The 115,343-nt window shown below is 32.8% G+C and carries 88 protein-coding genes, 1 tRNA gene and 1 pseudogene (1 of these 90 running past the window's edge); 45 read left to right on the top strand and 45 right to left on the bottom strand.

The window, feature by feature from the left end; genetic code table 11:
* From A5893_RS10695 to uxaC, 3 genes are all read left to right on the top strand, one after another.
* On the top strand, positions 1-1,074 hold a 1,074-nt coding region (locus tag A5893_RS10695; RefSeq protein WP_068820563.1), incomplete at its 5' end, for a tagaturonate reductase.
* A gap of 6 nt (positions 1,075-1,080) precedes the next feature.
* Positions 1,081-2,730, top strand: coding sequence for a UxaA family hydrolase (locus tag A5893_RS10700; RefSeq protein WP_068822571.1), 1,650 nt, complete (start codon positions 1,081-1,083; stop codon positions 2,728-2,730).
* Between the two features lie 186 nt (positions 2,731-2,916).
* On the top strand, positions 2,917-4,326 hold the full coding sequence (uxaC, locus tag A5893_RS10705; RefSeq protein WP_068822572.1) for a glucuronate isomerase: 1,410 nt from the start codon (positions 2,917-2,919) through the stop codon (positions 4,324-4,326).
* Between the two features lie 112 nt (positions 4,327-4,438).
* Here uxaC and A5893_RS10710 read toward each other — a convergent pair whose 3' ends face one another.
* The 3 genes from A5893_RS10710 to A5893_RS10720 all read right to left on the bottom strand — a co-directional run bounded on the left by A5893_RS10710 (position 4,439) and on the right by A5893_RS10720 (position 11,235).
* A complete protein-coding gene (locus A5893_RS10710; RefSeq protein WP_068822573.1) occupies positions 4,439-6,610 on the bottom strand; it encodes an ATP-binding protein in 2,172 nt (723 codons plus the stop codon).
* A gap of 263 nt (positions 6,611-6,873) precedes the next feature.
* Entirely contained in the window at positions 6,874-8,178 is a 1,305-nt protein-coding gene (locus tag A5893_RS10715) for an amidohydrolase family protein (protein WP_068822574.1), read from the bottom strand.
* Positions 8,179-8,199: 21 nt separating this feature from the next.
* The gene (locus A5893_RS10720; RefSeq protein ID WP_068822575.1) at positions 8,200-11,235 is read right to left on the bottom strand and encodes an amidohydrolase family protein; all 3,036 of its coding nucleotides are present in this window, start codon (positions 11,233-11,235) and stop codon (positions 8,200-8,202) included.
* Positions 11,236-11,492: 257 nt separating this feature from the next.
* Here A5893_RS10720 and A5893_RS10725 point away from each other — a divergent pair, with 257 nt between their 5' ends.
* From A5893_RS10725 to trpC, 5 genes are all read left to right on the top strand, one after another.
* Positions 11,493-12,587, top strand: a complete 1,095-nt coding sequence (locus tag A5893_RS10725) for a serine hydrolase domain-containing protein (RefSeq protein ID WP_068822576.1) — start codon at positions 11,493-11,495, stop codon at positions 12,585-12,587.
* A 49-nt stretch (positions 12,588-12,636) separates the two neighbouring features.
* The gene (locus tag A5893_RS10730) at positions 12,637-13,065 is read left to right on the top strand and encodes a cytochrome B (RefSeq protein WP_068822577.1); all 429 of its coding nucleotides are present in this window, start codon (positions 12,637-12,639) and stop codon (positions 13,063-13,065) included.
* 231 nt (positions 13,066-13,296) lie between these two features.
* The gene (locus tag A5893_RS10735) at positions 13,297-14,709 is read left to right on the top strand and encodes an anthranilate synthase component I family protein (protein ID WP_068822578.1); all 1,413 of its coding nucleotides are present in this window, start codon (positions 13,297-13,299) and stop codon (positions 14,707-14,709) included.
* 87 nt (positions 14,710-14,796) lie between these two features.
* The gene (locus A5893_RS10740; RefSeq protein ID WP_068822579.1) at positions 14,797-15,363 is read left to right on the top strand and encodes an anthranilate synthase component II; all 567 of its coding nucleotides are present in this window, start codon (positions 14,797-14,799) and stop codon (positions 15,361-15,363) included.
* A gap of 117 nt (positions 15,364-15,480) precedes the next feature.
* The gene (gene trpC, locus A5893_RS10745) at positions 15,481-16,263 is read left to right on the top strand and encodes an indole-3-glycerol phosphate synthase TrpC (RefSeq protein WP_068822580.1); all 783 of its coding nucleotides are present in this window, start codon (positions 15,481-15,483) and stop codon (positions 16,261-16,263) included.
* On the opposite strand, the gene A5893_RS10750 is transcribed toward trpC, so the two are convergent.
* The 4 genes from A5893_RS10750 to A5893_RS10765 form a co-directional block, all read right to left on the bottom strand.
* A complete protein-coding gene (locus A5893_RS10750) occupies positions 16,260-16,562 on the bottom strand; it encodes a type II toxin-antitoxin system RelE/ParE family toxin (RefSeq protein WP_068822581.1) in 303 nt (100 codons plus the stop codon). The genes trpC and A5893_RS10750 overlap by 4 nt on opposite strands.
* A complete protein-coding gene (locus A5893_RS10755; RefSeq protein WP_068822582.1) occupies positions 16,547-16,783 on the bottom strand; it encodes a hypothetical protein in 237 nt (78 codons plus the stop codon). The genes A5893_RS10750 and A5893_RS10755 overlap by 16 nt, the downstream gene beginning before the upstream one ends.
* A 54-nt stretch (positions 16,784-16,837) precedes the next feature.
* Entirely contained in the window at positions 16,838-17,770 is a 933-nt protein-coding gene (locus A5893_RS10760; protein ID WP_232456843.1) for a DUF3078 domain-containing protein, read from the bottom strand.
* A gap of 178 nt (positions 17,771-17,948) precedes the next feature.
* A complete protein-coding gene (locus A5893_RS10765) occupies positions 17,949-18,590 on the bottom strand; it encodes a porin family protein (RefSeq protein ID WP_068822584.1) in 642 nt (213 codons plus the stop codon).
* Between the two features lie 220 nt (positions 18,591-18,810).
* Between A5893_RS10765 and hisS the strand changes: the two genes are divergently transcribed.
* A complete protein-coding gene (gene hisS, locus A5893_RS10770) occupies positions 18,811-20,175 on the top strand; it encodes a histidine--tRNA ligase (RefSeq protein WP_068822585.1) in 1,365 nt (454 codons plus the stop codon).
* Positions 20,176-20,239: 64 nt separating this feature from the next.
* On the opposite strand, the gene A5893_RS10775 is transcribed toward hisS, so the two are convergent.
* The 9 genes and pseudogenes from A5893_RS10775 to A5893_RS10815 form a co-directional block, all read right to left on the bottom strand.
* Positions 20,240-21,511, bottom strand: coding sequence for a glucose-1-phosphate adenylyltransferase (locus A5893_RS10775; protein ID WP_198342319.1), 1,272 nt, complete (start codon positions 21,509-21,511; stop codon positions 20,240-20,242).
* Positions 21,511-22,932: a glycogen synthase gene (locus A5893_RS10780; protein WP_068822587.1), complete on the bottom strand. Its 1,422-nt coding sequence runs from the start codon at positions 22,930-22,932 to the stop codon at positions 21,511-21,513. The genes A5893_RS10775 and A5893_RS10780 overlap by 1 nt, the downstream gene beginning before the upstream one ends.
* A 152-nt stretch (positions 22,933-23,084) precedes the next feature.
* A complete protein-coding gene (locus A5893_RS10785; protein WP_068822588.1) occupies positions 23,085-24,194 on the bottom strand; it encodes a toxin-antitoxin system YwqK family antitoxin in 1,110 nt (369 codons plus the stop codon).
* Between the two features lies 1 nt (position 24,195).
* Positions 24,196-27,009 (bottom strand): DNA polymerase I, encoded by a 2,814-nt coding sequence (gene polA / locus A5893_RS10790; RefSeq protein ID WP_068822589.1) that lies wholly within the window; start codon positions 27,007-27,009, stop codon positions 24,196-24,198.
* A gap of 306 nt (positions 27,010-27,315) precedes the next feature.
* The gene (locus tag A5893_RS10795; protein ID WP_068822590.1) at positions 27,316-28,011 is read right to left on the bottom strand and encodes a CPBP family glutamic-type intramembrane protease; all 696 of its coding nucleotides are present in this window, start codon (positions 28,009-28,011) and stop codon (positions 27,316-27,318) included.
* A 6-nt stretch (positions 28,012-28,017) separates the two neighbouring features.
* Positions 28,018-28,722, bottom strand: coding sequence for a CPBP family glutamic-type intramembrane protease (locus A5893_RS10800; RefSeq protein WP_068822591.1), 705 nt, complete (start codon positions 28,720-28,722; stop codon positions 28,018-28,020).
* Between the two features lie 48 nt (positions 28,723-28,770).
* Positions 28,771-30,890 (bottom strand): annotated as a pseudogene (locus A5893_RS10805) (M3 family metallopeptidase).
* A 76-nt stretch (positions 30,891-30,966) separates the two neighbouring features.
* Complete coding sequence (locus A5893_RS10810; protein WP_068822592.1) at positions 30,967-31,326, bottom strand: bleomycin resistance protein; 360 nt, start codon at positions 31,324-31,326, stop codon at positions 30,967-30,969.
* Between the two features lie 10 nt (positions 31,327-31,336).
* Positions 31,337-32,524 (bottom strand): anhydro-N-acetylmuramic acid kinase, encoded by a 1,188-nt coding sequence (locus tag A5893_RS10815; RefSeq protein WP_068822593.1) that lies wholly within the window; start codon positions 32,522-32,524, stop codon positions 31,337-31,339.
* 83 nt (positions 32,525-32,607) lie between these two features.
* On the opposite strand from A5893_RS10815, the gene A5893_RS10820 reads away from it, so the two are divergent.
* Complete coding sequence (locus A5893_RS10820) at positions 32,608-33,756, top strand: acyltransferase family protein (RefSeq protein ID WP_082911415.1); 1,149 nt, start codon at positions 32,608-32,610, stop codon at positions 33,754-33,756.
* A 26-nt stretch (positions 33,757-33,782) separates the two neighbouring features.
* Here A5893_RS10820 and A5893_RS10825 read toward each other — a convergent pair whose 3' ends face one another.
* From A5893_RS10825 to A5893_RS10835, 3 genes are all read right to left on the bottom strand, one after another.
* Complete coding sequence (locus A5893_RS10825; protein ID WP_068822594.1) at positions 33,783-36,215, bottom strand: outer membrane beta-barrel family protein; 2,433 nt, start codon at positions 36,213-36,215, stop codon at positions 33,783-33,785.
* 113 nt (positions 36,216-36,328) lie between these two features.
* On the bottom strand, positions 36,329-37,975 hold the full coding sequence (locus A5893_RS10830) for a PspC domain-containing protein (RefSeq protein WP_068822595.1): 1,647 nt from the start codon (positions 37,973-37,975) through the stop codon (positions 36,329-36,331).
* An 11-nt stretch (positions 37,976-37,986) separates the two neighbouring features.
* Complete coding sequence (locus A5893_RS10835) at positions 37,987-38,334, bottom strand: PadR family transcriptional regulator (protein ID WP_068822596.1); 348 nt, start codon at positions 38,332-38,334, stop codon at positions 37,987-37,989.
* A gap of 360 nt (positions 38,335-38,694) precedes the next feature.
* Between A5893_RS10835 and A5893_RS10840 the strand changes: the two genes are divergently transcribed.
* The 10 genes from A5893_RS10840 (at position 38,695) to A5893_RS10870 (ending at position 51,053) form a co-directional block, all read left to right on the top strand.
* Positions 38,695-41,211 carry a SusC/RagA family TonB-linked outer membrane protein gene (locus A5893_RS10840; protein ID WP_198342308.1) on the top strand — a complete coding sequence of 839 codons (2,517 nt, stop codon included), beginning with the start codon at positions 38,695-38,697 and terminating at the stop codon, positions 41,209-41,211.
* An 83-nt stretch (positions 41,212-41,294) separates the two neighbouring features.
* Positions 41,295-41,810 carry a hypothetical protein gene (locus tag A5893_RS17865; protein WP_198342309.1) on the top strand — a complete coding sequence of 172 codons (516 nt, stop codon included), beginning with the start codon at positions 41,295-41,297 and terminating at the stop codon, positions 41,808-41,810.
* Positions 41,811-41,820: 10 nt separating this feature from the next.
* Positions 41,821-43,431 carry a SusD/RagB family nutrient-binding outer membrane lipoprotein gene (locus A5893_RS10845; RefSeq protein ID WP_068822597.1) on the top strand — a complete coding sequence of 537 codons (1,611 nt, stop codon included), beginning with the start codon at positions 41,821-41,823 and terminating at the stop codon, positions 43,429-43,431.
* A gap of 9 nt (positions 43,432-43,440) precedes the next feature.
* Positions 43,441-44,403: a DUF1735 domain-containing protein gene (locus A5893_RS10850; protein WP_157687543.1), complete on the top strand. Its 963-nt coding sequence runs from the start codon at positions 43,441-43,443 to the stop codon at positions 44,401-44,403.
* 74 nt (positions 44,404-44,477) lie between these two features.
* Positions 44,478-45,152: a hypothetical protein gene (locus tag A5893_RS10855; protein WP_068822599.1), complete on the top strand. Its 675-nt coding sequence runs from the start codon at positions 44,478-44,480 to the stop codon at positions 45,150-45,152.
* Positions 45,118-45,627 carry a RagB/SusD family nutrient uptake outer membrane protein gene (locus tag A5893_RS10860; protein WP_068822600.1) on the top strand — a complete coding sequence of 170 codons (510 nt, stop codon included), beginning with the start codon at positions 45,118-45,120 and terminating at the stop codon, positions 45,625-45,627. The genes A5893_RS10855 and A5893_RS10860 overlap by 35 nt, the downstream gene beginning before the upstream one ends.
* Positions 45,628-46,256: 629 nt before the next feature.
* Positions 46,257-46,640, top strand: coding sequence for a carboxypeptidase-like regulatory domain-containing protein (locus A5893_RS17870; protein WP_198342310.1), 384 nt, complete (start codon positions 46,257-46,259; stop codon positions 46,638-46,640).
* A complete protein-coding gene (locus A5893_RS17875; protein ID WP_198342311.1) occupies positions 46,603-47,586 on the top strand; it encodes a TonB-dependent receptor plug domain-containing protein in 984 nt (327 codons plus the stop codon). The genes A5893_RS17870 and A5893_RS17875 overlap by 38 nt, the downstream gene beginning before the upstream one ends.
* A 341-nt stretch (positions 47,587-47,927) precedes the next feature.
* A complete protein-coding gene (locus tag A5893_RS17880; protein ID WP_232456857.1) occupies positions 47,928-49,391 on the top strand; it encodes a TonB-dependent receptor domain-containing protein in 1,464 nt (487 codons plus the stop codon).
* 12 nt (positions 49,392-49,403) lie between these two features.
* On the top strand, positions 49,404-51,053 hold the full coding sequence (locus tag A5893_RS10870; RefSeq protein WP_068822601.1) for a RagB/SusD family nutrient uptake outer membrane protein: 1,650 nt from the start codon (positions 49,404-49,406) through the stop codon (positions 51,051-51,053).
* Positions 51,054-51,119: 66 nt separating this feature from the next.
* Here the strand turns inward: A5893_RS10870 and bshA are convergent, their stop codons facing one another.
* The 8 genes from bshA to A5893_RS10910 form a co-directional block, all read right to left on the bottom strand.
* Positions 51,120-52,256 carry an N-acetyl-alpha-D-glucosaminyl L-malate synthase BshA gene (bshA, locus tag A5893_RS10875; protein WP_068822602.1) on the bottom strand — a complete coding sequence of 379 codons (1,137 nt, stop codon included), beginning with the start codon at positions 52,254-52,256 and terminating at the stop codon, positions 51,120-51,122.
* A gap of 95 nt (positions 52,257-52,351) precedes the next feature.
* Positions 52,352-52,840, bottom strand: coding sequence for a hypothetical protein (locus A5893_RS10880; protein ID WP_068822853.1), 489 nt, complete (start codon positions 52,838-52,840; stop codon positions 52,352-52,354).
* Between the two features lie 32 nt (positions 52,841-52,872).
* A complete protein-coding gene (locus A5893_RS10885) occupies positions 52,873-54,669 on the bottom strand; it encodes a serine hydrolase domain-containing protein (protein WP_068822603.1) in 1,797 nt (598 codons plus the stop codon).
* A 224-nt stretch (positions 54,670-54,893) separates the two neighbouring features.
* On the bottom strand, positions 54,894-57,008 hold the full coding sequence (feoB, locus tag A5893_RS10890) for a ferrous iron transport protein B (RefSeq protein ID WP_068822604.1): 2,115 nt from the start codon (positions 57,006-57,008) through the stop codon (positions 54,894-54,896).
* A gap of 10 nt (positions 57,009-57,018) precedes the next feature.
* Positions 57,019-57,234, bottom strand: coding sequence for a FeoA family protein (locus tag A5893_RS10895; RefSeq protein WP_068822605.1), 216 nt, complete (start codon positions 57,232-57,234; stop codon positions 57,019-57,021).
* Positions 57,235-57,455: 221 nt separating this feature from the next.
* Positions 57,456-57,860 carry a VanZ family protein gene (locus tag A5893_RS10900; protein WP_068822606.1) on the bottom strand — a complete coding sequence of 135 codons (405 nt, stop codon included), beginning with the start codon at positions 57,858-57,860 and terminating at the stop codon, positions 57,456-57,458.
* 6 nt (positions 57,861-57,866) lie between these two features.
* Positions 57,867-58,241, bottom strand: a complete 375-nt coding sequence (gene gcvH / locus A5893_RS10905) for a glycine cleavage system protein GcvH (RefSeq protein ID WP_068822607.1) — start codon at positions 58,239-58,241, stop codon at positions 57,867-57,869.
* Positions 58,242-58,326: 85 nt separating this feature from the next.
* Complete coding sequence (locus A5893_RS10910) at positions 58,327-58,887, bottom strand: DNA-3-methyladenine glycosylase I (RefSeq protein WP_068822608.1); 561 nt, start codon at positions 58,885-58,887, stop codon at positions 58,327-58,329.
* 55 nt (positions 58,888-58,942) lie between these two features.
* On the opposite strand from A5893_RS10910, the gene A5893_RS10915 reads away from it, so the two are divergent.
* Positions 58,943-60,304 (top strand): acyl-CoA dehydrogenase family protein, encoded by a 1,362-nt coding sequence (locus A5893_RS10915; RefSeq protein WP_068822609.1) that lies wholly within the window; start codon positions 58,943-58,945, stop codon positions 60,302-60,304.
* A gap of 178 nt (positions 60,305-60,482) precedes the next feature.
* Here the strand turns inward: A5893_RS10915 and A5893_RS10920 are convergent, their stop codons facing one another.
* Positions 60,483-62,945: a glycosyltransferase family protein gene (locus tag A5893_RS10920; RefSeq protein WP_068822610.1), complete on the bottom strand. Its 2,463-nt coding sequence runs from the start codon at positions 62,943-62,945 to the stop codon at positions 60,483-60,485.
* A 374-nt stretch (positions 62,946-63,319) separates the two neighbouring features.
* Here A5893_RS10920 and A5893_RS10925 point away from each other — a divergent pair, with 374 nt between their 5' ends.
* The 6 genes from A5893_RS10925 (at position 63,320) to A5893_RS10950 (ending at position 69,542) form a co-directional block, all read left to right on the top strand.
* Positions 63,320-66,214 carry a DEAD/DEAH box helicase gene (locus A5893_RS10925; RefSeq protein ID WP_068822611.1) on the top strand — a complete coding sequence of 965 codons (2,895 nt, stop codon included), beginning with the start codon at positions 63,320-63,322 and terminating at the stop codon, positions 66,212-66,214.
* 188 nt (positions 66,215-66,402) lie between these two features.
* Entirely contained in the window at positions 66,403-66,906 is a 504-nt protein-coding gene (locus tag A5893_RS10930) for a hypothetical protein (RefSeq protein ID WP_068822612.1), read from the top strand.
* 100 nt (positions 66,907-67,006) lie between these two features.
* A tRNA-Val gene (locus A5893_RS10935) sits at positions 67,007-67,081 on the top strand.
* 112 nt (positions 67,082-67,193) lie between these two features.
* Positions 67,194-68,396 (top strand): GTPase HflX, encoded by a 1,203-nt coding sequence (gene hflX / locus A5893_RS10940; RefSeq protein WP_068822613.1) that lies wholly within the window; start codon positions 67,194-67,196, stop codon positions 68,394-68,396.
* Positions 68,397-68,469: 73 nt separating this feature from the next.
* Positions 68,470-68,835, top strand: a complete 366-nt coding sequence (locus A5893_RS10945) for a ribosome-binding factor A (RefSeq protein ID WP_068822614.1) — start codon at positions 68,470-68,472, stop codon at positions 68,833-68,835.
* Between the two features lie 11 nt (positions 68,836-68,846).
* A complete protein-coding gene (locus A5893_RS10950) occupies positions 68,847-69,542 on the top strand; it encodes a peptidoglycan DD-metalloendopeptidase family protein (protein ID WP_068822615.1) in 696 nt (231 codons plus the stop codon).
* Positions 69,543-69,629: 87 nt separating this feature from the next.
* On the opposite strand, the gene A5893_RS10955 is transcribed toward A5893_RS10950, so the two are convergent.
* On the bottom strand, positions 69,630-70,586 hold the full coding sequence (locus A5893_RS10955; protein WP_068822616.1) for an acetyl-CoA carboxylase carboxyltransferase subunit alpha: 957 nt from the start codon (positions 70,584-70,586) through the stop codon (positions 69,630-69,632).
* 209 nt (positions 70,587-70,795) lie between these two features.
* Here A5893_RS10955 and A5893_RS10960 point away from each other — a divergent pair, with 209 nt between their 5' ends.
* The gene (locus A5893_RS10960) at positions 70,796-71,206 is read left to right on the top strand and encodes a response regulator (protein WP_068822617.1); all 411 of its coding nucleotides are present in this window, start codon (positions 70,796-70,798) and stop codon (positions 71,204-71,206) included.
* Here A5893_RS10960 and A5893_RS10965 read toward each other — a convergent pair.
* A complete protein-coding gene (locus A5893_RS10965; RefSeq protein ID WP_082911429.1) occupies positions 71,196-71,969 on the bottom strand; it encodes an MBL fold metallo-hydrolase in 774 nt (257 codons plus the stop codon). The two genes, A5893_RS10960 and A5893_RS10965, sit on opposite strands and share 11 nt — an antisense overlap.
* 103 nt (positions 71,970-72,072) lie before the next feature.
* Between A5893_RS10965 and recJ the strand changes: the two genes are divergently transcribed.
* The 4 genes from recJ (at position 72,073) to A5893_RS10985 (ending at position 77,146) form a co-directional block, all read left to right on the top strand.
* Positions 72,073-73,773: a single-stranded-DNA-specific exonuclease RecJ gene (gene recJ, locus A5893_RS10970; protein ID WP_068822618.1), complete on the top strand. Its 1,701-nt coding sequence runs from the start codon at positions 72,073-72,075 to the stop codon at positions 73,771-73,773.
* 3 nt (positions 73,774-73,776) lie between these two features.
* Positions 73,777-74,511 (top strand): LPS export ABC transporter ATP-binding protein, encoded by a 735-nt coding sequence (gene lptB / locus A5893_RS10975; RefSeq protein WP_068822619.1) that lies wholly within the window; start codon positions 73,777-73,779, stop codon positions 74,509-74,511.
* Between the two features lie 189 nt (positions 74,512-74,700).
* Positions 74,701-76,212, top strand: coding sequence for a GH3 auxin-responsive promoter family protein (locus tag A5893_RS10980; RefSeq protein ID WP_068822620.1), 1,512 nt, complete (start codon positions 74,701-74,703; stop codon positions 76,210-76,212).
* Between the two features lie 49 nt (positions 76,213-76,261).
* Complete coding sequence (locus A5893_RS10985) at positions 76,262-77,146, top strand: hypothetical protein (protein WP_157687544.1); 885 nt, start codon at positions 76,262-76,264, stop codon at positions 77,144-77,146.
* Between the two features lies 1 nt (position 77,147).
* On the opposite strand, the gene A5893_RS10990 is transcribed toward A5893_RS10985, so the two are convergent.
* The 11 genes from A5893_RS10990 to A5893_RS11040 all read right to left on the bottom strand — a co-directional run bounded on the left by A5893_RS10990 (position 77,148) and on the right by A5893_RS11040 (position 94,808).
* A complete protein-coding gene (locus A5893_RS10990) occupies positions 77,148-77,435 on the bottom strand; it encodes a YtxH domain-containing protein (protein WP_157687545.1) in 288 nt (95 codons plus the stop codon).
* A gap of 199 nt (positions 77,436-77,634) precedes the next feature.
* Positions 77,635-78,414 (bottom strand): carboxylesterase family protein, encoded by a 780-nt coding sequence (locus A5893_RS10995; protein WP_068822623.1) that lies wholly within the window; start codon positions 78,412-78,414, stop codon positions 77,635-77,637.
* Complete coding sequence (gene bglX / locus A5893_RS11000) at positions 78,411-80,723, bottom strand: beta-glucosidase BglX (protein ID WP_082911417.1); 2,313 nt, start codon at positions 80,721-80,723, stop codon at positions 78,411-78,413. The genes A5893_RS10995 and bglX overlap by 4 nt, the downstream gene beginning before the upstream one ends.
* 4 nt (positions 80,724-80,727) lie before the next feature.
* A complete protein-coding gene (locus tag A5893_RS11005) occupies positions 80,728-81,387 on the bottom strand; it encodes a GDSL-type esterase/lipase family protein (protein ID WP_068822624.1) in 660 nt (219 codons plus the stop codon).
* A gap of 1 nt (position 81,388) precedes the next feature.
* On the bottom strand, positions 81,389-83,101 hold the full coding sequence (locus tag A5893_RS11010; RefSeq protein ID WP_068822625.1) for a family 43 glycosylhydrolase: 1,713 nt from the start codon (positions 83,099-83,101) through the stop codon (positions 81,389-81,391).
* Positions 83,102-83,247: 146 nt separating this feature from the next.
* A complete protein-coding gene (locus A5893_RS11015) occupies positions 83,248-84,588 on the bottom strand; it encodes a glucoamylase family protein (RefSeq protein WP_068822626.1) in 1,341 nt (446 codons plus the stop codon).
* Between the two features lie 52 nt (positions 84,589-84,640).
* A complete protein-coding gene (locus A5893_RS11020) occupies positions 84,641-86,149 on the bottom strand; it encodes a DUF4886 domain-containing protein (RefSeq protein ID WP_082911418.1) in 1,509 nt (502 codons plus the stop codon).
* Between the two features lie 20 nt (positions 86,150-86,169).
* Positions 86,170-87,696, bottom strand: coding sequence for a RagB/SusD family nutrient uptake outer membrane protein (locus A5893_RS11025; RefSeq protein WP_068822627.1), 1,527 nt, complete (start codon positions 87,694-87,696; stop codon positions 86,170-86,172).
* Between the two features lie 28 nt (positions 87,697-87,724).
* On the bottom strand, positions 87,725-90,739 hold the full coding sequence (locus tag A5893_RS11030) for a SusC/RagA family TonB-linked outer membrane protein (RefSeq protein ID WP_082911419.1): 3,015 nt from the start codon (positions 90,737-90,739) through the stop codon (positions 87,725-87,727).
* 251 nt (positions 90,740-90,990) lie between these two features.
* Positions 90,991-93,963 carry a ligand-binding sensor domain-containing protein gene (locus A5893_RS11035; RefSeq protein WP_232456845.1) on the bottom strand — a complete coding sequence of 991 codons (2,973 nt, stop codon included), beginning with the start codon at positions 93,961-93,963 and terminating at the stop codon, positions 90,991-90,993.
* Between the two features lie 23 nt (positions 93,964-93,986).
* Positions 93,987-94,808: a maleylpyruvate isomerase N-terminal domain-containing protein gene (locus A5893_RS11040; protein ID WP_068822629.1), complete on the bottom strand. Its 822-nt coding sequence runs from the start codon at positions 94,806-94,808 to the stop codon at positions 93,987-93,989.
* 192 nt (positions 94,809-95,000) lie between these two features.
* Here A5893_RS11040 and A5893_RS11045 point away from each other — a divergent pair, with 192 nt between their 5' ends.
* From A5893_RS11045 to xylA, 6 genes are all read left to right on the top strand, one after another.
* Positions 95,001-96,272, top strand: a complete 1,272-nt coding sequence (locus A5893_RS11045; RefSeq protein WP_068822630.1) for an FAD-dependent oxidoreductase — start codon at positions 95,001-95,003, stop codon at positions 96,270-96,272.
* Positions 96,273-96,450: 178 nt separating this feature from the next.
* Positions 96,451-97,191: an MlaE family ABC transporter permease gene (locus tag A5893_RS11050; protein ID WP_068822631.1), complete on the top strand. Its 741-nt coding sequence runs from the start codon at positions 96,451-96,453 to the stop codon at positions 97,189-97,191.
* On the top strand, positions 97,191-97,961 hold the full coding sequence (locus A5893_RS11055) for an ABC transporter ATP-binding protein (protein WP_068822632.1): 771 nt from the start codon (positions 97,191-97,193) through the stop codon (positions 97,959-97,961). Before A5893_RS11050 ends, A5893_RS11055 begins: the two co-directional genes overlap by 1 nt.
* Positions 97,962-97,967: 6 nt before the next feature.
* On the top strand, positions 97,968-98,951 hold the full coding sequence (locus A5893_RS11060; protein WP_068822633.1) for an MlaD family protein: 984 nt from the start codon (positions 97,968-97,970) through the stop codon (positions 98,949-98,951).
* A 119-nt stretch (positions 98,952-99,070) separates the two neighbouring features.
* Entirely contained in the window at positions 99,071-100,552 is a 1,482-nt protein-coding gene (locus A5893_RS11065) for a xylulokinase (protein ID WP_068822634.1), read from the top strand.
* Between the two features lie 12 nt (positions 100,553-100,564).
* A complete protein-coding gene (xylA, locus tag A5893_RS11070; RefSeq protein WP_068822635.1) occupies positions 100,565-101,872 on the top strand; it encodes a xylose isomerase in 1,308 nt (435 codons plus the stop codon).
* 396 nt (positions 101,873-102,268) lie between these two features.
* Here the strand turns inward: xylA and A5893_RS11075 are convergent, their stop codons facing one another.
* The 4 genes from A5893_RS11075 to A5893_RS11090 form a co-directional block, all read right to left on the bottom strand.
* A complete protein-coding gene (locus tag A5893_RS11075) occupies positions 102,269-105,112 on the bottom strand; it encodes a M16 family metallopeptidase (RefSeq protein WP_068822636.1) in 2,844 nt (947 codons plus the stop codon).
* Positions 105,113-105,394: 282 nt separating this feature from the next.
* Positions 105,395-105,931, bottom strand: coding sequence for an AAA family ATPase (locus A5893_RS11080; protein ID WP_068822637.1), 537 nt, complete (start codon positions 105,929-105,931; stop codon positions 105,395-105,397).
* A gap of 33 nt (positions 105,932-105,964) precedes the next feature.
* Complete coding sequence (pnuC, locus tag A5893_RS11085) at positions 105,965-106,603, bottom strand: nicotinamide riboside transporter PnuC (protein WP_068822638.1); 639 nt, start codon at positions 106,601-106,603, stop codon at positions 105,965-105,967.
* Positions 106,604-106,664: 61 nt separating this feature from the next.
* Complete coding sequence (locus A5893_RS11090) at positions 106,665-107,189, bottom strand: hypothetical protein (RefSeq protein ID WP_068822639.1); 525 nt, start codon at positions 107,187-107,189, stop codon at positions 106,665-106,667.
* A gap of 74 nt (positions 107,190-107,263) precedes the next feature.
* Between A5893_RS11090 and A5893_RS11095 the strand changes: the two genes are divergently transcribed.
* The 7 genes from A5893_RS11095 to A5893_RS11125 all read left to right on the top strand — a co-directional run.
* Positions 107,264-108,202 (top strand): hypothetical protein, encoded by a 939-nt coding sequence (locus A5893_RS11095; RefSeq protein ID WP_068822640.1) that lies wholly within the window; start codon positions 107,264-107,266, stop codon positions 108,200-108,202.
* A 231-nt stretch (positions 108,203-108,433) separates the two neighbouring features.
* Positions 108,434-109,456, top strand: a complete 1,023-nt coding sequence (locus tag A5893_RS11100; protein WP_068822641.1) for an energy transducer TonB — start codon at positions 108,434-108,436, stop codon at positions 109,454-109,456.
* A 114-nt stretch (positions 109,457-109,570) separates the two neighbouring features.
* Positions 109,571-112,408 (top strand): carbamoyl-phosphate synthase large subunit, encoded by a 2,838-nt coding sequence (gene carB, locus A5893_RS11105; protein ID WP_068822642.1) that lies wholly within the window; start codon positions 109,571-109,573, stop codon positions 112,406-112,408.
* A 191-nt stretch (positions 112,409-112,599) separates the two neighbouring features.
* The gene (locus A5893_RS11110) at positions 112,600-113,157 is read left to right on the top strand and encodes a hypothetical protein (protein ID WP_068822643.1); all 558 of its coding nucleotides are present in this window, start codon (positions 112,600-112,602) and stop codon (positions 113,155-113,157) included.
* A 315-nt stretch (positions 113,158-113,472) separates the two neighbouring features.
* Complete coding sequence (locus A5893_RS11115) at positions 113,473-114,210, top strand: DUF3667 domain-containing protein (protein WP_068822644.1); 738 nt, start codon at positions 113,473-113,475, stop codon at positions 114,208-114,210.
* Between the two features lie 51 nt (positions 114,211-114,261).
* Positions 114,262-115,011, top strand: coding sequence for a DUF3667 domain-containing protein (locus A5893_RS11120; RefSeq protein WP_068822645.1), 750 nt, complete (start codon positions 114,262-114,264; stop codon positions 115,009-115,011).
* A 137-nt stretch (positions 115,012-115,148) separates the two neighbouring features.
* Positions 115,149-115,343 carry the beginning of a DUF5694 domain-containing protein gene (locus A5893_RS11125; RefSeq protein ID WP_068822646.1) on the top strand. It continues 675 nt past the right edge of the window, so 195 of the gene's 870 nt are visible here — the first part of the coding sequence; it begins with the start codon at positions 115,149-115,151; the stop codon falls past the right edge of the window.

Below are 115,343 nucleotides of genomic sequence, written 5' to 3' on the forward strand. Positions count from 1 at the left end.
AAATCCCAACCACCAATTTCTTTTCCGGGTAAATTACTGGCGTTGTTACACCACAGGTTTATTACTTTTAATGGTGCAAAAGATAAAGGTTTGGTAATCGTCCCTACAGAATTGATCGTGGATAATGCCACCCAATTAAAGGACATTTTACTAACCCTCTGTAAAACAAATCATCTTCCTCAAGATTTTATCACTTGGTTACATGAGAGCAATCATTTCTGCAATTCTTTGGTAGATTGTATCGTACCGGGCAAACCTGATAAAAATCAGTTAAATGAAATAAAAACCGAACTTGGTTATGATGATGAACTATTAATCATGTCGGAAGTATATCGACTTTGGGCAATTGAGGGAAATGAAATAGTTAAAGAAAAACTTTCTTTCGCACAAGTGGATAGCGGTGTAATTATTACGCCAGATATTAACCTTCACCGAGAACTAAAATTAAGATTGTTAAACGGAACACATACCTTAAGCTGCGGATTAGCCTTTTTGTCAGGATTTGATACTGTTAAATCTGCTATGGATAATGAAGACATGGAAAGTTATATCCGTGATTTGATGATCAATGAAATTGCACCCGCAATACCTTATGAGATATCAAAAGAACAAAAGGACACTTTTGCTACAAACGTATTGGATAGATTTAGAAATCCACACATCAACCACCAATGGTTAAGCATAAGCGCTAATTATACATCAAAACTAGAGATGCGGGTTGTGCCTATTTTACAGAATTACTTTAAGCTATACCACAACGTTCCAGATTTTATTGCCTTAGGTTTTGCTGCTTACATCAGGTTTATGAAACCTTTCAATACAAAAAATAATAAATATTTCGGTAAAATTAATAATCAGGAATATTTGATAAACGACAGCAAAGCAGCTTGTTTAAGTAAGCTTTGGAGTAATAAACCTAAAGAAATTGTAAATGCTATACTTAGCGATGACACACTTTGGGGAGCAGATTTGACAACTTTGCCTAGTTTTGAAGAAGCTGTAAATAATTACCTAAAACTGATGGAAAATCAGGTATCCATAAAACAACTCATGATCAAAGAAAGCGTTAATTAACAGAAGATGGATAGAGTTTTAAAGGTACATCCAAAGGATAACTTGTTGGTTGCGTTGACCGATCTTTTTAAAGGAGAGATCATTATCTATGAAAATGAAAAGATAACATTGTTGGATGATGTAAAGGCCAAACATAAATTTTTAACAACCGATTTAAACATTGGCGAAGAATTATTGATGTACGGGGTTTTGGTTGGGAAGGCGCAAATTGATCTAAAAGCGGGCAACATTATCAATACCAATAATGTTAGGCATGCGGCAAACCCATTTGAGGTTGGTGAGAGAAAATTAGCATGGGACAGACCGGATGTGAGCAAATGGAAAAACACAACATTTAATGGTTTTCACCGAGCGGATGGCAGCGTAGGAACTGCAAACTATTGGCTAGTAATCCCGATGGTGTTTTGTGAGAACAGAAATTTGGAGGTTTTACAGGAAGCATTGGTTACCCCATTAGGATATGGTAGAAAGAAAGCTTATCAAAACCAAGCTTTAAAGTTGATTGATCTTTATAAATCTGGAGCAGATAAAAACTCCATTTTAAATGCAGATATCTTTATAGAGGAACAACCTGAAAAAAGCAAAAGACTTTTTCCTAATGTAGATGGGATTAAGTTTTTAAATCATGATGGTGGTTGCGGTGGAACTAGGGACGACGCACAAGCTTTGTGTGCTTTATTAGCAGGATATATCACTAATCCTAATTGTGCCGGAGCAACGGTATTGAGTTTGGGCTGCCAAAACGCTCAAGTTCCTATTTTGGAAGAAGAGATTAAAAAGAGGGATGCAAATTTTAGTAAGCCACTTTATATTTTAGATCAGCAAAAAGTAGGTACCGAAGCAGATTTATTGGCCTTGGCCATTAAACAGACCTTTGCAGGATTGATGGAAGCCAATCAACAAGAAAGAAAACCCGCACCATTAAGTAATATTACCATTGGCTTAGAGTGCGGCGGATCGGATGGTTTTTCTGGTATTTCTGCTAACCCAGCAATTGGTTATACATCTGATTTGTTAGTTGCCTTGGGTGGTAAAGTGATTTTGGCAGAATTTCCAGAGCTTTGTGGAGTTGAGCAAAATATCAGCGATAGATGTGTTACCATAGAGGAAGCCAATCGTTTTTCATCTCTAATGAAAACTTATGCTGCAAAAGCGGTTGCGGCCGGTTCTGGTTTCGATATGAATCCTTCTCCTGGTAATATTAAAGATGGTTTAATTACAGATGCCATTAAATCTGCGGGAGCAGCAAAAAAAGGAGGTACTTCTCCGGTTGTTGCAATTTTAGATTACCCAGAAATGGTGACAAAACCAGGACTGAATCTTTTATGTACACCGGGAAATGATGTAGAATCTACCACAGCAGAAGTTGGTTCAGGAGCGAACGTTGTTTTATTTACAACCGGGCTTGGTACCCCAACAGGAAATCCGATTACGCCGGTTATAAAAATTGCGAGTAACACTACGCTTTTTAATAAAATGAGTGATATTATGGATGTAAACACAGGAACTATCATTGATGACGGAGAAACCATTTATGAGGCAGGTGAGCGTATTTTAGACTATGTGATTAAAGTAGCAAGCGGAGAAATAGAAGTAAGCGCAGTAAGACATGGTCAAGATGATTTTATCCCTTGGAAAAGAGGAGTTTCATTATAAAATTTAATTATTTGAATTAAAATTAATTGATTTTATAGGTGCGTTAACGATTGGAGCGGCATCCTTTTTGGCTTTTTCTGCCAAAAAGATATAGCGAAAAGCGTGTTAAAACGCCCAAATTATATTTCATGTTTTACTTCTAAATGCTATCATAATTAAAGAAATTACAACGAACAAAAAATAAATATGAAAAACGGAGCAGTTATTCCAGAAGATTTTCTTTTATATAGTAATAAGGCAAAAGTACTTTACCATGATTATGCTAAAGATATGCCCATTATCGATTACCATAATCACTTGCCTCCACAAGAAATAGCAGAAGCAAAAAAGTTTAACAATTTAACAGAAATTTGGTTAAAGGGTGATCATTACAAATGGAGAGCCATGCGTACTTTGGGTGTAAATGAACATTTTATTACTGGAGATGCATCCGACGAGGAAAAATTTATGGCTTGGGCAAAAGTTGTTCCGGCAACAGTGAGAAATCCACTTTTTCATTGGAGTCACATGGAACTTAAAAATCCATTTGGGATTAATGAGTATCTAAATGAAGATTCTGCAAAAGAAATTTATCAGCATTGTAATCAATTATTAGCTCAAGATGATTTTTCTACACAAGGCTTATTAAAAAAGTTTAATGTGAAAATGGTGGGAACAACTGATGATCCTTCTGATAGTTTAGAACATCACAATACATTGATGAATAGCGATTTTGAGGTAAAAGTTAAACCTTCTTTTCGTCCGGATAAATCATTAATGATAACAGATGATATAAATTCTTATAGAGAATATATCAAAAAATTAGGTGCTGCTGCAAATATCGAAATTACTGATGTAACAAGTTTAATTTCGGCTTTAAAAAACAGAATTGAATATTTTGCAGCACATGGAGCGTCAATCTCTGACCACGGATTAAATACAATTCCTAACAAGCTGACTTTAACTGAAGCTCAAAAATCAGAATACGTCAAACTTTTAAAAGGGGAGATAGATTCGTTTTCTGATACCGATGCTTTTGCGGGTTATGTTTTAACAGAAGTTTGCAAAATTTACCATGAGAAAGGTTGGGTCCAACAATTCCATTTAGGTGCAATTAGAAATAATAACCATGGGATGATGCGCAAATTAGGTCCAGATACCGGTTATGATTCTATTGGCGATTATGCTCAAGCAAAAAGTTTATCCAATTTTTTAGGAAACTTAAGTTTGGATGATCAATTGGCAAAAACAATTATTTATAACCTTAACGGTGCTGATAACGATGCTTTTGCGGCTATGACCAGTAATTTTGCAGATGGTAAAACGATAGGTAAAGTACAATTTGGATCTGGTTGGTGGTTTAACGATCAAAAAAATGGAATGGAAAGTCAGCTGAATTCGCTTTCTAATATGGGTGTTTTAAGCACTTTTGTTGGGATGTTAACAGACTCTAGAAGTTTCCTTTCTTTCCCTCGTCATGAGTATTTTAGAAGAATACTTTGTAACTTATTGGGTAGTGAAATGGAAAACGGACAAATACCAGATGATGAAAAATGGATTGGTAAAATTGTTCAGGATATTTGTTATAATAACGCTAAAGCCTATTTTGGGTTGTAAATCAATTTAAATTTCACAAAAAAGCCAGCAAATTTTTGCTGGCTTTTTTTATGAGATTCTAGCAGACTTCTTTTGCAGATACTCTGCGTTATTATTAAGCATAATTAATAAATTATAATGCAGGTTGTTGTATATTAATGTTTAACAAAGTTTGATAAAGTGTATGTTCTTGAAAAGGTTTAAGGATATGACCATTCATACCCACGGCTATATAACCAGCTAATTCCTCCGAGATTGCATTGGCAGTGACAGCATAAATAGGAATGTTTGCTTTATCAGAATTTCTGTTATTTCTAATTTTTTTAGTCAACTCCACACCATTCATTACCGGCATTTGAATATCAGTTAATATAGCATCGTAATCATTATCCTCAAAAAGCTGATAGGCAATTTCTCCGTTTGCGGCATCGTCACAAGTAATGCTCCATTTCTTTAATACAAGCGTCAATAGCTTAATATTTAATAAATTATCATCAACTATTAACAACTTTTTAACACCTAATTCTATTGAATTTTTATTTTTAAAAGCGGAGATCTTTTTATCATCAAAATTATCTGCATTATAAATCACGGGATTATCTGCAGCAGCAAAAGGAATATTTACAATAAATTTTGATCCTTTACCAAACTCACTCTCTACTTTTATGGTTCCGTTTTGGGCTTCGATTATTTTCTTAGTGATACTTAGTCCTAAGCCACTTCCATCTTTTCTGTTTTCTGGATTATCATCTAACACTTGTGTAAATTCATCAAATAAAACAACAATATTCTGTTTCGAAATCCCAACTCCAGAATCTATAATTTCTAAACAAATATTTGTAGTGTCAACTAATTTACAGTTTACAGTTATTGAGCCAGTACTGGTAAATTTAATAGCATTGTTTAAAAGGTTTACAAGTATTTGTTTAAAACGGTATTCGTCACCTTTTATAACGATATCATCTTCATGAAAGAAATTAGCTGTCAAATCAAGCTTTTTACTTTCTGCTAAAACTTTTAAGGCTTTAACTACATCTTCGATAGCTTTTTTAGGATAAAAATTAGTGCAATTAAGATTTAATTTTCCGGATTCTAATTTTGTTAAATCTAAAACATCGTTAACCAAAGAAAGTAACATTTGAGAAGATTCTGTTATGGCGCCTATATAAGAATTTTGTTCTTCTTTATTAGGATTGTTTGCCAATTGCGAAGAAAAGCCAATAATAGAATTAAGAGGCGTTCTTATTTCATGGCTAAGATGTGCCAAATAATCTCTTTTTAAGTGAGTTTGCTTAACTGCTTCATTTTTTGCTTTAATAAGATCATGCTCATAAGTATATAAACGCCAAATATTAAATAATATAATTATCGCCAAACCTAAAGCTAAAAGTAAAACTATCCGTGTATCACTATTTAATGATTTTAGGCTGATTGTTGCATTTGTTCTTGATTTGCCCGCATTAGCAATACTTATATTATATTCCTGTGTTTTTAAATCTTTAAGGATGGTTAAAAGCTCGGCCAACAAACTCATATTTGAGGCAATAATCATGTTTTCTCGGGTTTTAACCAAGTTTTGAATAGCAATGAGTTTCTTAATGCTTTGCTTAAAAAGGTTGTTCATCTTAAGAAGCGATAAACTATCTTGCATAATTTTAGTGTTCTGTACCAAGTTGTTATTCTTTGTAATAATGGTATCAGAAGTGGATGTGCTTTTATTTGCTAATGCGGCACCAATACGTTTAAAAAGGCCCTTTTTAGGCGTATTATTTAATTGTACTGCAGTATCTGCATTTTGCGATAAGATTGATTGTATATCGGTTATTTTAAATGGTTTAAAATATATAGTCTGATTTTGGTCTATTTCGCTTAATTTATCGGTGGCTAATAGTAAAGAGTCATTAATGGCTTTAAGCCTGATGTATATATCGGTATTTCTTTTTTTAACCTCCAGTATAGATTTAAGGTTTTTTGAGTCACTTAATTTTTGTTGATGAAATTTCTGAAGGCTATCGAGTTTGTTTCCTAATAATAAAAGTTGCGATTTATATTCTTGAAAATAAAAAGGATTTCGTGTGTTTACATACAACCGAAACGTATTTTCTATATTAAATAAATGCTCAACACTTGTGTTTATATCATTAATTGCTAAACTGTTATCGCTTAATTGATTAATAGATTGGTTAAGGTTATTTAAAACCTCTTTTCTATGCATAGCCAAATAAACTAATTGCACCAAAACAAAAGTAAATACTGCAATTAATATGTATCGATAGTTAATCGTCTTATTTCCTTTGTTAGCCATTTATTTTAATTAAGCAATTCAAAGATATTAATTTTACTTTAAGCTTAATTACTTAATTAAATTGTAAGTTTTATTGAGGATTTGTGTTCTAAAAGAACAAAATTTCTTTTTAAAGAGTTTGGTTAGGATTCTACTAAAATTAGTCATAACAAATATCAAAAAAAACTCCCTGAAAACTTAATTTCAGAGAGATGCTTTTCCTAGTGGAAAAGATTTACGAAGTTTTTAAAACTTCGTAAATCTATCTGTTAAATAGTAAATTACTAATCCGCCTTAATCCCATATTTATCAGCGTATTTTTTATACAATTGTTTTTGAACGTTGTTTAAATCAATCATTCTGCCTTGTATAAAAGCACCTTCAATATTATTGGTTCTCATATCCAAGGCATCACCTGTAGAGATGATGATGTTGGCATCTTTCCCAACTTCTAATGTTCCAGTTCTATCATCAATCCCCAAGATTTTAGCGGTATTAGAAGTGATGGTTGCCAAAGCTTCTTCTTTCGTAAGACCATAAGCCGCGGTTGTACCTGCCATAAATGGAAGGTTGCGTTGTTGCCAATAACCATCAATACTCATGGCAATAAGCAAACCTGCGTCATGTAAAATCTTGGCGTTTTTATACGGAAGATAAACATCATCATCTGTATTATCTGGTAACGATTGACTTTTGTACATGATAATTGGCACATTGTGCTCTTTCAAAAATGTGGTGATATCCACCGCTTCTTCTGCTCCCACCAAAACTGGAGTAATTCCAAAATCTTCGAAAAATTTAACCGCAACAATGATGTCTTTTTGCTTGCTTACGTTTACAAAAGCCTTTTTTGTGCCGTTAAACAAACCTTTCATCGCTTCAAAACGCTCGTTGATAATTGTTGGGTTTTGTTCTGAATAAGCTTTTGCCTGAGCAAAATAAGTTTTGATTTCGGCAATTTGGTTTTGATAACGCTCTTTTTGTTGTTCTTCTGATAAAGTTGGACCACCAAATCGTCTACCTCCTCCACCAGCTCTTGATGTTGGCCAATTAAAATGAATACCCATATCTGCTTTGTAAGCAGCATCTTCCCAGTTCCAGGCATCTAATTGTACAATTGATGAAGTGCCAGAAACTAAACCTCCCTGCGGTGTTGGTTGTGAAAGCAGCGTTCCGTTAGACCTCACTGTTGGAATGATACGAGAATCTGTATTATAAGCAACTAAAGAACGTACATGAGGATTGATACTTCCTGTTTCGGCATCATCTCTTGTAGCTCTTACAGATTCTACTTCTACCAAACCCATGTCATTTACTGGAGCTATAAAACCCGGATAAATTTGTTTTCCCTGGGCTTGTACTACCATAATACCTTGAGGTTGAGAATTTCCTTCTTTTACTTCGGTAATTTTTCCGTTAGAAAAAATGATGGTACCGTTTTCTATCACCTTACCGTTTCCGATATGAATGGTGCCACCAACAATAGCAATAGTTTGGTTTTGAGGCTTTGCCGGAGATATAGTTGCTTGGGCAAAAACTGTTGTGGTTGCAATGCTCAAGAAAATAAATTGATAAATAAATTTTTTCATAATCTTTATTCTAAATGACGATTAATTACTTGAGTTAGCTTTTGTCTGATAATCTTCTTCAATGGTATCGCAAGTATCTAAACTTGGTCTTGTAAATGTTGGACGTTGTGTTCTACTACCTCCGTTTTTAGAATCTATCATTTTCTGAATTAATCTGCCTTCTTCCTTTTTTAAGTCGCTTTGTTTTTGGGCGTCTTTATCTAAATCCCAATAATTTACACCGTCTACAAATGTTTTTTCGGCTTTAGCATAAACCGATAATGGATTATCAGACCAAAGTACCACATCGGCATCTTTTCCAGCTTTTAAACTTCCTACTTTATTATCTATATGAAGCATTTTTGCAGGATTAAGGGTAACAAATTTGAAAGCTTCTTCTTCGCTCACTTTACCATATTTTACTGCTTTGCCAGCTTCTTGATTTAATCTTCTAGCCATTTCAGCATCATCAGAATTAAAGGCCACTAAAACACCAGCATCATGCATTAACTTTCCGTTATAAGGAATGGCATCCCAAACTTCCATTTTATAAGCCCACCAATCAGAAAATGTAGAACCCGCAATTCCTCTTGCCGCCATTTTATCAGCAACTTTATAACCCTCTAATATATGTGTGAAAGTATTGATTTTGAAACCCATGGTATCAGCAACATGCATCAACATATTGATTTCTGATTGTACGTAAGAGTGACAAGTAATATGGCGAGTATCGTTTAAAATTTCTACCAAGGCGTCTAGTTCTAAATCTTTTCTTGGTGCCGTTAAACCTGATTTATTTTTTGCTGAATTATAACTAGCCCATGCTGCTTTATATTCTTTTGCTCTGGTAAATGCATCAACATAAACTTGTTCAACACCCATACGGGTTTGTGGAAAGCGAATGCTATTAAAATCTCCAGCGTTACTTTGTTTTACGTTTTCTCCTAATGCAAACTTGATAAAACCTTCCCATCCAGCAAACTTCATTTCTTCTGGTGTTTGTCCCCATCTTAGTTTAATGAGTTGGGTTTGGCCACCAATTGGATTTGCAGAACCATGTAAAATATGAGAAGTTGTTACACCACCCGCCAATTGGCGATAAATGTCTATATCCTCTGCATCAATTACATCCCCAATTCTTACTTCAGAAGTTACAGCTTGTGTACCTTCATTAATTCCTCTACTTGCCGCGATGTGAGAATGCTCATCAATAATCCCAGGAGTAAGGTGTTTTCCGGTTGCATCAATCACTTTCGCATTGCCGGCAGATAGATTTTTCCCTATGCTCTTTATCTTTCCGTTTTCTATCAAAACATCGGTATTTGTTAAAATACCTTCTTTCTCATTTGTCCAAACGGTAGCATTTTTAAACAAAACAGTTTCTTGTTTTGGTACTTCTTTATTTCCAAAAGCAACAAAAGGATAAACAACAGTCCCTAATTTTGGTGTAGTTTTAGCATCGTCCTTCTTTTCTTTATCCTTAAACGGTGTGGTTAAAGTAGCAGTCCATTTTCCACTAACACCATCAGCGGTTATTGCGTCTCCTTTAAATGTAATAGGATTGGTTTTATCCAAGTAGCCTGATAAACGAATATCCCCGGTTGGGTTTTTCTTAAGGTTGAAAAATGCATTGATCAAATCACCATTTCTACCCAAAGTTCCTTTCACTTTCACGCTATCTGTTCCGGTACGTTCAATGTTTAAATCATAAGCACCAACTGTTCCTCCAACTTTCATGGTCATGGCGCCAATGCCGGCTATAACTAAATTATAATCCCCCCGAAGATCTTTTACATCCATTTGGGCCACAATATTTCTTTGTCCTTGTACCCAATTTTCAAAAATGATATTTCCTTTTTTGAATAAAGAATCGGAAGTGATTAAAAAATTAGCTTCTTTTCCTTTAGATAAAGTACCAACCATACCATCAATTCCTAGCATTTTAGCTGGCGCCTCAGTTAAAGATTTTAATGCTTGTTTAACGCTTAAACCGTTATCAATTGCAATTCTTATATTGGTCCAAAAATCTTTTGCGCTTTCTAAATCTGCAGCGGTAATAGCGAAATCAACACCTGCTTTTTCCATTACAGCAGGATTGGTTGGTGCCAATTCCCAGTTTTTCATTTGGGCATAAGTAACACTTTTTGCATCTGCAGGATCTTCTACATCAAAAGCTTTAGGAAAATTTAATGGGATTATATATTTAGCCCCGGTTGCTTTGATATCCGCAATTCTTTGATATTCATCGCCGCCAGATTTAAAGATGTATTTTTTATCAAATTCATTGGCAATTTTATTTGCCCTTAAAATATCTTCCCAGTTACCAACTTCAAATATTTGGGGTAAACTTTGTTGTTGATTAAACTCATCTAAAGAGATATTATATTCTTTGTTTTGGCTTTTATACCATTGTGCATCTAAATAAGTTTGTCTAATTAAGGCAATGGCGCCCATTAATGAAGCTGGATAATTTGTTTTTGCATTTCCCTTATTAAACGAATAATTTGCAGCAGTTTGTCCTTTTAAAATCACCAAGTTTGGGCTTTCAGTTGCTAAAGTAACGGCTACAGAAGTTCCACGAGCAATACCATCTTTAATTATTGTATTTACAGTTCCAAATCCGCTTTTCTTTAAGTCTTCTGCTTTTTTTGCATCGATATTAAAAATGGTATTTGCATGCATTTCTGGTCTTATAGCTTCATTCCAGTTATAAGCGCCTTCTTTTGTAGAAGTGAAAACAGGTGCGCTTCTAAAGCTAAAACTTTGACGCGGAGCTTCTGGCAAACCATAGCTAGAAAAAGCATCTATTAAAGATGGATAAATAAATTTTCCTTTTAAATCTACCACTACATAACCTTTAGGTATGGCTAAGCCTGATCCAACATTTTCTATTTTATTGTTTTTTATCAATAAAACACCATTTAAAATGGTTTGATCTGCATTAACAACAATGGTTGCATTGATAAAGGCAAACTGTCCGGTTCTAAAATCTGCCGAACCGTTTACGGGATAAGTTTCCTGAGCTTTTAGAAAGGAAGCAAATCCTAAAAGAAAGAATAAGAGTAATAATTTTTTCATACAAAGGGGTTTAATCTTTAAATCTAAAGAGTTTTTGATAAAAAACTTAATTAAGAGTGTAATTTTTTTGTGTGTTAAAAAATCTAAAGTAAAATCAATTCCGTTATTTTGGTGAGTGTCAATTGAAATGTAATAAAAGTTTTTTGAGTGAGGTTTGAGTGGAAGCAGCTTGTAAAATTACAAGCTGCTTTTTTTATAAAAAACTATTGTAGTTTTAAACTATATGCTTAATAAGAAGTCATATACAAAAAATTTATATGAGAAAAATATTACTTCTTAGCATTTCAGCTTTTGTCTTATGTGCTTTAAGTGCTTGTAAAAAGAACAAAACAGAGGTTACCACATCAGCTTCCACAGAAATTTATTTTCCATCCTCTAATAATAAAGATTGGCAAACCATTTCTCCAAACTCATTAGGATGGGATAATTCGCAGTTAGAACAACTATACCCTTATCTAACATCTAAAAACACAAAAGCATTTATCATTTTAAAAGATGGAAAAATTGTAGTTGAAAAATACTTTGGAACCTTTACTGCTGATAGTAGCTGGTATTGGGCTTCGGCCGGAAAAACATTGACGGCTTTTATGGTGGGCATTGCACAAAAAGAAGGGATTTTAAACATCAATAATAAAACTTCAGACTATTTAGGAAATGGCTGGACAAATGCACCTTTAGCCAAAGAAAATCTAATCACAGTTCGTAATCAACTTACCATGACTACAGGTTTAGATGAAAGCCAACCTATTAAAGATTGCACTTTACCTTATTGTTTAAATTATAAAGTGGATGCTGGTACAAGATGGTATTATTTTAATTCGGGTTATACCCTTTTAGATGCTGTAATAGAAAAAGCAAGTGGTACTGATTACAATACATTTTGTAAAACCAGATTAAAAGATAAAATAGGAATGACTGGTTTATGGATAAAAAAACAGGATTCTAATAATGTTTTTTACAGCAATGCAAAAAGCATGGCTAGGTTTGGGCTGCTTTTATTAAATAAAGGTGTTTGGGATGATACGCCAATATTAAATGATCAAGATTTTTATAAAAGTCAAATTAATAGCTCCCAAAATCTAAATCCAGCATATGGTTTTTTAACTTGGTTAAACGGAAAATCTAAATATATTTTACCAGGAACTCCAATTAGCTATGATGGTGTACTTATTCCTAATGCTCCTTTAGATATGTTCTCTGCTTTAGGAAAAGATGATCAAAAAATTTATGTTGTTCCTTCTCAAAATTTGGTGATAATAAGAATGGGAGAAAGTGCTGGAGATCCTTATGATACGGTTTCTAGATTTGATAATGAACTATGGGCTCAAATAAAAAAGGTTATCAAGTTTTAAAAACCAATCATGATACAAAATATTTATATTTGCTAAAAATTAAATAAATATGTACACCGGTTTACTTCATTTACATTCATTTTTAAGATATATTGTCTTAATATTAGTTCTTTTATCTATTTTCCAAGCCGTTACAGCAGGTAATAAACCTTACACAGCCACAAATAAAAAAATAAACCTATTTGCCTTAATTTCTGCTCATACTCAATTACTGATTGGTTTAGTGTTATACTTTATTAGCCCAATGGTAGATTTCTCTCAAATGAAAAATCCTATTTACAGGTATTGGAATGTAGAACATATTACCATGATGATTTTGGCAATTGTGTTGATTACGATTGGTTATTCTAAATCTAAAAAGGCAATTGAGGCCAAAGCAAAACATAGGGCAATTTATATTTATTACACCATTGCAATTGTTTTAGTATTAGTAGCAATCCTTTCCATGCCGGCAGGTCGTCCAAAATGGAATATGTAAAAGTTTAATAAATTATTTTCTCTAAAAAATTTCAAAAGTCATTTTTCTTTATATTTTTGCCTCGCAATGAATAAAACAACAAATACAAATAAATGGTGGTGGCACAATAAAAATGTAGCTTCGGTAGCCTTATTTGTGTTTTAAAAAAGAATTTAATCCAAACCTAAACAAATACGACCCGACGCTTAACCCGTCGGGTTTTTTTATGATTTAGATTTGAAATTTATAGATATGAAAAATTTTAATTTAGATGTTTCTTTTAAAAAATTATTGGCAGATACAACTACGCCGGTAAGTATCTATTTGCGTTTACGCGATGTTTTCCCAAATAGTTTATTATTAGAAAGCTCTGATTATCACAGTCGTGAAAACAGCATGAGCTATGTTTGTTGCGAGCCAATTGCAGGTATTATCCTTGAAAACAAAAAGTTGAAAAAATCTTTCCCTGATGGTTCTAAAGAAATTATTGCAGAAGGAGACTTTATATTGAGTGATGAGGTTTATAACTTCAGAAAAAATTTTAGTACAAATGCAGATACTTCTCTAAAATTTATTGCAGATGGCCTTTTTGGCTATTTTACACATGAAGCAGTAGAATATTTTGAAGACATCAAGCTTAAAGGTGATGATGAAAACGAAAGGGAAATCCCTACTTTTCAATACCATATTTATAAATACATCATTGCGATAGACCATTTTAAAAACGAGCTTTATATTGTAAAAAATACCAGCGAGTTTGATGAAGAAGGAGATAATCTTGAAAAAATCGAATATTTAATTCAGAATAAAAACTTTCCCGAATATCATTTTAAACTTAAAGGCGAAGAAACATCAAACCTTAGTGATGGCGAATTTATGGGTTTGGTAGAGAAAATGAAGAAGCATATTTTTAGAGGAGACGTTTTTCAAATTGTTCCTTCACGGGCTTTTCAAACCTCATTTTTAGGAGATGAATTTAATGTTTACAGGGCCTTACGTTCCATTAATCCTTCTCCATATTTATTTTATTTTGATTATGGCAGCTTTAAAATTTTTGGGTCTTCGCCCGAAGCACAATTAACTATAAAAGACAGGATTGCTTCCATTTTCCCAATAGCCGGCACTTTTAAAAGATCTGGTAATGATATACAAGATAAAATTATCGCTGAAAAGCTAGAAAACGACCCAAAAGAATCTGCAGAACATGTAATGCTGGTAGATTTGGCAAGGAATGATTTAAGCCGACATTGTACAAACGTTGAAGTAAAGGCATATAAAGAAGTACAGTTTTATTCGCATTTAATTCATTTAGTTTCTAAAGTAAGTGGCGAATTAAAAGAAGGTGTAAATCCTTTTAAAATTGTTGCAGATACTTTCCCTGCAGGTACTTTAAGTGGTGCGCCAAAATATAGAGCAATGGAATTGATTGATGAATATGAGAATATAAAACGTAGTTTTTATAGCGGAGCAATTGGTTTTATGGGCTTTAATGGAGATTTTAATCACGCCATTATGATACGTTCATTTTTAAGTAAAAACAATAAATTACATTATCAGGCTGGTGCCGGAATTGTTGCAGATTCTAATCCAGAATCCGAACTAAATGAGGTAAACCATAAGATTGCAGCATTAAGAAACGCATTAAAACAAGCGGAAGAGATTTAGCTTTAAGCCGAAGGCGGAAATCTAAAAGCTACTTGTAAGTTTTGCTTGCTTTCAGCCTTAAGCATTTAGCATATAGCATACAAAAACATGAAAATACTAGTTATAGATAATTACGATTCTTTTACATACAATTTGGTGCATCTGCTAAATGAATTAGGAGAAGATGCCACCGTTTGGAGGAATGATAAATTTGAGTTAAAGGATATAGCACAATTTGATAAAATCCTGCTTTCTCCAGGGCCAGGAATTCCTTCAGAAGCGGGGTTGCTTTTAGCTGTTATTAAGGAATATGCTACAACAAAAAGTATTTTAGGGGTTTGTTTGGGTCAGCAGGCTATTGCCGAAGTTTTTGGCGGAGAACTTTATAATTTAGAACGACCTGTACACGGCACCGCTACTAAATTGGTAATCACAGATGAAAATGAATTGTTATTTAAAGGATTAAAAAGTGGGTTTGATGTTGGAAGGTATCATTCTTGGGCGGTAAAATCTGATAATTTACCCTCTGAATTATTAATTACAGCTACTGATGAAAAAGAAGTAATGATGGCTTTACGACATAAAACTTTAGATGTTAGAGGAGTGCAATTTCATCCAGAATCTATATTGACAGAATTTGGGAAAGAAATGATTGGAAATTGGCTTTTCTCTTAGCTTAAGGCAGAAGGCTTAAAGCAAAAAGCTTGTAAAATTTCAAATTCCATTTTAAAAAAACACTCCTAAAGACTTACGAAGTTTTTAAAACTTCGTAAGTCTGTAAAAAAAAATAAAATGAACATCTTAGATAAAATAGTTGCCCGTAAAAAAGAAGAGGTTGCATCGGCAAAAGCAATTAAGACAATTAAAGATTTAGAGAGAAGCCTAGGTTTTAATCGCAGAACGTATGCTTTAAAAGATTTTTTAACCGACCCTTCAAAATCCGGAATTATTGCAGAATTTAAAAGAAAATCACCTTCTAAGGGAATTATAAACGATAAACTTTCTGTTGAAGAAGTTACAAAAGGCTACTCAGCTGCAGGCGCTTCAGCTTTATCTGTATTAACAGATCATGATTTTTTTATGGGTAAGGATGATGATTTAATTGCCGCAAGAGCAGTAAATAGTATTCCTATCTTAAGAAAAGATTTCATGGTGGATGAATATCAGATTATTGAAGCCAAAGCTTTAGGTGCTGATATTATTCTGTTAATTGCCGCTTGCTTAACTCCTGAAGAAATATTAAGTTTTGCAAAATTGGCAAAGTCTTTAGGTTTAAGTACTTTATTAGAAGTTCACAACCGCGAAGAATTAGATAGAAGTTTAAATCCTTATTTAGACGTAATTGGTGTAAATAATAGAAATCTAAAAGATTTTACTGTGGATATTGAAACTTCATTATCTCTTGCTGAAATAATCCCATCAGAATTTCTAAAAATATCAGAAAGTGCCATTAGCAATCCTGAGACCATTAAAATGCTTAAAAAAGTTGGCTATAATGGATTTTTAATTGGTGAAAATTTTATGAAAACCTCAAACCCTGGTAAAGCTATGGCGGATTTTGTGAAAGAAATCTAACTGATTAATTCCTTGAGTTGTATTGGATCTTGACGACTATCCCAAAGAGAAATAATTATCAATTCCTTTTCATTAAACTTATAAATCAAAAAGTAATCTCTAACGATTTTTATTTTTATCTCTTCAATATTTGTAGACTTACCTATATAAGGATGTGTTTGAAGCAATTTAATAGAGTAATTAAATTGTTGATTTAAAATTTTACTGTAAGCTTTTGATCTAGTTTTTATAAACCAAAATTTTAAAATTTCTTTTCTATCTTGTTGAGCTTGATTAGACCAAATTATTTTTCTAGCCATTCATCAATTTCTTTATTTGCTTCAATTTCAGTCAAAAAATCTCCTTTTTTTATTTGTGTTAATGATTCATTTATCCTTTCTTTCTGATAATTATAAAATTCAAAAATAACATTGTTATTAATTTCAACCCCCAAAAGTCTATTAGCTTCTTCTAGTAATTCCAGATTTTCAGTTTTGTTAATTTTATCTATCAATTGCTTCCTTAGCTCAACGTATGTCATAATTATTAGAATTTTAAACAAGATAAGAATTTCTATAAGTAAAACCGATTGTACTTACCTCATTTTAAAAACAATTCCTAAAGCTAAATTCTGGCTATACTGAATTTGGTTACTAAAATCATCATCATAAAGACCTGTTGCACCAACGGTAACATTTATTAATCTATTTACTTTTGCAGTTAAGGTTAAATCTAATCTTTGGTCAATTCCAGTTAGTTTTTCATAAGCGGCAAATAATAAATACCTGGATTTTAAATTTAGATTTGGCATTATATCTTTATCAAAATTCGCTACAACCTGGAAAGCCAGCTCATTTCTAAACGTTTTTCCAATTGGCACACCAAAGTTTTTAGGATTATTTAGATAAAGCGTAGTATCTAATAAAAAAGTTTGTCGGGCGGTTCCGGTTCCTAAACGCAAACTAAAGTATTTTACTGGTTTATATTCAAAACCTACAGATTCTGTTAAATATCCTGGAGCCATAAATTTTGAAATCAAGCTTCTCACTTCATTTCCCTGAGCATCTTTAGAATAAGTATATCCCGCATCAAACTGAGATTCAAAACTTACTGAACCAAAAAAACTCCAATTTTTAGAAAGTTTTACAGCAGCTTTGTTATCAAAAAACATTCTGTCGTTTGTTTTTCTTTCTAACTGACCTTCATTTTTGAGCTTTCCATACTGTAAAAGCACTTCAGATGTATAGTTGATATCATTTTTATTATACTCTGCTTTGTAATTTAAAACAGTTCCCAAAGCAACTGAGTTTACACCTCCCGAACTCCAGTTATCACTAAATGCAGCTTGATTAAGATTAATACCAAAACTTAAGTTAGTTTTCCAATAATTAACTTTAGAGTTAAGATTACTAATAGGTAGATTTCTAGTGTAAATAAAAAATATAGTTGGGCGTGTTGGAAATGGATTTTTTTTTGGTTGAATGGTCTTTGCTTCAATACTATCCACCCTATAAGTCTGTGCCTTCAATGATGAGCAATAAAAAAGAACCATAGTTATGAAAAGAAATCTACTACGTATTATTTTCTTCATAGCGCAAAGAAAACCATTTCATTAAGATTTTAAAAATCTAATCGCTTTTAAAACGATTAATTATAAAAAAAAGGCTACCAGTTATGATAGCCTTTTTAAATATTTACTGAGTATACTAGAATTTATATCCAATTGTTAAAGAGAATCCACTATTCTTAATATCTTCAAAAGCAGGATCATCATTAGAACTAGATTTCTGAAAATCACTCATATATCTTCCAGAAATATTAACATTTGGAGTTATATCATACCCTAAACCTATTAAACCACCAGCTATGGTTTTTTCAATATCTTTAGAATCTGTACTTTCATCAATATTTTGTCCGTTAACAAAAGTTTTGGTTTTCTGATTTAGAAAAAAAGATACTTGAGGTCCAGCAAATAAGTTAATACCCGGTGCAAATTTGTAATTAAATGCTACTGGCACATCTAAATAATTTATTCTTTGTTCTAATTTACCAGTAGTACCTGCAATTGTACCTTCTACATCGGCACCCTTTTGAGAATAATTTACTTCTGGGACAAAGGAAAAGTTTCCTCCCAATGGGATTTGAGCAAATAAACCTGCGGTTAAACCAAATTTATGGTTATAATCAAATTCTTGATTCCCTGATTTTAAAACCCCTAATGTGGTTAAATTACCTCCTGCTTTAATCCCAAACCTAACATTTTCAGTTGTTGATGCTGCACTTTGAGCTTTTAAGATTCCCGATAATCCTAGACTAATCGCAAAAATCATTATAAATTTTTTTTTCATCTTTTTAATATTAAGGTTTCATTTTAAGTTTAAACTTCTCTTCATGTTAAAAAATCATGCCATTAATAGGTGTTTAAACGCTTAAAACCTAATTAATAATATATTTTTAGCTCCATATTGACCTTAGCTCTTTCTAAAAATGAAATGAGAATAGCGTATCAATCACTTTTTAAAAAGATAAAATTTTGTCCATATAATTTTCTATTACGTAATTTGCGCAATGGCAAATGTGAAGGCAGCTATTCCTAAAGGCACAAGAGATTTTGGACCAGTGGTGATGATTAGGCGCAACTATATTTTTGATACGATTAAAAAAGTATTTAAAAAGTATGGCTATCAAGAAATACAAACTCCAACAATGGAGAATTTAGATACGCTAACTGGAAAATATGGCGATGAAGGCGATCAACTTATTTTCAAAATAATCAATAGTGGCGATTATTTTTCAAAGGCAGAAGGAAAAGAAAACATCACTTCTAAAAGTCTGCTTCCGCTGATATCTGAAAAAGCTTTGCGTTATGATTTAACCGTTCCGTTTGCCCGTTATGTTGTCATGCACCAAAACGAGATTACTTCCCCTTTTAAACGTTTTCAAATTCAGCCTGTTTGGCGAGCCGATAGACCACAAAAAGGTAGATACCGAGAATTTTATCAATGTGATGCTGATGTTGTAGGTTCTGATTCTTTATTAAATGAAGCTGAATTTATTTGTATTTATGATGAAGCTTTATCTGCATTAGGACTGCAAGATTTTACTATAAAAATCAATAATAGGAAAATACTATCAGGAATAGCAGAATTAATAGGCAAACCTGATATGATTGTTGACATGACTGTAGCCATTGATAAATTAGATAAGATTGGCTTAGACGGAGTAGTAAAAGAATTGTTAGATAAAGGTTTTGAGGAGAAAGATATATCGATTTTAAAACCTGTAATTTTATTATCCGGAAATAATCAAGAAAAATTAAATTCTTTAAAAACAGTTTTAAAAAATTCTGAAATTGGTTTAAATGGCGTTGCAGAAATAGAAAAAATATTCTCTTATCTTTCTAATTTTAGTTTACAAAAAGCCAAAGTTGAACTTGATTTAACTTTAGCCCGTGGCTTAAATTATTATACAGGTTGTATTTTTGAAGTTAAAACCAACGAAGCTGCTATGGGTTCTATTGGCGGTGGTGGCAGGTATGATGATTTAACCGGAATGTTCGGTAAAGATGGTTTAACGGGTGTAGGCATATCTTTTGGTGCTGATAGAATTTATGATGTTTTAGAAGAATTAAACCTCTTTCCATCTACCCAAACTGAAAGTACAAAGGTTTTAATCTGTGTTTTTGGAGAAGCTGAAGAAGCTTTTGCTATTCCGATATTGAATCAATTACGCTTAGCAGATATTAATGCAGAACTTTTTCCGTTTGGAGCCAAGATGAAAAAACAAATGCAATATGCAAATGACAAAGCGATTCCTTATGTTGTAATTATTGGTGGCGATGAAATGCAAAGCGGTTTGTTAAGCTTAAAAAATATGGAAAGTGGAGAGCAAGTTAAAGTCAGTGTAGATGATCTGATCAATAGATTAACTTAATTCTCATAAACAAAAAAAGCATCCGTCAGCTGACGGATGCTTTTCTATAACCACAAAATTTCTATTAGCCAATTACAGTTCCATCTTCAATAACTGCATTTTTCTTTATTACGATGATACCTTCTTTAATGGTGTATTTATCGGTATCGGTAGCTTCTAAATGTTGCCCTCCATTAATCGTTACATTATTTCCGATAAAGCAGTTTTTATCCAAAATAGCATTATTAATTACGCAATCTTCGCCAATTCCAGTTAGTGGTTTGTGAGATTTGTTAAGATCCTCCATTTCCTCTAATGTTTGGTAATAATCACTTCCCATTACATAGCAATTAGAAATTTTAGTTCCTTTGCCAATTCGAGTTCTAATTCCTATAACAGACCTGCTTATTTCATCAGCACCAATAATACAACCATCGGCAATAATCACTTTATCTAATCTGGTTCCTGTAATTTTGCTTGGTGGTAGCATTCTAGCCCTAGAGTAAATAGGGTTTTTATTAAAAAGATCAAATTGTGGGATATCATCAGTTAAACCTAAGTTGGCTTCAAAGAAAGAATCTATATTACCTATATCTGTCCAATAACCTTCATATTGATAACTAATAACTTTTTTGTTCCCTCCAATGGCATCGGGAATAATTTGCTTACCAAAATCATGACGCTCATTACCCTCTAACATTTCTATTAATACGCTTTTGTTAAAAAGATAAATACCCATAGAAGCCAAATATAAACGTCCTTGAGCCTCCATTTCTGGACCTACTTCAGATTCCCAACCTATAATTTTTTCTGAGTTTGGTTTTTCTGTAAAAGTGGTGATCTCATTCTCCTCATTTGCTTTTAAGATTCCGAAACTGGTTCCGTCTTTTGCATTAACAGGAATTGTTGCTAATGTAATATCTGCTTTTTTAGCGATATGATTTTCTATCATTTCACAGAAATCCATCTGATATAATTGGTCACCAGATAATATCAATACATATTCAAAATCATGTTGCATTAGGTGGTGCATACTTTGGCGTACTGCATCTGCAGTTCCTTGATACCATCCTTCATTTCCAGGAGTTTGCTCTGCAGCTAAAATATCTACAAAAGCGTTACTAAAAAAACTAAAACTATAAGTGTTTTTGATATGCTTATTTAAAGATGCAGAGTTAAATTGAGTCAACACGAACATTCTTCTCAACCTGGAATTGATACAATTAGAAATTGGAATATCTACTAACCTATATTTACCCGCAATTGGAACTGCAGGTTTTGATCTTGTTGCGGTTAAAGGAGAAAGACGTGAACCTTGACCTCCTCCAAGAATAATGGAGATAACTTTTTCTTCTATCATGTTGATTTTGTTAAGCGTTTATACAATTGGTTATATGAATGTGCAGACTTTTTCCAAGAAAAATCTAATCCCATCATTAGTTTTCTTAATTGATCCAGTCTTTTTTGGTCTTGATATAATGAAATGGCCCTTCGTATTGCAATTACCATTTCCATCAATTCTAAGTTATCAAATCTAATACCATAACCGCCTTCGTTATCAAAATCGATGATAGAATCTTTTAATCCACCTGTTGATCTTACAATAGGAATTGTACCATATCTTAAAGCATACAGTTGGTTTAAGCCACAAGGCTCTACTCTAGATGGCATTAATATAAAATCAGCGGAAGCATAAATTTTATGAGATAAATCTTCATCATAACCAATATAACAGTTGTAATTTTTCAAATAGGTTTGAAGTTCTTTTAAATCGTTTTCTATTTCCTTTTCGCCTGAGCCTAAAATTAGAAAGCAAAACTCGTCTTGGTTTCTTAAACTGATTTCCCTAATTAATTCTACTAAGGTATCAGCTCCTTTTTCGGCAACTAATCTTCCTATAAAAGTGATTAAAGGTTTATCCGGGTTTAACCCAAATTTTTCGCAAAGCTCTTGTTTGTTTTTTTGTTTATTGGCCTTTACTGTGGTTTTAGAATAGTTAAATGATAACATTGGGTCTGTAGCTGGGTTCCAAACATCAACATCTATCCCATTTAAAATTCCGACACCTTTTTGAGGTTCTAGTTCAAACAAAAATTCTAATCGGTTAGAGTTATGTTTTAATTCTTCTAAATAACTAGGTGAAACTGTGGTATAGGCCCAGCAGCATTTTATGGCAGACGCCAATGGGTTTATACAATCTCCCCACTCTAACATCCCTCCTTTTGTGCCGTCAATATCCGGCAGATAGTATAATTTTTCCCAACCTAACCAACCTTGATATTGTGCATTATGTATCGTAAATACGCTAACCTTATTTGCTAATGAATTAAACTTGTAAGAATATTTTAATAAAAAAGGCACTAGTCCTGTATGGTGATCATGGCAATGAAAAACATCTACTGGTTTATTGGTTGATAAAACCCATTCTAAAACTGCTAATTGAAAAGCTATAAATTGCTCACTTTCATCGGGATAGGAATAGATATCTGGCCTATCTAATAAATCCGGTATTTTTACCAGATATAATTCAAAGCCTAAAACGTTGTTTGCTTCTTTTAAAATATCAAAATCAAAAGTGCGGTAACCTAGTTTTGAGTTGCCTTTATAAACAGATTCAAATGTGTTTTCTAAAACAAATTTTTTATCATAAAAAGGCATGGCAACCATGGCGTTAACACCCAGTTCTTTCAGGTATTTTGGTAATGCGCCAACCACATCACCTAAGCCGCCGGCTTTAGCAACTGGATAACACTCTGCACTTAAATTTAAAACGTTCATTCTTTAATTTATGAGCTTAAATTATAAAAATCTTTTACAGATTTCAAGTATTATAATTAAGAAAATCAGGATTTTACAAAATTTAAAAATTTCCTAATATATCCTGATTATAGGTATGATTTATCAATTATAATGATAAAAATTATACGAATTTATTTGCCGTTTGCTCTTTTAATATCGGGATAACCAAAGTAGAATTTACTTTCATCCTCTTGAAAAATAGATAATTTAATAATTAATGTATCTGAAATTGTTTTTCCGTAAAGGTATGATGGTATAAAATAAGGAACCGTTAATAAAACCTGTTTTAGAACATTTGTTAATTCTGTATCTAAACCATCTGGAATAATTACGCTTTTAACTTTTCCTTTATCATTAATATCCAATTTAACCTCAAATGGTTCTTGAGGCAAAACATCATCCTTTTCAAAAATAATAGTGTTATTTAAATAGGTTTGAAGATAAAAATTATAGCCTTGATTATCATCAATTGAACAATTTTTAAAAGTTAAGGCTTCAGCATTAACGGCTGTTAAAACAGGATGAAACTTTACCAAACTGTTTTTTATTGAGAAGTTTTGCGGATAAGTGTAATTAGAAATTTCAAACTGTCCGTTTTCAAATTTTTCTGCACCAATATATTCTGGAGCATTTTTAGAGTAAACTAAATAGCTCGACCAAATTCCATCAGGTTTTCCTTCCTTAATCCTTCCTTCAAAAGAAATACCTGTAAAACCAAATTCATTAAAATCGTAAACTGGCTCGGTCAATTTTAATTTGCCTTTCCCAGCCTTAATCTGCTGCCGCCCCTTTTCATCAAAATAGTTTTTAATAAAAATTTGACCGTTTTTATAGGTTAAGTCTATCCAAATATTTCCACTGGGATAAAAGTATTTCCACTCCCCAACAGGCAAATTGTCTTTAAAGTTGATAGTAAATTTCGGAATCCCGTTCTCATAAAAGCCCTTGAATTCCCCTTGTTTTTTCCCTTCGATGTATTTTCCAGATATCGCTATTTGATTGTTGTTATAATAATCAGTAAAAAAACTATTGAAACCCCCGTTGTTTTTATCATATTTAATAACACGGGTAAATGATTTATAAACACAATTTTGATCGACTAAATAATATTGCTGATCGAAATATAAATGGATATAACCATCAATACTTTCCTCCATATACTTTGCGCTAGGCTGTTGTGCATAAGATTTTTGAAAAATTATGAAGCCTAAGAAAAATAGATATATTATTTTTTTAATCATATTAATGTGCTGCTAACCAATTTTCTCCTTCGCCAACTTCTACAACTAAAGGAATACTCATTTTTATTGCCGATTGCATCCTATCTAAAATAATCCTTTTCATTTGTTCTTTCTCTGATTTTAAAACATCAAAAACCAATTCATCATGCACTTGCATGGTCATTTTAGATTGCAATTTTTGGTCTTTAATATCTTTATGGATATTGATCATTGCAATCTTTATCAAATCTGCTGCCGAACCTTGAATAGGTGCATTAATCGCATTTCGCTCGGCATAACCACGTACAGTTTGATTTGCAGAATTGATGTCTCTTAAATAACGCCTTCTGCCCATAATGGTTTCTACATAACCATTTTCTCTGGCAAAATTCATGGTATCTGCCATGTATTGTTTTACGCCTGAGTATTGCTCAAAATAATTTTGGATTATTTCTGCTGCTTCTTTTCTTGGGATGCCTAAGGTTTGTGATAAACCAAAAGCCGATTGTCCGTAAATAATCCCAAAATTAACCGCTTTTGCATTTCTTCTTTGGTCTGATGTTACCTCATTTAACTCAATTCCATAAACTTTTGCAGCGGTTGCCGTGTGAATATCCAAACCTTTAGTAAAAGCTTCCATCATGTTTACATCCTTACTAATTTCTGCAATGATGCGCAATTCTATTTGTGAATAATCTGCCGAAAGCAAAATATGGTTCTCGTCTCTTGGGATAAAAGCTCTACGCACTTCACGCCCTCTAGCTGTTCTTATTGGGATATTTTGCAGATTAGGATTGTTAGAACTTAAACGCCCTGTTGCCGCAACCGCCTGATTATAAGAAGTGTGAACTCTGCCCGTTCTTGGGTTTACTAAAAGTGGTAAAGCATCAACATAAGTAGATTTCAATTTGCAAAGCTGCCTAAAATCTAAAATTTCTTGTACAATGTCTGATTTTGGAGCCAAAGCTAAAAGCACATCTTCGCCGGTTTGGTACTGACCTGTTTTGGTTTTTTTTGCTTTATCATCAAGCTTTAACTTATCAAATAAAACTTCTCCTAATTGCTTTGGCGATGCTAAATTGAATTTTACACCAGCCTTTTCGTATACCAGTTTCTCTAAACGATTTATTTCAATCTCCAGTTCTTTAGAATAGGTTTGCAGCTGTTCCATATCTATTTTCACACCTTCAATCTCTACATCGGCCAAAACATAAACCAAAGGATTTTCAATTTCTTGCGATAACCTAACTGCTTTTACTTCAGTAAGCATGGGCTCAAAAATTTCTTGAAGCTGTAAGGTGATATCGGCATCTTCGCCAGCATATTCTTTCACAATTTCCACATCAACATCTCGCATGGTACCTTGCCCTTTTCCTTTTTTACCGATTAATTCGGTAATAGAAACTGGCGTATAACCCAAATAATTTTCTGAGAGGATATCCATTCCATGACGAGTGTCGGGATCTAAAATATAATGCGCTAACATGGTATCAAATAATTCGCCGGCAACATTAATTCCGTACCACTTCAATATCAGGATATCATATTTAATGTTTTGCCCAATCTTTCTAATTTCTGGATTCTCTAAAACTGCTTTAAACTCGTGGGCTATGGCTTTCGCCGATTCAAAATCTTCAGGAACAGGAATGTAATAAGCTTCTCCTTTCTTAAAGCTGAAAGATAAACCGACTAAATCAGCATTATTGGCGTCAATTCCGGTAGTTTCTGTATCAAAACTAATTGCTTTTTGATTTTCTAGAACTGCTATTAAGGATTTACGCTTTTCTTCATCATCAATTAAATGATATTGATGTTCAACGTTTTCAATGTTTTTTCCACCTTCTACAGCAGTTAAGGCTTGGGCAGGAGAAATGGTAATATTTTTAATTTCTGATGGTGCATTTCCACTACCAAATAAATCCATTTGACCGGAACTGTTTACTTTGGTTTCTGAAATAGAAAAATCCTCACCAAAAACCCTTCTGCCTAAAGTTCTAAATTCTAACTCGGCGAAAAGCGGTTCTAATTTTTCTTTATTTACAGGGCCACATCTAAAACTTTCTTCATGAAACTGAACTGGAGCGTTTAAAATAATAGTTGCCAATTTTTTGGAAAGTAATCCTTGTGCTGCAAAATTCTCTATGTTTTCTCTTTGTTTTCCTTTTAACTCATGACTATGGGCAATGATATTTTCCATAGAACCATAAGTTTTTATTAAAGATTTTGCTGTTTTTTCTCCAATTCCTGGGATACCGGGTATGTTATCCACAGCATCGCCCCAAAGGCCTAAAATATCAATAACTTGATGCACATGCTCAATTTCCCATTTTGCTAAAACTTCCTTTACACCTAAAATCTCCATATCGTTGCCCATTCTTGCGGGCTTGTACATGTAAATATTTTCTGAAACCAATTGCGCAAAATCTTTATCTGGTGTCATGCAGTAAACTGTAAAACCTTCCTTTTCTGCTTGTTTTGATAACGTCCCAATCACATCATCAGCTTCAAAACCATCAGAAGTAATTACAGGAATGTTAAAACCCTCAATTAGTTTTACCACAAAAGGTAAAGCAGCAGAAAGATCCTCAGGCATTGCTTGTCGGTGACCTTTATAAGCTTCATAATCAGTATGGCGCTCTGTTGGTGCATCAGTATCAAAAACCACAGCAATATGGCTAGGTTTCTCTTTTTTCAAAACTTCTAATAAAGTATTGGTAAAGCCCATCACCGCAGAGGTGTTGATGCCATTAGAAGTGAATCGTGGGTTTTTGCTTAACGCAAAATGTGCTCTGTAAATAAGCGCCATCCCATCTAAAAGAAAAAGTTTTTTTGACATGTGTTTTAATTGATGCCAGCTTTATAGCTGTAATTCCAAATTTAATATTCTTGGCGGAAAGTAAGGAAAGTTAATAGCGGATTTGTATTATTAAAGGATTAATCTGATTTTGAGTAGTGAATTAAACAAAGAGGGCAAAAAGTTCGCAAAGCAGGGCGTCAATTTTTTAGCCACTAATTCACGAATGAAAACTAATTTGACTGGATAAAATTTAACGCTAACAAATTTTTAAAGTTCAGAAATCTTAATGCAATTTCAATTATAAAATTAATCTCTGTGACAATTCCTGAATTTAGCTTGAGAAATTTAATATCCAGCTAATAAAGCCAAAGCGGGTATAAAATTATATGCTGAATGCATTATCATAGAATTTAAAAGCCCAAAACGCATTCTCACATATCCCAAAATAAAACCAAGAAAAATTTGTGGTAATACTAGTAATATAATAGGAAAACCATACTCAAAGGGATTGCTATAATTATAAACGTGACTAATCCCAAAACAAATTGCCGTTAAATAAAAATGTGAATGAAATAGCTTAGAAATTAGTTGGTGTTTCTTGAAATGATTATTGCCAAATGTAATTATCACCATAAAGCCGATGATTACAACTAAACCGATACTTATAAAAAGCGTTAAGCCTGTAAATATTTTATAAAGTAGACCGATAGCTAGTAATGCATAACAAACAATTGACATGTAATAGTTTTTTAGTTGATAACGAAAAATAAGTTCCTCTAAAATTGGAGCGAAAACAGTTACCATTAAAAACAACCATATTTTCTTTTCTTTTAAATCAAATAGTTTAAAGTCTGGTAATTCGTTTATCAAATGAAGATTTTCTAACAGGCTTACAAAAATCACAGATACAAAAGAAAAACAAAGTGAAATGATTACTAAGGGGAAAAGTTGGTTATAAAATATTTTCCTTTTATCTTCTTTTATAAAAGGGTCAGGTTTTTTGATATAGGTTAAAAATTCTTGAAAAGCTTGCTGAACCATTGATAATTAAATTTTAGACGTGATAAGCAAACTAAGTCCAATACCTATTAAATTATAAACCGCGTGTAAAAGAATTCCGGAATAAAAACCATAACGCATTCTTGTAAAGCCTAAAATTAAACCTCCAAATAATTGAGGCAAAACCCATAAAAAGATTAATGGACCGTAATCTTTATAATCTAAAAAGTTAGTGATATGTACTAAACCAAAAACTATTGCTATTAAGTAAAAGGAAAAAGGGAAAGCAAATTTTATAATTTGATATTTAATTTTGGTGTGGTTATTTAAATATCTAATTATAAATATGATACAAATTAAAGTGGTAAGTCCAAATAAAGCTATAATAAGGTTATTGTAAGAATTTGCAATAAAACTAAAAGCAATTATTCCAATAAAAGCACATAAGAAATTAATACTTCTTAACTGATATCTAAAGATTAACTCTTCTAGCGGTGGAGCAACTAAAATTCCTACTAAGGCTATTTCCCAATTAGAATACTTTTCAGAATCAAAAACAGATTTAGGCTCTGGAGGGATGATTTTAAAATTTGCTAATAAATAAACCAAACTCTCTAAAATTTGACTTGCAACAAGTGAAAGCACTACTAACAAAAACAAATCTTTATAAGGAATAAACTTAAATCTCTGTTTTATAAAAGGGTCAGGTTTTTTAAGATAACCTATAAAATCATTTAAAACTTCTTGGATCATGAGGTATAAAAAAGTCCTGCGATTTTAAAGAGCAGGACTTTATGTTTTCTATTTTATTAGGCCTCGGTTTTTTAGCATTGGGGTAATATCAGGTGCATGACATCTAAAATCAGCAAACATTTTGTTATAATCTTCAGTGTTTCCACGAGATAAGATCATATCTCTAAAACGTTGTCCGTTTGCTCTGGTCATTCCGCCGTTTTCTTCAAACCAAGTATATGCGTCGTCATCTAACATTTCTGTCCATAAATAAGCATAATAGCTACTCGCATAACCATTGTCCCAAATGTGTAAGAAATAACTTGATCTATATCTTGGTGGCACTTCGTTTAAATTTAAATGCGTTTTGATTAAGGCATTAGTCTCAAACTTATCTACATCAGTAATTTTATCAGTAGCAGAAATGGTATGCCATTGTTGATCTAAATCGGCGGCAGCCAAAAGTTCTGTTAAAGCATAACCTTGGTTAAAAGTTGCCGCTTTTTTAATTTTATCAACTAAAGCTTGAGGCATTACTTCGCCCGTTTTGTAGTGAACTGCGTAGTTCTTGAAAACAGTTGGTTCCATTGCCCAATGTTCGTTAAACTGAGACGGAAATTCTACAAAATCCCTAGCTACGCTGGTACCTGAAATACTTGGGTATTTTTGACTGGCAAAAATCCGTGTAAAGCATGACCAAATTCATGGAACATGGTGGTAACATCATCATAACTTATTAAAGCTGGCTCACCTGCGGCGGGTTTTGTGAAATTACACACATTATAAATTACCGGATTTGTACCTAATAGCGTAGATTGATTAACAATGTTAGACATCCAAGCGCCTCCAGATTTATTATCTCGCTTAAAATAATCGCAATAAAACAAACCAAAACTCTTTTTATCCTGATCAAAAAGCTCAAATACTTTTACATCCTCTTGGTAAACCGGTAAATCCTTTCGCTCTTTAAATGTGATTCCATATAACTGAGTTGCTGAATAGAAAACTCCGTTTTGCAAAACTTTATTCAATTCGAAATAAGGTTTTACTTCATTATCATCTAAATCATATTTTGCTTTTCTAACTTGTTCTGCATATAAATTCCAATCGTAAGCTTCTAATTTAAAACCACCTTTTTGTTTATCAATTACTGATTGTATTTCAGCCGCCTCAGATTTAGCTTTTGCAGTTGCAGCAGGAATTAAACCATCTAAGAATTTTTGAACTGCTGCTGGCGTTTTTGCCATTTGATCTTGTAAATTCCAAGCTGCATAATTATCGAAACCTAAAATTTTTGCTCTAACCGCTCTTAATCTTGCTATTTCTAAAATCGTTTTCCTGGTGTCGTTGGCGTCGCCTTTTTCTGCTCTATTGTAAGAGTTTTCAAATAGTTTTTTGCGAGTATCCCTATTTGTCAAAGATTTTAATGGCGGTTGTTGTGTTGTGTTTTGTAACGATAAAACAAACTTTCCTTTATAGTCTGGATTATTTCCTGCCGCTTTAATTGCTTCATCAGATAAGCCCGCTAATGCTTCTTTATTATCAACTATCAATGCTCCATCTTTTGAAGCAGCTAAAAGCTGATTTGTAAATTGCGCACTTAAAGTGGCTAGCTGTCCATTAATTTTCTTTAAAGAATCTTGTTGAGCATCAGAAAGTTTAGACCCTGCCATCACAAATTTTTGATAGTAATATTCAACCAGTTTTTTTGATTCAGGATCTAATTTAGAACTTGACAAACCGTCATTTATCGAATTTACTTTTACAAAAAGCTTTTTATTTAAGAAGATAGCGTCATTTAAAGCTGCTAGTTTTGGAGCCATTTCTTCTTGTACTCCTTGTAAAGTTGGGTTGGTGTTTGCGCCCGTTAATAAATCGAAAACATTGCTAACGCGATGTAATAATTCGCCCGATTTTTCTAACGGAACCAAAGTATTTTCAAATGTTGGCGCAGCTGCATCATTGGCAATGCTATCAATTTCCTTCATTTGCTCATCAATGCCTTTTTCCATGGCAGGCTTAAAATCTGCATCCTTAATTTTTGTGAAATCAGGAGCTTGATAAGTTAAAGTGCTTTTTTGAAAGAAAGGGTTTGAAGTAGAATCGCTAGAATCTGCTGTCGCGTTTTTATTGTTATTGCATGAGGTGACAACTACAGCCGCCACAATTAATCCGTAAACTATTTTCATGTTCGTTATTTTCTAATCAAGGTAACGTAAAAATTTCTTTTTTGTTAAAGGCTAATTAAAAATTTAATGGTATTGATTAATGGAAGCTCTGCCCGAAGGTCAATAAATTAAGATCTATATCTAAAATGGAGAATTCTTGCTGACCCCAAGGTTGCGTTTTTAGTTTTCCATTGGGATGAATTTTAACGCCTTCATTTATAAAAGACTGGTATAATTCATTAATGTGATCTGTACGAATGTAAACCTGACCGTAATTTTCTTTTGGGTCTAAATCCGCAAATTCAAAAAAATGAATTTCGATGCTGTCTTTTTTAAGGATTAAATATTGAGGATAATCATGACTTCCAATATCTTTAAACCCGAGTTTATTTAAATAGAAATCCTTTGTGATGGGTTTATTTCTCATAGGTAGTTTTGGATTGATGGCTGTTAACATATTTTAATGATTAAAATGGTAAACTAATTTTCCCCATTGATAATGTTTCATTATTAAGGTCTTTATAATCTCCGGCAACTGTTTCATTAGCTAAAATGGCGAACAATAGCGCTTCTTTAGCATCAGGATTTATACCTAAATCTGATAAATTTTTAAAGGAACAATCATGTAATAAATTTTTAAGATTCGAGGTTAATAAAAAATTATGATTTCCTCCTCCACTAATATAAATAACAGTGTCTTTTAAATTTGCAGTTGTTTTTCTAATTGCAATTTCAATAGATTTTGCTGTAAAAAGATTAAGAGTTGCCAATATATCTTGATTTGAAATTGGATCCGATTTGCATTTAGAAATTGCAGAGTATAAATAATCCAAATTAAACAATTCTGGACCAGTTGATTTTGGGAAACTCAACTCAAAAAAAGAATGATTCAAAAGCGCTGCTAAAAACTCTTCATTTGTTTTTCCGAGAGCAGCCATTTCTCCATTTTTATCATAGAATAATTGAGGGTCAATTTTATTAATAAATTGATCCATTATTTTATTTCCCGGGCCAACATCTGTACTTAAAATTGTATTAAACTTTCCGCCAGCGGGTAAATAAGTAAAGTTTGAAATTCCCCCAATATTTAATAAAATTCTATTTTCTGTAGGATGATTAAACAATAAATAATCTCCGTAAATTGCTAATGGCGCACCTTCTAAACCTTGGGCGATATTTTTTTGGCGGAAATCACTAACGGTAACGATATTGGTTTTCACAGAAATTTGATCTGCATCTCCAATCTGTAATGTGGAATTACCAAACCCATCACTTTCTCTAGAATTTGCTGGGGAATGATAAATAGTTTGTCCATGACTGGCAATTAAATCTATATTTTCTGGATTTATATTTCTGCTTTTTAAAAAAGAATTAACCATTTCGCCATGCATTTCTCCAATTTTTTTATTAAGCGAGCAAAGCAACTCTAAATCAACAATTTTTAGAAAGGCAATTTTTTTGATTTGATTTTTAAACTCATCAGAATAAGAAATGGTTTCAAAAGCTAAAACCTGGGCTTTCGTGTTTAAACCGGAACCTGAAATTTTGCAAAGTGCAATGTCTAATCCATCTAAAGAAGTTCCGGACATTAAACCAATAATTAATCGCCTTTCTTTTTCTGCAATCTCACTCAGCTTTGCTATCCAATTATTCATGATTTAAAATTTAGAACAATATACAAAAGCAATTAATTTTTTGGGCGAAACATTATAGTAATGATTAGATTGCTTTATATTTAATGGAATCAAAACCTATTATGCAAGCAATTCAATCAGAAAAAAAGCGACTTTTATCTTTAGATGTTTTTAGAGGAATTACCGTTGCAGCGATGATTTTAGTAAACAATCCTGGAGATTGGAGCCATATTTATGCGCCGTTAGAACACTCGGATTGGAATGGTTGCACACCAACTGATTTAATTTTTCCTTTCTTTTTATTTATTGTTGGTGTTTCTATTGTTTACGCTTTAGACAATAAATTATCCGATTTAAAAAATCATAATACGTTTATCTTATCAATATCAAAACGAGCAGCAATATTATTTGGTTTAGGATTATTAATGTTTTTACAGCCCTATTTTGATTTTGCTCATTTTCGCATTCCTGGAGTTTTACAACGAATTGCGATAGTTTATTTTGTTTGTGCTTTGCTGTTTTTAAAAGTAAAACAGGAGAAGCTTTTTACAATTTTCATTATCATACTAATTGCTTATTGGCTGATGATGATTTTAATCCCTGTCCCTGATTTTGGGGAGGCCAACCTTGGTAAAGAAACTAATTTGGGCGCTTGGCTAGACCGTTTTTTATTAACTGAAAATCATTTATGGATTAATAGTAAAACTTGGGATCCAGAAGGGATTTTAGGCACTTTACCATCCATTGCTTCTGGACTATTTGGTATATTAATGGGCAAAATTTTTAAATCTAAACAAAAAACCGAGGAAAATAAAGTGGTTTGGTTATTTGTTTATGGATTTATCGCTTTCCTATTTGGATTAGCTTGGGACTTATTTTTTCCTATAAATAAATCTTTATGGACAAGTTCTTATGTATTATATGCCGGTGGTTTGGCAAGTATAAGCTTGGCTTTATTATATTGGATAATTGATGTAAAAGGCTTTTCAAGATTTACCAAGCCATTTGTAATATATGGGGTAAATGCAATTACGGTTTACTTTGTTTCTGGAGTTGTAGCAAGATCAATGAATATTTTAAAAGTCAATTTAGACGGACAGGTAGTAAGTTGGAAAGATTATTTATATCTACAATTTTATGCTCCAAATTTTTCTCCTGAAAATGCATCTGTAGCTTGGGCTATATCTTTTGTGTTGATTTGGTTTTTAATACTTTGGGTAATGTATAAGAAAGGAATTGTTATTAAAGTTTAGCTGCTTTTTATAAATTTTAATCCAACTTATTGCCCAACCCTAATCTTTTCATCTTCCACAATAGACTTTCTTTTTTGATAGGCTTTTACTGTTTGCTTACCTATTTTATAACTAAAGTTTAATCTAACACTTTGGGTTTCGGTTTTATCTTTAGCTATTAGATTTATCCCAGCTAAATTTGTAGAATACCTATTGCTGTTTGTATTAAAAATATCGGTTGCAGTTAATCTTATGCTACCTTTCTTATCAAAAACAGTTTTACTAAAGCCAATATTCATAAAATATAATGGTTTAAAAGAGTAAACTGCGTAAGCTGTAGGTGTTTCATAAAGCATATTAATAGTTGCTTTAATAGCTTTTGGTAATTGAAAATTATGGTTTAACATCAATGAAGCATTTAAACTACTATTAAAAATGGATATGTTTGATGCATCTAAATACTTAAAATATTCTTTGTTTCCTTCTGCATATAAACCTAATTCATACCACTTGGCAACGGTAATCGGAACTGACAAAGAAATACCTATACTTTGCCTGTAATCAAAGTTTTGCATACTTGCAATTGCAACATTATTTCTAAAATCTTGCTTGTAAACTGTATAAATAAAATTATTAGTATAATTATAATGCGCATCAAAAACATATTTAGCATCAAGTTCCCACTCTAGTTTTGTGCTGTTTATTGTTGATGGTCTTAACTGAGCATTTCCCTGATTATATGTAAACTGATCTAAAAAATAAGAGAAAGGATTGATTTGATCATATCTAGGCCTTGTAATTCCCTTATTATAATTCAAAGCCAACTTGTTTTTTTTATTTAATTGTTTAGTGAGGCTTAAATTTGGAAACAAGCTGAAATAATTTCTATCAATTAAACTGCTATTTACGCTTGTATCGCCACTGGCAAAAGTTTGCTCTAATCTTAAACCTGCCGAAATGCTGTACTTATCATTTTTATAAGCATAATTGGAATATCCGGCAATAATGTTTTCCTGATAATTAAAGTTAATATTTGGATTTTGGATATAGGTTTTGCCAGATTGTATATTTATCATTCTGCTATTAGAAATCCTGACCGTATTTGCTTTAAATCCAAATTCTAAAAGAGCCTTTTTTGTTGGTATAGCATAATCAATATTTCCACTAATGATGTTTATTTTAGAAGGCGTTTGGTTATTAAATAGTAATGGGGCTTTATATTCTGCATTGTTATGGTTCAAATAAACGCTATTCAAATCTTCCTCAGAATTTCTGTTAAAGGTTAAAAAATCCATCGCACTAGTAAAGGTTTTGCCTTTTTTATCTAAATCTTTTTTATACCTAATATTCCCTGAAAGATTTGTAAGTAAGCGATTTTCTAACGATGTAGAGTTTATTGTAGAATCTAACTCATCATGGCTAATTAAACTTTGGTTCAGCTCATCAGAAAACATCCTATTACTAAAAGCATTCATTAATAATGATAAAGATTGTTTATCATCAATCTGATAATCGTAACCTAAAATTGCAGAATGGTTGTTTCTGGTTTTTATGTCGTTATTTGATACATCAATAATCGTTTTTGAAAATGCGCTTCGGCCAAGGGGATTGCTATTAATGGTTCTATTTAAAAAAGTTTGGTCTAATGCCTTAATCTTTGCAAAATCATAATTTAGGTATAAATTACTTTTAGCAGTTCTTTTATTTATGTTGATGCTGGTATTATATCTGTAGTTTAATCCAAGTCCACCACCAGTAGAAATTGTTGAGTTTGTACCAATATTTTTCCCTTTTTTAAATTTGATGTTGATGATACCTCCATTGTAAGCTGCATCATATTTGGCAGAATTGCCATCAATAATTTCAATTTTTTCGATGTTATTGGTTGGTAGGTTTTTTAAATATTCAATCAGGTTTTCTCCAGTTAAGTTACTTGGTTTATCATCTATAAAAACCGCAATATTACTTTTACCATTTAAACTAAGCTCGGTACTCTTAATGTTAATTCCTGGCAAAGTTTCAAAAACTTCAAATCCTGTACTTCCTAAACCAAAAACATTGCTCTCTAAATTTAAAACTGTTTTACCTAATTTTCTTTCAATGTAAGGTTTGCTGGTACTAACAATAACTTCATTAAGATTTTTATCTGGTTTTTTTAGGGTTAAATCCGGTAAAGAAACCAGTTTTGTATCTCTATCGATAGTGATAATTTCGCTATATTTATTTTGATAACCCGTGTTGATCAAAGCGATTAGATATTTACCTTCTTTTAGATTATCGAAATTAAAATATCCTTTATTGTTGGTAGTGGTAGATTTTACAATAGCTGAATCCCGATAATTAATCAAAAAAACATAAAAACCAATTGCAGGATTTTCATGATTTAAAACTTTGCCGTTAATAACTGCTGTTTTGTTTTGCGAAAAACCCCAAGTAAAACAAAAAATAAGAAGCAAAAATAAAACGACAAGCTTAATCATTAAAGAGGCAATGTTAAACAATTAAATAACCGCTGAAATTAAATAATTATAATTACTAAACAAAAAAGCCACCCTTTTGAGGATGGCTTTATAAATTTAATATGAAATGGAGTCTAATTAAAAATCACCTCGTTTCTAATACTGTCTTTAGAACCGCTCTCTTCTCTATCTCTCTTTTCTTGATCGATTGCTTCTGATGTTTTTTGACAGACAAAACCATTTTTTGTTGCTTTTACAATAATATATTTCGATTCATCTTCATCATTAATACAATCATCCATTTGATTTCTAAAAAAACGTTTCGCCAATTCTGTATCTATATATAAAGTGCTGTTAACTGGGATATTTAACTTAATATTTACTTGTTGGTCTCTCCACAAACTGTTTTGTTTTAATCCAGACTGATAATCAAAACTGAGTAAAGAATCTTTCTGAAATTGATAATATTCAATATTATGAGCATTTTTTATGGCGGCATCAAAATTTATACCTCTGGCAGAATAAGTTTTTATAATAGATGGGAATTGATTCTCTGCTAATTGTAAATCAATATTCACATGGTTTGGCGTGTCAAAATCTTTATCATTCGTTGTAATAGTCACAATTCTATTAGACCCATTTACATTAGAGATATCCTCCTGTAAAGTCCTTTGTTCGCCACCTACTAAATAATAAACATTTTCAGGATTGCTTTTCAAATTGCTTAATTCACTAAAGCTAGCTTGTTCTTTAAAATCTGTTGCGTTTTTAGCGATATAAAATATCCCTGTTCCCAAAGCCAAAATCCAAATCATTAATAAGCTAAAGCCAATCGACTTGGAAATGGTTCTATTATTAAAAAATACCCTTAGAGTAAAGAATATTATTCCTAATAGAGGCACAAATAGCACAAAGAATGCTGAAACAAATATGATAGGTCTTAAAGACTCTCTTAAAGCATTAAGAGGAAAAATGCCATTGATATCCGCACTGCCCGCATAACCTAAAAATATTAAAAGAACAACAAATGCCGAGATGAGTCCAATACTCATTATGGTGATGATAAAAAAACCTAATATTTTAATCAAGAATTTCCCGGTTGTACCAACAAAATCTGCTAAGGCCGTAATTATATTTCTTATAAAAGACCCTAACCTACTTAAACCTGGTCCGGCATGGCTTGTGGCGTTTATAAAGTTAGCTTTTACTGCATTTAATTCTTGTTCTACATTTTTTTGAAAAGATTGAAGGTTTATTTTTTCCCCTTTCATTTCCATTTTTTCAGTTCGGCTATTTGCCTTTGGGATTACTAACCATAGTAAGATGTAAGGAATTAATCCAAAACCATAAAAAATAAAAAGAATAAAGAAGGCAATTCTAATCCATCTAGCCTCAATATTAAAATAATGTCCAATACCAGCACAAACCCCTCCAATTACCCGATCTTCCATATCCCTAAAAAACTTTCTCTCAGCAGTTTTTTCTGTTTCAGGTTCGCTTTGCTCGTTTTCATCCTCTGCTTCAAAATCAGAAGGATTTCCCATCCTGGTAATTATTTCCTTAACATCAGTTAAAACAATAACTTGTTTAAGTTCCTTAATTAATAAACCGCTAAACATTTCAGCAATCCTATTTTCTATATCTGTTATAATTTCGAAATTGTCCCTGTAAGAAGCAAAATGATTTTTTACTTCGTTCATGTATTTCTTAAGTAACTCATGAGCATCCTCTTCTATATGAAAAATCACGCCGCTTATATTAATGATGATTGTTTTGTTCATGATGCTAAATTTTAAGCTTGATTATTTAGGTTTCTTCTTTTGATGCTATTATTAACAGCATAAGATAAATCAGACCAGGTTTGGTCTAACTGAATTAGGATTTGCGCCCCAGTTTCAGAAAGTTGATAATACTTACGTGGAGGGCCAGAAGTAGATTCTTGCCAGTTATAAGTAAGTAATCCATTATTTTTTAATCGTGTTAATAAAGGATACAGCGTTCCTTCTACTACTAAAAGCTTAGCCGCCTTTAACTCCTCTATTATGTCCGATGCATAAATCTCTCCTCTGGAGATAATAGAAAGTATGCAATACTCAAGTATGCCCTTTCTCATTTGTGTTTGTGTATTATCAGAAATCATAATACAAAGATATATGTATTATTTGGTATTATGTAATACAAAGTACTATAAATATTTTATTTTTGCGTTATTTGTTAAGAGAAAGTTAATTATTTAATATTTTAGCTAATAATATTTTTAATGAATGTAAAATCATCAAATAATTAAGCTGTTACTATTGAAATGCTAATTACAAAGCATGCTATTTTTTAATTCTCACAATATTTAAAGTAATATTTTGAATTAATTTTAAAAAGCTGTATATCAAGGTTTTATATTTTTTAGTTAAATAATGTTAATTTTTTATTTGCAATTATCGAAGAAGTTCTTTTATATTACGTTTTAATTCACACTATAAATTAACTAAATCTTTAAAATTGCATGAAAAAACTTGTACAAAGTTTGTTCTTAATGCTACTAGTCGCTTCGAGCGTACTAGCACAGGACAAAAAAATAACAGGAAAGGTAACGGCTCAAGAAGATGGCTTACCATTACCTGGAGTTTCGGTTAAAGTAACTGGTACTACAATAGGTATTCAAACGGATGTAAATGGAAATTATTCAATTAATTTCCCATCTACTGCTAAATCCCTTGAATTTACATTTATTGGTTTTGTAGGTAAAACTGTAAATGTAGGAAGCACAAATATTGTAAATGTTACATTAGCAACAGACGCTCAAACATTAAGTGAAGTTGTTGTAACGGCGGGTGGTATTGAAGTTAATAGAAAACAACTTGGAAATGCCAACACTACTGTAACTGGCGAAGTTTTAACACAAGCTAAGGCATTTAACGTTGCCTCCAGTTTATCTGGTAAGGTTGCAGGATTACAAATAAATGCAGTAAGTAGTGGCGTCAATCCTCAAGTTCGTATTGTATTAAGAGGAAACAGATCATTATTAGGTAATAACCAAGCATTAGTAGTTGTAGATAATGTGATTGTTCCAAATACTATCTTAGGAAATTTGAATCCAGAAGATATTGAAGATATCCAAGTTTTAAATGGTGCTGGCGCAGCTGCTTTATACGGTTCAGATGCATCAAATGGTGCACTTATTGTGACTACAAAAAAAGGTAAAAATGGAGTTTCAACAGTAACCTTTTCACAAAACACCACATTGGAAACTGTAAGCTTTTTACCAAAATTGCAAAAAGAATTTGGATCTGGAACAACACCAAATGATATTCCTACTTACACTCCGTATGAAAATCAACAATATGGTCCAAGATTTGACGGTTCATTAAGACCAATTGGAAAGCCTTTACAAGATGGTTCTATTCAAACGGTTCCTTACGAATATACTGATGAAAAAAATAATTTTTGGGAAACAGGATTAACTAGTCAGTCAGATTTAGCTATCTCATCTGGAGACGATAAGGGAACTTATTATATTGCAGGTCAATATTTAGATCAGTTATCTACAGTTCCTTATGACAGATATAATAGGTTTTCTTTACGGGTAAATGGTACTCGTGTTGTAAGTCCTAAAGTAAATATAAACTTTAGTGCTAATTATGTTCAAAACAGATTTGACGTTAGTTCCAATACTGGGGAGGCTTTTGGTAATGTTTTGCAGTCGCCATCTCAAATTCCATTAACAAGTTACAAAAACTGGAGAACAGACCCTTTTGCAAATCCTAACGGATATTATAATGATTTTTTTGATAATCCCTACAAAACATTAGAAGCAAATAGAAATGCTAATAGAAATGATTATTTAACTGGAAATACAGAAATTAAATATAATCCTATTAAAGCATTAACATTAACTTTCAGAATAGGTATTTCTACCAGAAATCAGTCCTCAAAAGATTATTCAGAAATTTTTAAATACACTGAATATACAAAATCCATCTCTGGATCAAGTAAAATTGATGATAATGGATTTGTAAATGACAATAGCTCATATCAAACACAATTAAACTCAGACTTTTTAACTCAATATAAAAAATCTTTAGGTAAAGATTTTACGCTTAATCTTATTGGTGGTGCGAGTATTAGAGATAATAACAACAACTCTTTAAACGTAAATGCAAACGGACTTGTTATTACTGACTTGTATAATGTTGGTAACAGAAGTCAACCTCAGCCAAATGGATCACAATCTAATTCAAGAACAAGACAGTTTGGTTTATATGGTGATGCAAGATTCGGTTTTAGAGATTATTTATTTTTACATGTTACTGGAAGAAATGATTGGGTTTCTGTTCTAGCTCCAAACAATAGATCATTCTTCTATCCTTCTGCTGACATATCATTTGTAGCTTCAGATGCTATCCCTTTATTAAAAGAGTCTAAAGTTATAGATAATCTAAAAATTAGAGGGGGTGTGAATAAAGTAGGATTAGTAAATATTGGCGCCTATAGACTACTGCCAACCTTTGGAGCAGGTGCTGGCTTTCCATTTGCCAATGGGCCTGGTTTTGGTTTAAGTGCTCAAATTGTTGCTCCATCATTAACTCCTGAAATTACAGTAGGGTTCGAAGGTGGTTTTGATTTAGCATTATTTAAAAATAGAGTGGTAACAAATTTTACTTATTACAGAACAAATACTACAGATCAAACCTTGCCAGTTCAAGTTTCTAGTGCAACGGGTTTTACCTCTTTCCTAACAAATACTGGTGAAGTTAAAAATCAGGGTATAGAAGCTGTTTTAAGAGTTACCCCAATACAAAAGAAAGATTTTGAAGTAAGTGTTGGAGCCAATTATACTAGAAATGTAAACGAAGTACTTTCATTAAGTGATGGTTTGGATATTCTGAATCTTGGTACGTTTGGCGCCTCTAGTGTAGTGGCAAAACCAGGTTTTCCTTTTCCGTATTTAAGAGGAACTCAATATAATAGAGATAATGAAGGAAGAATTATTGTAGATGCATATCAGGTTATCCTTCAGTAACTGCTGGTCAAAATGATTTAGGTCAAACAGAGCCAACAGATAGATTGGGTCTAGATGCGATTGTTAACTACAAAAGATTTAGTTTGACTACCTTATTTGAATATAGAACAGGAAATGTTATCTATAATGGCTTATCAACAGCTTTAGATTTTTCTGGTGCAGGTATAAGAACGGCAGCTTTTAACAGAGAACGTTTTGTTGTACCAAATTCTTCTTATGCCGATCCTGCAAATCCAGGCTCATTCCTGCCTAATAATAGCATTACTACAAGAAATGGTGGCGCAGATTTCTTTACTGACGGTCCAAGATATACTGGTGTAATAGAAAATTACGTAAATTCAGCAGCTTTCTGGAAATTAAGAGAATTAGCATTGTCTTATAATATTCCATTATCTAAAATAGGGGTTAATAAATATATCAAAAATGCTAAAATAACTTTGTTAGGGAGAAATCTATTATTATTTACTCCTAAGTCTAACGTGTTTACAGATCCAGAATATAGCGCATTTGATGCAACTAGTAATGCTATAGGGTTTACATCAATAAGTCAAACTCCTCCATCAAGATTTTTTGGGGCTAATATTTCTCTAACATTTTAATTGAGTAATTATGAAAAAAATATTTAATATAATGCTGGCAGCAAGTAGCTTATTCCTATTCTCTGCATGCGATAACTATTTGGATATTAATGATAATCCAAATCAAGCGACATCGGCAACACCAGATTTGGTTTTACCAGCAGCTATAAATGCAACTGCAAGTGGATCGGTTGGTTTTAATGCTTATGGTAACGATCTTGTGGGTTATACAGTAAATGCAGGTGGCTTTGGTGGTTTTGGTTCTGTATGGACTTATAATTACGTAAATACAGAATTTCAAGGGTTATTTACTGGTTCTTATGCTAATCTGCGTGATTATCAATATGTTTTCGACCAAACTAATGGGAATAAAAATTTAATTTATTCAAATGCTGTTTCTAGAATTATGAAATCTTTCGTCTTCGAAAGATTAGTTAATACTTACAATGACGTTCCATATTTTGATGCTTTAAAATCTAGTACAAACTTAACTCCAAAGTATGACGCTGCTCCTTTAATCTATCAAGATTTAGTTGCTCAATTAGATACTGCTATAACAGCTATTACTCTTGCACAATCTGTTTCTAGCACTTCTCTTGATGCACCAGTTGCAATATCATCAGCATCCGACCCTTTATTTAAAGGAGATATGAATGGATGGAAACGTTTTGCAAATACATTAAAATTGAGGTTACTAATAAAAATGTCTGGAGTGGCAAATTTATCATCTTTTGTTACTACAAAATTTGCATCATTCAATACCACTTTAGGTGTTATTACGGATGATGCTATTGTACAGCCTGGCTATTCTAAAGTTGATGGTAAGCAAAGTCCATTTTGGAATACTTATGGATTTACAGTAGTCAATGTCGTTTCAGGTACAGGAAGATCGCGTTTACCATCTAGATTTTTGTTGAACTTTTACAGTAACAAAATTAACGATTCTAGAAGAGGTGCCCTAACATTTAGAGGATTTCCATCTCCAGTCATAAATCAGCTTGGTTTTGAGCCACCATCTGGACAGTTGTTAGCTCCAACAGGTGCGTCAGTTTGGTATTTAGGTGTCGCAAATAGTGGCTTAGATGGTTTGGGTTTAATTAAAGGAGCAACAGCTGGAACTCCAATTTTATTAGGTGCTGAAGCTAGTTTTCTTTTAGCAGAAGCAAATTTGAAAGGATTTATTTCAGGTTTAGCAGCTACCGCATATAGAGCAGGTATCGAAAGGTCATTTACTTTTGTAAATAAAGATGTTAATAATACATCTGCCAAAACAGCCGCAACAATAGCAACAGAAGTTACAGCCTATATTTCAGACAATGTTGGTAACAGATTAGTTGATTATGCGGCGTCTACTACAGACGCTCAAAGATTAGAAGCTATTATTACTCAAAAATATATAGCATTAAATCTAATTGGCGGTTTTGAGGCTTGGAATGAGTTTAGACGTACTGCCTATCCAACCATCACAAACGGTTCTGCCAATGCAACTCTAAGTTTTGCTTCTACACAGTCTACATCAACTAGGACAGATAAACTGCCGGCTAGAATTTTGTATCCACAAGATGAATTACAAAAGAATGCAGCGAATGTACCGACAGGTATAAATCAATTTACTTCAAGAATATTTTGGGACATAAATTAATAAATGAAAATGAAAAAGATATTAAATATTTTTACCGTACTAATTTCAGTTACTCTGTTGAGTTCCTGTTTAAAGGATAATATAGTCTTAGATCCTTCAAAATCAAACAATGTTATTGAATTCGGAAACCCTGCAGACATTGCTTCCCCTGCGGGAGCTAAATATTATCTGTTTTCCCCAGCACTTGAAATTAAACAATCAATTGAATTGATTGTTCCGGTAAGCTATTCTGGAGCTGCTTCCGCTCCAGAAAATATTACAGTAACAACGGCATTAGCTCCTACTTCTGTTATTACTGAATACAATACACAACAAGGAACTAATTTCATTCTTCTCCCTTCCAATTTATATACAATAGCTAATCTTGTTGCGTTAATACCAAGTGGAGAAAGAAAATCTCAAATTGTTATTAATTTAAAAACTGACCAATTTGATTTAACTAAGGAATATGTTTTACCGCTAACCATAGCTAGCTCTTCTTTCGGTATTATTAGTTCGAACTTTAGGACTATCTTACTAAATATTAAGGCAAAAAATAAATATGATGGCATTTACACTGTATCAGCTACTGCACCGATGTTAGACGTTGTCTCCGCAGCATTGACAGGTTTTTACCCGATAGAGCAGGATTTAATAACTCAAGGAGCTAATACTGTTGCCATGTATGACGGTAGATTTGCAACAGCTAACTTTGCTCATCCTATTAAAAGTGGTACGGCTACATCATCATACGGTAATTTTTCTCCAGTTTTTGCTATGGATGCTGATGGAAAAGTAACAAGTGTTACTAATTATTTTGGCCAAGGCACAAATTCAAGTTTACGATCTGCAAGGCTTGACCCTACTGGTGTAAATAAATTTACTGTTACCGGAGACACCAAAATCTTAGAAGTTAAATATGTTTTGATTCAAGGTGGTAGTGATCGGACATTTTTTAGTGAAAAATGGGTATTTAAAAGCGCTAGGCCATAAACCTTAAATTTATTCCAAAGACAATAAGAAAGGTTGGTTTTTAACCAACTTTTCTTATTTACAAACAATTAAAAATGAAAATTCAACTATTAATTTTATTAATATTTTTAACTAAGCTGAGTGTTTCTCAAGTAAAGCAAGCAATATTAAAAAAAGAGTATATTTCGGATAATTATTCACTTTATTATTCTATTGATGAATCTAAAGTATTAAACGGTAACTATTATGTTAATGATGCAAAAAATGCACTTGTCCTAAAAGGTAATTATTCTAATGGTTTAAGGAATGGATTATGGTTATTATTTAATAATGATGGTTCTCTTAAAATGTCTTTTAATTCTTCATCCAATAAATTAATATTCTTAATACCAAATTTTTTTTCTAACATAGGTTATAGTTTTTCTGAAGAAAAAATGAAAGACTTTAGATTAGCATTGCCTTTATTTAGTTTTGATTTGCTATTTGATTTGCTAAGTCAAAATAAAGCTTTTAAAAGTTTAGATAGGGAAAGTGCAAAAGAATTATCTTTAGTAGCATCAATTAATGAAAATGGAAAGGCAACTTTTACTATAAATAAGAATGATAACATCTTAATTGATAATTTAGAAATAGAAAACAATAAATTTTTTGATTTAGATTGGATTCCTGCATTTAATAGCAATAGAAATACTTCAATTAGGCTGATCTTCCCTTTAAATATTACTCCAGATTCTGATGCAGAAAGACAAAGGTTTAGATGGAATTATTAATATTCTCTTAAATTATAGAGAAAATCAGTTGATCCTTGCAGAATCTTACATGAAAAAAGCTAATGCTGATCCAAATTCAGCTTTAGTAGCATTAAATACCGTAAGAGATTATTATAATAATTCTGGATACGTAGCTTCTGGATATTATAGTTTTGGTAAGTCATATCAACCTTATTTATTAACAGATTTTGCTCCAGGTGAAATTGAAAACCCAGCTTTAACAGGAACAACAGTTAATCAAGCCTTGCTAAAAGAAATAATTGAAGAAAGATACGTTAGCTTAATTGGACAAATAGAGCAATTTACAGATGTTAGAAGAACCAAAAATCTATTAGGGATTGCTCCTGTATCAGGCACAATATTACCTCAAAGATTTTTGTATCCTCAAAGCGAATTAAATACCAACACTAATACACCTAAATTAGTAACTGGAGATTTATTTAAACCATTAACATCAAACACTTCCGCTTATTAAAAAATAGGTTTTGATTAGTCCTAACTATTTAACCGAACCGTTAAGTAGTTAGGACTTTTTTATTTTAACTCAATTTTTTTTATCAACTTAAATAATTTTAGTTCATAATATTTTTAATAAAGATATATATCTATATAAATATCTATAATTTAAATGAACAAGTAAAAATTCCACTAAATATCTAAAACAAAAGCTTAAATTTCAGATTGGCTCTAATTTTTATAGCGTCTTAGCATTAAAAATCATTTGAAAGCTATCGTTAAGTAAATGCTTAATGACATAATTGATCTTATACGGTTTCATATTCGGTTTGTAGAAAAATCGATGACTTTTTTGAGTCGAAATAAACTATTTTTTTAAAATAATTGACTAATAGGCTTAGCTTTTAAAATAAAAGTATTTAATCAAACTTAAATCATCAGAATTTACAAAATCATAAAGTTAAAAAAATTTCAATCTTACAAGCCACACCGGAAACAAACAAAAACGCAAAAATTTTAAATATCTGATTTTCAGCATTTTAATTCAATATGTTAAAAGTTGTTAAATTTTTATTTGTTTTTACCATTTTTCTTCATTTATATTACAGATTAATTCACACTATAACTAAACTAAATTTTTAAAATTGTATGAAAAAACTCTTACAAAGTTTCTTTGTCATGCTGCTAATAGCTACGAGCGTTTTAGCGCAAGATAAGACCGTTACGGGTACAGTAACGGATCAAACCGACGGATCTCCTTTGCCAGGAGTTAGCGTGACCATCGTTGGTACAAAACTTGGCACCCAAACTGATGTAAATGGAAAATATTCGTTAAGAGCGCCAAGTGGCTCAACAAAATTGATTTTTTCTTTTATTGGATACACAAACAAAACAGTGACTATTAATGGCACAACATTAAATGTAACTTTAGATTCTGATAATAAACAGCTTTCTGAAGTTGTTGTTGTTGGTTATGGAACTCAATTAAGAAAAGATGTTACTGGTTCGTCTTCTACTTTTAAAAGGGTCTGAAATTAGCAATGTTTCCGTTCCTTCTTTTGATAGGGCTTTGGCAGGGAAAATAGCAGGGGTTCAAGTAATTACTCCTTCTGGACAACTTGGTCAACCTGCTCAAATTCGAATTAGAGGCGTAAACTCTATATCTTCTGGGGTAACTCCTCTATATGTAATCGATGGTGTGCCAGCTTTTAGTGGTGATGTTGGTGGATTTACATCTGCTAACGCTTTAGCTGATATTAATCCAAATGATATTGAGACTTTTGAGGTTTTAAAAGATGGTGCTGCAACAGCTATTTATGGCTCTAGAGCATCGAATGGGGTTGTTTTAATAACTACAAAAAGAGGTAAAGCTGGCAAAACTGTTTTTAATTATGATGGATATTACGCAACAGCAAAAAACTCTAGTAGGTTTGATTTGTTAAATGCAGATCAATTTATTGAGGTCTCTAATGAAAAATTTGTCGCTTCTGGTAATGCACCACAAGCCTTTCCCACACCTGATGGTAATGGCGGGTTTGTAGATACTGATTGGCAAGATTTCTTATTTAGAACTGCCAACCAACAAAATCACTCTGTTTCCGCAACTGGTGGTACAGAAACTAGTAAATTCTATTTTTCTTTAGGATATTCTGATCAAGATGGTATTCTAAGAGCGAATTCCTTAAAAAGATACTCGTTAAAAGGAAATTTTGATCAAAAAATAAATAAATATTTAAATTTTGGTATAACATCTGGCTTTACATATCAAAACAATAAGGGCTCAACTATTGGGTCAAATGCGCTTTCTGGAAATATTTTTGGTGGCTCGAGAATGCTTCCAAACGTCACTGTATTCAATCCAGCAGATGTTACCGGATATAATATCGATGCCAATAGAGTTGCTGTTGGTAGGGGTTCTAACTTAATCGCAATATCTGATAATATTCCTAATCAAATATTTGTTATTGATAAAATTTAAGGACTTCACAAACTTATAGAGCGTTAGCGTCAACTTATTTAGAAGTAAATATTGCAACTGGTTTAAAATTTAAAACCCAAATAGGAATTGATGGTAGTTATGTAGATGATTTTACTTTTAACGATCCAAGACATGGAGACGGAAGAGGGGCTAATGGAACTGCTTCTCAAGCTTATTCACCCTCATTTAGATGGAATTTGCAAAATATTTTAAGTTATAACAAATCCTTTAATAAAGATCATAACTTAGATTTAACATTGGTTCAGGAATATCAAAAAGAAAAATCTTCATTTTATCAAGCTTCTATATAAAATATCACAGATATTTATTGGAATCAAAATATAACTTCAGGTACTTTTGTTACACCTACTGTTGGGGGGGGTCAATCTCAGTTTGGATTAGAATCTTATTTAGCTCGTTTAAACTACAATTATAAAAGTAAATATTACTTAGGAGCATCCATTCGTCAAGATAGTAACTCTGACTTGCCAGAAGCAAATCGTAAAGGATATTTTCCGGGCGTTTCTGTAGCTTATAGAATCTCAGAAGAATCATTTTTTAAAAATTCTACGGCCTTAGGATTTATATCTGACTTTAGAATAAGAGGATCATTTGCTGAAGTTGGAAATATCGCTATTGGTAGATTTAGATATTTAGGTCAATATTCTGCTGCTGTTTATGGTGGCCAAAGCGGGATAGGATTCAGTAACATAGGAAACCCAGCATTAAGATGGGAGGAGCAGAAAAAATATGATCTTGGTTTAGAATTGGGATTTCTTGATGGTAGAATTAACTTTATTGCTGACTACTTTAGACAAGACAATGATAAAATTGTTCTATCAGCACCAACAGCTCCTTCATTGGGAGTACCGGGCAACTCAATTGTTCAAAACGTTGGTAATATCAGAAATAGTGGATTTGAACTAGGTATAAATGCAGAAGTTTTGAGAAAAGGTGATTTTACTTGGTCTTCATCATTTAATTTTACTACTCAAAAAAATAAGGTTTTAGCTCTATTTAATAATGAAGACCAAATTGGTGCTTATAATATCATTAGAGTAGGTGAATCAATTAACGCGTTATATGGATATCAATATTTAGGAGTTGCACCAGCAAATGGTAATCCTCTATATCAAAAAGCTAACGGAACTATTATTCAAGGAAGAATATCCAATCAAGCATATTATACATATGACCCTGCAAATCCAAATCAGTATTATAATTCAGCTCTACCTATAAGTGCATCAAATCCTGATAACAGAGCTACCTTAGCATCTTCTGATAGATCAGTTTTAGGAAGTGTTCTTCCTAAATGGTTTGGAGGATTTAATAATACCTTTACTTACAAAGGAATAGATCTAAATGTCTTACTAAGATATCAAGGAGGAAACCTAATCTATAATAGAACAAGAACCGATTTAGTTAATCAAAACTTTGTTAATAATGGTACTGAAATCCTAGGAAGATGGAAAAGTGTAGCGGAGCCAGGAGATGGCGTTACTCCAAGCGTTTATTTTGGTAGAAGTACTTTTATCAATTTAGATAATCAAGCTTATACTCGATTTGTGGAGAAAGGTGATTTTTTAAGGTTGGATAATTTGTCTTTGGGTTATAAAATTCCTTCAAAAGCACTCAATAAAATAAGTGTAGGAAGTGTTAGAATTTATGCTTCAGCACAAAATTTATTCGTTATTACTGGTTACAAGGGTCTTGACCCAGAAACCAATACTAATGGTGCAGGTGTTGATTATAACGGAAATCCTCAACAGAGAACTTTCACATTCGGAATCAATTTAGGTATTTAAAACTTTGAAATAATGAGAAAAAACATAAAATATGTACTAACTAATAAGGTGTTTATAGCATTTACTATAGCCTTATTTTTAGGAGTGAGTTCATGTAAGAACTTCACAGATATTACCCCTGATAATACACTAGCTGAAAATGACGCTTACAGTAATGATCAAAGAGCCTTAGCTGCAATAACTGGAGTATATAGTGCTGCTCAATCTAGCCCTTATACCGACGGAAGCAATAGAGGATATCCTTTTGGTGCCGCTAATACAATTCAAGGAGATATGAGAGGTGAAGACCTTATTGCTGTTCCTTCTTTTTTCGCTATTACCAATGAGAATACTCATGATGTTACTACAGCTAACAACACAGCTATGTGGACTTCATTATTTGCCACAATTAATAGGGCTAACGAGGTTATTGAAAAATTAGTCGCTGCTTCAGCGGCTGGGACTGTTACACAAGCTGTCTCTTTAAAGGGCCAAGCAGAAGCTCGTTTTTTAAGGGCTTTAAGTTATCATGAATTATTAGTTTTATTTGCTAGACCTTACAATCACACAGTTGGAGCAACTCATTTAGGTGTTCCAATTAGAGAGGTGGCAAATAATACACCTCAACGTGTTGAAGAAAATAGAAATGCTCCAAGAAATACAGTTGCACAATGTTACAGCTTTATTTTAGCTGATTTAGATTTTGCTGAAACAAACTTAACAGCTACTAACGGCAGTACTTCTTTAACAATTACTAGAGCTACCAAAGGAGCGGCAGTAGCCTTAAAAACTCGAATTAAATTACACATGGGTGATTATGCTGGAGTTATAACAGAAGGCACAAAGTTAGGCACTAGTGCGGCATCAGGGCCGTATGCAAGTGCTACACCTTATGCTGTTTATAGGTTAACGGCTTCTCCAGACGGTCCGTTTTCTAGTACTGCAGCAAATTATGGTAATACAGAATCTATATTTTCTATAGAGCACTCAACAATACGTAATGCGGGAACAAATGGTTCTTTAAGTACTATGCTTTCTAGAGCACCAGGAAGGGCATTAATTGCTATATCACCTATAATTTGGAATCAACCATTTTGGAGAGCTGATGATTTAAGGAGAACCCTTTTAACTGGAACAGATGTGCCACCTGCGGTTTCTAGATCTTATTTTAGTTTAAAATACAAGGATGTCCCTACATTTACGGATGCGAATCCAATAATTAGATATGCAGAAGTGTTATTAAATGTCGCTGAAGCTTATTCAAGAATCACCGCTTTAGATGTTAGAGCTTTAAATTTACTAAATGCAGTTAGAAATAGATCAGTTACTTTAGCAGCAAATCAATTTACTATTGCAAGCTTCGCAACAGGTATTACTTTAACACAGGCTATCCTTAATGAAAGAAGAATTGAATTCTTAGGCGAAGGACGTAGATATCCAGATATACATAGGCTGGCGTTAGATCCTAATTTTGGAACCAATGGAATTCCTTCAAAAGTAACTTATGCGGCAGCAACTTTTGCAAGTTATAATACATCTACTCCATACGCTGGAGCTAGAGCTATAGCCGCTATTCCTTACGATATAAATGCAACAAATGGTTTTAAATTTATTTGGCCAATACCTCAGGTTGAAACAAACACTAATCCAGTATTAGCAGCACAACAAAACCCAGGTTATTAATTTCATTTTTTCTTAAACAAAAAAAAGAGAGGCTTTCTTAATAAGAAAGCCTCTCTTTTTTTAAAATCAGTTTATTACGCTCTTCTCTATAATCTCCCTATAAAAATCCTCATACATAGGCAAAACTAAATCCAAGTCAAACTCTGCTGCCCTTTTTAAAGCGTTTTCTTTAAATTTATTTAATCTGTCTTCATCTTCTAAAATATAAATGGCATGATTTGCCATTCCTTCAACATCACCTACATTATCCATAAATCCGGTTATGCCATCAACGTTAAGTTCTGGTAAACCCCCGGTATTAGTGGATACTACAGGAACTTTACAAGCCATTGCTTCTAATGCAGCTAAACCAAAACTTTCTGCTTCTGAAGGCATGATAAACAAATCACCAACAGACAAAATTTCTTCTACGGCATCTTGCTTTCCTAAAAATCGGACATGGTCACAAACCTTTAAATCACGACATAATTGTTCGCAGTTTACACGTTCTGGACCATCGCCTACCATTAATAACTTAGCGGGCACTTTTTCTAATATCTTTTGAAAGATATAAACAACATCTTGTGTTCTTTTTACCTTTCTAAAATTAGAGGTATGAACTAAAATACGCTCGCCTTGTGGGGCAATTGCTTTTTTGAAATGATCTTTTGGAGTTAACTTAAATCTCTTATGATCAATAAAATTTGGGATTACTTTGATGTCTTTCTGAATATCGAAATGATCATAAGTTGCCTTTTTTAAATCTTCTGAAACTGCAGTTACACCGTCAGATTGATTAATGGAAAATGTTACAACTGGCTTATAAGTTAAATCTTTACCAACTAAAGTAATATCAGTACCATGTAATGTGGTAACAACAGGAATATGGATACCAAAAGTTGCTAATATTTGTTTGGCCATAAATGCTGCAGAGGCATGTGGAATTGCATAATGAACATGCAAAATATCCAGTTTTTCAAACCTTACCACATCTACCATTTTACTAGATAGTGCCAATTCATAAGGGGCATAATCAAATAAAGGATATTTTGAAACGGAGACTTCGTGATAAAATAGATTTTCTGAAAAGAAATCTAACCGAGCTGGTTGACTATATGTTATAAAATGGACCTGATGTCCATTATCTGCCAAAGCTTTGCCCAATTCTGTAGCTACTACTCCACTACCGCCAAATGTCGGGTAACAAACAATCCCTATTTTCATTTAAAATATTTTCTGATTTATTAATTTTCTGATTTACAAATTAAGAGGTTAAACTTTCATTTATTGTTAAGAGAATGTAACAATACAAAGGTTAATTATTCTTTCTCAGATGGAACAAATTCAATCTTTGTTTGCAATGCTTCTAATTTGGATTTCACATTACTGATTTCATCTTGATATTCTTTTACATTATCATTGGTATCACCCAGTTTTGAATTAAACTTTTCGGCTTGTTTCGCATCTTTTGTAGCTCTTCTCGAAGCTTGTTCAACTTTTGAAGCCAACTTACTGTCTCTTGGTTTTTCTGCAAGCTCATCAGAAAGACTTTTAGCTTCATCTGCTGATTTACTTGCTTCATCATTTGCTTCTTTAACATCCCTAACTAAATCATTGACTTTTGATAATTCAGTTTCTAATGAAATATTTAAATTATTTAATTCGGTATTGAGCTTTAAAAGTTCTCTCTGATTACTCAGCTTTTGCATCTCTGGGCTCAATTTTTCTGAACAAGAAGAAAAGCTAACTATTAAAATAACTAATAAAACCAGTGTAGTTATTTGTTTTTGGATTGTTTTAATATTCATATTTTTATAACCTTGATAATGCACTTTTGTTATTAATTTCTGGCATTTTGTATTGCCTTGTAAATAACATCCTGAATTCTAGGACGAATATTTAATGTGGAAAGTTTATTATTAACCTCTGGATTTACCCTATTTGAAAGCAATATATAAATTAGGTTTTCTTTAGGATCTACCCAAACGCATGTTCCTGTATAGCCAGTATGACCATAAGATTGTGAAGAAGCAAATTTTGAAGGATAGCCATAAGTTGATTTTGAATCGAAACCATCAAACCCTAAACCTCTTCTGCTTAGTTCGGAATATTTAGTTGTAAAAAAGTTTACGATTTCTGGTTTAAAATATCTATCGCCTCCATATTCTCCTCTGTTTAATAACATCTGAAATAAAATAGCTAGATCAGAAGCATTAGAAAATAAACCAGCATGTCCTGAAACACCACCAACCATTGCGGCTCCTTGGTCATGTACATAACCCATTAATAAAGTTTTTCTGAAATAAGTATCTAACTCAGTAGGCACAATTTCTGATTTTGTAAAACGATAACGGGGATTAAATCCAGTTGAGCTCATTCCTAAAGGGTTATAAAAATTTGTTTTTACATAATTTTGCAAAGGAGTTTTAGTAATCTGCTCAATAACTTCTTTCATAAAATACATGCTTAAATCGCTGTAAACATATTTCCCTCTAGTTTTTAATGGGCTAGCTAACATTTGTTTCCACATCACATCATTGAAATAGCTTTTTTTCATGAAATAATTATCCGCAACTTTAACATTATAAACTTCAGACGAATCTCTACTAAAATCATCTGGCTTTATGGCGCTAAAAAAAGGGATATAAGGAATAAACCCTGCTTGGTGCAACATCAATTCTTTTACCTTGATATCTGCTTTATCAGTATTTCTTGCCTGTGCTAAATAAGTATCTATAGTTGTATCTAAATCTAATTGGTTGGTTTCATATAAGTGCATTACTTCCATTGTGGTAGCTCCAACTTTGGTTATCGATGCCAAATCAAAAATGTCATTCACACTTTCTTTTTGTGCATCAGTATCGTAAGTATGGGCTCCATAAGCTTTATTAAAAATCACTTTTCCGTCTTTAGCGGCAAAAACTACCATGCCCGGTGTGGCTTTATTTCTTATGGCTTCAGCAGCAATCTCATCAATTGCTTTTAAATCGTTTGCGTTTATATTTAAATCTTCTGGCACTGTAAATTGTAGTCTGATTCTATCAATATCGAAACCTGTATTTCTTTGATATTTATCGCTAAAGCTGATAGGTAATCTGCCAAGACATGCTACACCACCAAAAATTAATTGTGCCGAAAAACTAGCTGCTTGTTGGTCTTTTACAGGAGAAAACACAATTGGGGCTTTAACATTATTTAATTTTGCCAAGTTTTTACCTTCACCAAAATAATTGATTACTACTTGTCTTGTGTTTTCCATTTGATTGATGAAAAATAGAATTTCATCATTGAATTCTGTACTATCAGTTACTTGAATTATGATAGTGTTAAAAAATTTTAAATCGGCGTTAAGTGCATTAAGATCTTTTGTAAGAGGGAAAGTTTTAATGTCAGCATATTTATTTAAGATGCTATCAAAAATACTGTGGTATTTATAGCCTAAATCTATGCTTGCAATGGTTTTGATCTCTAATTTTTTTAGTGGTAAAAGTGCTTTTTCGTTATTTAATACAACAGTAGCTTGCCCTGCATTATTGAATTTTTCTAACCAATTTTGAGCGTCCTTATGTTCTTGTCCACAAGCAAAAAAGAACGTTGAAATAAACAGAAAGAAAGCGAATGAGATTTTTTTTATCATTTGATAGAAGAAAGTTACGGTTTAATATGATGATGCTTTGCTTGGTTTACAAATATTTATCCAAAAATTGTTGACAACATTAAATTGTCTGAATCATGATTTACAAGATTTAAGGATTTTTCTTGATCAAAGGGTAAACAATTTAAAACATTAAGGAGTTAAGAGACATTAAGCCTTATAGTTAAGAAAAGAATCTTTAGACAATTATCTTAAATAATTTCAACTTATTTTAACAATTGATATACCACAAAACTAGCTACATAAGCTAAAACCAACATGTAGGTAAATTGGATTAAAGGCCATTTAATGTTTTTTGTTTCCCGATAAACAACTGCCATTGTGCTCATACATTGCATGGCAAATGCATAAAACATCATTAAAGAAAACGCAGAAGCTACCGTAAAAACAGGAAGTCCCGTTTCAGTATTTTTAGCACCCGCCATTTTTTCCCTTACAGATTCCATTTTTGTAGCATCGCCATCAACAGAATATAAAGTGGCCATTGTGCCTACAAAAACTTCTCTGGCTGCAAAAGATGTAATTAAGGCAATACCAATTTTCCAATCGAATCCCAAAGGTTTAATGCCCGGCTCAATAGATTTTCCTAATACACCGGCATAAGAACTTTCTAGCTTTTCTGATGCCTTTAATCTATTAATTTCTGTTGATGAATATCTTTGTTGCAAACTTTGAGAATTATATTTCGCATCTATTTTTTCAAAACGATTTGAAGGACCATAACTTGCTAAAACCCAAAGTACAATTGAAACCGCAATGATAACTTTTCCGGCTTGGGTAACAAATGTTTTTACACTTTCAAACATCGTTATGCCTACGTTATTCCACCTTGGCATTCGGTAAACGGGTAATTCCATAATGAAATATCCTTTTGCTTTGCTTTTGATAATTCCTTTCATTACCCAAGCCACCAAAATAGCAGCAACAATACTCATTACATAAAGCGACATTAAAGCCAATCCCTGCAAATTGATGATGCCTAGAACATATCTTTTTGGTACTACCAAGGAAATTAACAAGGTGTAAATTGGTAAACGAGCACTACAGCTTACCAAAGGTGTTACCATAATGGTGATGATCCTTTCTTTCCAGTTTTCTATGGTTCTGGTACTCATGATTGATGGAACTGCACAAGCCAAACCGCCAATCATTGGCACAACAGATTTACCGTTTAAACCAACTTTTCGCATTAAACGATCCATCATGAATGTTACACGAGACATATAACCTGTGTCCTCTAAAACAGAAATGAAAGCGAATAATAAAGCAATTTGTGGAATAAAAACCATCACTCCGCTTAAACCAGCAAGCACACCATCAATCAATAAATTGGTTAGTGCACCTTCTGGTAAATATTGATGTCCGATTTGTGCCAACCATACAAAAACTGTTTCTATCAAATACATTGGATACTCTGACCAAGCAAAAATGGACTGGAAAATCGCAAAAAGGATGGCGATAAAAATTACAAATCCCCAAATTTTATGGGTGAGGTAATGATCTATTTTATTGCTGATATTTTCTTCTAATGCAACCGAATTATATTTTACAGTATCTAATAAAACATCGTTTATAAAATTATAACGGGCTATGGTTTCTGCTGCTTGCGATTTTTGCGAATGAAAATCGTATTGTTTTTCAAAAGCTTCTATCTGGCTTATCTGTGTTTTTGTTAGGTAACTTATATTTTGATATTGATGTGCAATTTGTAAAGCAACGTAAGGATTATCAAGATTCAATTCCGTTGATATGGATTTGATTAAATCTGGTGCAATCAACTCCACATCAATTGTTGATGTTTGAAAAGGCTGGCTACTACGGTATTGAATTGCTTTTTTTAATTCTTCTATCCCTTGGGTTTTTCTGGCGGCAATTGGTACAACAGGAACGTTTAGCCTTTCAGCCAAACCATCCACATCAATATTCATATTACTCTTTAAAGCCAAATCCATCATGTTTAATGCAATGATGATAGGCAAACCTAAATCTGCAATTTGGGTATATAATAAAAGATTTCTTTTAAGATTTGTGGCATCTGCCACGATAAGCACTAAATCTGGATAGGATGGATTATTTTTATCTGAAAGTACTTCAAAAACAATGGTTTCATCAGCGCTTTTGGGATATAAGCTATAAGTGCCGGGTAAATCAACAATCTCAAGATTTGTGCTATCTGCTAATTTCGAAAAGCCTATTTTTTTATCAACGGTAACTCCGGGGAAATTCCCTACTTTTTGGTTTAAACCAGTAAGGGCATTAAATATGGTTGATTTGCCGGTATTTGGATTACCTACAAGAGCTATTCTTAGCCTGTCTTTCAATCCTCACAATTTAAATAAGTTCTATTGTAGAAGCCTCGCGTTTTCTTAAAGATAATTGATAACCAGAAACGGAAATTGCAATTGGATCGCCAAAAGGGGCAATACGTTCAACTTTAATTGTTTCTCCTGGTAAACAACCCATCTCCATCAATTTTACCGACATTTCTAAATCAGTAAATTCTTTTATGATTCCTATTGCTCCTATTTTTAATTGCGATAACTTCATTTTTAGAATATTGATGAGCAAAAATAAAGCTTATTTATATTAAATCCAAATAAAGAGACGGCTATTAATTACCGAGTTGGTATTTGATTTACAATGGTTTTATTGGGGGTTTTTGTAAACTAAATTTAGGACATTGACAGCCTTTTTTAAATATGCTACATGAACTAAAAACAGAAATAACAAGAAATAGGAAAATAATTTTTAAAGCTTTTATCATCTGTTTATTTTTTAACCAATTTATATACATAAGCCTTTCTGTGTAATAATAGGTAACTAAAAACGCCCATTCCCAAACCAGCCATGTCTGCAAAGAAATCCCACCACTCTGCAGAGCGGTAGGTAAATACTTTCCATTGTAAAAGCTCAATTCCGCCCCCTAAGAGCACATTGACTAATATAATTTTTAATATGGTCAATAAACGATAATCAAAACTATTTTGTTGTTTAATTTTACCATAAAACAAAAAAACGGTAAGCACAAAGAAAAATCCTAAGTGTACCATTTTATCAAATCCTTCAAAAAAATGTTGGGCCTGTGGCAAATCGCTAGAAGGCAAATCACAAAGTATGATTACCAAGATAGACCAGCTAATTGCCGCCCATTGAAATTTTAAAGTCTTTAGCATTTGCTTTTATGCTCCAACTAAATCTTTATAAGCCTCCGCAGATAAAAGTGAATCTGCAGATTTAGAAAGTTTAATCTTAACCATCCAACCTTCGCCGTAAGGATCTTTATTTACCAGCTCTGGATTAGCGTCTAAGTTGGCATTAATTTCTAAAACAGTTCCATCAATTGGCATAAATAAATCTGAAACAGTTTTAACAGCTTCTACAGTTCCAAAAACCTCGCCTTCGGCAACTTTATTTCCAACCGTGTTAATATCAACATAAACAATATCACCCAACTCATGTTGCGCAAACTCAGTAATGCCAATGGTAGCTTCTTCGCCATCAACTCTTATCCACTCGTGGTCTTTCGTGTACTTTAATTCTGCAGGGAAATTCATATCTTAAATATTTTAGGTAAAAATAACAGGAATATTTTAAACCACTGTAACAAGATAAATTAAAATGATTAAAAAATATCAAAGCTTATCTAAATTCACAATCCACAGCGTGGTCATTTACCATACCAACCGCTTGCATAAAAGCATAACAAATAGTAGAACCGAAAAATTTAAATCCTCTCTTTTTCATATCCTTAGCAATTGTATCAGAAATCTCAGAGGTTGCGGGAGTCTCTCGGCTATTTTTAAAATCATTTTTAATGGATTTATTATTAGGCATAAAAGCATATAGATAGCTATAGAAACTTCCAAATTCTTTTTGTACTTCTATAAATAGTTGAGCATTTTTTACCGTCGATTTTACTTTTAGTCGATTACGGATAATCCTTGGGTCTAGCAAAATTTCCTCTATTTTTTCATCAGAAAACGCAGCAACTCTATCTACATCAAAATCGGCGAAAAGCCTTTTATAATTTTCTCTTTTGCGTAAAATGGTAATCCAACTTAATCCGGCTTGAGCTGATTCTAAAACCAAAAATTCAAACAAAGTTTTGTCATCTTGTATTTCTTTTCCCCACTCTTGATCATGATATTTTATATACAAATCATCATTACCGCACCAATGGCATCTTTTAATTTCATTCATTTTCTTAATCTTATGGAATAATCTTTGTTTATAATATTAACCCAAATATAAATTTATGTCAAATATTTTTTCAAAAGTTAAAAAAGGATACGAATTATTTAAAAGTATTGATTTAACCCAGTTAGAAGCACTTTCTAAAAAAGTTGATTTGCAGGAAATGATGACTGCTTTTGGCAAACTAGACGACCAACAATTAATGGGCATTCAAAAGATGCTAAAAAGCGGCACTAAAAAACATAGAGAACTGCCACCAATAAATGGTGATTTTTATGAGTTGTCAGATTCTCTTTCTCCAGAAGATAGAGAATTACAATTAAAGGTGAGGGCATTTTTAGAAAAGGAAGTAAAACCGATAGTAAATAATTATTGGTTGAAGGACAGATTCCCTCACGAATTGATTCCAAAACTGGCAGCATTGAACATTTGCGGTTTAACCTATGATGGATATGGTTGTCCAAATCGCTCATTTTTAATGGAAGGAATTATCGCTTCTGAAATGGGAAGGATAGATGCTTCCATCGCAACTTTTTTTGGCGTACAAAGTGGTTTGGCAATGGGTTCTATTTATATCTGCGGTTCCGAAGAACAAAAGCAACGTTGGCTACCCAAAATGCAAAAAATGGAATTGATAGGTTCTTTCGGTTTGACAGAACCCGAAGTTGGTTCTGCCGTTGCCGGAGGATTAACCACAACCGCTAAAAGAGTTGGCGATAAATGGATTTTAAACGGGCAAAAGAAATGGATTGGCAATTCTACTTTTGCAGATGTAAACATTATTTGGGCAAGGGATTTAGCGGATAATCAAGTGAAAGGTTTTGTGATAGAAAAAGATACGCCCGGATTTGTAGTCGAAAAGATTGAAGGTAAAATGGCGCTGCGTATTGTACAAAATGGTTTAATTACCTTAACCAATTGCGAGGTTAGCGAAGAAAACAGATTACAAAAATGCGATTCATTTAAAGACACCGCTAAAGTTTTACAAATGACAAGAGCCGGCGTAGCCTGGATGGCTGTTGGTGTGGCTAGAGGAGCTTATGAAAGTGCATTAAAATATACCAGAGAAAGGAAACAGTTTAGTAAGCCTATTGCTTCTTTTCAGTTGATACAAAACCATTTGGTAGAAATGCTCTCTAATTTAACCGCGATGCAAACCTTGGTTTTCCAACTTTCTAAATTACAAGATGAAGGCAAACTAACGGATGAGCATGCTTCTTTGGCGAAAGTATTTTGCAGTTTAAGAACAAGGGATGTAGTAAGCAAAGCAAGAGAAGTAATGGGCGGAAATGGAATACTTTTAGAATATGATGTTGCCCGTTTTGTTGCTGATGCAGAAGCGATTTACTCTTACGAAGGAACTAAAGAAATAAATTCATTAATTGTGGGGAGGGCTATTACGGGTTTTAGTGCTTTTGTTTAATAATCAGCCTAAAAAGCCTAATAATTAGATGTTTAAACACGATAAAAATTCCATAAAAAAACTCTCGAATCTGATTTTTAAACATAAAGAAATATCTCTAAAACTCGGCCTTAAAACCCCATTAAACGCGGAAAATCCCGATCTTTTTGAATCGGGATTTTCCTTTATACTGGTTAGTTTAAGCTGGTCGCTTAGTAGCTAATTCGCGGTAGAGTGCGTAAGCTAGGATTAAAGATAAAAGAATAGATCCGAATAAAGAAATATTTTCTCCAAAAAAATATGAACGAGGTTCAAATTTCCACTCAATTTTATGATTTCCGCTAGGTAAAACCGCTGCTCTCAGCAAATAATCTGCTCTAAAATATGGCATTTGTTCACCATCAACATACATGTTCCAGCCCTTTGGGTACCAAATCTCAGAAAACACTGCAACAGCTTCTTTATCAATACTATAATCATACTTTAACAAGTCTGGATGATAACTTGTTAACTTAATAATTCCGTTACTTGGTACACCTACATTTTTGTCTTTTAATAAAGGCTCAAACTCTCGGTTTACAATCGCTTCTTTTTTAGGATCAAAAGAACTTATTCCTAACATTTCCTGATCATTATCTTTGGCATATTGTACGCTTTGCACAAACCAGGCATGTCCGCAAGCGGTAGAGTTTGCTTGCATAGATGCTGTTTGATTATCTTTTCCGGGTGTAATAAAATACTTCGTGTTCAGCATATCTAAAACATCCTGATTTGTACTGCTGGTAAACTGTTTATCTATAACCTCTTGAAAGCGTTTTAATTTTGCCGCATGGTAACCACCAATTGTTTTATGGAAAGCAGTAGCGTCTGCACTTTGGAAAGTTGGAATTGTAGTATCAAATACCCGATAATCTGGATCGGTATCTCTCAATATAAATTCATCAACAGGTCGCTTTTGTGCTTGTTGGTTCATGATAGATTTAGAAACAAACTTTTCATCGTTTAAATAACGTTTATCTACAGACCATAAATCGACTAAAATAATAACACCAATTATGATCAGCCCTAAAGACATATTGATTTTTTTATTGATGAGCGCCCATAAAGCACCTATTCCTAAAGCAATAAATATGAACGACCTAAAAGCATCGGTTCTGAAAAGAGAAATACGATCATCAATCAATGCTTTTGAAATTTCAGCACCAAAATTAGCATCGCCCCCGGCAACCTGATTTAATTGATTTAAAAAATCTTGATGGTTATCTGCTTTAAAAGAGAATAATAAAGTTGGCAAAGCAATCATCACCACTAAAATCCCTAAAACAATATATGCGCTAGTTTTTAATTTCTTGATGACTTCCTTAACATCTACGTTAGGTTTTGTAGCTTCAAAAATTGCTAAACAAGCTAAAATAGGCACACATAAACTGGCTATTACCAAGTTAAACTCTACCGATCTAAACTTATTATAAAGCGGTACGTAATTAAAAAACAAGTCGGATAGTAAAGAGAAATTTTTACCGAAAGCCAATAAAATACTCAATACGGTAGCGCTTAACAAAAACCACTTTAATCTTCCTTTAACTACAAATAATCCAAAAATAAACAGGAATAAAACAAAAGCTCCAAAATACCAAGGACCAGAAGTGAAAGGTTTTGGCCCCCAATAAACAGGCATTTGTTGCGCAAAACCAGTTGCTTGTTGCACATCTGCACCTTTAGCCATAATTGCTTTTGCTACATCAGATTTATCATCTAAGGTTGGTTGTGATGCCCCTCCATAAGCATTAGGAATTAACAAAGTCATGGTTTCGCCAACACCTTGACTCCATTGAAAAGCATAATCCTTATCTAAACCATTATTTGGTTGGGCGCTATCTGTTGTAATATTTGATTTTCCACGAGTAGAATATTCTCCGTATTCATAGGTTGTCCATAATGAGCCCGCATTAACTGCTATTCCTAAAATAGCTGCTGCAACTAAGAAACCTAATGATTTCCAATAAGCGGGTAAAGTTTTGTCTTTATAAGAATGATAAAGCTCAACACCCATTAGTATTATTAAGGCAATGAATAGATAATACGTCATTTGGATATGGTTTGTCCGTATTTCCATTGCCACAAAAAATGCGGTAAGTGCAGTTCCTAACCAATATCTGCCTCGTAAAGTAAGAATTACTCCTCCTAAAATAGTAGGAAAAAAAGCTATCGCCATAGCTTGATTGCTGTGTCCGGCTTCTAAAAAGATAAAGTTATAAGATGAAAAACCAAAAGCAATTGCGCCCACAGCCGCAAGCCAAGGACTCATTCCTAGAACAATCAATAGAAAATAAGTAGCTAATAAATATATTAAAACTGTGTTTACAGGATTTGGAAATGACGCATTTAACACATCAATAACATGAGTAGTGATGTTTTTAGGGTATTTTAGCCAAATTTGATAGGTTGGCATTCCGCCAAACATACTGTTGGTCCATAATGGCGCTTTTCCATCCTCAGCTTTGTACTTCATGATTTCGCTTTGAGTTGCAGCAGCCTTTTGCACATCGCTTTGCATCAAAACTTTACCTTGGAACGCCGGCGCAAAATACACAAAGCATAAAACCACAAAAAACACAATGATACCCAAATGAATACCATTCCTTTTAAACCAATTGTTCATTGTTTATCTTAAATTAATGAACATCAAAAATAGAAATATACTTATCGAAATGAAATGTATTATAATAAGAATTTATTTTACCCTCTTTGAAATGAATTGTATCCTACTTTTAGATTATAAAATAAAGATGAAAGAGTAAGGATTTATGAAAATTATGGTGCTATTTAAATTACTTTAAAAATGCTTAGGTCATGTTATTTAACGTTTTATCATTAATAAATGGTATTATATATTAACTATGCAATAAATAATATGGAATCTTGTCAAAAATAAATTTTTATCCTCTTTTGCTTTCTTATATCAGATTCAATTGCTACTTTTAGATTTTTTCTACTTCCAACCTATTTAAATTCGTAAAATTTTCTCCCTATTAAATGATACGAGTTGGAACAGATAAACCTTGTAAACTGGTTTATTCTTTAGCAAAGCATGAATACTTAGGGTATTTAATTGAACCGCATATAGTTCAACTAAATACCGATGGCGATTTTTCTTTAACTTACCAACGTCTATTTACCAGCACAGCAAGTGAATTCCAGGAATTTTTGGATGCTACCGATCTAAAACTTATTAAACTTTTAGAGGAAATAGAGCAAGATCATATCATCAAAAAACATTTTAAGAAAACCATTAGAGCAACTGAGTTTTTTACAAAAAATTGGGATGAAAAGGCTTATGATTCCATTCGTCCAAAAATTGAAAAGAAACTTGCAGAAGCCTTAAAGCTTATAAAAGAAAAAGAATTCTATTTGATGAGCAAAGAGGGTTGGCCAGTAGAAAAACGCATCCATTTTGCAACAGAACCTGCTACAGTTTTATTCCATTTTAGAAGAAATGAGACAGAAACAAGATATTTTCCTACCATTAAATATTTAGATAACCGTATCGATTTTATGTTTAAGGATGCGTTGATTATTTTAAATTACCCTGCGTATTTGCTATTAGATGATATATTATATGATTTTGAACAAGAATTAGAAGGTAAAAAGTTACAGCCATTCCTTAATAAAAGATACATTTCTATTCCAAAATCATCTGAAGCTACTTATTTTTCAAAATTTGTTTCTCCCTTAATAGAAAAGTACCACGTTTATGCTGAGGGTTTTACTATCCATACAGAAAAACATATTGCTCAACCTATTTTAAAAGTAGTGTATGTTAGTGGCGGAATTTCTGAGTTACAACTTTTCTTTAAATATGGAAATTATACATTCCCGGCTGGTGGCGATTTAGCTGTTACCGTAAGGATGGAAAAAGATGGGGATGACTATTTTTTTCATCGTATTCGGAGATCGTTAAACTGGGAAAAGAAAAAGTTGGATGAATTGATAGAGATGGGTTTGGAAAGCAATAGCGACTTATTTGTCCATCTCGAGGTTGCAAATAATTTAGATGATGTTGATAAATCTTTTTCTATTTTCGATTTTATTAGCGAATATCATGATGAGTTAATTGAGAAAGGATTTAGTTTTGAGCAGGATATTAGCGCAAAAAAATATATCATAGGCAATAGTAAAATAGATTTAGAAATCAGCGAAAAAAATGACTGGTTTGATATTGAGGCGATGGTACAATTTGGAATCTACAAAATTCCCTTTATCCAACTTAAAAATCATATCCTTAATAAAAAAAGAGAATTTACTTTGCCTAACGGCGAGATTGCCATAATTCCAGAAAAATGGTTTAGTCAATATGGAAATTTACTTAGCTTTTCAGAAGGAGATGATCAGCTTCGCCTAAAAAAATTACACGTTGGTTTGGTTTATGATTTTGCCAATAGCGATTTGGCCACCATCACCATGGATAGAAAGTTACAAAGGCTTTCAGATTTTGATAATATCGATGAAATTCCTTCTCCAGTTCATTTTAAAGGAGTATTGCGCCCTTATCAAAAAGCTGGTTATGATTGGTTCCATTTTTTACAGCGATATAGTTTTGGCGGTTGCCTTGCGGACGATATGGGTTTAGGAAAAACCATCCAAACGTTAGCTCTTTTACAAAAGTGCAAAGAAGAACAGCAAGAGCAAGGTATCCACACTACTTCTTTAATTGTGATGCCAACTTCACTTATTTATAATTGGATTAACGAGGCAAAAACATTTACACCTAACCTTAATATTTATACCCATACCGGCACATTTAGAGATAAAAATATCAATATTTTTGAGGCTTATGATGTAGTGATTACAACTTATGGAATTACACGTGTAGATGCAGATTTATTGAGTGAAATGTATTTCCATTATATTATTTTGGATGAAAGCCAAAACATTAAAAATCCATCCTCTAAATCATTTAAAGCCGTTAAACAGCTTAAATCTAAACATAAATTGATTTTATCTGGTACGCCGGTAGAAAACACCGTTAACGATTTATGGACGCAAATGTCATTCATTAACCCTGGTTTATTAGGCACACAAGCATTTTTCCAAACTGATTTTGTGCAGCCAATTGAAAAGAAAAAAGATGACGAAAAGGCCCAAAAATTACAGGTTTTAATTAAGCCTTTTGTAATGAGGCGCACTAAAGAGCAAGTGGCTACAGAACTTCCGCCAAAGACAGAAAACTTATTTTATAGTGAAATGACGGAGGCACAGGCGGATGTTTATGAAAAAGTAAAATCGGAATATCGAAACGAACTTTTGAAAGGTTTAGAAACCGGCGAATACAAACAATCGCCTATCCAAATGCTGCAAGGTTTAACCAAATTACGTCAAATCGCAAATCACCCTTACATGGTTGATAAAGATTATGAAGGCGATTCTGGAAAGTTTGAAGACGTAATTCATAAGTTAGAAAGTGTAGTTGAAGCCGGGCATAAAGTATTGATTTTCTCTCAATTTGTTAAGCAGTTAGATTTGTACCGTAAGTATTTTGAGGAACATAATATGAGGTATTCTTATCTAGACGGTTCTACCACAAACAGAGGAAAAGTAGTGGAGGAATTTAAAAAGAAAGATGAAATTCAGATTTTCTTAATTTCCATTAAAGCCGGAGGCGTTGGTTTAAACCTTACCGAAGCGGATTACGTCTTTATTTTAGATCCTTGGTGGAATCCCGCTGTAGAGCAACAAGCAATAGATAGAACTCATCGTATTGGACAAACCAAAAATGTATTTATTTATAAATTTATTACTAAAGATACTGTGGAGGAAAAGATTTTAGCTCTTCAAAATAAAAAGTTAAGGGTTGCAAAAAGTTTAATTACCACAGAAGAAAGTTTTATTAAGTCGCTTTCTGCAGATGATATTAAAGAGATTTTAGCTTAATATTTTCATTTTAAATTAATACTGTTATTTAAGCTTTAACGAACTGAAAGATTAGTACTTATAAAGTATGTAAGAGATTTCAGACTAAAAAAACAATTTAAAATTATTTAATGTTTTATCTAAAAGAATCTAAATCCGCTTAGATTTACAAAAAAATGAGAGAAAATTATTCTCAATTCCTTTAAAGCATGAAAATAAAACTTCCTTTCTTTATATTGATAATTAGTATTTATGTTTTAACAAACGGCTGTAGTTTTAATCAAAAACCCTCAACGCAAGGTGTAAATTTTTTGCAAGGAAAATGGACAGAGGATGCAATTGAAAATAAAGAACAATTAGTTAACTATCAACAACACCGTTTTACTTTCACTTGTGATTCTTTTTACCTCACCATCCATTCGTTTTCTAAAGTAAACTTACAAGGCGGTTCTTGCTACGATGCTAAAGAATGGAATGAATATGCTAAAGGAAACTATATACTTTCTAAAGACACACTGAAACTTAACGGTAATTTTGTAAATAAAGATTTTAGATACAAGGCAGAAACCTCTTGTTACCGTACTGGTAAATACTTAGAAGACTTTCTATTAAATTCGCATCAAGATTCTGTTGTTCATTTTACTAGCTTGCTGACAGGTCTGCATCATCAATTAAATCTGAAAGAGAAGTTGGTTTGTGCATCAAATAAGTAGTTTTAATTTAAATTTGTATTTACTGTATCAAAAAATATTAAAATAATATTTGGAAATACTTATTTTAATTCTACTTTTGCAATCCCAATCGAGAACAAAAGGGAGATTAGCTCAGCTGGTTCAGAGCACCTGCCTTACAAGCAGGGGGTCACTGGTTCGAACCCAGTATCTCCCACAAAAGCCGACTAAACGTCGGCTTTTTTTGTTATATCATATTTTTTTCTCGATGATAACTATTTACCAAAATGGTAAGCTTATTGTATCTTTGAAAACATAAGGAGAATTTAATGCCGAAAAATAAAATTTATGACACCGAAGTAAAGCCTGAACGCATTGTTTTGGTAGGATTAATTACAACTGGAACAACAGAAGAACAAGAGAAAGAATATCTAGATGAGTTGGCTTTTTTAGTTGATACCGCTGGCGGTATTACTGAAAAAATATTTACCCAAAAGATGCAAAAACCAGAAAGGGCAACTTTTGTTGGTACGGGTAAGTTAGAAGAAATTAAAGATTACGTAAAAGCAGAAGAGATTGATATTGTAATTTTTGATGATGAGTTATCACCTACTCAATTACGTAATATCGAAAAAGAATTAGCTGTAAGGGTAATTGATAGAAGTAATCTTATCCTAGATATTTTTGCAAAGAGAGCACAATCGGCGCAAGCCAAAACACAGGTAGAATTAGCACAGTTACAATATATGTTACCTCGCTTAACCCGCATGTGGACTCACTTAGAACGACAAAAAGGCGGGATTGGAATGCGTGGTCCTGGGGAATCTCAAATTGAAAGTGATAGAAGGATTATCCAGGATAAAATATCTTTACTAAAAGAAAGACTTTCTTTAATTGATAGGCAAAACGAAACGCAGCGTAAAAACAGGAAAGATTTAGTGCGTGTTGCTTTGGTAGGATATACTAATGTTGGCAAATCTACCATCATGAATATGCTTTCTAAATCAGAAGTTTTTGCAGAAAACAAATTATTTGCAACTCTTGATACCACAGTTAGAAAAGTTGTATTAGAAAATGCGCCTTTTTTACTATCAGATACCGTTGGTTTTATCAGAAAACTTCCGCATCATTTGGTAGAATGTTTTAAATCTACTTTAGATGAAGTTAGAGAAGCAGATATTTTAATCCATGTTGTTGATATTTCTCACCCAAATTTTGAAGATCAAATACGTACTGTAAATGAAACCTTAAAAGAATTAGGCGCTATTGATAAAGAAATGATCATGGTTTTTAATAAAATCGATAATTACCACGAAGTTGAGGTGGAACAAGATTGGGAAATAGAAAACGAGGATACTCCAACCATGACTTTAGCGGATTTTAAAAACAGCTGGATGGCAAAAAACAATAGCCCTTCTATATTTATATCAGCAACAGAAAAAGAAAATTTAGATGAATTTAGAGATTTGATTTACGATAGAGTAAAAGCAGTAAACCAAAAAATTTATCCGTTTAATAATTTTTTATATTAATTGAGTAATAGGTTTTAGGTATGAAGTTATAAGTTGACTTAATATCTAAACCTATTACCTAAAACTCGAAAAAATGGAATCTAAAAGACAACAAAAATTTGCAAGGGTAATACAAAAGGATTTAGGTGAATATTTTCAGAGAGAAGGAAATACTATTTTACCCAATACCATGATTACGGTTACACAAGTTAGGGCAACTCCAGATTTAGGTATTGTTAGGGTCTATCTTAGCTTTTTTAACGCTCCAAATACACAACTAGCAATAAATACCATTAAAGCACAAACATCTGAAATAAGATATAATTTAGCTAAGCGGATAAAAGATCAAGTAAAAGGAATTCCTCAGATTGATTTCTTTTTAGATGATACTAATGAATATGTAGATAAAATGGATAAAATTTTTACTCGTATTCATCATGATGACGAGGAGACAAAATAAACTTTTTGATAATGAAAGCTAGTGCTTCAGAACTTAATTCATTATTAAAAAAACATGCCGATGATTTTATATCTGTAGTTGATTTTGATAAAAAATCAGACAAAATTATAGCGCTGGACTTTACACAAAAAAACACTTCTTTATCTTCTGAAATAATAGGGAACACCACTTCTTTTTGTAATTACATAGATGATTTACTAAAATTTAAAGATGCCAAATTCGGTATCGGCGGTTATATGGAAAACCGAACTGTTTATGCAAGAAGCGAACATTTTGGAAATGATAAAGAAATAGAACCTCGTCGATTACATTTGGGTGTTGATATTTGGGGAGCCGTTCACACTCCAATTTATTCTTTTATGGATGCAAAAATTCACAGCTTTGCATTCAATAATACTTTTGGCGATTATGGCGCAACTATTATTCTGAAACATAAGCTAGAAGAAGTGGTTTTTTATAGCCTTTTTGGACATTTAAGTCTAAAAAATTTAGAAGGCATTGCCAAAGGCGATAATATTAAAAAAGGGGAGCAGTTTTGTGATTTTGGAAATGTAGAAGAAAATGGAAGTTGGCCACCACACTTACATTTTCAACTGATGTGCGATATGGAAAATTATATTGGTGATTATCCAGGAGTTGGAAAATTATCTGAAAAACAAAAATGGTTGGATAAAATACCCAACCCTAATATCGTTTTAAAATTTTAACCTGTTTTAATTCCCTCAATAATGAAACGGGATTCTAATCAATTTCTAAATTTCAAAAGGTTGAAATCGCAAATGACTGAATGGTTTTTAATCTTCTACAACAACGCCCATTGCGCAAAACTTATCAATTCTTTCAGTAATTAATTGATCAATATTTTTCGCTTTCAATTCCTTTAAATCTGAAATTATTTTTTCTTTGATGGTATTGCACATCATTTCTGGATTTTGGTGTGCCCCGCCAAGTGGTTCTTTTATTATTCCGTCAATCAATCCATTAGCATACATATTGTCTGCTGTTAATTTTAGACATTCTGCTGCTTTTTCTTTAAAATCCCAACTTCTCCATAAAATGGATGAACAAGACTCTGGCGAAATCACTGAATACCAGGTATGCTCCAACATATAAACGCGATCACCAATTCCAATACCTAAAGCACCACCGCTAGCCCCTTCACCAACAACCATACAAATAATTGGCACTCTTAAAACAGACATTTCTAGTAAGTTTCTGGCAATAGCTTCACCCTGTCCTCTTTCTTCTGCTTCTAAACCAGGATAAGCTCCCGGAGTATCAATAAATGTAACTACTGGCTTATTAAACTTTTCCGCCAATTTCATTAATCTTAATGCTTTTCTATATCCCTCTGGGTTTGCCATCCCGAAGTTTCTATATTGTCTTAACTTGGTATTTAAACCTTTTTGATGACCAATAAACATTACAGTTTCCCCATTTATAGAACCAAAGCCACCTACAATAGCTTTATCATCTTTTACGGTTCTATCTCCATGCATTTCTATAAAATCATCACAAATGGTTTCTATGTACTGTAAAGTATAAGGGCGTTCTGGGTGTCTAGAAATTTGTACTTGCTGCCATCCACTTAAATTACCGTATATATCGTTTTTGGCTATTTCAATCTTTTCGTCTAGTTCTTTTAATGTTGCAGACATATCTACTTTTGTTTTCTCTGCAACCTGCTGTACCTTTTCTACCTGAGATTGTAAATCTGCAATAGGCTTATCAAAATCGAAAGATGTTTTCATAATATTTGTAAATATTGAGGGGACTAAGTTATCGTTTTTTATTAAAAACAGGAATGACTTAGTATCGTAACAAAATTATTAGGATTGTAAGATTTATGCAAAAACATCGTTTTGATGTATTAATAATACTTAATTTTGAAATTGTTTAGTATCCATTTTTTTTAAACGGAACGAAACCATTTAAAAATTTGTGCGTACAAATATCATACATGAAGCCACAGGGAATACATATTCTTATAATTGATGATGATGAAATTAACAATTTCATTGCGGGGAAACTGATTAAAAAGGTGCAAGAAAATACAGTTGTAAATACCTGTTTAAATGGTTTAGATGGAATTAACTACGTTAAAAGTAAAATTGATTCTGATGATTTTCCTGATATTATCTTTTTAGATATTAATATGCCTGTGATGAATGGATGGGAATTTCTGGATCTTTATAGCGATTTAACATCTAAAATTAAAAAAGAAGTAACCATAAATATGCTTTCTTCTTCTGTTTATAATGAGGATATAGAAAAAGCTAAAATATATCCTTCAGTAAATAAGTTCATTTCAAAACCTTTAACTATAGAAAAAATACAAAATTTATTTGATGGTTTAAAAATTACCCAGTAAACTCTTCAATATAAATTGCATCATCTTTTCTCATAACCTTTGCTATTGATTTTGCTTTTGCATGGTAGAATAAGCAAATCCATTTGTTATCAGATGCTAATTCTCCATATTTTATCCTTAATTCCATTGCTTTTTTCCCGTCAAGATCATATTTAGCAATAAATTTCCTTTGCAGTTGTTCTGGTTCTGGAACAATATCAGCTCCAAAAAATATTTTTTCTCCATCTTCTTCAATCAAAAACACTTGATGAAACTGTGTATGACCACCTGTAATTTCATAGCTTATTTGATCATTAATTTTCCCATCTCCATCTAAAAAGTGTATTTGTCCGGATCTTTGCAAAACATCAAAAATTTCTGTTTTGTAGGAGGTTGAGTTTTTGCTGTAAGCCGTTTCCCACTCTCCTCTTTGTATATAATATTCTGCGTTCACAAAACTTACATCTAGCTTACCATTATTATCTAAAACCATCCCGCCGCTATGATCATAATGTAAATGAGACATGAGCACTTTAGTAACATCTTCTGGATTGTAGCCAGCATCTTTTATATTTTGATGTAATACGGATTTTCCTTCGCTATTATAACCTAAACCAGTATCCAATAAAATTAAATCCTCTTTTGTTTTAACCAAAAAAGGTTGGATAAAAATAAATAACGATGCCGGTCTGTCACTTACCTTGTCAACAAGTGGATTAAAAGGGATAAATTTTTTAGAGACATCTACAGAATAGGAGCCTTCGTGTAAAGCGGTAACTTTCAAAACAATAGAATTATGATGTATGAAAACCCTTAAAATTTCTATACTCAAGGGATAATTACAAACCTATTAAAATGTATATTTACGGGTGATTCAGAGCAAAGATATGCAAAAAAGGTGGGTGAGGCAGGAAAAAGCCGATGCAAAGAAGGTAGAAAAACTGTCAAAAGAATTAAGTGTTAGCTCAATTTTAGCTGGCATGATGTTAAGAAGAGAAATAAGATCTTTTGAAGATGCAAAAGACTTTTTTAGACCAAATTTACTGCTTTTACATGATCCTTTTTTGATGAAGGATATGCCCGAAGCTATTGATAGAATTGAAAAGGCTATCAAAAATCAAGAAAACATTTTAATTTATGGCGATTATGATGTTGATGGAACGACTTCGGTTGCACTCACTTATTGCTTTTTTAAAGAGATTCATTCTAATATAGATTATTACATTCCTGATCGTTATAAAGAAGGTTATGGAATATCTACGCAGGGCATTGATTATGCTTTTGAAAATAATCAAACTTTAATTATTGCATTAGATTGCGGAATAAAATCAATAGATAAAATAGCTTACGCAAATGAAAAAGGGATAGATTTTATCATTTGTGACCATCATTTACCTGGAGATGAAATACCAGATGCGGTTGCCGTTTTAGATCCAAAAAGAAAAGATTGCGATTATCCATATAAAGAGCTTTCTGGCTGTGGTTTGGGTTTTAAATTAATTCAGGCTTACGCCGATAAAAACAACATTGATTTTAGTGTGGTAGAAAAATATTTGGATCTAGTAGTGGTAAGTATAGCTTCAGATATTGTTCCAATTACGGGAGAAAATCGGATTTTGGCATATTATGGTTTAGAAAAACTCAACACAAATCCCTGTAAAGGTTTAGTAGCCTTAAAAGAATTATCGGGCAAAAAAGATGATTTTACGATTACAGATATTGTTTTCTCCTTAGGACCGCGTATTAATGCCGCCGGAAGAATTGATGATGCAAAAAATGCGGTAAAATTATTGATTGCCGATTCTGTTGAAGGTGCGGAAGATGCGGGATTTATCATCAACCTAAAAAATGACGAACGTAGAGATTTTGACGCAAACATAACCGAGCAAGCTTTAAATATGATTTTAAATTCTCCGGAAATGGAGTTTAGAAAATCGACAGTTGTTTATCACGAGAGTTGGCACAAAGGCGTAATTGGCATTGTTGCATCCCGTTTAACGGAAAAATATTATCGCCCAACTATTGTTTTAACTCAATCTAATGGATATGTTTCCGGCTCTGCCAGATCGGTTTTGGGATATGATCTTTATGCTGCTTTATGCGAATGCAGCGATCTACTAGAGCAATTTGGTGGGCATAAATATGCAGCTGGCTTAACCATGAAAACCGAAAATGTTCCGCATTTTATCCAACGTTTTGAAGAGGTTGTTTGTGCTACTATTACAGATGATTTACTCACTCAAGAATTGTTGATTGAAGATGAAATTCTATTAAACGATATTGACGCAAAATTTTTTAGGATATTACAACAATTTGCTCCTTTTGGCCCTCAAAATATGTCTCCAATTTTTATGAGTAGAAATGTATCTTCGTATGGATATGGATCTTTAGTTGGCAACAATCATCTTAAAATGACAGTTAGACAGCCGGATAGCCCAATATTTAATACCATTGCTTTTGGAATGGGAGAATATTTAGAAGAAATAAATATGGGCAAGCCTTTTGATATTTGTTATACCATTGATCAGAATATTTATAAAGACAAAAAAACTATTCAGCTTAATATTAAAGGCATTAAAACCTATTAACAGATGATTTTAAGAGCAGAAAATCTGATAAAAAAATACAAACAACGAGTGGTTGTTAATAACGTTTCTTTCCATGTAAATCAAGGAGAGATTGTGGGTTTGCTGGGGCCAAATGGTGCAGGAAAAACCACTTCTTTTTATATGATTGTTGGCTTAATTAGACCTAATGAAGGAAAAGTCTTTTTGGATGATGAGGACATTACCGAAGATCCGATGTATAAAAGGGCACAAAAGGGAATAGGGTATTTAGCACAAGAAGCTTCTGTTTTTAGAAAGTTGAGTGTTGAAGATAATATTTTAGCGGTTTTAGAAATGTCGACTTTAACTAAAGAAGCTCAAAGAGATAAATTAGAAACTTTAATAGATGAGTTTAGCCTACATAAAGTAAGAAAAAACCGTGGCGATTTACTTTCCGGAGGAGAAAGAAGACGGACAGAAATTGCAAGAGCATTAGCCGCAGAACCTAATTTTATTCTATTGGATGAGCCTTTTGCCGGCGTAGATCCAATTGCCGTAGAGGAAATCCAGATGATTGTTGCCCGTTTAAAACACAGAAATATTGGTATTTTGATAACAGATCATAATGTTAATGAAACGCTTTCTATTACTGATAGAGCTTATCTTTTAGCAGAAGGAAACATTATGCTAACTGGCACTCCACAAGAAATTGCAAACGATGAAATGGCAAGGAAGTTTTATTTAGGCCAACATTTTGAATTGAAGATAAAGAGATTTTAAATTAGTTAGTTAGGCTTTAGATGGTTAGTTGGTTAGGCTTATTGATGCTGTAATAACAAGTACATTCTTTATATAAATCCAAACAAATAATGATCATATCTTATAAATTTTATTTAAAAAAGTGCAATTCCTAACAACCTAACTAACTAAAGTCTAACAACCTGACACCTAACCACCCAATAACCTAAAATGACCATCGTAAACTCCTTCTTAAATTGGTACATGAAAAAGCGAATGCACCAAATAGAGCTTTTTATGAAATATCCTGATGAAGTACAGGAAGAGTGGTTCGGCAGTTTAATAAATGATGCTATTGGTACAGAATGGGGCAAAAAATACGATTATCGTTCAATAGAAAGTATCACTCAATTTAAAGAAAGAATTCCCGTACAAAATTACGATACACTGAAGCCATACATAGAACGTATGCTAAATGGCGAGCAAAATTTGTTGTGGCCTTCAGAAATTAAATGGTTTGCAAAATCTTCTGGTACCACTAGCGATCGCAGTAAATTTATTCCCGTAAGTGAAGAATCTTTAGAAGATTGTCACTTTAGAGGTGGTAAGGATATGCTGGCTATTTATTGCAATAATCGTCCTGATGCTAAAATGTTTACCGGAAAAAGTTTGGTTTTAGGCGGTAGTCATCAAATTAACCAACTCAGTCCTGATTCTTTTTATGGCGATTTATCGGCAGTTATCATCAAAAATCTTCCGTTTTGGGCAGAAATGTTACGTACTCCGGATATGTCTATTGCTTTGATGGATAATTACGAAGAAAAAATAGAGAAGATGGCACACGCCACTATTTTAGAAAACGTAACAAATATTGCTGGCGTTCCTACATGGACAATTGTTTTAGCAAAGCGCATTTTAGAAATCACTGGAAAGAAAAACCTATTAGAGGTTTGGCCAAATTTAGAGCTTTACGTTCATGGAGCGGTAAATTTTGAGCCTTATCGCGAACAGTTTAATCGTTTAGCGCCAAAAGATGATATGTATTATTTGGAAACTTATAATGCTTCTGAAGGTTTTTTTGGAATTCAAGACCAAAGTGATTCGTCCGATTTATTACTCATGTTGGATTATGGAGTCTACTACGAATTTATTCCAATGGAAGAAATTGATAAAGAATTTCCTGATACTATTTCTTTAGGCGAAGTAGAATTGGAAAAGAATTATGCCATTGTAATTTCTACCAACTCTGGACTATGGCGTTATATGATTGGCGATACTGTAAAATTCACTTCAAAATCTCCATACCGTTTAAGAATTACCGGCCGTACCAAACATTTTATTAATGCTTTTGGCGAAGAAGTAATTATTGATAATGCAGAAAAAGCTTTAAATAAGGCTTGCGCCGATACTGGAGCACAAATAAAAGATTACACTGCTTGCCCAATCTATTTTGATAAAGACGAACCAGGTGCTCATGAATGGATCATCGAATTTGAAAAAAAACCAAAAGAATTTGAGCGTTTTGTAGATATTTTAGACAATACTCTACGTGAGGTAAATTCTGATTATGATGCCAAGCGTTTTAAGGATATGGCATTAAAACGTCCAAAAGTTCACGTTGCCCCAAACCATTTATTTTACGATTGGTTAAAAGCAAAAGGCAAACTCGGTGGGCAACACAAAGTTCCTCGTTTAGCAAATGAACGCAAATATGTAGATGAGTTATTAGAAATGATGGCTTAAACTTTTAAATCACATGTTCAATATTAAATATTTTTTGTTTTTTGTTACAATGCTTGCTCTAGCAGCCTGCAATCAAAAACATCCTAAAGAAAACCCTGAAGAAAGAAAATTCCGATTTGAACAAATCAAGAATATAAAATACTACGAAGTAAGAAGAACTTTTGCAAGCGGCATCGCATTTAATGAGATTGGTTTTCAACAAAAACCAGAATGGGCAATCAAATTTCTGTCTGATACTACAGTACAGGCTTACAGCCCAACAATGAATAAAATGCTCAATTTCGATTTGATTTTTAGTCATGAAGGCGTTTATAATTTTGCCAGAGAATGGTTTAGGATTAAAACTATCAGTAAAGACAGTCTACTTTTACAGCGATTAGAAGTAAATGCAAAACAAATAGCTAAAGATGTGAGATCAGAAGTTTTCATGACATTTTACTCTGAAGATTATATCAAAAAACTAAAAACCACAGTTGAAGATTTAAGAAAACCAAGAAAAATTGATACCGCTTATGTACAAGAAAGAGTGAGATTAATCAACTCAAATATTTTTGATAGCACTAAATTTTTTGCCGCTACAAATCCGGTTCAATTTAAATCAACCAACAAAATTATTAGCGTAGAAAAAATTTCGGTTATTAATAAACTAGAAAACAGAACCGCTTCTTATGATTATTTATATCCAGAATATGAAGTCAAAATACAGCCTGCGTATAAAGATTTTGTTCATACCATCTCTGCTATTGTAGATGAAAAAGGGAATATTTTTGTTTATCGTTTTACGGCAATGGACGATTACCGGGAGAATAGAAAAAAAGTATTACAAGGCATTTTAGATGTTTACCTTAAAAAACTACTGGTTGTAAAACCCGGCAATACGCTAGGTTTTACACACAGTTCTGTAATTGTACTAGATTTAATAGGCAAAAAATAGCTTAGCTTACACGCTCAGCTTGTTTTCTTGCTGTATCTGCTAATTGAGAAGAAATTTCTGAAGCTCTACTCATGATTTTTGAAGAAGCTTCTGTTGCTTGATTTACCAATTTGGCAGATTGGTCTAAAGCAGTTTCTTTAGCTTTATCGCTGAAGTCTTTAACTGCATCTAAAATATCGCTAAATTGTTGTTTGCCATTTTCATTGGTCATAAAATAGTAAACCGCAGCTCCTGCAGCAACTCCTAATATTAAACCTAAAGCTATTTTTGATTTTGTTGATTTTTCCATGATCATTAAATTTTAATTGTTCAGGATTAAATAAGCCAATACAATGCCAAAATGAAAATTATTCTAATTGATAATTTTTAAGCTCTTTGAAAATAAAAATATAGTAAAAACTGTTGAGTTGATGTTCTAAAAATATGATTTAGCCTAAGCTAATTATCGAAAAAGCTCCAGGCAAATTATACAACCAAGTCTCTAATTTTCAATCTTTTTTATGGGAGAATAACCAAGGCAATAAAGTTGGTTCTGCAAAGGCACTGTCCCAGCTATTATGATTAGCTTTTAAATATAAATTGAATTTTGGCGTGTTTCCTAATTCTCGTAATTCCCTGTAAATTCCATAAGAAAACTGCGGAGTTACCACATCATCCAAACCACCATGAAAAATCCACAAAGGAATGTTTTTATATTTTTTACAATTCGCAACATTATCGCCTCCACAAATGGCAAATGCAGCAGTAAAAGTATGGCGTTCACGTCTTAATAATTCGTAAGTTCCCATGCCTCCCATAGATAAACCACCTAGGTAAATTCTGCTATTATTTACAAAATCCTTTTTAAAGAAATCTTTGGTAAAAGCTAAAAGAAGTTTCATTGATTTAGTGGGTTTACCGCCTTTTTGAAAAGTAAAAAAGCGCTTGGTATTAACGGTTTCAATTTCCACATTCGCCCAATAGCTATCATCACTACATTGTGGAAACACAACAACTGTTGGGTAGTTTTTTCTAAACTCCGGATCTAAAAACATTTTAGACCCATGTGTTAATTGCTTTTCATTGTCGTTTCCACTTTCTCCACGGCCGTGTAAAAACAGCATGACAGGGTATTTTTTAGTGGCATCAAAATTTTCTGGATATAAAATCCTTAAGGGAAGCGTATCGCCATCCATCACATATGTTGACTTTACAAAATCACTTTTCGATTGTGCTTTAACACTTATTGCACAAACAAACAATAGCAGTATAATTCCTAATTTTCTCATTTCTCTAATTTAAAATCCGCTTCTTTAACATTTGCCGAACTGTTGCCAACAAAAACTTTAAAATCTCCAGGTTCTGCTGCAAATTCTAAATTGGCATTATAAAACTTAAGATCGTTTTCTGTTAAAGTAAATGTTACTTTTTTAGACTCGCCTGCTTTTAAGTTTATTTTTTGGAAACCTTTTAATTCTTTAACGGGACGAGTGATTGACCCCACTAAATCTCTGATATAAAGCTGTACCACTTCTTCGCCATCTTTAGAACCCGTATTTTTAACTGTCGTTGTAATTGTTAAGCTTCCGCCTGATGTAATGGTAGTTTTATCTAAAACAGGTGCCGAAATATCAAACGTGGTATAACTTAAACCATAGCCAAAAGGATACAAAGGTTCGTTAGTAACATCTAAATAATTAGATTTAAATTTAGTAAACCATTTGCCTTCCTCTAACGGACGGCCAGTATTTTTGTGGCTGTAATAAATTGGTATTTGACCAATATTTTGAGGGAAAGTTGCGCTCAATTTACCCGATGGATTCACATCTCCAAATAATACATCGGCAATTGCATTGCCTGTTTCTGTACCGCCAAACCAAACATTTAAAATAGCTGGTACATTTTCATTCTCCCAAGATAAATCAAGCGGACGACCATCAAAAATCACCAGTACTACTGGTTTGCCTGTTGCCAATAAAGCTTTCAATAACCTTTGTTGGATAGCAGGAATTTTAATATCTGTAATGCTAGAGCTTTCGCCACTCATTTCAGAACTTTCACCTAAAGCAGCAATAACAACATCTGCTTTTTTAGCAACATCAACCGCTTCTTTAATAATTACAGTTTCGGGGCGGGTATCTCTTTTAATATCACGCCCAAACATGGTAGCTCTGGTTTGATATGCTGCATCTTCTAACAAATTAGAACCTACGGCATAAATAATTTTAGCTTGAGAACCCACTGCATCTTCTAGACCTTTCTTTACTGAAATAGCTTTGCTTAAATCTGTTGATACTGCCCAAGTTCCAGGCATATTTACTTTAGAATCTGCCAATGGACCAATTAGAGCGATGGTACCGGTTTTTTTAAGCGGTAATAAATTGTCCTGATTTTTAAGCAACACAAAACTTTTAGTAGCTGCTTCACGAGCTATTTTTAAGTTTTCTGCAGTAAATATTTTAGCCTTTGCTCTTTCATCATTACAGTATTTGTAAGGATTTTCAAACAAACCTAATTTATATTTTGCCTCTAAAATATATCTGCAAGCTCTGTTAATATCTTCTATTTTAACCTTTCCTTCATCTAAAGATTTTTTTAAAGTAGTTAAAAATCCTTCGCCAACCATATCCATATCAACACCAGCATTTAAAGCTAAAGCAGATACTTGTTGCAAATCTCCTAAACCATGTGCTGTCATTTCGTTGATGCCTGTATAATCAGTAACAACCATCCCTTTAAAACCCCATTGATTCCTTAACACATCTGTTAAAAGCCATTTGTTAGCTGTGGCGGGAGTTCCATTTATATCATTAAAAGAAACCATAACTGTACCCGCACCAGCATTAATAGCCGCTTTATATGGTGGCAAATATTCGTTATACATTTTAACCAAACTCATATCGGTTGAGTTATAATCTCTACCTGCTTCGGCAGCGCCATATAAAGCAAAATGTTTTACACAAGCCATTAAAGTATTGATTTTTGTTAAATCGTCTCCTTGGTAACCTTGCACCATTGCTTTTGCAATTTCAGAACCTAAAAAAGTATCTTCTCCGCTACCTTCAGAAAAACGTCCCCAACGTGGGTCTCTCGAAACGTCCACCATTGGCGAGAATGTCCAGTTGATGCCATCCGCAGTAGCTTCTTCAGCTGCTATTTGTGCAGTACGTTTAATTAAATCCATATCCCAAGTGGCCGACATTCCCAATGGAATTGGAAATGCTGTTTTGTATCCGTGGATGACATCCATCCCAAAAATTAATGGGATTTTTAATCTTGTATTATTTACCGCCAGCTCTTGTGCAGTGCGTACTTTTTGGGGAGTGCTTAAGCTGAAAAAACCACCTACTTGCCCAGATTTAACTTTTTTCTCGATATCTGAATTTCCGGTTGAACCGGTGATGGCTTCGCCTCCTGTTAATAAATTAAGCTGACCAATTTTTTCTTCTACAGTCATTTTTGATATCAAATCTGAAATGAAAACATCCATTTTTGAGTTCGATGTTTTTGTAACCGTTTGTACGGCAGGCTTTTGTTGGGCACATGCGGATAAAGCCGTTAATGCACCAATTGTAAAAATATATTGTAGTACTTTCATAATATTAATTATTCTTAAGCAGATATGGAGTAATTATTTTAGTCCAGATATCGTAACCTTTAGCGTTCATATGTAAATTATCAGCGATAAAAATATCTGTTAATGGCATTTTATTTTCTTGCAACATGGCATCATATACGTTAATGTAACTGGTATTTGGTTGTGCTGCCATAAATCTTTCTATCAGCTGGTTGGCGTAAGAAAATTGAGGCATTAGGTTTTCCCTAGCCACACTTGGTTTCATAGAAACGAAGCTGATGAGCGCATTTGGTAAATGCTTGCGAGTTAAATTGAACAGTATTTTAAACCTTTCAACTGTAATTTCCGGGGAATTGCCTTCTGCAATGTCATTTTCGCCACAATAAATTACTACTTGCCTAGGCTGGTAAGGGTATAAAATATCATCGGCATAATGTATAACTTCTGCCAAGGTTGAACCTCCAAAACCTCTGTTAATTGGTTGGTAGCTGGCAAAAGTATTTTCTAAAGCTTTCCAAAATGTAAAAGATGAACTGCCAATAAAAAGAATTCCTCCTTTTGGTGTGTGTTTTTGCTGGTCTATTTTTTTAAACTCAAGCATGGCATTATCAAAACGATGTTTAACTTGTGCTTGAGATAAAAAAGCAACAAACATCATTACAATTAAGAGATTTATTTTTTTCATATTAATCTGTTTTTAAAGGATTAAGAGCTTTAGAAACTCCATTTTGGTTAAAAGATTCGATACTGAAATAATAAGTTTGGTCAGTATTTAAACTTCTCAAATCCATTTCATTAACATCATAAACTAACCAAGAATTATAAAGCTTATCCGCAGCTATACCCCATTTAATATTATAACCTTGTGCATCTTTTACTTTATCCCAAGTAAGCATTGCATCTCTTTTATCTGCTTGTCTTTTTACTTTAAAATTTTTAACTGAAGCAGGTAATTTTCCTTCTCCTATTCCAAAAACTCTGAAACCAGAAATAGCTAAATTTGTGGTAGGCACTTTAATATTGTTGTACCTCACATATCTCACTTTTTTAGGGTTTTCTAATTCTACATAATCATTAGGCACATCTTTAAAGCTATTTTTTTTATCAATTAAATTGAACCAATTTTTACCATCTAAAGAACCCTCAACCGTATATCTGTGATACATGCTGTCTGGTCTACCATATAAATTTGATTGATAATCGTGGTAATTAATTTGGATGGCATAAACATCAGCAGCTTCTTCCAAATCAATTTTTAACCACTCTTTAGCGTCATTATTTTGAGATACCCAAAAAGATTTTATGTTTTCATCTGTTACATGGCTAGCTTTAAAAGTGTCAACTGTTGTTGATGAGCTTAATGGTTTTTTGTAAGATAACAACATCCAACCTCTAAAAGCGCCTTGTTTTCCGGGTAGTGAGGGAGCGTAATGCGGGTAATCTCCAAAAGATGTATTGCTATACATTAAACCGTCTTGATCAAACCAAGTTGGAAAAACACATAATCTACGCTCCCAATTTACATTTACAGATAATGTCATTGAAGCAAAATGCCAATATTGCCCGCCTGGCCCAACAACAGTACTACCATGTCCGGCTCCATTAATATAACCACCTGGCTTGTAGAAAACCGGATTGTTTGGTGCATAAGTATAAGGTCCTAAAGGTTTATCAGCCATGTAAACTCCATCACCATAAACATTAAATTCTGTTCCTGGAGCGGCATATTGCATATAATATTTACCGTTATGTTTGGTTAGCCATGCGCCTTCCATATAACCTTCCATTGTTGAAACATGGTTGTCTCCAAAACGTTCCCAACCGTGTTTTGACTCATCTAAGTTAAAAAGCTCTATTACATTTCCTTTTTGTGTAAAACGATGGTTTTTATCTAACTCCATCCCTTTTATAGGATATAAATTTGAAGAACCCCAAAACATATACGCTTTGTCATCATCATCAATAAAAAAATCCGGGTCTTGTAAACCGTTTAAAATAGATTTTGTGGCTTTCCAATCTCCTTTTTTTGGATTATCAGTATATAGAATGCTCATAGATCCAGATGGATCACCAGTAACATATAAAACAGAATCTTTATAATTATGTGCAGCGGGGGCATTTGAACCTTGAAAATACCATTTTTCTGGAGTGATAAAATCCCAGTTAGATAAATCTGTAGAATGCCAATAACCCAAAGAACGGGTTACAAACATATAATATTCTCCCCTAAAACTAACTACCGCAGGGTCTGCACCACTTCGGTAAGAAATATCCCTATCAGAATTATAGACCATGTAAGTATAATCTAAATTTATAGGATTGCAATAAGTTTGCATTTGAGCTTGTTGGGCTGATGCTATTTTACCAATAATCAAAAGTAAAAAAAGGAGTTGCTTCATTTTATTTATCGGTGTGTTTAAATAATTAATATTAGAGCGTTTATACACGCTATTCACTATATCTTTTTTTGTAACCTGCAAAAAAGATTAGAACAAAAAAAGGATGCCGTTCCTATCGTTAACGCCTAAGCAGTATAGCAATGCAATTATTTCAAATTTGGACTTGTAAAATTCAACTTTTTCAATCCTTTTTGTACGTCCTCATCACTCATAAAAAGTTTCCAGAGTAAACCTGTTCTGTAATTTTCTATCATCACTAATTCTGGTCCTTGGTCTATCCCTAAATATCTTGGTTTATACCATTCTGCTTGATCACTAAAAGCATCGTAAAAACCATACTTACCCCAAATTTTATCTTTCTTTTGGGTGTACCAATACCGGATAGCACTCAGCGATTCAATAGGCGTATAGGCAATTGATGAAATTGCTGCGGTCGGCGCAATTACACCCAAATCTTTTGTAATTTCTGGCGCATGACCGGCATAACCTTTAACAGAATAACTAGACGTTAAACCCCATGAGTTTTTGCCGTATCCTTTATATTTTAATGGATTATCTACACACCATTGATAATTAATTAGGACCATGTTTTTAGTCTCTAAACCGTAATCTCCATATTCATCTTTTAATCCGTTTGGATTTAAACCTAAAAAAGAATAGTGAGACCAAAATAACGGACCGCCATGAGGCGCATTGCCCTGATGAAAAAACTGTAAAGGAATATTGTTATAATTTCTTGGAGATTTTATTTTACCTCTCATTGCCCAACCTTCATCATAAACAGCCTTATTAATCCCATAATTTGGAGAAGCGGCGGCCATCACATACATGATTAAACATTCGTTAAACCCATGCACAGGAAGGTTCATTTTCCATTCGTTTTTAGGGCTCCAGTGCCAATATAACACATTTTCATTTTTAGTGTACCATTTAAAATCGATGCCTTTCCAAAGTTCATCAGCCAAATTAGCCAGCCTTTTCTCTTTTAAATTCCCGTTTTTAAAATATTGTTTAATACAAACTAATCCTTGTGCTACAAAAGCAGTTTCTACTAAATCACCTCCATCATCTAATTTTGAAAAAGGTTTTACTTTTCCTGTCTCGCCATAAATCCAATGAGGCCAAGCACCATGAAAACGCTCTGCTGTTTTAAGAAAGTTCAATATTTTTAAAAGGCGATCAACCCCATCTTCTTTAGCAACAAATTTTTTTTCAATTCCAACCACAATTCCCATAAGCCCAAAACCAGTTGCTCCTGTTGCCACAATATCAGTTTCATAAAAAGGTTGGTCTAAATTGATTCTTTCTCTGGCAGCACCAGAATTCTTTTCTGAGCCATCCCAAAAATATTGGAAGGTTTGATGTTGAACAGTATCTAAAAGTTGATGATCAGATAATTGATTAGAAGAAGTTGTTTTGTTTTTTTGAGAACAAGCAGTTACTAACCAAATACTTAAAAACCCAATAAATACTTTTTTACAAAACATGTAAATGGTATAAAGAAAGGCTTCTCATTATAGATGAGAAGCCTTTTAAAATTTAATTATTTGAAGTGATTTTTGCAGCGTTAAGATAATAGAAACCCTCACTTGTTACATTATTAACACCTGCAGAAACGGTAATGGTTACCTTTCCTTCTGTATCTGGCTTAATGTTTCTTACGGTAGCAATCCTTGTTGCATTTGAACCTGTATTTATACTAGCGTCTGCTTGATTAGTACCAGAAACTGCATATTTAGTTTCTCTATTGTTTGTTGCAGTTCTTGAGCCATAAAAACTGAAATTATAAGTAAGGGTATTATCTAATCCAGTGATAGTAAAAACGGCATTACCTGCAGGTATTCCACTAAATGGAAGTTTTGAACTTCCAAAAAAGTTACGACTTGATACATTAGCCGGCATATTCAATGGAGTATTAGTTACGGTTTCTCCATTTATGTTTATTCCGTTAAAACGATTTATGATTGTTAAAGAAAGTCCAACATAAGAATTCACGCTGTCTTTCAAAGATATTTTACTGCCCGCAGTAAAAGAACTAATTTGATTCCAAGATTCTGATTTTGGAGAATTACCAAAATCTATTAAAACAGAAGATGTTAAAGGTCCTCCGTTCCCACCTTGAAAAGCTGTCATTACGGTTACTTCATAAGGTTTTAAAACAGCTAAATGGGCTGCATTTTGGGCAATAGAAACTTCAAAAGGAGAAAGCCCCTCTGGCTTATATTTCATACCTACTACGGGAGATTTAAAAATAGTTTCAAACCATGTACAGGCTGCCGTATATCTACCTAATGGTATAGACAAATGGTATCCATCCCTATTGAAATTATCTTCTAAAACACTTGTTCTTCCGTTTTGGATTGCTGTTCCAGATGGAACTATAATATCAAGAGGCACTATGTTTTTAACTTCTTTAGATACATTAACAATGGCATTGTACATTGTTATCTGGTTGCTGTTGTAATTAGCAAAGCCGGGTTGAGTTGAGTTTTGCGGATATGCCCAAGTTTGATGATAAACATATTTTACATTTGGATTTTTAACTTTAGATTTAACATAATTGAAAACTGAAGTCAATGGAGCGGTAATTGTTTCTAATTGACCAGAATTTTCACTTACCTGCTGAAAACTAATATAATCCCATTGCTCATCTTCAAGCGCAATGTTCAAAGAAGTTTTTAGAAATATTTTCTTTTCGCCATTCTCATTAATTTTTCGGTACTCATAAATAGGAACATTTCTTTCAGCATTTGCCTGATGAGTTGCTAATGATGCCCCACCTATATACATATTACCAATAATTACCTTAATTCCTTTTTCTTTTGCCAAATCATATAAATGAGTTTCTATCGCATCTTCAGAAAAGCTGTTTCCTATTGCTAAAATTTTAATCACTCCTTCATTTGCTGGGCGTTCATAATCACTCGCTACAGCATCCGAAATGTTATTTGGGTTTCCGTCTTTTTTACAAGCACTTGAAAGCACCATAGTAAACATAGTTAGTACTACTAAACTTTGCTTACCAAATATTTTAAACCAATTTTTCATAATTAATATTTATTAAATAGTTAAAAACCTGGGTTTTGAGTCAATACGCCTTTACTTAAATCTATTTGCGCTTGTGGGATTGGAAGAAGTTCATCTCTACCGTTCACAAATGGTTTTCCTGCTGCCCTTAAAACTGGACCAACTGTTTCCCATCTTACCAAATCAAAAAAGCGGTCATATTCCATTCCTAATTCTACTCTTCTTTCTCTTCTAATAGCTTGTCTTAATTCTTCTTGATCAGTAGTTGTTACAATAGGTAATATGGCTGTGTTGCCGCCTCTTGCTCTAAACCTAACCAATTCTAATTTAGCTAAAGCTTCTTGTGTATTTACTGTTCCTCCCACTTCATTGCTAGCTTCTGCATACATTAATACCACATCTGCATAACGTAAAATTCTTACGTTCATCCAATATCCAAAATTGTCTAAATATCTTGCCCTATAGCTTGGGCTTGTATGTGCTTTATGGTTATAAATTGGGTTAGGCAAATTTGCTGGAACTGGTTCATTGTAAATTGAAGTACCACCAGCAAACAAGAATGTTCTCGCTTTACGTGGATCACCTGCTTCATAAGTAGCATTCAATAATGCGCTTGGCACATTAAATCCATTTCCTAAATTCCAGATACCTGTACCCCTTACACCTTGGTTTGCAGAAGATTGTACGCCATATCTTCTTGTTTCTGAAGGTGTTGCTGACGCTTGCACTTCAAAAACAGATTCTTTGGAGTTTTCGCCGCTTTCTCCAAAAATTGTATTGTATGGAGTAGATAAATCATATTGGCCAGATTGAATGACCTGATTAGCTGCTGCTTTTGCCTGAGCCCATTTTTTTTGTGTGATATAAACTTTAGCTAATAGTCCGTTTGCAGCACCACTTGTTAACCTACCAATAAATTTATTTTCCCAACTTGCTGGTAAATTAGCTGCCGCGAATTGTAAATCACTTTCAATTAATGTGTAAACCTGTGCGGGTGTGCTGCGGGGTTTATTTGAAGTAGATACTTGATCTGTAGAAATTGAGTCAATCAAAGGAACGCCCCCAAAATATCTTACCATCATAAAATAGGCATAAGCTCTGATAAATTTAGCTTCTGCTTGACCAGATAATTTTACTGCCTGTGGTGTTAATGGGCTTTGATCCTTCTTAATTCTATCCAGTACCAAATTAGCTCTATTGATCATGGTATAATGATCTAACCACATTCCGTTTGTTAAGCCATTTGTAGATGTTAAAGTTAAATCATCAAATTGACGAGTACTTGGTCCATCTGCATCAGTACTTCCTTTATCCGCATCATCACTTCTAATACTTACAGCCGCCTGAAAACCTGCTGAGTGTACACCGTATAAACGTAAAGCATCGTAAGCTTCAAAAATAGCGGGGTCAAAAGCTCCTGAACCTGCTGAAAAAGGATAATCTCCCTCAGAATATTGACCTTGTGCGGGACGATCTAAAAAGTCTTTGCTACAAGAAGATATGATAATAAGGGCTAAAGTTGCCATCACTCCTATCTTAATAAATGATCTGTTTTTATATTTTTTCATTTCCTTAAAGGATTAAATGTTAATAATTTTAGAAAGTTGCGTTAATGCCGAACGTGTAAACTGCTGGAAGTGGATAAACACCGTTATCTGCACCACCTGCTAAGATTCCAATTGGCACCTCTGGAGAATATCCAGTTGCTTTAGACCAAGTTTTTATGTTTTGTCCACTAACGTATACTCTTAATCCTTTTAAAGAAACTTTAGATAAAAGGTCTTTATTAACGTTGTAACCTAATTGTACCGTTCTTAATCTAAAATAATCGCCTGGCTCTAAATAGTATGAACTAAAAACGAAATTGTTTGCCCTAGAGTTATCTAGTATTGGTTCTACATTAGAAGTACCGGCACCTGTCCAAGCATTTAATCTATTGCTTTCATAATTTAATATCGCAAAACTATTTGTTCTACGTTGTGTGTAGATAGAGTTTCCAGCTACACCTTGTCCTTGTAGCAATAAATCGAAATTTTTATAACCTGTGTTGATGTTAAAACCGTAATTAAAATCTGGCATTGGCGAACCTAAGATTTCTCTATCACCTGCAGCCGTAATTACACCATCTCCATTTAAATCAGCGTAAGCGATATCTCCAACTTGAGAATTAGAGAAAGCAGGTTTGTTTTGTAAATCTGCTATCGATTGATAAACACCAACTTGACGGTATCCAAAAAAATGACCAATAGATTCGCCTGTAATGGTTCTGTTTACACCACCGTTACCAGTTAATGTAAAGTTGAAATCGTTACCTAAAGATTCTACATTGTTTTTATTGTAGCTAAAGTTAGGAGATATACCAAAGGTGAAATCTTTACCTATCTTATCGTTATATCCCAGTGCAACTTCAACACCTTTATTAGAAATTGACCCTAAGTTTGTGAAGTAAGTAATATTACCTGATGATCCGGGAAGCGTAATCCTAGTGATTAGATCAACTGTTTTTCTGTTATATAAATCTATTTCTGCACTAAATTTATTTTTGAATGCTCTTAAATCTAAACCAACATCAACCCCACGAGTAGTTTCCCATTTTAAGTTTGGATCTGGTAAAAATGCTGGTGTAACAGAAGTAAATATATTATCTCCAAATACACCTACACCGCTTTGCACTAAATTAGGTTCAAAATAATTTTGTCCTAAACCATTGGTATTACCAACGGTTCCCCAAGATCCTCTAATTTTTAAGAAATCGATTTTCTCTGAATTTTTAAGAAAGTTTTCTTCTGATAAAACCCATCCTAAGCCCAGGGCACCAAATGTTCTATATCTGTTTTCTGGACTAATCCTGGAAGATCCATCTCTACGAATAGAGGCATTTAACAAGTATTTACCTCCATATCCATAACTAACTCTGGCTAGATAACCTAAAATTGCGTTTTCTCCGCCACCTCCGTTAAAATTGCCTGGGTTAATTTGATCTGCAATTCCTAGATACCAAAACTGTGGATCTCTTGGAATATTTAAAGTAGTATCTGTTCTGCTTCCACTTAAATTTGTGCTTCCTTCATATAGAGAAGTGAAACCTACAACTGCATTAATGCGGTGTTTGTTATTAAAAATAGAATCATAACTTACGGTATGATCTTGTTGAAACTTTCTAAATTCGTCTTGGTTTTGTCTAACACTTGTTCGACCATTTACATTGATAGTGGTATCAGTTGGTGCATTGCCTTCTGCCAAATTAATAAATCTATTTGGCAAAGGAGTGTAACCTCTACTTCCATTAAAGCTTAAATCTGTATAGAAAGCTGAGCGTAATTTAAACTGTTTCAAAAATTTTACTTCAGCAAATACATTACCTACTGCTCTATAACCTTTATTAATTGAGTTTCCGTTTGCTCTATTAATACTTTCTATTGGGTTACCAACTTGAGCCCTTTGGAATGATGGCATACTGTAATAAGTATTTTCATCAAACTGAACAGGAACAATTGGAGCAGACCATAAAGCATTGTTTAAACTTACACCTGAACCTTGTGTAATGTAATGGTTTGCGGTAATATCAGCGCCAAGCTTTAAGTTTTTGTTAATTCTAATTTCTTGGTTAAAACGACCTACAAATCTTTGGAAATCCCCATATCTTACTACACCTTCTTGTTTATTATAACCAAGATTTATTAATGTAGTGGTTTTTTCGCCCGTGTTAGAAATGCTTAAACTATTGTTAGTTTGTACTGCGGTTCTTAAGATTAGATCTTGCCAATCGGTATCTGCATTATAACTAGAATAATCAAATGGAGCGGCGTTGTTATTTGCCAATTGTTGATCATATAATTTTCTAAAACCTGCCGCATCTGTAACATCAATTGTATTAGTGACATTTTGTATACCTACAGAACCTTGGTAAGTTACTCTGGTTTGGCCTTTTGCAGCTCTTTTAGTAGTAACCGCAATAACACCATTACCACCCCTAATACCAAATACTGCAATTGATGATGGATCTTTCAAAACATCAATGCTTTCAATATCGGCAGAATTTAAGTAGTCAATATTATCTTGGATAACTCCATCAACCACATAAACCGGTGCAGCACCGTTGGTACTGTTTACACCTCTAATTCTTACTGTTGGCGAAGCACCAGGCGCACCGCTGTTCACAATTGTTAAACCGGCAACCTTTCCTTGTAAAGAAGAAATAGGATTAATGTTTGGGAGTTTTTCAATCTCTTCTCCTTTAATAGAAGTAATTGCACCTGTTAAATCTCTCTTTTTTTGTGTTCCATAACCTATTACAACTACCTCATTTAAACTTTGATTTGCAGTTACTAAAACAGAATTGATAACTGTTTTTCCGTTTACAGGAATTTCTTGAGTAACATAGCCAATGTAAGTAAATACTAAGGTAGCATTTGGAGCAGCCGTAATAGTATAATTACCATTAACGTCTGATTGTGTACCCGATGTAGAATTTTTAATACTAATGCTTACTCCAATAAGTGTTTCATTTGTTTTGGCATCTGATACTTTACCAGTGATGATAATATCCTGCGCAGAAACATAAAAAAAGGAGAAAAAACTTAGCAATACGAGTATAGCTTTTCTTTTCATAATTTGGATTTAATAATTAATTGGTAGAACAAAAGTGAGGCATTTCTATACCGATACAAAACAAATCACCTCTACATCACTACATCAATTAACAATAGTCCAAACATCAACATCGCTAGTAAGTGCTGTTTAAGGCTAAAATACCATGTTTAAAGGTTTCAGACGCAGTTTTGATACTACATCAATAGATTAAAAATAATTAAAGGGTATTTTAAAGATTAAATACTCTATGAGAGGTAATGATGTAGTATTTAAAGTTCAATCAAAAATTCTACCAAATTTTTATCGTGTGGTAGGCTTAATTTTTTTCTTAATCTATATCTCCTAATTTCCATCCCTCTTAAACTTATATTGAGTAATGAAGCCATTTCTTTACTGCTCATATTAAGTCTGAGATAGGCACAAAGTTTCAAGTCATTAGGAACCAAATCAGGGTAATCATGCTTGAGTTTTTTAAAGAAGTTTTCATGAGTTTCATTAAAGCTGGTTTCAAACAGGTTCCAGTCTTGTTCATTACTCATGCTCTCATCAATTATTTTTTCGACTTTCCTAAGCTGTTCCTCAGCCAGTTTTTTTCCTTCTTTGTCTTTTAAATTAGCAATCTCGTCCTTAATTTTTTGAAGTAATTCGTTTTTGTAAACGATATTCATTGCAGAATTGGTTACCTCTCTACCCTTGCTTTCTAATTCTGCTTGAAGTTTCTCGTTTTTTAATTTAATTAACTTTTGCTCGTTAATGATATTTTCTTGCCTTAATAATTCATCCTGCTCTTCTTGTAAATGCTTTTGAATGTTTCGCTGATGCTTTTCAAGCTTTTTGAAATAGAAAATTCTAAAGAAATAAACCAGAACTGAAAAAATAATCAAGTAAAACATCCATGCCCAAATGGTAGCATAAAATGGAGGGATAATCTCAAACTCAAATTGAGAAATGGAGCTTATTGTGACATTATTAACAATTGCTCTTACCTTAAAATTATACTTTCCGTAAGGTAAATTTGTAAAATCTTTTTGGGAAGAAGCCGACCAAGAAGACCATGAATTTGAGTACCCGTCTAATAAATATTGATATTTTATTTCCCCTTGTCTGTAATAAGGTAAGCTATAATTTATACGGATACTGTTTTGGCTATACGGAATGCTCACTTGTTTACTAATCAATCCGCTTTCTGTAATCAAATAATTATCGGAAGTAATATTTTCGATTTTGCCAATAAAAACTTTAGGCAAAGCCACAGAACGATCAGGAAAAACCTTCTTACTAAAAATGACGAAGCCATCATCTACACTTATTAAAAAAAGATTATCGTTAATTTTAGAAATATTCTCATAATTTTTAACCATTCTGCCGTTTATCACATTAAAAAGGCTAGAGTCTATTGATATTTTCCCAGCATTAGAAAAATTTGCTAGAGCTACTTTCCCATGATCTACAAACCAAAACTTTTTATCATCTGCTTTTATTAATTTATTAGATGAGGAAAATGAACCGATTTTATCATTTAACTCATTGTATTTGGCAAATCGGTCACTAATTTCGTCATAAACATAAAAGCCAGAATCTGATGAAAATACAATCCTGCCATCAAGATTAAATATGTTGATACCGTAAGTTGTTGGGATCCCATAATTCTCGTCATAAACTTTTGTTGATTTTACTGTTCGCAAATCTGAACTCAAATTAATTTTAAATATCCCTTTATAAGGATGGCTAACCCAAATATTTCCTCTATTATCTTGCTCTACATATCTGCATGGTTGGTTAAATCCATCAATTTGATGGGAAAAAATATATTTACCTTTTATGTTTTGATAAATTACCAACCCGGTATAAGTCCCTTGGATTAATTTATCTGGACTTGAATTCATTTTTTTTAAGGTCCATCCTCCACTGATAGATGAAATTTTTTCTATAGTATTATCCTTTACTAAATATGTTCCGTTGTTATGACCACAAAAAAGATTTCCATCATAAACAGATAAATCCCATACCTGACCTTGCGATCCTGGAATAAATTTAAAATTGAAAGATTGCCTCTTTGCAGGATCGCTGTTCCAATTACTATAATAAAGCCCTTGATTGGTTCCTAAATATATTTTATCATTAAAAATAATGCTGGAATAAACTGTTCCGAAAGCACCATTTTTATCAAAATAAAAGTAGAGTGGGGAATTTAGCTCTACCCTATCAATACCGTTATCTAAACCAACCCAAAGGTTTTGGGAATTATCAACAAATAGACTTAAAACTGTATTATTTTGTAAGCCTCCTGATTTGTTAATGTGTTGTACAATTTTGCCGTTTTGATCTAAAATAATAACCCCGTTTAAAATGGTACCGAAAGCAAAATACTTGTTGAAAATTTTAACCCCATTATTTAGCTGATAGGTTTTAAGAAAATCATTAGCTTCTGATTCCCACTTTGTAAACCGCTCGCCGTTGTACAAGAAAAGTCCGTTTTTTGCGGTTCCAACTAGGAAAGAATTATCACCGTAAGGTAAAATAGAAAGCACCCCAGATATTCCCTCGCTCCCTTTTAAGAGGTTTAATTTATCATTAATAAGTTCATAAATTTTATTATTTGCAGTACCAATTAAATACCTTTTACCCACCTTAAACATAAATATAAAAGACCCATTACCTTCAATTACCTTTATGGTGTTAGTTTGGTTGTTATAAATAAAAATATTAGCAAATGTTTGGAAAATGATTTGATTATTATCTACGTAGATTTTCCAGATTTCATTGTTGAGTTTAGATTTATCTTTTACTAAATTGGTTAAAGAATGGTATTTAAGAATGGCCTTTTCATCATATTCCCAATAGCCCATCTCGCCATAACCACCCGTAAAAATATGACCTTTATTGTCGGCAGCTACAGAACGAACAATTAAATGGTGAGGAATTTGATGATTTTCCCAAAAGCGTCCATCGTATGAAAGTAATCCTTCAGAATTGCCAAAATAAAAAACACCATGTTCATCTTGGGTGATTGACCAATTTTGGTTACCAGATTGGTATATATTTTTTGGGAAGTTTTCTACATAAGGCACTCCTATGTTTTGAATATCCTGAGCATGTAATTTTGCTGAGGCCAATCCTAGTACAACAACCCAGATGTAAACTGTTTTAATAACTCGTATCATTAATATAAAATTCCTGTTTTTTTTTTCATGTAATTGATAACCATCCTTACCTATAAATTTACCAATAGGATATTTCAAATTTCAATCTCTATTTCCATTTTTTACATCATTACTGATTTCATTTTTAAAACCTGACTAGCTAAATTAAAATCCCCATGTATCTGATAATATTGGGAAGCGTCCATTGGGTTTATGCCCCCAGAAAAAAGTAGCCATGCAATTTGTTGATCTATATAAATTAAAGCCTTGGGATTCTTTTCATTTTCCTCTGTAAAATTCCATCTATCATTTTTTTTGATAATGCACCAAGTCCCTCCAGCTTCGCCAACAATTTCTACTTTTAAAGTATCGCCATTATTGGCTTCTATATTTTTATAGGTGTGAGGCAAAGCCTGCATACTTATTTCTAAAAAAGGATGATAAAATTTCGATTCTAGCAAGATTTGGTCATTTAATGCTTGTCTGATTTGTTGTTGGTGCAACCATCTTTCAGAATATTCCCTGGCAATATCAAACCAAATTTCAGAATAATCTTTACCTGCCCATAAAACTGGGAATAATGCAGTATCAAACGGATTTAATTCTTTGAAATAATCAATCAGCTCATTTTGATATTTCTCTATCATCTCAATCAAAATATTTGGACTCAATCTTTTCATTGCCTCAACCCAATCTGCATTCAATTTGTTGAGAAATCCCACCAATTCTTCATGACTGGTAAATTGGTTGGCATTCTCCTTAAAATAACCATCTCTGCCAATTGTTAATCTTCTTAAATTAGTATCTAAAAGATGTGCAACAATATCTTTGATATTCCATTTGGGGCAAACAGTTTTCCTTTCCCAATCTTTAGGCTTTAAACTTTTTAACACGTTTAAAAGTTCTTTGTTTAAAAGCGGAAAAATTGGTAAAACATCAATCATATAAAATTAAATTTACACCAATATATAAAGTTATTTACATCTTTACATTTGTAATAAACTGAAAATTATTGACTTTTAAAGCAAAAGCAAATCCTTTTAGCTGAAAATCTAATTGGAATAAATTTCATCTTTATAGAATGTAAAAAAAATTACTGAAAAAATTTATGTCCTGTTAATTTCGTTATTGAAAATATGATAAAGAGAATACTTTGGGTTTTTATAATCCTTTTTTCGTTTAAAGCGGAAGCCCAATTAAAACCAGATGTAATTGTAATTGGTGGTTCTGCCGCCGGAACCGCAGCAGCTATACAAGCCGCAAGAAGTGGTGTTAAAACTTTACTGATTATCCCAAATGATAATTTAATTAGCGATGTTGCGCCATTAATGAATATCCCCGCTTTCGACTTAGGCTTATGGAAAGAGTGGAAAGACCAGTTTATTAAAACATCAGATTCTGTGCAAACCACACCTCAATTGGTTTTAGAAAACATCGTTAAAAATACAAAAGACTTATCTTTTTTAAAAGCAACGCCAATTTTAGGTATCGAACAAAAAAAGAATGGTTGGGAGGTGAAGGTGAATATTAATGGCAAACAAGAAGATATAAAATGTAAGGTTTTAGTAGATGCTACAACCAATAGCGCAAACTCAGTTTTAGCAGAATTTAATATTTTGAGTTTAGATAAAAACGGAAAGTTTGAAAACCTAGTTGCCTATAATAAACAACAAGAAAATAATCCTTACAATCAACTTCAAAAATTATACAGAACAAGCGGAGCGGCAGGTTTTGGTAAAGATAGTACAGCACATTTTATCCCTTTAGGTGTTTTTATCCCAAAAGAAAAAGATAATTTATTAATTGTTTCCATGTCGGCTTTTAAAGATTTTGAAACAGACGATTTTAGAAATATTGCTCTTTGGACAAATATGGGACAGGCAGTTGGAGCTTTGGCAGCATTCGGACCCTTTTTCGATACAACTCCATCAAAAGCAAATATCCGGTTAACTCAAGGAGAAATGTTTACCTATAAAAGTTTTCTTTATCCTGTTAAAGATGTTGCTGTGACAGATAGCGCTTTTTATCCAATCCAAAAGATAATTGCTAGCGGGCTTTTGAAATTTGATTTTAAAACTGATTCTTTTAATGTTGAGGATGCTGTTAAAGTTTCAGATTTTAAAGAAGTGATGTCTACGCTTTATGCTCGTTCTAAAATTTGGTTTATAGAAAACAAAAATTTGGATATGACTGTAGGAAACACCATTTCACTTATAAGTTTTATATCAGGCAGAGATCCCATTTCAATACAACAAGAAATAGAGAAAGATTGGAAAGAAAAATATGGTTTTGAAAGTGATTATTCAGAAAGTAAAATCATTAATAAAAAGGAATTTTCAATTTTAATAGATAGGTATATTGCCCCATTTAATATTAATGTAGATTTTAATGGATATTACATTAAATAAATGACCTTGGTAATCAATTGATTAATCTTACAATCCCTTTACTTTAATTTTATCTTTAAAATATTTTAATTAATACTTTTGCAAAGTTTAATCAATGGAATAATTCTTGTACAGGAGATTCCTTTAATCAAATATTTTGGAGATAAAAAAATCCCGTTTTTCTACTAAATTTAATAATATGTTCTTGGAGTTATACCGAGTTCATTTATTTATTACTAAATTTTTTAAAGAAGCCTTTACTCCGCCCTTTGAGGGCAAAGAAATCTTAAAACAGTGTTATCAGGTTGGTTATAAGTCTTTGGCTTTAATTTCATTAACTGGTTTTATTACTGGGATAGTTTTTGCAAAACAATCAAGACCTTCTTTAGCCGAGTTTGGAGCTACATCATGGTTGCCTTCTTTAGTTGGAATTGCCTTATTTAGAACCTTAGCTCCACTGCTAACAGCTTTAATTTCTGCAGGAAAAGTAGGATCTAGTATTGGTGCCGAATTAGGCTCAATGAAAGTAACAGAGCAAATAGAAGCTATGGAAGTCTCAGCCACTAATCCTTTTAGTTATTTAGTAGTTACTAGAGTTCTGGCTACCACAATCACATTACCCATTTTAACTTTTTATACTGCCTTTGTTGGTTTATTAGGTGCTTTTTTAAATGTTACCTTATCAGAAAGCGCTAGTTTTAGTGCCTTTGTCCAATCTTTTTTAGAGTCTATCACATTTTTAGATGTTATTGCATCCACAGTAAAAGCAATTATTTTTGGTTTTACTATTGGTATGGTTGGTTGTTATCAAGGATTTAATTCATCAAAAGGAACTGAAGGTGTAGGAAAGGCAGCTAATTCTGCAGTAGTTATCGGAATGTTTTTAGTGTTTATGGAAGAGGTTATTGCTACACAAATTACTTTTATGTTTAGAACTTAATGGAAGCAAAAAGTAAAACAACCACTACAGAAACAGTAATTTCTATTAGAAATGTAGAAAAATCCTTTGGCGATTATCAGGTTTTGAAAGGAGCCGATTTAGATCTTTATAAAGGAGAAAACTTAGTTGTATTAGGGAGATCTGGAACAGGAAAATCTGTACTGATAAAAATTATATCCGGTTTATTAACTCAAGATGCCGGGACTGTAAGTGTATTAGGAAAAGAAGTAAGCCAACTAAATGCAAAAGAACTTTTAGAGTTAAGACTTAGAATTGGTTTTTCTTTTCAAAGTAGTGCTTTATATGATAGCATGACGATAAGGCAAAATTTGGAATTTCCATTGATAAGAAATAAAAAAAATCTTACTAAAGGAGAAATAAATAAAGCAGTAGAAACTGTTTTAGATGCTGTTGGGTTAATGCAAACAATCAACCAAATGCCCTCTGAACTATCTGGGGGACAGAAAAAAAGGATTGGTATTGCAAGAACATTGATTCTGCAACCAGAAATTATGCTTTATGACGAGCCTACTGCAGGATTAGACCCAATTACTTGTTTAGAAATAAATAGGTTAATTAATGAGGTTCAAGAAAGATATAAAACAAGTTCTATCGTAATTACACACGATTTAACTTGTGCTAAAGAAGTAGGTAATAGAATTGCAATGTTACTAGATGGTCAGTTTCAAAGAGCGGGTACATTTGATGAGGTTTTTGATACAGACGACCAACGTGTAACACCATTTTTTGAATATAATTTTATACAATAATATAAGATGAGCGAAATTAAAGACAATAAAAAAGCCATACGAGTAGGGATTTTTCTCTTTGTTGGACTATTAATATTTTTATTAGGAATTTTTACCCTTGGTGGGCAAAGAAAAACATTTGTTAAAAGTTTTCAGTTAAAAGTTGTTTTTGAAGATATTCAAGGACTTAAAATTGGCAACAACGTTTGGTTTTCTGGTGTAAAAGTGGGAACCATAAAAAAAATACAATTCTACGGAACTTCACAAGTAGAAGTGACTTTGAGCGTGGAAGAAGAGGCGCATAAATACATCCATAAAAACGCTAAAGCAAGCATTAGTTCTGATGGTTTAATAGGAAATAAAATTGTGGTTCTTGATGGTGGCTCACCAAAATTCCCTTTTATAGAAGATGGTGATAAAATAGCTGTAAATACAACTTTATCTACTGATGACATTATGAAAACCTTGCAGGTAAATAATAAAAATCTGGTGGATATTACATCCGACTTTAAAGTATTAGCCAAAAATTTAGTGGATGGAAAAGGTACTGTTGGTGCTTTATTAACAGATCAGCAAATTGCCGAGAATTTTAAAACAATTGTTAATAATCTACAAAATACAACAGCATCAGCAAATAAAATGGCCGCTGAACTAAATGTTTTCAGCAATAAACTAAATACAAAAGGTGGCCTTGCCGATAAGATGTTAACAGACACCGCTGTTTTTGCTAAATTACAAAACTCTGTTGCAGAGTTTCAAAATACAGCATCTTCCGCTGCTGCTTTGACGGATAATTTGAATAAAGCTTCTGCTAAATTAAATGATAAGGATAATGTTGTGGGTGTGATGTTAAATGATCCAGCTTCAGCAGAACAAATTCGCTCTACAATCAAAAATCTTCAAACCAGTAGTAAAAAGTTAGATGAAAATTTGGAAGCCTTACAACATAACTTTTTGTTAAGAGGATTTTTCAAGAATAAAGCTAAAGAAGCAGAATCCGCCAATAAATAATATCGTGTTATCTCTATTAAATTTGAAAAGAGCCTATTTAAAAATTTTTAGGCAATCGATTGCTTAATTTTAATATTATTTTTAATTTAGCAATTCACCTCTTATAAACTTTAAGCATCATGCTTCTTTTAGGAATTGATTTAGGCACATCATCAGTTAAAGTTTCTGTGGTAGATATTGCTTCAGGAAATTTAGTTTCAAGTGCAAGTTACCCGGAAAAGGAAGTAGAAATAATTGCTTTACAAAACGGTTGGGCTGAGCAATCTCCAGAATTATGGTGGGAGAATGTAAAACAAGCAATAAAACTTTGCAATTCTAAAAATCAATATCAATCTAAAAATATTTCCGCAATTGGTATAGCTTATCAAATGCATGGTTTGGTTATCACCGATAAAAATCAAAACGTTTTAAGAAATAGCATTATTTGGTGTGATAGCAGGGCTGTAGAAATAGGTAATAAGGCTTTCGCCGATTTAGGAAGTGAAAAAGTTTTACCTAAAATATTAAATTCGCCAGGAAATTTTACCGCTTCAAAATTAGCTTGGGTAAAGGCTAACGAACCTGAAATTTATGCTCAAGTAGATAAAATGATGTTGCCCGGCGATTTCATTGCAATGAAATTGACAAAAGAGATAACGACAAGTCCATCTGCTTTATCTGAAGGGATTTTGTGGGATTTTCAGGGAAATAATTTATCAAAAGAGGTAATGGAAAATTACGGATTTGATGAAAAATTTGTTCCCAAAATAAATCCTGTTTACGCAAATCATGGAGAATTAAATGGAGAGATAGCTGCCGAATTGGGTTTAAAAACTGGAATTCCTGTTACTTATAAATCTGGCGACCAGCCAAATAATGCATTATCCTTAAACGTTTCTGAACCCGGAGAAGTTGCTGCAACAGCAGGAACTTCTGGAGTTATATATGCCGTTGCTGATACTTTATTGTACGATAAACAATCTCGGGTAAATACTTTTGCTCATGTTAATCATACAGAAGAAAAAAAACGTTTGGGTGTACTTTTATGTATAAACGGAACCGGCAGCATGAATCGTTGGGCAAAAAACACCTTTGCAGAAAACCTAAATTATCATCAAATGAATGATTTAGCTGCATCTGCAGAAACAGGAAGTAAAGGCTTGCAAACTATCCCATTTGGAAACGGCGCCGAAAGGATGTTGAACAATAAAAACATCGGCGCAAGCATAGAAAATATTGATTTAAACCGCCATAGCAAAGCAGAAATTTTACGTTCTGTACAAGAAGGTATTGCTTTTTCATTTAGATATGGATTGGATATTTTGAGAGAGAACGGTTTAAAACCATCAGTAATTAAAGCTGGAAAAGCCAACCTTTTTTTAAGCGATGTCTTTACACAAACTTTTGTAAACGTTACCGGAGTTCCTATCGAACTTTATGAAAATGATGGAAGTTATGGTGCTGCAATTGGCGCTGGTATAGGTTTGGGCGTTTATCAATCCTCGGCGGAAGCCTTTAAAAACAGAAAAGCTTTAAAATTAGTAGAACCAAATGGTGAGAAAGTAGAAGATTTTTATCAGCAATGGAAAGAAATTTTATCACAAAAATTGAAAAATAATTAAGAAAAATACAACATGGAATTTTTTAAAGAGATTGTAAAAGTAAAGTTTGAGGGTCTAGAAAGCGATAATCCTTTAGCGTTTAGATGGTATGATGAAAGCAGAGTAGTAGCTGGAAAAACCTTGAAAGAACACTTACGTTTTGCTGGTGCTTACTGGCATTCTTTTAATGGTAGTGGTGCAGATCCATTTGGCGGACCAACACATGTTTTCCCATGGGATAAAAAATCAGATGTTATAGAACGAGCAAAAGATAAAATGGACGCTGCGTTTGAATTTTTATCTAAAATGAGCTTGCCTTATTATTGTTTTCACGATGTTGATGTGGTTGATTATGGGAATGACATTGCAGAAAACGAAAGACGTTTACAGACTTTAGTTGCCTATGCAAAACAAAAACAATCGGATACTGGAATCAAATTATTATGGGGAACAGCAAATCTTTTTTCTCATACCAGGTATATGAATGGCGCATCTACCAATCCCGATTTTCATGTTTTGGCCCATGGTGCGGCACAAGTAAAAGCTGCTATTGATGCTACAATTGAATTGGGCGGAGAAAATTATGTTTTTTGGGGAGGACGTGAAGGTTACATGACTTTATTAAATACTGACATGAAACGTGAACAAGAGCACTTTGCAAAATTTTTACATGCTTCTAAAGATTACGCCAGAAAAAATGGTTTTAAAGGAACTTTCTTTATCGAGCCAAAACCTTGCGAACCTTCAAAACATCAATATGATTATGATGCGGCAACAGTTTTAGGTTTCTTACAGAAATACGATTTGTCGGCCGATTTTAAATTGAATTTGGAAGTTAACCACGCAACTTTAGCAGGTCATACTTTCCAACACGAATTACAAGTTGCTGCCGATGCAGGAATGCTAGGTTCTATTGATGCAAACCGTGGCGATTATCAAAATGGTTGGGATACAGATCAGTTTCCTAATGACATTAATGAATTAACAGAATCTATGTTAATTATTTTAGAAGCTGGTGGAGTAAAAGGTGGCGGTATCAATTTTGATGCAAAAATCAGAAGGAATTCTACTGATGCTTCCGATTTATTTTACGCCCATGTTGGTGGAATGGATTTATTTGCAAGAGCTTTAATTACTGCTGATAACATTTTACAAAAATCAGAATATAAAAAAGTCAGAAAAGATAGATATGCTTCTTTTGATGCTGGAAAAGGTAAAGAATTTGAAGAAGGAAAACTTTCTTTAGAGGATTTAAGAAATTATGCAATTGAAAAAGGCGAACCTGCAACCATTAGCGGTAAGCAAGAATATTTAGAAAATTTAATCAACAGATATATTTAAAAGATTCTTTGCCTATAAAAAAGCCTCAAAATAATTTTGGGGTTTTTTTATGATTTAAGATTATTTAAGTATCAAAACATTAAGATAAAATTAAGTCCTTAGAAAAGCTTAATGTTATTTAATTCCTTCATGTTTAATTTTCTACCATTAAGGCATTAAGAAAATATTAAGTCATTAAGGAAATTATGTGAAAAGCTTAATGTTTCTTTATTCCTTCATGTTTAAATTTCTACCATTAAGGCATTAAGGAAAAATTAAAAAAATCATGCGAGAACTTTAAAGTTCCTTAATTATTTAATGTTTCTTCTCCATTTATACATCTTTTTGAAAACAAAAAACGGTATCATGGAAAACCATAATACCGTTTAAAATCTTATCCATTAAAGGAAAAAAAATCTAATTTTTCTCTGGTAATAAAATCAATTTGATATAATTATTTGGTTTTAAATATTGATTAGCGGCAGCTTTTGTACTTGCTAATGTTATCTGATCTAACGTTTTAAGGTAAGTTAATACATCAACAGGGTTTTTTCCATTGCTGTAAGCATTTTGTAAATATCCCAACCAAAATCCATTTTCTCTTTGTTGCAGTTCGTACTGACGATTTTCTTCGGCCTTAAACTTTTGGATATCATCTGGTGTAGCGCCATCTGCTTTTAATTTAGCAACCTCATCATTTGCTGCAGCAATCAATTTATCTACATTGGCAGAAGCACAGCTAAAATCAATACTAATAGTGTACTGAGATTTTGGCTCATTATCATAATCAACACTTACCCTTGGGCTATAAACACCACTTTCCTTTTCTCTTAAACGCTCTAAAATTTTAATACTTAAAGCTTCTTTCAAAGCATCTAATTGTAAATTATTTTTATCAGAATAATCATAATCGCCATGGTAAACCAAAGAAATTGTTGCTTTATCTTCTAAACCCTTGTAAACTTTTTTAGTGATATCTCCAGCTAATGGCTCTAATCCTAAATCATTAAAATTTTCTGCAGTTCCTGTGGTTGGCAAACTTGCCAAGTAAGTAGTTAATAATGGCTTAATTTCTTCTACTTTAAAATTACCTACAAAAGTGAAGATGAAATCGCTGGCATTAGCAAATCTTGATTTATAAAAACCCATTGCTTTATCAAGATTGATTTGATTTAAATCGGCAATCTTAATAATCTGCGCTCTTTTTTTGTAGCTGTTTAAAATCGCAGTTGCAGTGTCTTGATAAACCGCTAAAGGATCATCAGAACGATTTTTTAATACCGTCTGCATTGATTCTAATTGTGTTTTTAAAACTGCTTCATCCTTACGTGGAACTGTAAAATATAAATTAACCAATTGAAAAGCGGTTTCTAAATCTTTGGGCGAAGCAGAACCACCCATTCCTTCACGGTAAGTGCTGATGTATGGATTTACGCTTGCTACTTTCCCGGTTAATAATTTACCCAATTGGTTTTCATCAAACTCGCCAACACCAGAAGAACCCACCAATTGACTCGCCATTTCTGCCGAACGGAAATCTGCGTCAGAAGCTAAAGAAGTTCCTCCTTTACTTGTAGCAGAAAAAATGATTTGGTCATTTTTGAAATCAGTTGGTTTCAAAACAACCTTAATACCATTAGATAATGTTAATTCCGTAACTCCAATCGCCGCTATATTTTTTTCTGCAGTAACAGTTCCGGCCTTTGGTTTTGTAGCCATTAAAGGTTTTGTAACTGCATTATCTACGTAAGCGGTAACATCAGCGCCAGCACTTTTAATCCAATTTAAATAATTAGCTTCTGTTGGTAGGTTTGCTTTTTCTTTTTCTGGCGCCTGGATAGTTGCAATCATGTTATCATCAGTAACAAAAGTTGCTGCCAGTTTATTAATACTTTCTAAAGAAAGAGAATTTAAATTATTGTTATAAAAACCATAAACATAATCTATACTTGGGATGGCTTCTTTATTTAAGAAATTGCTTAAATACTTTTGTACAAACACGGTAGATTTGGTTTTATCTTTTTCTTTGTATTGCTTATCAATACCTGTTTGTAAATTGATTTTTGCTCTATCTAATTCAGATTGGGTAAAGCCAAACTTCTTCATCCTAACACTTTCTGCAACAACAGCTTTAACCGCAGCTTCTAAACCTGCAGCATCTTTAGAAACAGCAACGCTATTAAAGGCATCTAAATCTACCAAACCACCCTGAAAAGCACCATAATTACTTTGTGCAAATATGAAAGGTGCATTCCCTTTTTGTACAATCTCCGTTAAACGATTAGAAAGCATGGTGTTGATCAAACTAGTCATCATCTTGTTCTTCAGTCCAGCTTCTGTGGTCATTGGTTCCGACTTATGCTTATAAGTTACCGAAGCAATATTGTAAGGAAACTCAGGGTCGGTAACCACTTTAACTAAAGGTTCTTGATTATCAGGAATACCATATTGTTCTCTTTTCCTTTCGTTAGTTGGGTTTTTAAGCTCAGAGAAATTGTCTTTTATCAATTGCTCTACTTTGTCAACATCAAAATCACCGACAGCAATTACTGCTTGTAAATTTGGGCGGTACCAATCATGGTAAAAATCCTTAATGGTTTGGTGCTGAAAATTATTTATGATATCAGTTTTACCGATTGGAATTCTAACTGCATACCTAGAATTTGCTAATAAAACCGGCAAAAGTTGTTTGCTCATACGCTCTTGAGCGTTTTTTCCTCTTTGTCTATCTTCCTCAACAATAACACCACGCTCCTGGTCAATTTCCTTATCATCATAAGTTAAATAACCAGCCCAATTAGAAAGGATATCAAAACCCTTTTCAAAAACGGCAGTACTATCTGTTGGTAAAGGCAATTGATAAACCGTTTGGTTAAAACCCGTATAAGCATTTAAATCTGCACCAAAACGTACGCCTGCTTTTTGTAGATAGTTAATTAAATCGTTTTTAGGGAAATCTCTTGTTCCATTAAAAGCCATGTGCTCTGTAAAATGGGCTAACCCTTGTTGGTCATCATTTTCTACAATAGAACCTATTTTATTTGCCAAATAAAGCTCTGCTCTATTTTTAGGCTCAGCGTTTTTTCTAATGTAATAAGTTAGGCCGTTTGGCAATGTCCCTATCTTAACATTGCTATCTATCGGGATAGTTTTAGCCATTTCGTTGCTCATCCCATCTTTTTTTACTGTTGTTGCTTTTGGGCTACAAGCAGCAATAAATAAGGCAATTGCAACTGAGGAGGTGATGTACTTAAATTTCATAAAATTGATTTTTTGTTATATAGTTTTAGTTGATGGTTGATTAAATTTTATGTTTTTAATAGATGATGCTATACTACTGTTTTATTAAAACTAGATTAAATGTTTTGTTTTAAATGCGATTGATTATGATATTTATTTGGGCGTTCGGGCGGGCTTTATACTATATCTTTTTTTCTGAAAAGAGAAAAAAAGGATGCCGTTTCAATCCCTAACGCAATATGTTATTCAAATATAATTTAATAGCAACAATCAAATACTTTAGATGCACCGTACTAATTTTTATTACAAGTTTAACGAAAATAAATAAGCATCAATTGCTTTTATAACATTTTCTAATCTGTTTTCTTGTCCTCCAACCTCTTGGTAATTAGCATTAATCGCTTTTAATTCTTGATGCCAAATGGCTAAAAAATAATCGCCCATTCCTTTAAAATCCCGCAAAGGATCTTCTTGCCAGGGCAAATCATTTTTTAAAAGGATATAAAAATCATATTTATGAGACTTAATTGCATCCAAAACAAGTTGTGGCGTTTTTCCAAGTTGGTGATCACTCCAGATTTTAACAGTTAAAAAAGTGGTATCGCAAATCATCAGGTTATTAGGTATAACCGTTTCCATTGCTTTTTCTAAAGCAACCTGACCGTAATACATATTTAATTCGTCTTGTAAAGTACAGGCTTCAGTTAAACCTTCGCAATAATACCTTGCATATTCTGGCACCCACAGCGTATGGTAATGTTTTGCTAAAGCCGCCGAAATGGTAGATTTTCCTGTAGATTCTGGTCCAACAATGGCAATCTTAATTATTTTTTTCTCCATCAACTTAAATGGTAAAACACTAAAAATTTCGAGTTATATGCTTTCCACCTTTGGCTTTAAGCCATGAGCTTTAAGATAATTCTTTTTCCAATCTAAATACCCTTTTAAGGCAATAAAAAGGAATACAAAATAAAGCACAGAAGTGGCCAAAAGGTTTTTATGAATGTATAATGGGATGTAAATAATATCTACAAAAATCCAGATGAGCCAGTTTTCTAATTTCTTTCTGGTCAATAAATACTGGGCAATAAAGCTGGTTACGGTGCAAAACGCATCAATATAAGGAACGTCTGTATCTGTATATTTTTTTAATAAATAGCCAACTAACACACTAAAAACAATCAAGATTAAAGTAATGATTCCCCAATCTTTTGGCTTTAAAATACCAATTGGTCTTTCAGATTTTAAATCAGTTGCTTTGCCATAAGTCCAATAATACCAACCGTAAACCGAAGTGCCTAAAAAGTAAAATTGCAAAATGGTATCGCCATACAATTTAGCATTGTAGAAAATATAGATGTATGTAATAACACTTAAAATAGCAATTGGCCAATTGAGCATATTTTCTTTAGCCGCCAAGTAAACACATAAAGCGCCGGTAACTACACCAAACCACTCTATCCAAGTGATGGCTAAAAATTGCTCTAAAATATGTTGAAAAAATTCGCCCAAAACAAAAAAATCTTATCCCGAAAGATGAGGATAAGATTTTAGGGTTCAAAATAAAGTTTTTTTAATTGGTATTTGCAGGGCTGCTATTAAAACCTAAACTAGCTTTTACACTTAAATCCACGCTTAATCCGCTTTGTAAAACATATTCCATTTTTACTCTTACCGTTCCCGATTTTAAATAATCATCTAAAAATTTACTGTTGTTAATATCCAAAACCAAAGAATTACCAACTGTTGCAGAAACATCTTTTCTATTAGCTACTAATGTCTGTTGTGAACCATTGACCAAATAAATATTAATGGATTTAAAAACACCCAAGTTTTGGTTACTAGGATTTACCGATTCAATTTTTGCTGAACTTATCCTTACTTGAGTTATTTGATCAGTGTTAGAGCCGCTTCCTGTGAAAATCTGGTCGAAGCTGCTGGCTGAACTGGTAGCAGATAATGTACTTCCAACATTAGAAGATGCAGGTATTATTAAATTTGATGTGTAAGGAAAAGTTGATTTTACAATTGATTGTAAAGTTGCACAACTAGTTGCAAAGATGGTAAGGATAAATAATCCGGTTGCTAATTTTTTCATGATTGTTTGTGTTTAATTTATTTGAGGCAAAGATTATTCCAGAAGAATATTATATTTAATCATTAATCTAAATCATGAAAAAAACACTTACCTTTTTTATTTTACTCTTCTCAATAAAATCCAATGCCCAAAAATTGTATAGTACTACCTTCCTTAAATTTAGTAATCAGGAGGTCAAATCAAAAGATAGCGCTGACTTTATAAGATATATTTATTTTCCAGAAAATGGAGCATTAACCACAAAACTTATTGAGATATTTAAAAATGATACTTTAAAAAAGGAAGGGCTTATTACTGTGAGAATATTGCCCTTAAATGGCTTTGAAGGTGAGGTTAAAGAATATTTTGAGAACGGAAACCTAAAGACTTTAAATTATTATGATAAAAAAGGTTTGTCATCTTCACGATCTCTTTATTACAAAAATGGTTCCCTTAAAGAGCAAGGCTCTGATAAAAGATTGAACGGATTTATCAAGCATAAAACAAAGCAATTTTATGATAATGGCGTTGCTTTACTAGACAGTTTGGGTAACGGACATGTAATTTATAAAGATGAGGATGATGGGACAATAAAGGAAGGTGATTTTAAAAAAGGATTTATGAATGGCTCATGGAAAACATTTGATATCAATCATCAGCTAATCTTCGAGGATTTTTATGTTGATGGTGATTTTAAAAAAGGAATCACTTATAATGAAACAGAAATGCCTATAGTTTATAAGCGTATAAATACTTATGCTTATGCTGATAATTATGGTTACAATAAAAATAGGCTTAATGGTTATTACGGAACTGTTAGAAACGGCAGTTTTGAAGGAACAGTTTTATATTTTTTAGATATTGATAAAGAAGGAAAATTATCAAATATTAGATTAAAAACCTCTTTAAACGAGAAAAAAGACAATCAATTATTAGAAAATATTACTAAGGCGAAATGGCATCCAGCTACATTTAGAGGCAAACCAATTGAAGATTTTAATTATGAATTTGCATTATTTTATAATATAAACTAGGTAATTCTAAGAAATTAACTTTTTCTCCAATTGTCTGTGTCCCCACAGAACATAAGTAAATAGTTTCGGTCTGTGAGGACACAGACCGAGGATAAAAGAACAGTTTCAATCTGTAAGGAAATAGACCGAGGATAAAATATTGAGAATGCATATTAATAACTACTTACCTTTTTCTTAAAAACTCAAAGATTAATCCAAAAAATAGTATAATTGAACATAAAACCAAAACCAATGAAAACCTTAATTACTTTATTTCTACTTGTAAGTTTCTCTTTCTGCAAAGCTCAAGAAGCAAAACAGGTAAAAACTTTCTTGTTCAATAAACAAATAACCTCATTTGGTTGCAACGATAGAAAAGTAGATAATATTGATAGCGCCGATTTTATCCGTACAATTTCTGTTGAAAAAAATAATGAAAACCTTTATGATGTAACAGATTACTATTTAAATAAAAAGGTGAAAAGCATTGCGAGTTCTACCAATAATAATGCTTTTCCTAATTATTCTGGAAATGTTATTAGTTATTATAAGAATGGTGAAAAGGAATCTGAAGAATTGTATGTAAAAGGACAACTATTGGGAAATGCTATTTACTTCAATCAAAACGGTACTATTAAAAAAAAGGCCTTTTATTCTGTTGATGATAAAAAAAGAAGTATTGAAAAAATAGAGGAACTAAATGACTCTTTTGGAAAGCCTTACTTAGATAAAGAAGGTTCAGGAACATTTAATGAAGTGGATGGATACGGACAAGTTATAAGTGGAGCGTATTTGAACGGTTTGAAAGTTAACGAATGGAAGATCATAAATCCAAAAGATAACGACACCTATTATGACGAATATGATAATGGAAAGTATATTAGCGGGAAAACAATTGATGCTAATGGGCAAACCATAAAGTATGATGAGCTAGAAAAACTACCAGAATTTAATGGTGGATTACCGGCTTTTGGTTCTTTTCTAGGTAGAAATTTGCGTTATCCACCAAAAGCTAGAGACAATAACACTCAAGGTAGAGTAATTTTAAGCTTTGTTGTTGATAAGGAAGGGAAGCTAGTAGATATAAAAATTTTAAAAGGAGTTGCTGAGGACATTGATAACGAAGCTTTAAGAGTGATGAACCTGTCTCCAAAATGGATTCCCGGCACACAAAGAGGAAAACCAATAAGAATTAGCTACACTGTTCCTATAGTTTTTCAACTACAAACGAATTCACCTGCTCGAGAAAAACACTTTGGTTCTTACAGAAATTAATAATAATATTCTCAAATTTATCCCAAAAAAACCTAACTTTTTCTATCTTTGCATCCCGACAAACAAGTCGGGATTTTTGTTTAAAAGCGTAAAAAATCCCCTTAAACTTACGCCATGCCAAAAAATAACTCCATCAAATCTGTTTTAATTATCGGTTCGGGTCCTATTATTATTGGGCAAGCTTGTGAATTTGATTATGCCGGTTCTCAGGCTTCTTTATCTTTAAAAGAAGAAGGAATTACCGTTTCTATCATCAATTCTAATCCGGCAACCATCATGACGGATAAAGTAATTGCAGACCATGTTTACTTAAAACCGTTGGATGTTACTTCAATAGAAGAAATTTTAAAATTACATCAGGAGTCGCCGGATTTACTTAAAATTGATGCTGTTTTACCAACAATGGGCGGGCAAACTGCTTTAAACTTAGCCATCGAAGCAGAAGAGCGTGGGATTTGGGAAAAATATGGCGTTAAAATTATTGGTGTTGATACTGCAGCTATAGAGAAAACAGAAAACCGTGAAGAGTTTCGTAAGCTGATGATAGAAATTGGCATCGGCGTAGCTCCATCCAAAATTGCAAATTCATTTTTAGAAGGAAAAGAAGCCGCACAACAAATAGGTTTTCCATTGGTAATTCGTCCTTCCTATACTTTAGGAGGTTATGGAGGTGGTTTTGTTCATAAAAAAGAAGATTTTGACGCTGCACTTTCGCATGGTTTACAAGCTTCGCCAACGCATGAAGTATTAGTTGAACAGGCGGTTTTGGGCTGGAAAGAATATGAGCTTGAATTATTACGCGACAATAAAGATAACGTCATTATTATTTGTTCGATAGAGAATTTTGACCCAATGGGAATTCATACTGGAGATTCCATTACAGTTGCTCCGGCAATGACATTATCCGACCGTTGTTACCAAGATATGCGTAACCAAGCCATTAAAATGATGCGAGCAATCGGGAATTTTGCCGGTGGCTGTAACGTACAATTTTCGGTTAATCCGGAAGATGAAAAAATTATAGCTATAGAAATTAATCCTCGTGTTTCCAGATCATCGGCTTTAGCCTCAAAAGCAACAGGATATCCAATTGCAAAAATAGCCGCTAAATTAGCAATCGGTTACAACCTAGACGAATTAGAAAATCAAATTACGAAAACAACTTCAGCATACTTTGAACCTACTTTGGATTATGTTATAGTAAAAATCCCTCGCTGGAATTTCGATAAATTTAAAGGTGCAAACATGGAATTGGGCTTACAGATGAAATCTGTAGGTGAAGTCATGGGAATTGGTCGTTCTTTTATCGAAGCTTTGCAAAAAGCTTGTCAATCTTTAGAGATTGGCAGGGCTGGTTTAGGTTCTGATGGGAAACAAAACCGAAATATTGAAGACATCATGTACAAACTAGAGCACCCAAGTTGGGACCGTTTGTTTGCCATAAAAGACGCCATGAGAATGGGTGTACCGTTAGAATCTATCCGAAAAGTCACCAAGATTGATCGTTGGTTTTTAAATCAAATACAAGAATTAGCCACTTTAGAACAAGAACTAAAGCGTTACTCTTTAAACAACATCCCTAAAGATTTCTTTTTAACAATAAAGCAAAAGGGATTTTCTGATGTGCAAATTGCCTGGGTTTTAGGCAACGTAACCGAAGATGATGTCTACGATAGAAGAAAAGAATTAGGCTTACGCCGAGTTTATAAAATGGTAGATACATGTGCGGCAGAATTTCAGGCAAAAACGCCATATTTCTACTCCACTTATGATGGTGAAAATGAATCTATCCCATCAGATAAAAAGAAAATAATTGTTTTAGGCTCAGGGCCGAATAGGATTGGACAAGGAATTGAATTCGATTATTCTTGTGTTCACGGTTTGATTGCTGCCCATGAAGAAGGTTTTGAATCTATCATGGTTAACTGTAATCCAGAGACGGTTTCTACCGATTTTAACATGGCTGATAAATTATATTTTGAGCCGGTTTTTTGGGAACATGTTCGTGAGATTATTGATTTAGAAAAACCAGAAGGTGTAATTGTTCAGCTAGGTGGACAAACTGCTTTAAAAATGGCAGAGAAACTTCATGAGAAAGGCATCAAGATTATTGGTACTTCCTTCAATAACATGGACATTGCAGAAGATAGGGGTCGTTTTTCTGATTTATTGAAAGATTTAGGCATTCCTTATCCAAAATATGGAGTTGCAGAAGATGCGGAGGAAGCTATAAAAGTTGCTCAAGAAGTTGGTTATCCGGTTTTGGTTCGTCCTTCTTACGTTTTGGGCGGACAAGGAATGAGCATTGTGATAAATGATGAGGATTTAGAAAAAGCGGTTGTAAAATTATTGGGAGATTTACCAGGAAACCGCGTGTTGATTGATCATTTTTTAGATAGAGCAGAAGAAGCGGAATCTGACGCCATTTTTGATGGGGATGAAGTGCATATTATTGGTTTAATGGAACATATTGAGCCCGCAGGAATTCACTCAGGAGATTCTAGTGCGGTTTTACCTCCATTCAACTTATCGGCGAATGTGATTTCTAAAATGGAAGAATATACCGATAAAATTGCAAGAGCTTTAGACATAAGAGGTTTAATGAACATGCAATTTGCAATCAAAAACGATGAGGTGTTTGTAATTGAAGCAAATCCAAGGGCATCAAGAACGGTTCCGTTTATTGCCAAAGCTTATGATGTTCCATATATCAACATCGCCACAAAAGTGATGTTGGGCACAAAAAAGTTAAAGGATTTTAACATCGAGCGAAAGCTAAAAGGTTATGCCATAAAAGAACCTGTTTTCTCTCACCATAAATTTCCAGAAGTACAAAAAGAATTAGGTCCAGAAATGAAATCAACTGGAGAATCTATCCGTTTTATTAAGGATTTAGAAGACCCGCATTTCTTACAATTGTATAGAGAGAAATCTATGTATTTGAGTAAGTAAGAATAGCAACTGATTTTCTTCTATGATTTTATAAGCCATCTCATTAATTTGAGGTGGCTTTTTTTGTTTAAAAAAACAGATGTAATTTTCAAAAAATGCAATTTCACAAATACGAAATTCTACGTATGGCACATTCTATTTCGACTTCTTAATTTTGATTATCAATTAATTAAAGAATTTTTAAAATTATCATGAAAAAAGTTAAAAAATCAAACTTAAGAAATCTAGTACTATTAGGGCCGTTATTATTCGCTTCCATTATTATTTCAAGTTGCGATAAATTAAAAGATTTAGAACCAAAATCTTTTGCAGAAGTATTTGAAGGAAAAATTGCTGGCGATTGGATTGTTGACACGATTAAGTACACCTCATTTGATGTAAATGATAAGCAAACATCAGAGATAATTATTCCTTCAGGAAAAATAACTTTTGTAAAAACGGACGACAGTAAGGGTAAAGATATAAGAATTGCACAAGGGTATATGTATAATACGTATTTACAAAACGGAAAAACCATAAAAGATACAATGGCTTACTCTTACGATGTGAATAGTAAAATTGAAGTTGCTTATTTTATCATTCATACTAGGGGAACAGATAAAACCTTTATTGCTAGCCCATCTGCAATTTATGACATCAAAGAAGTATCAAAAAATGTTTTTAATATTGAGCGAAAAGAAAGACTAGTTAGTACAGTTAATGGACAATTTTATGGATACTTAAGAAGTGTATTTAAAATGCATAAATAGTTTTCTTTATTTTCTTAATTTAATCTAACCATTTCATAATTTGAGATGGTTTTTTTGTTTAAAAACTTTTTATAATTGCATAAATACTTTAAATTTCTCTTTTAAATCTATTAAAATAGAAATTTAATTGCTTTAGTTAAGGTAAAATTGGATGTCTTTTGATTATGTTTACTCGTTTTAAATGGCTTTAGTTTTATTCATTAATAAACCTAAGCTTTTAACATTAATTCTTGTCTTTAATTAATAATCACACAAAACTTGAAAACCAACAAAGAATTAGAAGAAATTTTAAAGAAAAGAAATTTGAATTAACTTATGGAAAAAAATTGTACAAACTGCAATGAGGTAATTACAGGTAATTTTTGTGTTGATTGTGGATACCCAGTAAAGCTGCATAAAATTGATAAACATTACATTGCACATGAAATATCTCATGCTTTACATTTCGAAAAAGGCTTTTTCTATTCAGCAAAAGAACTGTTGATAAGACCTGGCGAAAGTATAAAAGAATTTATATACCAAAATCGCAATAAGCACATGAAACCTGCAGGGTTTCTCTTATTAAGTTCTTTATTTTATACCTTAATAGCTCATGTTTTTCATGTTGATGAAATTTATAATCAGATGATTAAAGTATCAGCTAAAACAGGAAGTATTAATGCTATTATGAGTTGGGTTTATTCTCATTGGGGATATACAAATCTATTTGTAGGAGTTTTTACAGCCTTGTGTTTAAAATTGCTTTTCAGAAAATATGATTATAATTTTTTTGAACTAGTAATTATGCTTTGTTTTATAATGGGTGAGGGGATGTTATTAATAGCAGCGATAACTCTGTTTTTTCCATTATTAGGTACTTCAGCATATCTCATCATCAGCTCAATAATTAGTTATGGATATATCATTTGGGCAATACCTCAGTTTTATGATGGGTCAAAAATTTTAAACTACATCAAAGCATTTTTTGCTTATTTCTTTGGCTTGATATTGTTTTTTATGGCAATTATTCCTATTGGTTTAATTGCCGATTTATTTATTAAAATATTTAATTAGCAAATAAAATTTACCATAATTAAAAAACCTAAAAAAACAAACCCTTTCAAAATGGAACAAATTTGTAAAAACTGCAATGAAATATTTACTGGAAGCTATTGTAATACCTGTGGGCAAGCAGCAAAGCTAAAAAGGATTGACAAACATTATATTTCTCATGAAGTATTCCATTTATTCCATTTCGAAAAAGGCTTTTTTTATACTGCAAAAGAGATGCTGATTAGACCGGGTGAAACAGCAAGAGAATTTATTGGAGAAAATAGAAGCAGATTGATGAAACCTGTTGCTTTTTTAATTTTGACTGCGCTAATTTTTACATTAACTGCCTATTTAACTCATGCAGATCAGTTTTATAATCAACAAACCAAAGACTTTAGTAAAGCATCAAAAGCATATGCCCAAATGCTTAACTGGTTGATAATACATCACAATTATGGCAATTTGCTCTCAGGCTTTTTTACCGCTATAAGTTGTGCGCTTTTATATAAAAAAGAAAAACACAATTTTTATGAAACTTTAATTATGGTTTGTTTTGTGATTGGCTTAAACACGTTGTTACTTTCTGTTGGAAACTTATTGTACGGAGTGATTAAAGAGTTATGGATGAATACTTTGATTACGACGGCAACTTTTATCTACACTACATGGGCAATTAGTCAGTTTTATTACAATAAATTAAAAAAGGTAAGCGGCTATTTAAAGGCAGTATTTGCTTATATACTTGGTCAATCATTAATGCATATATGTCTTTTAATTATAGGCATTACAATAGATTCAGTTATCAAAATATGGCCACATTAGTTACACAAAATATTCTAATAACATTGTAAATAACATTTATATATGCTATGATAGAATTATAACTCAAAGAAAGTTTAGTGGAATAATAATCAATTTTTTAATACCTAAATTAAAACCTTAATTCAAAAAATAATAAAATGAAAACCTATTTAAAAATTGTTTTATTCGCTTTCATTTGTACAAATAGTTTTGGACAAACAGATCCTAAAAAAATAAAAATCATACTATTAGGAACATTTCATTTTAATCAAACCCTAGATAGTTCGAGCAAATTACACTCAAATTTATTTTCTCCAAAAAGACAAAGTGAAGTTGAGGATTTGGTAAATAAC

The organism is Pedobacter psychrophilus (assembly GCF_001652725.1).
GTDB lineage: Bacteria > Bacteroidota > Bacteroidia > Sphingobacteriales > Sphingobacteriaceae > Pseudopedobacter > Pseudopedobacter psychrophilus.

Excerpts from the sequence above, each read along its gene's own strand:
- A5893_RS10700 (WP_068822571.1), top strand. The coding sequence starts at position 1,081 with ATGGATAGAGTTTTAAAGGTACATCCAAAGGATAACTTGTTGGTTGCG.
- uxaC (WP_068822572.1), top strand. The coding sequence starts at position 2,917 with ATGAAAAACGGAGCAGTTATTCCAGAAGATTTTCTTTTATATAGTAAT.
- A5893_RS10710 (WP_068822573.1), bottom strand. The coding sequence starts at position 6,610 with ATGGCTAACAAAGGAAATAAGACGATTAACTATCGATACATATTAATT.
- A5893_RS10715 (WP_068822574.1), bottom strand. The coding sequence starts at position 8,178 with ATGAAAAAATTTATTTATCAATTTATTTTCTTGAGCATTGCAACCACA.
- A5893_RS10720 (WP_068822575.1), bottom strand. The coding sequence starts at position 11,235 with ATGAAAAAATTATTACTCTTATTCTTTCTTTTAGGATTTGCTTCCTTT.
- A5893_RS10725 (WP_068822576.1), top strand. The coding sequence starts at position 11,493 with ATGAGAAAAATATTACTTCTTAGCATTTCAGCTTTTGTCTTATGTGCT.
- A5893_RS10730 (WP_068822577.1), top strand. The coding sequence starts at position 12,637 with ATGTACACCGGTTTACTTCATTTACATTCATTTTTAAGATATATTGTC.
- A5893_RS10735 (WP_068822578.1), top strand. The coding sequence starts at position 13,297 with ATGAAAAATTTTAATTTAGATGTTTCTTTTAAAAAATTATTGGCAGAT.
- A5893_RS10740 (WP_068822579.1), top strand. The coding sequence starts at position 14,797 with ATGAAAATACTAGTTATAGATAATTACGATTCTTTTACATACAATTTG.
- trpC (WP_068822580.1), top strand. The coding sequence starts at position 15,481 with ATGAACATCTTAGATAAAATAGTTGCCCGTAAAAAAGAAGAGGTTGCA.
- A5893_RS10750 (WP_068822581.1), bottom strand. The coding sequence starts at position 16,562 with ATGGCTAGAAAAATAATTTGGTCTAATCAAGCTCAACAAGATAGAAAA.
- A5893_RS10755 (WP_068822582.1), bottom strand. The coding sequence starts at position 16,783 with ATGACATACGTTGAGCTAAGGAAGCAATTGATAGATAAAATTAACAAA.
- A5893_RS10765 (WP_068822584.1), bottom strand. The coding sequence starts at position 18,590 with ATGAAAAAAAAATTTATAATGATTTTTGCGATTAGTCTAGGATTATCG.
- hisS (WP_068822585.1), top strand. The coding sequence starts at position 18,811 with ATGGCAAATGTGAAGGCAGCTATTCCTAAAGGCACAAGAGATTTTGGA.
- A5893_RS10780 (WP_068822587.1), bottom strand. The coding sequence starts at position 22,932 with ATGAACGTTTTAAATTTAAGTGCAGAGTGTTATCCAGTTGCTAAAGCC.
- A5893_RS10785 (WP_068822588.1), bottom strand. The coding sequence starts at position 24,194 with ATGATTAAAAAAATAATATATCTATTTTTCTTAGGCTTCATAATTTTT.
- polA (WP_068822589.1), bottom strand. The coding sequence starts at position 27,009 with ATGTCAAAAAAACTTTTTCTTTTAGATGGGATGGCGCTTATTTACAGA.
- A5893_RS10795 (WP_068822590.1), bottom strand. The coding sequence starts at position 28,011 with ATGGTTCAGCAAGCTTTTCAAGAATTTTTAACCTATATCAAAAAACCT.
- A5893_RS10800 (WP_068822591.1), bottom strand. The coding sequence starts at position 28,722 with ATGATCCAAGAAGTTTTAAATGATTTTATAGGTTATCTTAAAAAACCT.
- A5893_RS10810 (WP_068822592.1), bottom strand. The coding sequence starts at position 31,326 with ATGTTAACAGCCATCAATCCAAAACTACCTATGAGAAATAAACCCATC.
- A5893_RS10815 (WP_068822593.1), bottom strand. The coding sequence starts at position 32,524 with ATGAATAATTGGATAGCAAAGCTGAGTGAGATTGCAGAAAAAGAAAGG.
- A5893_RS10820 (WP_082911415.1), top strand. The coding sequence starts at position 32,608 with ATGGAATCAAAACCTATTATGCAAGCAATTCAATCAGAAAAAAAGCGA.
- A5893_RS10825 (WP_068822594.1), bottom strand. The coding sequence starts at position 36,215 with ATGATTAAGCTTGTCGTTTTATTTTTGCTTCTTATTTTTTGTTTTACT.
- A5893_RS10830 (WP_068822595.1), bottom strand. The coding sequence starts at position 37,975 with ATGAACAAAACAATCATCATTAATATAAGCGGCGTGATTTTTCATATA.
- A5893_RS10835 (WP_068822596.1), bottom strand. The coding sequence starts at position 38,334 with ATGATTTCTGATAATACACAAACACAAATGAGAAAGGGCATACTTGAG.
- A5893_RS10840 (WP_198342308.1), top strand. The coding sequence starts at position 38,695 with ATGAAAAAACTTGTACAAAGTTTGTTCTTAATGCTACTAGTCGCTTCG.
- A5893_RS10845 (WP_068822597.1), top strand. The coding sequence starts at position 41,821 with ATGAAAAAAATATTTAATATAATGCTGGCAGCAAGTAGCTTATTCCTA.
- A5893_RS10850 (WP_157687543.1), top strand. The coding sequence starts at position 43,441 with ATGAAAAAGATATTAAATATTTTTACCGTACTAATTTCAGTTACTCTG.
- A5893_RS10855 (WP_068822599.1), top strand. The coding sequence starts at position 44,478 with ATGAAAATTCAACTATTAATTTTATTAATATTTTTAACTAAGCTGAGT.
- A5893_RS10860 (WP_068822600.1), top strand. The coding sequence starts at position 45,118 with ATGCAGAAAGACAAAGGTTTAGATGGAATTATTAATATTCTCTTAAAT.
- A5893_RS17870 (WP_198342310.1), top strand. The coding sequence starts at position 46,257 with ATGAAAAAACTCTTACAAAGTTTCTTTGTCATGCTGCTAATAGCTACG.
- A5893_RS17875 (WP_198342311.1), top strand. The coding sequence starts at position 46,603 with ATGTTACTGGTTCGTCTTCTACTTTTAAAAGGGTCTGAAATTAGCAAT.
- A5893_RS10870 (WP_068822601.1), top strand. The coding sequence starts at position 49,404 with ATGAGAAAAAACATAAAATATGTACTAACTAATAAGGTGTTTATAGCA.
- bshA (WP_068822602.1), bottom strand. The coding sequence starts at position 52,256 with ATGAAAATAGGGATTGTTTGTTACCCGACATTTGGCGGTAGTGGAGTA.
- A5893_RS10880 (WP_068822853.1), bottom strand. The coding sequence starts at position 52,840 with ATGAATATTAAAACAATCCAAAAACAAATAACTACACTGGTTTTATTA.
- A5893_RS10885 (WP_068822603.1), bottom strand. The coding sequence starts at position 54,669 with ATGATAAAAAAAATCTCATTCGCTTTCTTTCTGTTTATTTCAACGTTC.
- A5893_RS10895 (WP_068822605.1), bottom strand. The coding sequence starts at position 57,234 with ATGAAGTTATCGCAATTAAAAATAGGAGCAATAGGAATCATAAAAGAA.
- A5893_RS10900 (WP_068822606.1), bottom strand. The coding sequence starts at position 57,860 with ATGCTAAAGACTTTAAAATTTCAATGGGCGGCAATTAGCTGGTCTATC.
- gcvH (WP_068822607.1), bottom strand. The coding sequence starts at position 58,241 with ATGAATTTCCCTGCAGAATTAAAGTACACGAAAGACCACGAGTGGATA.
- A5893_RS10910 (WP_068822608.1), bottom strand. The coding sequence starts at position 58,887 with ATGAATGAAATTAAAAGATGCCATTGGTGCGGTAATGATGATTTGTAT.
- A5893_RS10915 (WP_068822609.1), top strand. The coding sequence starts at position 58,943 with ATGTCAAATATTTTTTCAAAAGTTAAAAAAGGATACGAATTATTTAAA.
- A5893_RS10920 (WP_068822610.1), bottom strand. The coding sequence starts at position 62,945 with ATGAACAATTGGTTTAAAAGGAATGGTATTCATTTGGGTATCATTGTG.
- A5893_RS10925 (WP_068822611.1), top strand. The coding sequence starts at position 63,320 with ATGATACGAGTTGGAACAGATAAACCTTGTAAACTGGTTTATTCTTTA.
- A5893_RS10930 (WP_068822612.1), top strand. The coding sequence starts at position 66,403 with ATGAAAATAAAACTTCCTTTCTTTATATTGATAATTAGTATTTATGTT.
- hflX (WP_068822613.1), top strand. The coding sequence starts at position 67,194 with ATGCCGAAAAATAAAATTTATGACACCGAAGTAAAGCCTGAACGCATT.
- A5893_RS10945 (WP_068822614.1), top strand. The coding sequence starts at position 68,470 with ATGGAATCTAAAAGACAACAAAAATTTGCAAGGGTAATACAAAAGGAT.
- A5893_RS10950 (WP_068822615.1), top strand. The coding sequence starts at position 68,847 with ATGAAAGCTAGTGCTTCAGAACTTAATTCATTATTAAAAAAACATGCC.
- A5893_RS10955 (WP_068822616.1), bottom strand. The coding sequence starts at position 70,586 with ATGAAAACATCTTTCGATTTTGATAAGCCTATTGCAGATTTACAATCT.
- A5893_RS10960 (WP_068822617.1), top strand. The coding sequence starts at position 70,796 with ATGAAGCCACAGGGAATACATATTCTTATAATTGATGATGATGAAATT.
- recJ (WP_068822618.1), top strand. The coding sequence starts at position 72,073 with ATGCAAAAAAGGTGGGTGAGGCAGGAAAAAGCCGATGCAAAGAAGGTA.
- lptB (WP_068822619.1), top strand. The coding sequence starts at position 73,777 with ATGATTTTAAGAGCAGAAAATCTGATAAAAAAATACAAACAACGAGTG.
- A5893_RS10980 (WP_068822620.1), top strand. The coding sequence starts at position 74,701 with ATGACCATCGTAAACTCCTTCTTAAATTGGTACATGAAAAAGCGAATG.
- A5893_RS10985 (WP_157687544.1), top strand. The coding sequence starts at position 76,262 with ATGCTTGCTCTAGCAGCCTGCAATCAAAAACATCCTAAAGAAAACCCT.
- A5893_RS10990 (WP_157687545.1), bottom strand. The coding sequence starts at position 77,435 with ATGGAAAAATCAACAAAATCAAAAATAGCTTTAGGTTTAATATTAGGA.
- A5893_RS10995 (WP_068822623.1), bottom strand. The coding sequence starts at position 78,414 with ATGAGAAAATTAGGAATTATACTGCTATTGTTTGTTTGTGCAATAAGT.
- bglX (WP_082911417.1), bottom strand. The coding sequence starts at position 80,723 with ATGAAAGTACTACAATATATTTTTACAATTGGTGCATTAACGGCTTTA.
- A5893_RS11005 (WP_068822624.1), bottom strand. The coding sequence starts at position 81,387 with ATGAAAAAAATAAATCTCTTAATTGTAATGATGTTTGTTGCTTTTTTA.
- A5893_RS11010 (WP_068822625.1), bottom strand. The coding sequence starts at position 83,101 with ATGAAGCAACTCCTTTTTTTACTTTTGATTATTGGTAAAATAGCATCA.
- A5893_RS11015 (WP_068822626.1), bottom strand. The coding sequence starts at position 84,588 with ATGTTTTGTAAAAAAGTATTTATTGGGTTTTTAAGTATTTGGTTAGTA.
- A5893_RS11020 (WP_082911418.1), bottom strand. The coding sequence starts at position 86,149 with ATGAAAAATTGGTTTAAAATATTTGGTAAGCAAAGTTTAGTAGTACTA.
- A5893_RS11025 (WP_068822627.1), bottom strand. The coding sequence starts at position 87,696 with ATGAAAAAATATAAAAACAGATCATTTATTAAGATAGGAGTGATGGCA.
- A5893_RS11030 (WP_082911419.1), bottom strand. The coding sequence starts at position 90,739 with ATGAAAAGAAAAGCTATACTCGTATTGCTAAGTTTTTTCTCCTTTTTT.
- A5893_RS11040 (WP_068822629.1), bottom strand. The coding sequence starts at position 94,808 with ATGATTGATGTTTTACCAATTTTTCCGCTTTTAAACAAAGAACTTTTA.
- A5893_RS11045 (WP_068822630.1), top strand. The coding sequence starts at position 95,001 with ATGATAAAGAGAATACTTTGGGTTTTTATAATCCTTTTTTCGTTTAAA.
- A5893_RS11050 (WP_068822631.1), top strand. The coding sequence starts at position 96,451 with ATGTTCTTGGAGTTATACCGAGTTCATTTATTTATTACTAAATTTTTT.
- A5893_RS11055 (WP_068822632.1), top strand. The coding sequence starts at position 97,191 with ATGGAAGCAAAAAGTAAAACAACCACTACAGAAACAGTAATTTCTATT.
- A5893_RS11060 (WP_068822633.1), top strand. The coding sequence starts at position 97,968 with ATGAGCGAAATTAAAGACAATAAAAAAGCCATACGAGTAGGGATTTTT.
- A5893_RS11065 (WP_068822634.1), top strand. The coding sequence starts at position 99,071 with ATGCTTCTTTTAGGAATTGATTTAGGCACATCATCAGTTAAAGTTTCT.
- xylA (WP_068822635.1), top strand. The coding sequence starts at position 100,565 with ATGGAATTTTTTAAAGAGATTGTAAAAGTAAAGTTTGAGGGTCTAGAA.
- A5893_RS11075 (WP_068822636.1), bottom strand. The coding sequence starts at position 105,112 with ATGAAATTTAAGTACATCACCTCCTCAGTTGCAATTGCCTTATTTATT.
- A5893_RS11080 (WP_068822637.1), bottom strand. The coding sequence starts at position 105,931 with ATGGAGAAAAAAATAATTAAGATTGCCATTGTTGGACCAGAATCTACA.
- A5893_RS11090 (WP_068822639.1), bottom strand. The coding sequence starts at position 107,189 with ATGAAAAAATTAGCAACCGGATTATTTATCCTTACCATCTTTGCAACT.
- A5893_RS11095 (WP_068822640.1), top strand. The coding sequence starts at position 107,264 with ATGAAAAAAACACTTACCTTTTTTATTTTACTCTTCTCAATAAAATCC.
- A5893_RS11100 (WP_068822641.1), top strand. The coding sequence starts at position 108,434 with ATGAAAACCTTAATTACTTTATTTCTACTTGTAAGTTTCTCTTTCTGC.
- carB (WP_068822642.1), top strand. The coding sequence starts at position 109,571 with ATGCCAAAAAATAACTCCATCAAATCTGTTTTAATTATCGGTTCGGGT.
- A5893_RS11110 (WP_068822643.1), top strand. The coding sequence starts at position 112,600 with ATGAAAAAAGTTAAAAAATCAAACTTAAGAAATCTAGTACTATTAGGG.
- A5893_RS11115 (WP_068822644.1), top strand. The coding sequence starts at position 113,473 with ATGGAAAAAAATTGTACAAACTGCAATGAGGTAATTACAGGTAATTTT.
- A5893_RS11120 (WP_068822645.1), top strand. The coding sequence starts at position 114,262 with ATGGAACAAATTTGTAAAAACTGCAATGAAATATTTACTGGAAGCTAT.